Origin of the sequence: Colwellia sp. MB3u-55, assembly GCF_014076785.1 — a bacterium.
Taxonomy (GTDB): Bacteria; Pseudomonadota; Gammaproteobacteria; order Enterobacterales; family Alteromonadaceae; genus Colwellia_A.
The window spans coordinates 57672-173014 of the sequence record NZ_JACGUS010000020.1; the positions used below are offsets into that span (position 1 = coordinate 57672).

General features: G+C 37.4%; 103 protein-coding genes and 3 pseudogenes (1 of these 106 only partly in view). 59 read left to right on the forward strand and 47 right to left on the reverse strand.

Annotation, left to right across the window (positions count from 1 at the left end; genetic code table 11):
* Positions 1-1181: the 5' portion of a sulfotransferase gene (locus tag H4J66_RS00325; protein WP_182169174.1), read on the reverse strand. 412 nt of this gene lie to the left of the window's left edge; 1181 of the gene's 1593 nt are visible here — the first part of the coding sequence; the start codon lies at positions 1179-1181; its stop codon lies beyond the left edge, outside the window.
* 157 nt (positions 1182-1338) lie between these two features.
* Here H4J66_RS00325 and H4J66_RS00330 point away from each other — a divergent pair, with 157 nt between their 5' ends.
* The gene (locus H4J66_RS00330; RefSeq protein ID WP_182169176.1) at positions 1339-2109 is read left to right on the forward strand and encodes a hypothetical protein; all 771 of its coding nucleotides are present in this window, start codon (positions 1339-1341) and stop codon (positions 2107-2109) included.
* Positions 2110-2261: 152 nt separating this feature from the next.
* Here H4J66_RS00330 and H4J66_RS00335 read toward each other — a convergent pair whose 3' ends face one another.
* From H4J66_RS00335 to istA, 4 genes and pseudogenes are all read right to left on the reverse strand, one after another.
* Positions 2262-3470, reverse strand: coding sequence for an IS256 family transposase (locus tag H4J66_RS00335; protein WP_182169178.1), 1209 nt, complete (start codon positions 3468-3470; stop codon positions 2262-2264).
* A 292-nt stretch (positions 3471-3762) separates the two neighbouring features.
* Positions 3763-4515 carry a SapC family protein gene (locus H4J66_RS00340; protein ID WP_182169180.1) on the reverse strand — a complete coding sequence of 251 codons (753 nt, stop codon included), beginning with the start codon at positions 4513-4515 and terminating at the stop codon, positions 3763-3765.
* Between the two features lie 216 nt (positions 4516-4731).
* Positions 4732-5345 (reverse strand): annotated as a pseudogene (gene istB / locus H4J66_RS00345) (IS21-like element helper ATPase IstB).
* Positions 5346-5619: 274 nt separating this feature from the next.
* Positions 5620-6639: pseudogene (gene istA, locus H4J66_RS00350) on the reverse strand (IS21 family transposase); the annotation flags it as partial.
* Positions 6640-6896: 257 nt separating this feature from the next.
* On the opposite strand from istA, the pseudogene H4J66_RS00355 reads away from it, so the two are divergent.
* A pseudogene (locus H4J66_RS00355) lies at positions 6897-7931 on the forward strand (IS630 family transposase).
* A gap of 760 nt (positions 7932-8691) precedes the next feature.
* On the opposite strand, the gene H4J66_RS00360 reads toward H4J66_RS00355, so the two are convergent.
* The 9 genes from H4J66_RS00360 to H4J66_RS20560 all read right to left on the reverse strand — a co-directional run bounded on the left by H4J66_RS00360 (position 8692) and on the right by H4J66_RS20560 (position 18920).
* Positions 8692-9510: a DUF1338 domain-containing protein gene (locus tag H4J66_RS00360; protein ID WP_182169182.1), complete on the reverse strand. Its 819-nt coding sequence runs from the start codon at positions 9508-9510 to the stop codon at positions 8692-8694.
* 204 nt (positions 9511-9714) lie between these two features.
* The gene (gene astD, locus H4J66_RS00365) at positions 9715-11184 is read right to left on the reverse strand and encodes a succinylglutamate-semialdehyde dehydrogenase (protein WP_182169184.1); all 1470 of its coding nucleotides are present in this window, start codon (positions 11182-11184) and stop codon (positions 9715-9717) included.
* A gap of 125 nt (positions 11185-11309) precedes the next feature.
* On the reverse strand, positions 11310-12326 hold the full coding sequence (gene astA / locus H4J66_RS00370; RefSeq protein ID WP_182169186.1) for an arginine N-succinyltransferase: 1017 nt from the start codon (positions 12324-12326) through the stop codon (positions 11310-11312).
* A gap of 105 nt (positions 12327-12431) precedes the next feature.
* A complete protein-coding gene (locus tag H4J66_RS00375; protein WP_182169188.1) occupies positions 12432-13646 on the reverse strand; it encodes an aspartate aminotransferase family protein in 1215 nt (404 codons plus the stop codon).
* Between the two features lie 335 nt (positions 13647-13981).
* Complete coding sequence (locus tag H4J66_RS00380; protein WP_182169190.1) at positions 13982-15127, reverse strand: HDOD domain-containing protein; 1146 nt, start codon at positions 15125-15127, stop codon at positions 13982-13984.
* Between the two features lie 115 nt (positions 15128-15242).
* The gene (locus H4J66_RS00385) at positions 15243-15827 is read right to left on the reverse strand and encodes an aminodeoxychorismate/anthranilate synthase component II (RefSeq protein ID WP_182169192.1); all 585 of its coding nucleotides are present in this window, start codon (positions 15825-15827) and stop codon (positions 15243-15245) included.
* A gap of 195 nt (positions 15828-16022) precedes the next feature.
* A complete protein-coding gene (locus H4J66_RS20025; RefSeq protein ID WP_259369021.1) occupies positions 16023-16271 on the reverse strand; it encodes a hypothetical protein in 249 nt (82 codons plus the stop codon).
* Between the two features lie 289 nt (positions 16272-16560).
* Positions 16561-17244 carry an alginate export family protein gene (locus H4J66_RS20030; protein ID WP_259369022.1) on the reverse strand — a complete coding sequence of 228 codons (684 nt, stop codon included), beginning with the start codon at positions 17242-17244 and terminating at the stop codon, positions 16561-16563.
* Between the two features lie 497 nt (positions 17245-17741).
* Positions 17742-18920: an MOSC N-terminal beta barrel domain-containing protein gene (locus H4J66_RS20560; RefSeq protein ID WP_182169194.1), complete on the reverse strand. Its 1179-nt coding sequence runs from the start codon at positions 18918-18920 to the stop codon at positions 17742-17744.
* Positions 18921-19087: 167 nt separating this feature from the next.
* Here H4J66_RS20560 and mpl point away from each other — a divergent pair, with 167 nt between their 5' ends.
* Both mpl and H4J66_RS00405 read left to right on the forward strand, forming a co-directional pair.
* Entirely contained in the window at positions 19088-20479 is a 1392-nt protein-coding gene (gene mpl / locus H4J66_RS00400) for a UDP-N-acetylmuramate:L-alanyl-gamma-D-glutamyl-meso-diaminopimelate ligase (RefSeq protein WP_182169196.1), read from the forward strand.
* A gap of 2 nt (positions 20480-20481) precedes the next feature.
* Entirely contained in the window at positions 20482-21099 is a 618-nt protein-coding gene (locus H4J66_RS00405) for a flavin prenyltransferase UbiX (RefSeq protein ID WP_070375706.1), read from the forward strand.
* Here the strand turns inward: H4J66_RS00405 and H4J66_RS00410 are convergent.
* Both H4J66_RS00410 and H4J66_RS00415 read right to left on the reverse strand, forming a co-directional pair.
* Positions 21071-21280: a hypothetical protein gene (locus H4J66_RS00410; RefSeq protein ID WP_182169198.1), complete on the reverse strand. Its 210-nt coding sequence runs from the start codon at positions 21278-21280 to the stop codon at positions 21071-21073. The genes H4J66_RS00405 and H4J66_RS00410 overlap by 29 nt on opposite strands.
* A 37-nt stretch (positions 21281-21317) precedes the next feature.
* Entirely contained in the window at positions 21318-21755 is a 438-nt protein-coding gene (locus H4J66_RS00415) for a hypothetical protein (RefSeq protein WP_182169200.1), read from the reverse strand.
* A gap of 220 nt (positions 21756-21975) precedes the next feature.
* Here H4J66_RS00415 and H4J66_RS20565 point away from each other — a divergent pair, with 220 nt between their 5' ends.
* The 4 genes from H4J66_RS20565 to H4J66_RS00435 all read left to right on the forward strand — a co-directional run bounded on the left by H4J66_RS20565 (position 21976) and on the right by H4J66_RS00435 (position 25424).
* A complete protein-coding gene (locus tag H4J66_RS20565; RefSeq protein ID WP_182169202.1) occupies positions 21976-22464 on the forward strand; it encodes a hypothetical protein in 489 nt (162 codons plus the stop codon).
* 132 nt (positions 22465-22596) lie between these two features.
* Positions 22597-22818, forward strand: a complete 222-nt coding sequence (locus H4J66_RS20570; protein WP_182169203.1) for a hypothetical protein — start codon at positions 22597-22599, stop codon at positions 22816-22818.
* A gap of 67 nt (positions 22819-22885) precedes the next feature.
* A complete protein-coding gene (locus tag H4J66_RS00430) occupies positions 22886-23974 on the forward strand; it encodes a hypothetical protein (RefSeq protein ID WP_182169204.1) in 1089 nt (362 codons plus the stop codon).
* A gap of 37 nt (positions 23975-24011) precedes the next feature.
* On the forward strand, positions 24012-25424 hold the full coding sequence (locus H4J66_RS00435) for a hypothetical protein (protein ID WP_182169205.1): 1413 nt from the start codon (positions 24012-24014) through the stop codon (positions 25422-25424).
* Between the two features lie 110 nt (positions 25425-25534).
* On the opposite strand, the gene H4J66_RS00440 is transcribed toward H4J66_RS00435, so the two are convergent.
* Positions 25535-26077, reverse strand: coding sequence for a DUF2780 domain-containing protein (locus tag H4J66_RS00440; RefSeq protein WP_182169206.1), 543 nt, complete (start codon positions 26075-26077; stop codon positions 25535-25537).
* Between the two features lie 601 nt (positions 26078-26678).
* On the opposite strand from H4J66_RS00440, the gene hemE reads away from it, so the two are divergent.
* From hemE to H4J66_RS00470, 6 genes are all read left to right on the forward strand, one after another.
* A complete protein-coding gene (gene hemE / locus H4J66_RS00445) occupies positions 26679-27746 on the forward strand; it encodes a uroporphyrinogen decarboxylase (RefSeq protein WP_182169207.1) in 1068 nt (355 codons plus the stop codon).
* Between the two features lie 159 nt (positions 27747-27905).
* Positions 27906-30473 carry an EAL domain-containing protein gene (locus H4J66_RS00450; protein ID WP_182169208.1) on the forward strand — a complete coding sequence of 856 codons (2568 nt, stop codon included), beginning with the start codon at positions 27906-27908 and terminating at the stop codon, positions 30471-30473.
* Between the two features lie 194 nt (positions 30474-30667).
* On the forward strand, positions 30668-32326 hold the full coding sequence (locus H4J66_RS00455; RefSeq protein WP_182169209.1) for a M28 family peptidase: 1659 nt from the start codon (positions 30668-30670) through the stop codon (positions 32324-32326).
* Between the two features lie 105 nt (positions 32327-32431).
* Positions 32432-33289: an HDOD domain-containing protein gene (locus tag H4J66_RS00460; protein WP_259368552.1), complete on the forward strand. Its 858-nt coding sequence runs from the start codon at positions 32432-32434 to the stop codon at positions 33287-33289.
* A 239-nt stretch (positions 33290-33528) separates the two neighbouring features.
* The gene (locus tag H4J66_RS00465; RefSeq protein ID WP_182169210.1) at positions 33529-34953 is read left to right on the forward strand and encodes a sodium-dependent transporter; all 1425 of its coding nucleotides are present in this window, start codon (positions 33529-33531) and stop codon (positions 34951-34953) included.
* Between the two features lie 95 nt (positions 34954-35048).
* Positions 35049-35978, forward strand: a complete 930-nt coding sequence (locus H4J66_RS00470; RefSeq protein ID WP_182169212.1) for a class I SAM-dependent methyltransferase — start codon at positions 35049-35051, stop codon at positions 35976-35978.
* A gap of 10 nt (positions 35979-35988) precedes the next feature.
* On the opposite strand, the gene H4J66_RS00475 is transcribed toward H4J66_RS00470, so the two are convergent.
* Together H4J66_RS00475 and H4J66_RS00480 are read right to left on the reverse strand one after the other, a co-directional pair.
* Positions 35989-36603 (reverse strand): LysE family translocator, encoded by a 615-nt coding sequence (locus H4J66_RS00475; protein WP_182169214.1) that lies wholly within the window; start codon positions 36601-36603, stop codon positions 35989-35991.
* 48 nt (positions 36604-36651) lie between these two features.
* Entirely contained in the window at positions 36652-37530 is an 879-nt protein-coding gene (locus H4J66_RS00480) for a DNA ligase (RefSeq protein ID WP_182169216.1), read from the reverse strand.
* A gap of 134 nt (positions 37531-37664) precedes the next feature.
* On the opposite strand from H4J66_RS00480, the gene H4J66_RS00485 reads away from it, so the two are divergent.
* The gene (locus tag H4J66_RS00485) at positions 37665-38192 is read left to right on the forward strand and encodes a hypothetical protein (RefSeq protein ID WP_182169218.1); all 528 of its coding nucleotides are present in this window, start codon (positions 37665-37667) and stop codon (positions 38190-38192) included.
* 22 nt (positions 38193-38214) lie between these two features.
* Here the strand turns inward: H4J66_RS00485 and H4J66_RS00490 are convergent, their stop codons facing one another.
* Together H4J66_RS00490 and H4J66_RS00495 are read right to left on the reverse strand one after the other, a co-directional pair.
* Positions 38215-38922, reverse strand: a complete 708-nt coding sequence (locus tag H4J66_RS00490; protein ID WP_182169220.1) for a DUF3581 family protein — start codon at positions 38920-38922, stop codon at positions 38215-38217.
* Between the two features lie 111 nt (positions 38923-39033).
* Positions 39034-39327, reverse strand: a complete 294-nt coding sequence (locus H4J66_RS00495; RefSeq protein WP_182169221.1) for a GIY-YIG nuclease family protein — start codon at positions 39325-39327, stop codon at positions 39034-39036.
* 146 nt (positions 39328-39473) lie between these two features.
* Between H4J66_RS00495 and H4J66_RS00500 the strand changes: the two genes are divergently transcribed.
* Entirely contained in the window at positions 39474-40310 is an 837-nt protein-coding gene (locus H4J66_RS00500) for a DUF2797 domain-containing protein (protein ID WP_182169223.1), read from the forward strand.
* A gap of 193 nt (positions 40311-40503) precedes the next feature.
* Positions 40504-41349, forward strand: a complete 846-nt coding sequence (locus H4J66_RS00505) for an HDOD domain-containing protein (protein ID WP_182169225.1) — start codon at positions 40504-40506, stop codon at positions 41347-41349.
* 482 nt (positions 41350-41831) lie between these two features.
* Here H4J66_RS00505 and H4J66_RS19935 read toward each other — a convergent pair whose 3' ends face one another.
* On the reverse strand, positions 41832-43376 hold the full coding sequence (locus tag H4J66_RS19935; RefSeq protein WP_220463147.1) for a CHASE domain-containing protein: 1545 nt from the start codon (positions 43374-43376) through the stop codon (positions 41832-41834).
* A 1003-nt stretch (positions 43377-44379) separates the two neighbouring features.
* On the opposite strand from H4J66_RS19935, the gene H4J66_RS00515 reads away from it, so the two are divergent.
* From H4J66_RS00515 to H4J66_RS00525, 3 genes are all read left to right on the forward strand, one after another.
* On the forward strand, positions 44380-44718 hold the full coding sequence (locus H4J66_RS00515; RefSeq protein ID WP_070375731.1) for a P-II family nitrogen regulator: 339 nt from the start codon (positions 44380-44382) through the stop codon (positions 44716-44718).
* Between the two features lie 10 nt (positions 44719-44728).
* A complete protein-coding gene (locus tag H4J66_RS00520; protein WP_070375732.1) occupies positions 44729-45988 on the forward strand; it encodes an ammonium transporter in 1260 nt (419 codons plus the stop codon).
* Positions 45989-46251: 263 nt separating this feature from the next.
* The gene (locus H4J66_RS00525) at positions 46252-47175 is read left to right on the forward strand and encodes a Dyp-type peroxidase (RefSeq protein ID WP_157470986.1); all 924 of its coding nucleotides are present in this window, start codon (positions 46252-46254) and stop codon (positions 47173-47175) included.
* Positions 47176-47226: 51 nt separating this feature from the next.
* Here the strand turns inward: H4J66_RS00525 and argR (H4J66_RS00530) are convergent, their stop codons facing one another.
* Positions 47227-47700: a transcriptional regulator ArgR gene (gene argR / locus H4J66_RS00530; protein ID WP_070375733.1), complete on the reverse strand. Its 474-nt coding sequence runs from the start codon at positions 47698-47700 to the stop codon at positions 47227-47229.
* A 225-nt stretch (positions 47701-47925) separates the two neighbouring features.
* On the opposite strand from argR (H4J66_RS00530), the gene mdh reads away from it, so the two are divergent.
* Positions 47926-48861, forward strand: coding sequence for a malate dehydrogenase (mdh, locus tag H4J66_RS00535; RefSeq protein WP_182169227.1), 936 nt, complete (start codon positions 47926-47928; stop codon positions 48859-48861).
* Positions 48862-49026: 165 nt separating this feature from the next.
* Here the strand turns inward: mdh and H4J66_RS00540 are convergent, their stop codons facing one another.
* The gene (locus tag H4J66_RS00540) at positions 49027-49599 is read right to left on the reverse strand and encodes a paraquat-inducible protein A (RefSeq protein WP_310650606.1); all 573 of its coding nucleotides are present in this window, start codon (positions 49597-49599) and stop codon (positions 49027-49029) included.
* Positions 49599-50570 (reverse strand): octaprenyl diphosphate synthase, encoded by a 972-nt coding sequence (gene ispB / locus H4J66_RS00545; protein WP_182169229.1) that lies wholly within the window; start codon positions 50568-50570, stop codon positions 49599-49601. Before ispB ends, H4J66_RS00540 begins: the two co-directional genes overlap by 1 nt.
* A gap of 227 nt (positions 50571-50797) precedes the next feature.
* Between ispB and rplU the strand changes: the two genes are divergently transcribed.
* From rplU to folA, 4 genes are all read left to right on the forward strand, one after another.
* Positions 50798-51109, forward strand: a complete 312-nt coding sequence (gene rplU / locus H4J66_RS00550; RefSeq protein ID WP_070375737.1) for a 50S ribosomal protein L21 — start codon at positions 50798-50800, stop codon at positions 51107-51109.
* A gap of 16 nt (positions 51110-51125) precedes the next feature.
* The gene (gene rpmA / locus H4J66_RS00555) at positions 51126-51380 is read left to right on the forward strand and encodes a 50S ribosomal protein L27 (RefSeq protein WP_070375738.1); all 255 of its coding nucleotides are present in this window, start codon (positions 51126-51128) and stop codon (positions 51378-51380) included.
* A gap of 326 nt (positions 51381-51706) precedes the next feature.
* A complete protein-coding gene (gene cgtA / locus H4J66_RS00560; protein WP_070375739.1) occupies positions 51707-52864 on the forward strand; it encodes an Obg family GTPase CgtA in 1158 nt (385 codons plus the stop codon).
* A 182-nt stretch (positions 52865-53046) separates the two neighbouring features.
* A complete protein-coding gene (gene folA, locus H4J66_RS00565) occupies positions 53047-53538 on the forward strand; it encodes a type 3 dihydrofolate reductase (protein ID WP_182169231.1) in 492 nt (163 codons plus the stop codon).
* 101 nt (positions 53539-53639) lie between these two features.
* On the opposite strand, the gene djlA is transcribed toward folA, so the two are convergent.
* The 3 genes from djlA to H4J66_RS00580 are packed head-to-tail and all read right to left on the reverse strand — an operon-like array spanning position 53640 to position 56171.
* Positions 53640-54431, reverse strand: coding sequence for a co-chaperone DjlA (djlA, locus tag H4J66_RS00570; protein ID WP_182169233.1), 792 nt, complete (start codon positions 54429-54431; stop codon positions 53640-53642).
* 37 nt (positions 54432-54468) lie between these two features.
* Positions 54469-55158, reverse strand: coding sequence for an N-acetylmuramate alpha-1-phosphate uridylyltransferase MurU (murU, locus tag H4J66_RS00575; protein WP_182169235.1), 690 nt, complete (start codon positions 55156-55158; stop codon positions 54469-54471).
* A complete protein-coding gene (locus tag H4J66_RS00580; protein ID WP_259369023.1) occupies positions 55155-56171 on the reverse strand; it encodes an aminoglycoside phosphotransferase family protein in 1017 nt (338 codons plus the stop codon). Before H4J66_RS00580 ends, murU begins: the two co-directional genes overlap by 4 nt.
* Before the next feature lie 192 nt (positions 56172-56363).
* Here H4J66_RS00580 and lptD point away from each other — a divergent pair, with 192 nt between their 5' ends.
* The 7 genes from lptD to H4J66_RS00615 all read left to right on the forward strand — a co-directional run bounded on the left by lptD (position 56364) and on the right by H4J66_RS00615 (position 65226).
* Complete coding sequence (gene lptD, locus H4J66_RS00585) at positions 56364-58622, forward strand: LPS assembly protein LptD (RefSeq protein ID WP_182169237.1); 2259 nt, start codon at positions 56364-56366, stop codon at positions 58620-58622.
* Positions 58623-58642: 20 nt separating this feature from the next.
* Positions 58643-59944: a peptidylprolyl isomerase SurA gene (gene surA, locus H4J66_RS00590; RefSeq protein WP_182169239.1), complete on the forward strand. Its 1302-nt coding sequence runs from the start codon at positions 58643-58645 to the stop codon at positions 59942-59944.
* Positions 59941-60927 carry a 4-hydroxythreonine-4-phosphate dehydrogenase PdxA gene (gene pdxA, locus H4J66_RS00595; RefSeq protein ID WP_310650607.1) on the forward strand — a complete coding sequence of 329 codons (987 nt, stop codon included), beginning with the start codon at positions 59941-59943 and terminating at the stop codon, positions 60925-60927. The genes surA and pdxA overlap by 4 nt, the downstream gene beginning before the upstream one ends.
* A complete protein-coding gene (gene rsmA / locus H4J66_RS00600) occupies positions 60924-61736 on the forward strand; it encodes a 16S rRNA (adenine(1518)-N(6)/adenine(1519)-N(6))-dimethyltransferase RsmA (RefSeq protein ID WP_070375746.1) in 813 nt (270 codons plus the stop codon). The genes pdxA and rsmA overlap by 4 nt, the downstream gene beginning before the upstream one ends.
* Positions 61733-62146: a Co2+/Mg2+ efflux protein ApaG gene (gene apaG / locus H4J66_RS00605; protein ID WP_259368554.1), complete on the forward strand. Its 414-nt coding sequence runs from the start codon at positions 61733-61735 to the stop codon at positions 62144-62146. Before rsmA ends, apaG begins: the two co-directional genes overlap by 4 nt.
* Positions 62147-62162: 16 nt before the next feature.
* On the forward strand, positions 62163-62984 hold the full coding sequence (locus tag H4J66_RS00610) for a symmetrical bis(5'-nucleosyl)-tetraphosphatase (RefSeq protein ID WP_182169243.1): 822 nt from the start codon (positions 62163-62165) through the stop codon (positions 62982-62984).
* 223 nt (positions 62985-63207) lie between these two features.
* Positions 63208-65226: a methyl-accepting chemotaxis protein gene (locus H4J66_RS00615; RefSeq protein WP_182169245.1), complete on the forward strand. Its 2019-nt coding sequence runs from the start codon at positions 63208-63210 to the stop codon at positions 65224-65226.
* A gap of 157 nt (positions 65227-65383) precedes the next feature.
* On the opposite strand, the gene H4J66_RS00620 is transcribed toward H4J66_RS00615, so the two are convergent.
* The 3 genes from H4J66_RS00620 to rapA all read right to left on the reverse strand — a co-directional run bounded on the left by H4J66_RS00620 (position 65384) and on the right by rapA (position 70108).
* Complete coding sequence (locus H4J66_RS00620; RefSeq protein WP_182169247.1) at positions 65384-66331, reverse strand: DUF3530 family protein; 948 nt, start codon at positions 66329-66331, stop codon at positions 65384-65386.
* Between the two features lie 106 nt (positions 66332-66437).
* The gene (locus H4J66_RS00625; protein WP_182169348.1) at positions 66438-67121 is read right to left on the reverse strand and encodes a pseudouridine synthase; all 684 of its coding nucleotides are present in this window, start codon (positions 67119-67121) and stop codon (positions 66438-66440) included.
* Between the two features lie 59 nt (positions 67122-67180).
* Positions 67181-70108 (reverse strand): RNA polymerase-associated protein RapA, encoded by a 2928-nt coding sequence (gene rapA / locus H4J66_RS00630; protein ID WP_182169249.1) that lies wholly within the window; start codon positions 70106-70108, stop codon positions 67181-67183.
* A gap of 355 nt (positions 70109-70463) precedes the next feature.
* Between rapA and H4J66_RS00635 the strand changes: the two genes are divergently transcribed.
* The gene (locus tag H4J66_RS00635; RefSeq protein WP_182169251.1) at positions 70464-71843 is read left to right on the forward strand and encodes a PhoH family protein; all 1380 of its coding nucleotides are present in this window, start codon (positions 70464-70466) and stop codon (positions 71841-71843) included.
* Positions 71844-72004: 161 nt separating this feature from the next.
* A complete protein-coding gene (locus H4J66_RS20575; protein WP_182169253.1) occupies positions 72005-75289 on the forward strand; it encodes an ATP-binding protein in 3285 nt (1094 codons plus the stop codon).
* A 42-nt stretch (positions 75290-75331) separates the two neighbouring features.
* On the opposite strand, the gene H4J66_RS00645 is transcribed toward H4J66_RS20575, so the two are convergent.
* Positions 75332-76339 carry a hypothetical protein gene (locus H4J66_RS00645; protein WP_182169255.1) on the reverse strand — a complete coding sequence of 336 codons (1008 nt, stop codon included), beginning with the start codon at positions 76337-76339 and terminating at the stop codon, positions 75332-75334.
* Positions 76340-76568: 229 nt separating this feature from the next.
* On the opposite strand from H4J66_RS00645, the gene H4J66_RS00650 reads away from it, so the two are divergent.
* Entirely contained in the window at positions 76569-78350 is a 1782-nt protein-coding gene (locus tag H4J66_RS00650; RefSeq protein ID WP_182169257.1) for an acyl-CoA dehydrogenase C-terminal domain-containing protein, read from the forward strand.
* Positions 78351-78597: 247 nt separating this feature from the next.
* Here H4J66_RS00650 and H4J66_RS00655 read toward each other — a convergent pair whose 3' ends face one another.
* On the reverse strand, positions 78598-79260 hold the full coding sequence (locus H4J66_RS00655) for a hypothetical protein (protein WP_182169259.1): 663 nt from the start codon (positions 79258-79260) through the stop codon (positions 78598-78600).
* 368 nt (positions 79261-79628) lie between these two features.
* Here H4J66_RS00655 and H4J66_RS00660 point away from each other — a divergent pair, with 368 nt between their 5' ends.
* The 7 genes from H4J66_RS00660 to H4J66_RS00690 all read left to right on the forward strand — a co-directional run bounded on the left by H4J66_RS00660 (position 79629) and on the right by H4J66_RS00690 (position 83099).
* Positions 79629-80024 carry a hypothetical protein gene (locus H4J66_RS00660; protein WP_182169261.1) on the forward strand — a complete coding sequence of 132 codons (396 nt, stop codon included), beginning with the start codon at positions 79629-79631 and terminating at the stop codon, positions 80022-80024.
* A gap of 204 nt (positions 80025-80228) precedes the next feature.
* Positions 80229-80444: a hypothetical protein gene (locus H4J66_RS00665; RefSeq protein WP_182169263.1), complete on the forward strand. Its 216-nt coding sequence runs from the start codon at positions 80229-80231 to the stop codon at positions 80442-80444.
* A 206-nt stretch (positions 80445-80650) separates the two neighbouring features.
* The gene (locus H4J66_RS00670) at positions 80651-80929 is read left to right on the forward strand and encodes a hypothetical protein (protein WP_182169265.1); all 279 of its coding nucleotides are present in this window, start codon (positions 80651-80653) and stop codon (positions 80927-80929) included.
* Positions 80926-81615: a VacJ family lipoprotein gene (locus H4J66_RS00675; protein ID WP_182169267.1), complete on the forward strand. Its 690-nt coding sequence runs from the start codon at positions 80926-80928 to the stop codon at positions 81613-81615. Before H4J66_RS00670 ends, H4J66_RS00675 begins: the two co-directional genes overlap by 4 nt.
* A gap of 180 nt (positions 81616-81795) precedes the next feature.
* The gene (locus tag H4J66_RS00680) at positions 81796-82536 is read left to right on the forward strand and encodes a 1-acylglycerol-3-phosphate O-acyltransferase (RefSeq protein ID WP_220463151.1); all 741 of its coding nucleotides are present in this window, start codon (positions 81796-81798) and stop codon (positions 82534-82536) included.
* An 11-nt stretch (positions 82537-82547) separates the two neighbouring features.
* Positions 82548-82901 (forward strand): ribonuclease E inhibitor RraB, encoded by a 354-nt coding sequence (gene rraB / locus H4J66_RS00685; RefSeq protein WP_259368619.1) that lies wholly within the window; start codon positions 82548-82550, stop codon positions 82899-82901.
* 39 nt (positions 82902-82940) lie between these two features.
* Entirely contained in the window at positions 82941-83099 is a 159-nt protein-coding gene (locus tag H4J66_RS00690) for a hypothetical protein (protein WP_182169269.1), read from the forward strand.
* Between the two features lie 126 nt (positions 83100-83225).
* Here H4J66_RS00690 and H4J66_RS00695 read toward each other — a convergent pair whose 3' ends face one another.
* From H4J66_RS00695 to H4J66_RS00720, 6 genes are all read right to left on the reverse strand, one after another.
* A complete protein-coding gene (locus tag H4J66_RS00695; RefSeq protein WP_182169271.1) occupies positions 83226-84077 on the reverse strand; it encodes a FecR family protein in 852 nt (283 codons plus the stop codon).
* A 267-nt stretch (positions 84078-84344) separates the two neighbouring features.
* Positions 84345-85445: a phosphotransferase enzyme family protein gene (locus H4J66_RS00700; protein WP_182169273.1), complete on the reverse strand. Its 1101-nt coding sequence runs from the start codon at positions 85443-85445 to the stop codon at positions 84345-84347.
* A gap of 308 nt (positions 85446-85753) precedes the next feature.
* Entirely contained in the window at positions 85754-87064 is a 1311-nt protein-coding gene (locus tag H4J66_RS00705; protein ID WP_182169275.1) for an ATP-binding protein, read from the reverse strand.
* A 3-nt stretch (positions 87065-87067) separates the two neighbouring features.
* Positions 87068-87763, reverse strand: a complete 696-nt coding sequence (locus H4J66_RS00710) for a response regulator transcription factor (RefSeq protein ID WP_182169277.1) — start codon at positions 87761-87763, stop codon at positions 87068-87070.
* 31 nt (positions 87764-87794) lie between these two features.
* Complete coding sequence (locus H4J66_RS00715) at positions 87795-88265, reverse strand: DUF3019 domain-containing protein (RefSeq protein WP_182169279.1); 471 nt, start codon at positions 88263-88265, stop codon at positions 87795-87797.
* On the reverse strand, positions 88255-89118 hold the full coding sequence (locus tag H4J66_RS00720) for a MipA/OmpV family protein (RefSeq protein ID WP_182169281.1): 864 nt from the start codon (positions 89116-89118) through the stop codon (positions 88255-88257). Before H4J66_RS00720 ends, H4J66_RS00715 begins: the two co-directional genes overlap by 11 nt.
* Positions 89119-89610: 492 nt before the next feature.
* Here H4J66_RS00720 and argR (H4J66_RS00725) point away from each other — a divergent pair, with 492 nt between their 5' ends.
* The 3 genes from argR (H4J66_RS00725) (at position 89611) to H4J66_RS00735 (ending at position 91090) form a co-directional block, all read left to right on the forward strand.
* A complete protein-coding gene (gene argR / locus H4J66_RS00725) occupies positions 89611-90081 on the forward strand; it encodes a transcriptional regulator ArgR (protein ID WP_070375764.1) in 471 nt (156 codons plus the stop codon).
* Between the two features lie 207 nt (positions 90082-90288).
* A complete protein-coding gene (locus tag H4J66_RS00730) occupies positions 90289-90774 on the forward strand; it encodes a hypothetical protein (protein WP_182169282.1) in 486 nt (161 codons plus the stop codon).
* 1 nt (position 90775) lies between these two features.
* Positions 90776-91090, forward strand: coding sequence for a helix-turn-helix domain-containing protein (locus H4J66_RS00735; RefSeq protein WP_182169284.1), 315 nt, complete (start codon positions 90776-90778; stop codon positions 91088-91090).
* Between the two features lie 59 nt (positions 91091-91149).
* Here the strand turns inward: H4J66_RS00735 and H4J66_RS00740 are convergent, their stop codons facing one another.
* Together H4J66_RS00740 and H4J66_RS00745 are read right to left on the reverse strand one after the other, a co-directional pair.
* Entirely contained in the window at positions 91150-92253 is a 1104-nt protein-coding gene (locus tag H4J66_RS00740; protein ID WP_182169286.1) for an aldose epimerase family protein, read from the reverse strand.
* Between the two features lie 322 nt (positions 92254-92575).
* On the reverse strand, positions 92576-93397 hold the full coding sequence (locus H4J66_RS00745) for an AraC family transcriptional regulator (protein ID WP_182169288.1): 822 nt from the start codon (positions 93395-93397) through the stop codon (positions 92576-92578).
* A gap of 162 nt (positions 93398-93559) precedes the next feature.
* On the opposite strand from H4J66_RS00745, the gene H4J66_RS00750 reads away from it, so the two are divergent.
* From H4J66_RS00750 to H4J66_RS00785, 8 genes are all read left to right on the forward strand, one after another.
* Positions 93560-94045, forward strand: coding sequence for a YHS domain-containing (seleno)protein (locus tag H4J66_RS00750; protein ID WP_070375769.1), 486 nt, complete (start codon positions 93560-93562; stop codon positions 94043-94045).
* Between the two features lie 24 nt (positions 94046-94069).
* Positions 94070-94387, forward strand: coding sequence for a co-chaperone YbbN (locus tag H4J66_RS00755; protein WP_182169289.1), 318 nt, complete (start codon positions 94070-94072; stop codon positions 94385-94387).
* Between the two features lie 30 nt (positions 94388-94417).
* Entirely contained in the window at positions 94418-94702 is a 285-nt protein-coding gene (locus H4J66_RS00760) for a DUF2282 domain-containing protein (protein ID WP_070375771.1), read from the forward strand.
* 3 nt (positions 94703-94705) lie between these two features.
* Entirely contained in the window at positions 94706-95584 is an 879-nt protein-coding gene (locus tag H4J66_RS00765) for a DUF692 family multinuclear iron-containing protein (protein ID WP_259368617.1), read from the forward strand.
* Positions 95581-96408, forward strand: a complete 828-nt coding sequence (locus H4J66_RS00770) for a DNA-binding domain-containing protein (protein ID WP_182169291.1) — start codon at positions 95581-95583, stop codon at positions 96406-96408. The genes H4J66_RS00765 and H4J66_RS00770 overlap by 4 nt, the downstream gene beginning before the upstream one ends.
* Before the next feature lie 2 nt (positions 96409-96410).
* Entirely contained in the window at positions 96411-96893 is a 483-nt protein-coding gene (locus H4J66_RS00775; protein WP_070375773.1) for a DoxX family protein, read from the forward strand.
* A 54-nt stretch (positions 96894-96947) separates the two neighbouring features.
* Positions 96948-97148, forward strand: coding sequence for a DsbA family protein (locus H4J66_RS00780; RefSeq protein WP_182169293.1), 201 nt, complete (start codon positions 96948-96950; stop codon positions 97146-97148).
* A 180-nt stretch (positions 97149-97328) separates the two neighbouring features.
* Positions 97329-97673: an OsmC family protein gene (locus H4J66_RS00785; RefSeq protein WP_259368616.1), complete on the forward strand. Its 345-nt coding sequence runs from the start codon at positions 97329-97331 to the stop codon at positions 97671-97673.
* A gap of 95 nt (positions 97674-97768) precedes the next feature.
* Here the strand turns inward: H4J66_RS00785 and H4J66_RS00790 are convergent, their stop codons facing one another.
* Positions 97769-98746: a C1 family peptidase gene (locus H4J66_RS00790; RefSeq protein WP_182169295.1), complete on the reverse strand. Its 978-nt coding sequence runs from the start codon at positions 98744-98746 to the stop codon at positions 97769-97771.
* A 173-nt stretch (positions 98747-98919) separates the two neighbouring features.
* Here H4J66_RS00790 and H4J66_RS00795 point away from each other — a divergent pair, with 173 nt between their 5' ends.
* Positions 98920-100875 (forward strand): RiPP maturation radical SAM C-methyltransferase, encoded by a 1956-nt coding sequence (locus H4J66_RS00795; protein WP_259368615.1) that lies wholly within the window; start codon positions 98920-98922, stop codon positions 100873-100875.
* A 46-nt stretch (positions 100876-100921) separates the two neighbouring features.
* Here the strand turns inward: H4J66_RS00795 and H4J66_RS00800 are convergent, their stop codons facing one another.
* The gene (locus tag H4J66_RS00800) at positions 100922-101611 is read right to left on the reverse strand and encodes an iron-containing redox enzyme family protein (protein ID WP_182169299.1); all 690 of its coding nucleotides are present in this window, start codon (positions 101609-101611) and stop codon (positions 100922-100924) included.
* On the reverse strand, positions 101611-101793 hold the full coding sequence (locus H4J66_RS00805; RefSeq protein WP_182169301.1) for a hypothetical protein: 183 nt from the start codon (positions 101791-101793) through the stop codon (positions 101611-101613). Before H4J66_RS00805 ends, H4J66_RS00800 begins: the two co-directional genes overlap by 1 nt.
* Before the next feature lie 193 nt (positions 101794-101986).
* Between H4J66_RS00805 and H4J66_RS00810 the strand changes: the two genes are divergently transcribed.
* Both H4J66_RS00810 and H4J66_RS00815 read left to right on the forward strand, forming a co-directional pair.
* Positions 101987-108088 (forward strand): response regulator, encoded by a 6102-nt coding sequence (locus H4J66_RS00810; RefSeq protein WP_182169303.1) that lies wholly within the window; start codon positions 101987-101989, stop codon positions 108086-108088.
* A gap of 83 nt (positions 108089-108171) precedes the next feature.
* Positions 108172-109083, forward strand: coding sequence for a diguanylate cyclase domain-containing protein (locus tag H4J66_RS00815; RefSeq protein WP_182169305.1), 912 nt, complete (start codon positions 108172-108174; stop codon positions 109081-109083).
* 326 nt (positions 109084-109409) lie between these two features.
* On the opposite strand, the gene H4J66_RS00820 is transcribed toward H4J66_RS00815, so the two are convergent.
* From H4J66_RS00820 to H4J66_RS00830, 3 genes are all read right to left on the reverse strand, one after another.
* Positions 109410-110459 (reverse strand): trypsin-like peptidase domain-containing protein, encoded by a 1050-nt coding sequence (locus H4J66_RS00820; RefSeq protein ID WP_259368614.1) that lies wholly within the window; start codon positions 110457-110459, stop codon positions 109410-109412.
* A gap of 126 nt (positions 110460-110585) precedes the next feature.
* The gene (locus tag H4J66_RS00825) at positions 110586-111941 is read right to left on the reverse strand and encodes a Do family serine endopeptidase (RefSeq protein WP_182169307.1); all 1356 of its coding nucleotides are present in this window, start codon (positions 111939-111941) and stop codon (positions 110586-110588) included.
* A 91-nt stretch (positions 111942-112032) separates the two neighbouring features.
* Positions 112033-112488: a YhcB family protein gene (locus H4J66_RS00830; RefSeq protein ID WP_182169309.1), complete on the reverse strand. Its 456-nt coding sequence runs from the start codon at positions 112486-112488 to the stop codon at positions 112033-112035.
* Positions 112489-112664: 176 nt separating this feature from the next.
* Here H4J66_RS00830 and zapE point away from each other — a divergent pair, with 176 nt between their 5' ends.
* The 3 genes from zapE (at position 112665) to rpsI (ending at position 115281) form a co-directional block, all read left to right on the forward strand.
* Positions 112665-113780, forward strand: coding sequence for a cell division protein ZapE (gene zapE, locus H4J66_RS00835; RefSeq protein WP_182169311.1), 1116 nt, complete (start codon positions 112665-112667; stop codon positions 113778-113780).
* Positions 113781-114456: 676 nt separating this feature from the next.
* On the forward strand, positions 114457-114885 hold the full coding sequence (gene rplM, locus H4J66_RS00840; RefSeq protein WP_070375783.1) for a 50S ribosomal protein L13: 429 nt from the start codon (positions 114457-114459) through the stop codon (positions 114883-114885).
* 3 nt (positions 114886-114888) lie between these two features.
* Positions 114889-115281: a 30S ribosomal protein S9 gene (gene rpsI, locus H4J66_RS00845; protein ID WP_182169313.1), complete on the forward strand. Its 393-nt coding sequence runs from the start codon at positions 114889-114891 to the stop codon at positions 115279-115281.
* Positions 115282-115343 lie beyond the last annotated feature (62 nt).

Sequence of the window (115343 nt, forward strand, 5' to 3'; positions counted from 1 at the left end):
GCGTTGTCTAAAGGATTTCTGACGACATTAATAATTTTGGCTTGCGGAAATAAAGTTTTAATCAGGCCTATATGGATGAAGTTATTTGGGTTTTTATCGATAACCATTTTCGCCAGTGTTGGTAAGTATTGTTTTACCTGTTGAGTGTATTGTTCAGCAAATTTCTGGGCTTGTTCATTTGTAATATTTTTCAATTTTTCAATATATCCTCCCATCATATCTAGTTCAAGCCCTATACGCTCAATATAAGGTAATTCATCAGTTGACTCAACTTCCGTATGACTTGCGAGTATTTGTTCAATTAATGTTGTACCAGACCTCGGCATACCAACAATAAATATTGGGGTGAACTCCTGGTTTGGTGTTTGAATCTCAGGTGGTATTATAAATTTAGAGATAAAATCATTAATCAGCTGTGAGTATAAATCTGCTTGAAATGGACGATAATTGGCCATTAATTGGTTGGCGAGATGGATAGATTCGAACGATTTTTCATATTGTTCTTGCTGCTCATGTATACGTCCCAGTGTAAATAATAATAATGATCTATTACCAGATGACAGTGTTTTACAATGAATCAATGATTGTATTGCTTCTTTGTCAGTGGATTTGAGTTTGTAATCTTTTAAATCAGCCAGACTCCAGTAACCAACAGCAGAGTGCAGAGGGAAATCTTGAATAAATTCGTGATAGAACTCTGCCGCTTTATCTGATTTACCTTTTGCTTTATATATATGGCCTAAATTTAATTTCACAAAAGGATCATAAAAACCGTTATTATAACAATTTAATAATAAGGTTTCAGCAAGGTATATTTTTCCTGATTTGAGTGCGTTTAGCCCTTTTTTATACTGAAATTGAATGTTTTGAGGTTCTGTAACTAAAAGTGCATCGAGAGTGTCGATTGCTTCAAAAAAAAGCTCTTTCATTTCGAGTATTTGAAGTTTTATTAGCAGCGTTTCTTTATTGTATTCATCGAGGAATAAGATGTTTTTTATTAATTTTTCACTTTGTAAATAATCATGATTTTTTATTGTTATTTTAAGTAAGATTACTGTGGCATCTATTTGTTCTGGGAATAGATTTAGTATTCCTTTTGCCGTAAACGAGGCCGCTTCAAAATGATTTTTTTTAAATGATTCGCTAGCTTGATATAGCAATTTAGATAGTTTAGGCTTCAAAAGTAATTTCCTATACTTGGAATTTTTTAATACTCAATCATATCGAATGACTGTTTTTTAGTAAATATAAAGATAGTTAAGATGCACGTAAACATTGATCTTTTTTAGAGTACTCAGTGCTCTCAATTACAAAGATATAGTTAATCACGGAACAATCATGTCAAATGAAGAAACAATAAAACCTTCAAGTAATAAAATTAGTACATATACAATCTCAGCACGAGGTAAGAGTAAATTAGTGCCAATAAAGGAATTTATTAGCTCAAATTTTGCTGATGTACCTTTGCCACAAATTGAGAGTGTTTTTGGTTTTGTGGAACGTTCATCACTATATGGAGGTAGAGCATTCCAAATAGAAGAACTGACAGATGGAGATGTTGTTAATTTAAATGAAATGAACATTGGTTTAAGAATTCCATTAACTAATCATTTTGTCGATCGAGACGAGTTTATAAACGCATCTAAAATACTTGAAAAGCATCATAATTCATTAAATTCAGTTATTTGTACAAATGATGATTTAGCTTTGTGGATCAGAGCTGAATATCCCTCTTATGAAATAGAGGCAAGTGTAATTAAAAATTTGACGACAAAAGAAAAAATTGCTGATGCCTTAGAAATATATAACACTGTGGTCTTGCCGATGAGTTCGAATGATAATGATCTATTACTTGATAGTATTGAAGATAAAAGTAGAATTAGGTTATTTGCAAACGCTGGTTGCGCTTATACATGTCCCGCAAAGATTTGCTACAAATCTGTCTCTAAAATGAATAAATTTCAGGGAGGGGAGTTTAAGTGTTCACAAACGATAAAAGCTAGGCAGTCAATGGGAATGATAGATTTTGAATTACAACGATTACAAAATAAAGGCTATCATAAATTTAAACTTTTACGAACACAGATTGGAAATCAGACAGGGTATTAATATGGAATAATTTATATGCTCTATTAGACTATAAAATATCGATGGGCTCAGTGTTGTATATCGAATAAATTTATTTCCGTCTGATGATTCAGCAATAAAAGTCGTTTATCTTGAGATAGGAGCCTGTAACAGATTTTGTGTAACTGCCCGTTTTAAATAAAGTCCTTTAACCGGTCTTCGAATTCAATCATAAATCGATTCAAGGCCGTTTTCCAGTTTCTTATCGGCATCGTCCATTTCTTGGATGCTGCATCTATCGCAAGGTAAACCATTTTTCTCGCTGAATCATCAGACGGAAATAACTTACGTTTTTTTATCGCCTTTCGAATAACACTGTTAAGTGATTCTATCGCATTCGTTGTGTAGATAGCTTTGCGAATGTCTTGGGGGTATTTGAATAACGTATTTAGGTTTGACCAATGTGCTCGCCAAGAACGACTGATTTGTGGGTATTTATCATCCCAACGTAAGCAGAAGTTATCGAGTTCAAGTAGTGCCTCTTCTTCTGTTACTGATTGATATATTTGCTTCAAATCAGCGGTGACAGCCTTGTAATCTTTCAAGGGAACATACTTCATCGAATTACGCACCATATGAACAATACAGAGTTGAACTTGGGTTTGAGGGAATACAGTATTAATTGCTTCAGGGAAACCTTTCAGGCTATCAACACAAGCAATCAGGATGTCATTTACCCCTCTATTTTGAAGCTCTGTTAATACGTTCAGCCAGAACTTAGCCCCTTCATTTGCCGATATCCACATACCTAACAGCTCTTTATGGCCTTCGATATTCACGCCTAAAGCCAGATAAATAGCTTTATTGATAACGTGTTTATCTTGTCTGATTTTTACAACCAAACAGTCGAGATAAACAATAGGATAGACTGAATCTAATGGTCTAGCTTGCCATTCAATGACTTGCTCTATCACGGCATTGGTGACACGAGATATCAATGTGGGTGAAATGTCAGCATCATACATTTCTTTGAACGTATCAACGATTTCCTTCGTTGTCATGCCTTTAGCATACAGGTACAAGATTTTATCGTCCATTGACGTAAATCGCGTTTGGTTCTTTTTGACTAATTTGGGTCCAAAACTTCCTTCTCTATAGCGTGGGGTTTCAAGCTCAACTTGACCGTCTTCCGTGCGAGTAGATTTCGAGGAGTAGCCATTTCGGCTATTGTTTGTGGTGGATTTCTCATGAAGTGCATAACCAAGATGTTCTTCAAACTCAGCATTTAAAGCGGCTTTAACGGTTATCTTTGTTAATATTCTACGAAAGTCGGTTAAGTCTTGCTCGGACTTAATACCTTTGGCTGCTTGCTTAGCAAATACTTCTAGTTCTTTCTTATTCATAGTCTGCCTATCCTAAACCCTATATGGGTATTAATGATAGGCAGTTATATAGATTTTGTTACAGGGTCTAGATGCGGCATTCAAGCAATGGACGATGCCGATAATAAACTGGAAAACGGTCTTGAATCAATTTATGATTGAATTCGAAGACCGTTTAAAGGACTTTATTTAAAATTGGCAGTTACACAAAATAGTTGCAGGGTCGTTAAATTTTGGCTTATTGCATTAACAGTATTAATAAGCCATAGTTTAGCCTCACTTTTTATATTTTAATTTATACAAATGATTGTTTTTATGAGTCAGCGGCAATGAATTTAATTTGTGTCAATGTGCTCTTTTTACTATCGTTGTTGTGCAGTTTAGCCAAGTACTGAATTTGATTTAAAGATCTCATCATCGCATGAATAGCTGATAACAAACCTCTTTTATGAAAGTCTAATATTTTACTTTCGTCTAACTGATGTAATTTTTTATCATTAATACCAAATAACCCTACAAGCTTTTTATTTTCATCATTGCTAAATGTCATAACTAATTCAAGCTCTATAAGTAGATCATTACTTATAAGCTCTTTAATGAAACCTTCAGTTAATACTTCATTATCGTAGAGTGCTCCTAATGACTCTCTAATATTTTTTAAATACTCGGTTTCATTGTTATCCGTATCAAATAAAGCATTATCTTTACTTTCGCCGACTAATACACTATCAATATCAATACATGTTGTTAGAGTATTTTCTTTTTCAGAATCTAAACCTAAACTAAATGGCACCATAGATGCTGATTGTGGAACATAAATAGCCTTCCATTCTTCATCAGTTAAATATAAATTTTCACCTGCTTGTATACCAAGTATGGCGACACTCCGATAATGGGACGATTCTGGTCTTTTTACTAATAAAATAGGAAAGCTAGTCGCTGCTTGTCTATATTCATTAATATGGATGGGTAATATATGTTGGTTAGCTATGTGCATTAAATTACGTTTTTTGGACACTTTTAATTTTTTACATTGTTCTTTTTTGACTGGGACGATACTAGCCATGAAGACCTCTATTATTTATCTGTTTAATACTTAGTTATGGTGGCTCATTTCATTGGTTTCAATGATTTCTTATGAATATATTCATTTAATATGTCAAGTTTTGATCTGGTAAACTTAATTCAGTCACCCTAGCTAAGCTGCGTAATACCATGATGCCGATCGCTCAATACCATTCAAACCGATCACTTTTTTGTCTGCCAGTAGACCTCGTAAAATCTAACTTGAGTGATCGGCATCAGTCAAGGAATTTAGTTTTTTTCGCATCGATTCACCTTTTAATTCTAACTTTATTGCTCCGTGAACAAGCCTATCTAGAATCGCATCAGCATGTGTCGATTCTCCTATCATTTCATACCAATTTTCTATTGGTAATTGACTGGCAATTAAAGTCGATTTTGTATCATATCTCGCATCAATTAATTCCAGTAAATCACTGCGTTGTTGAGCCGTTAATGGCTCTAATCCCCAATCATTTAAGATCAGTAAATTGGCAGAGCTAAGCTTATTGATCAGTTTTCGATAACTACCATCGGCTTGCGCTAAGAACATCTTTTCTAATAGCTCCTTGAGCCTAAAACAATAAACGCTACTCCCTTGTTGGCAGTGGTTTTGACCAAGAGCGCAAGCGAGGTAAGTTTTCCACAACCCGTTGCTCCCGTAATCAAAATATTTTGGTGAAGGTGAAGCCATTCACCTTGTGCTAATGAACGGATCTGAGTTTTATCGAGTTGTCGTGCTGCGCCATAGTTGAGTTGAGTAAGTGTGCCACCAACTCTGAACTTTGCTTCTCTAGTTAGGTGGTCAATTTTACGCTGGTCTCGCTGAGCTATTTCATGCTCAAGTAATAAACTTAGCCTGTCTTCGAAGCTTTGTTCAACGTATAGATTGGGTTGCTAAAATTGCTGTAATAGCGCATCACGTATGCCGTTTAGCTTTAAGTGACTTAACTGGTTATTGACTTGTTGATTGATATTTTTCATCAGATTTCCTTTAGTTTGTGAGTTTTATTAACGGTAATAGTTGTTGCCGCGGATATTTTTATGATCAATATCTTGTAGTAAATCACCTTGAGCTTATGGTGAGGGGTTGCTTATCCAAGCCTTTTTCTAAGATGGTTTTTACTTGTTTTACCAATGTGTAGCTGTAAGCCTGTGTGGATAAAGGTTTGAGTGCAGGTCTATCGATAGTGTCAAACTGACTGAGCTTTGAGCCAGGATGCTTTTTCATTTTCCTCTGATTTAAACCAACCAGTAATTATTGTATTTTCACGTTCAATTGACGCAAGCTAAAGATGGTTTCATTGCGAAGGTGTGCCATTATCCAACGTTCAACAATTTGCACACCCACTTCAGCCTTAGCTTTATCTTTTGGTCTATAAGGTCTAGCGGGCACAATCACCATATCGTAATGTGTCGCTAGTTGTTGGTAGGTTGGGTTTAAGTTAGGTTCATATCGGCAGTGTTTGGTGACAGCACTTTTAAGGTTGTCAGGAATTATCAGCTCAGGTACACCGCCAAGAAACTCAAAACAACGAGCATGACTCATCACCCAATTTTCGAGTTTCTGGCTGTAAGTCGCTTCAGCATAGGTATAATTTGATGCTCCCATGACCGCGACGAACACTTGTGCAGTTCGGCATTCGCCTGTACTTCTATTAACAATACTCATGGTTGGGCCACAGTAACCCACAAACAGTTTTTCACCTGCTTTATGGTTTTGTCGCATCGAGCTTTTTTGGCATTTAAGCCACGCCTTGTACTGGCAGCAGAAATGGGTATAACTGTAAAATCCTTCCGCATGTCGCTCTTTGTATTCCTCCCAAAGCAATAACAACGTCATGGTTTTAGGCCGAAGTTCTTGCTGAACTAACGACCCGTCAGGAATGGTAAAGCCTTTTAATCGAGGTTTTGTTTTGAAAAACGCTTGTTGTAGAGAGTGATCATACCACTTCTCATAAAGCGGCCAGCAAGTAATATCTAGCTCTGCTGATTTACAGGCATATTTAGACACGATTGAGGGTGAAACAGATAAGCTTTGTGCTATCTGACGATGATTGAGTTTACAGCCGTATTTTAGTCTTAAAATTTCTTTAAGTTTATGCATTGAAATAGGTGCCGTTAGCATGGTCATTCTCATCATCAAAAATCAAAAGAATAACGGTTAAAAACACCTACTGGCTAGACAAAGAGTGTGAATATTTAACGATACTATTCAAGCCGATCACTCAATACTATTTTAACCGAGAAGTGATCGGAATCAATGGTATTAGGTGATCGCGATGCATGAGAATATGCACTCCAACCCACAACTTTACGGGAGTATATACCTGTGATCATCGTAGACGCTTGATTTTATCTTCAATGAGGATCATGCTAGTCACAATGAAAATGATACTGACTAGCCTCCAAAAAAAAGCACTCAAAATTCAACACGATACAACACGTGATGGTCGAGTACGTGACCACATCAAGTCAGTTATCCATGCGAGTAATGGTTGGAGTTTTGAGGAAATTGCTGAAGCACTACTTATTCCCGAAACAATCGTTCGACAGCACATAAAATATTATATTCACTCATATAAATTAAAGCCTGAAAATGGCGGTTCGATAAGTCAATTATCAATAGAGCAAACACAACAGCTCGTTAAGCATTTAGCTCAAGTGACTTATTTACATACTCATCAAATTTACAGTTATATCAAACAGATTTACGACATCGTTTATTCAGTGCTAGGCTTGAATAAATGGCTACATAAAAACGGATTTAGTTATAAACAGCCCAAGGGGGTGCTTCATAAATTTGACACAGAAAAACAAGAGGCCTTTATTGTGAAATATAAAGAGGTCAAAACCTCATTAGTACAGAAGGATGTTTTATTCTTTATGGATGCTGTTCATTCAACACAAGCCACTAAAGTAAGTTGTGGATGGATACTAACTGGCGTTGATAAAATAATTAAAACCACAGGCAGTCGAACCCGACTAAATATTGTTGGTGCAATTAGGCTAGGCCATCTATCAGATACAATTACAGCACAGTATAAAGCGGTAAATGGTGAATAAATAATAGATTTTTTCGATCAGACCAGAGCGTTTTATGCGGATAAGGAAAAAATCAGTTTAGTATCGGATGGTGCAGGATATCATCGCTCTCAAACAGTAAAAGATAAAGCTGCAAAGGAGTTAGGCATAATTCTTCATTATCTACCTACTTACAGTCCTAATTTGACCCCGATAGAGCGGCTATGGAAAGTCATGAATGAAAAAGTGAGAAATAACCAATATTATGCCACGGCAAAAGCATTCAGGCGAAATATAGATAAATTCTCTGATGCTATCCTGCCAAAGATTGGTGCTAATTCGAATGGTAGAATTAATGACAATTTTCAGCTGTTCAGCCAAGTATCTTCAAGTTGATTTTGTTTTTTTTCTGTGGTTAATTGAAAAGATCAGCGTATTGATCTCCTTCTTAATGTGTTTAGCATAATACTTATTGCCACTAAATTTAGCGATGTGTTTGATTAACACAATCATTTATTCATGGATATGACCATCAGTACTATTATCTTTATATCTTGATAAGTATAGTAATTATTACTTTTAATACTTACGACTTTACACTCCATCTCAAGGCGTTTTACTTGCGCTTTAATTTTCTGATTTCTTCCTAACGTGTGTCAGTTTGCTGTTGCCGCGCAAAGGGGGCCCATCATAACTATCCGCTTGTGTGATCGAATGAGCAAGCATATTGGTATCAACGTTTCGATTTATAGCGGCTTCAGCTTGATGATGGTTTTTATCAAAGATTAAAACTATAGTGTCGATTTTAAATTTTTGTCTTCATTGCGTTTTTATAATGCAGGTTTAGGTGTTGTGACTTGAAATTTTGTTATATGAACATTTTTTTGCTATCAAATGTTGTGGTTAAGCCACAATACTGATGCCTTGAACTTGCAGTATTATTGGATATTTGACGAATACGAGAGAATGAATTATTAGCATTATGTTAAAAGATAATAAAAACTTAATCTCTGATGATTTGGCTATCAAACTGTATTACGCAGACAATAACCTGAAAAGCGGCCTTGAATCAATTTAGGATTGAATTTAAAGGCCGCGAAAAGATTTTATTTAAAACGGGTGATTATATAAAGTCTAGGATAGAGTAGTTTTGTAACTAAGCAGCGTTGGTACTTTCAAATATCTTATCTGCAGAAGCTGCAACAAAACCAGCATATAGCTCGCCAGAATTTAATGGGTATCGCTTAGCAAATTCATAAAAACAGCTAGGGATCTCTACTTCTCCATCTGAAAATTTAACAATAGCTTTATCTGCCATGGTCGACGATTGTTCAAGTTTAACGAGTGAGTCGCCTTTGATTTCACCGCCGTTAGTGTTTAATAAAAACCCACCTGCTTTAACGGCGCTATTTACCTTTTCAATAGTCGAAAAGTTATCTAGGTGATTGATACTAACCGTAAAGTGGTTTGCACGGTAACCCCAAGCAGCCACCCAAGCAGCATATTCACTTTCTGCTAACAACGTTTGGTACTCTGCTTTGCTTACTTGCCAATGGGTACCAGAATACAAGAAACTACTCTGGGCAACCTTCTCATCGTCTATAGCACTAACCATTTTTTCGATAATGTTTTGAACATTAACTGAAAATTCTTTGACGCGTAACTCACTTATAAAAACTTTTGGCAAGCTAGCATCACTGTGTTCAAAATGTTTTGCATTAAGTTTTTTACTTGAAAAGTCATATTCACCAGAATATTTATAACCTAGCGCTATTAAGATAGCGGCTAATTTATCTAAATTTACCTTCGCACTATCAAAAGTTCGATAAGCAACATGATCGTTGATTAAATCGCCTCCTGAGCTAAGTAAGTGATGAATTTTATCGGCAGAAGGCGTAACTTCAATATAGTTTTGCCAAATGTTAGCGAACAAGTCAGTAACTTGCTGGTGTTGAATTGAATTAATATTTGTCATGTAAATATCCGTAGTAGGAGTTGGTAAAATTAGTGATTAATGAATAGTTAAAGAGAGGCGTTCATTTTAAAAGGATTTATGAAAATGCGAGTCACTACTAACTATTCAGGCTAAATGGCTAGATTTGATCTATATTCTTAAAAAAGCTGGGACGAAGCCCAGCTTTGATCATTAACTTATTAGCGTACATTGCTGTAAATGTGCCTAAATGCTTAAGCCTGGGCTTAATGTTGCTGGTAATGACACTTTAGGTGCTTCGACAGAGGCTACTGGGTAAGCACAGTAATCAGCTGCATAGAATGCACTTGCTCTATGATTACCACTTGCGCCAATACCACCAAATGGAGCCGCACTACTTGCGCCAGTAATCGGTTTATTCCAATTAACAATGCCTGCACGTATTCTACGGAAAAAGTGGTTATATAAATCTTCACTGTCACTTAATAAGCCAGCAGATAAACCAAATGAAGTATTGTTTGCTTCATTGATCGCCGCGTCGAAATCTGTGTAACGGTATACTTTTAATAACGGACCAAAATGCTCATCATCGGGCATAGCTTTAATCGATGTTACATCAACAATACCCGGAGAAATAAAACCTGTACCTACTTCTAAATGCTTCATTTCAACTAATGATTGTGCACCTAAATCTAGTAACTGTTGCTGTGCAGCAACAAGACTTAACGCTGCTTTTTCAGAAATCATTGAACCGATAAAAGGTTGTTCTTCATCGTCAAAATAACCTATTTTAATCGCTTTTGTCGCTTCAATAAGCTTTGTGATAATAGCATCACCTTGTTCGCCTGCTTCAATAAATAAGCGTCTTGAACAGGTACAACGCTGTCCTGTAGTAACAAAGGCTGATTGAATAATATCATGCACTACCGCTTTAACATCGCTAATATCTTTAACGATTAGTGGGTTATTTCCACCCATTTCTAAAGCTAAGATTTTACCGGGTTGGCCGCCAAATTGTTCATGTAATAAATGGCCAGTATTTGAACTGCCGGTAAAAAACAAACCATCGATTTGTGGATGTGAAGCAAGCGCTTTGCCTGTTTCAACTTCACCTTGTACGAGATTTATGACACCGTTTGGTAAACCCGCCTGTAACCAAAGTTTTAAGGTTTCTTCAGCAACTTTTGGTGTTAATTCACTTGGTTTAAATACAACCGTGTTACCCGCTATTAATGCAGGAACAATATGACCGTTAGGTAAATGACCAGGGAAGTTGTAAGGACCAAAAATGGCAACAACACCATGAGGCTTATGACGTATCATTGCTTTTGCGCCAGGCATTGGGTTTTCAACAGTACCCGTTCGCTCATTGTTTGCTTTGACAGAAATCGCTATTTTACCCATCATAGCGCCAACTTCTGTACGGGTTTCCCAAAGAGGTTTACCTGTTTCTTCGGCTATGGTTATTGCCAGATTTTCTTTGTTCTCGCCAAGAAGTACAGCAAATTTTTCAGCAATAGCAATACGTGCCTCTAGGCTCATGTCTGCCCATGACTCAAACGCCGCTCTCGCACTTTTTACCGCAATATCAACTTGTTCTTTAGAAGCAGACTTTCCCTGCCAAATAACTGTGTTTCTTGCTGGGTTTAACGAGCTAACATCGTGACCTAAACCTGCTTGCCACTGACCATTAATTAATTGTATTGCTTTTGACATTTTTCTGTCCTTATACTTTGCGACGTTACCAGGTGATATGAATAAATCACCTAATGAACTAATTATTATTTCACTGCGCGCTGCTCAGTGAAATAAAATGATTGCTTAGAGAATCAAGGTTTACTTTAATTGCGAACTAAGCGTACAAAATCACCTTCATTTACATGCAGTGCTTTAGCGATATCGTCTGACATTAACACCTGTTCAGCAGTTGCTCTTAGCGATACCTTCGCTTGAACCGCTCTAAAACCTGCAACTTTTGTGTTACAAATAATAAAATTAGCTTTATCATCTGTCTCACCAATAATGACTTGATACTTGCCACTATTTCGGATTGTTTTAACTTTGGCTGTTTGTGCTTCAACCGTGGGGCCGCCATCAAAGATGTCAACGTATCCGCGGCGGGCAAAACCTTCGGCTTCTAATAATCGCAAGGCAGGTAATGTCTTAGGATGAACTTCGTTAATCACTTTTTGTGCATCTTTGCTTAATAAACTGACATAGATAGGATGCTTTGGCATTAACTCAGCGATAAAGACTTTTTTACCAATACCGGTTAAGTAATCGGCTGTTGGAAAGTCCATCGAAAAGAAATGCTCTTCTAACCAATTCCAAAAAGGAGAGCGTCCTTCTTCATCAGATATACCTCGCATCTCAGCGATAACTCTGTCTGCAAAGCGCTCCTGATGTTCAGCCATAAACAAAAAGCGACAACGAGACAGAAAACGGCCATTTTTATTTTTTCGGTGACTCTCACCCAAAAACAAAGTACAAATTTCAGATGCACCCGTGTAGTCATTACACAGTGACAATGTTTCTACGGTATTATAAATGCCTAACTCACGAGAGTTATGGACGACTTTACCTAAATGATAATGGTAAAAAGCATCTTCTAAACCTACAGCGGCTTCAATTCCACTTGTACCAACAACCTGGCCTGTATCAGTATCTTCCATTACAAACAGATAACCTTCGTTAGACGGGTGCGACACATCTTTATCGAAAGAATACTCAGAATGGGCGATACGTTGCTTTAATAAGCCTTCATTGACAGGTAGTGATGTAAAACCGTGTCCTGATTCTATCGCAATACGATGTAAAGAGTCATAATCGCTCGCTTGAATAGGGCGTATAATAATCATAGAAAGATCTCATTTTTTACAAAGAAAAATGAAATTGCAGTCATTTTAGAAAAATAACTACAATTTCAACGGTATAATTGTTTTATTAAGGTAATTTAACAATGACTATTTTGCTAGTTTAGCAACAGCTTTTTCAAAACGCGCTAAGCCTTCATCAATATCAGCATCTGGAATAACTAATGAAGGAGCAAAACGAATAATGTTTGCGCCAGCAACTAAGGTCATAACACCTTCTTCTAAAGCTGCGTTTAAAAAGTCTTTTGCTTTGCCATGATACTGCTCGGTTAGTACCGCACCAATTAACAAGCCTTTACCACGAATTTCTTTAAATACTTTGTGCTTAGCGTTAATTGCGTTTAAACCTGCAACGTAGCGTTTTGCTTTTTCTTTTACACCATTTAGAATTTCTGGCGTATTAACCGTATCAAATGCAGCTTCAGCTACAGCACAGGCTAATGGGTTACCACCATAAGTACTGCCGTGAGTACCTATTTTAAGGTGTTTAGCAAGTTCGGTTGTTGTTATCATCGCGCCGATTGGAAAACCACCACCTAATGCTTTTGCGGTTGTTAAAATATCTGGTACAACATTTACACCCATATAAGCATATAAATCGCCAGTACGGCCAACACCTGTCTGCACTTCATCAAAGATTAGTAAAGCGTTATGTTGATCACAAAGTTCACGAACACCTTCAATGAACTCTTGTGTCGGAGAAACTAAACCACCTTCACCTTGTAATGGTTCAATCATTATGGCACAAGTTTTATCAGACATAATTGCTTTTAGTGCTTCTAGATCGTTGTAATCAACGTGATCTATATCACCAGGCTTAGGGCCAAAACCATCTGAATAAGCTTTTTGTCCACCGACAGTAACGGTAAAGAAAGTACGGCCATGAAAACCTTGATTAAATGCAATAATTTGTGTTTTGCCTGCGCCATGAACGTCAAGTGCCCAGCGACGAGCTAACTTAAGGGCTGCTTCATTTGCTTCAGCGCCCGAGTTGGCAAAGTAAACTTTATCTGCAAAAGTATGATCAACCATTTTTTTAGCTAAACGTAAAGCGGGTTCATTCGTCATTACGTTAGATAAGTGCCAAATTTTATCAGCTTGGTCTTTTAATGCGCCAACCAATGCTGGGTGACAATGGCCTAAACAGTTAACAGCAATACCGCCAGCAAAATCAATAAATTCACGGTCTTGTTGATCCCAAACACGAGAGCCTTTACCACGTACAGGGATTACCGTTGACGGCGCATAGTTAGGTACCATTACGTCATCAAATAATTTACGGTCTACAGGAAAATGGTTAGTCATTGTTCACACCTCAAGTTATTAAACACTGCTGTGCAGTGTATCTTGGCATTACCGCAAAATAGCTCAGCAGGTAAAAACCTTATATTAGTTTATTTTTCAGCAGACATAAAAATGATGAAGCTAAAAATTAGGCGCTAAGTATGACAGAGAAAACAAGTACTGTCTTGCTCAAAATGACTGCAGACCTTATAAAACAAAGGCTTGCCATGTTTTATTCAGTATAGATGCATAACTATATAAAGAGAGTTTTATAGGCTTACTAACGGAATTGCTCGTGAGGTAACGAACACAGTGGGTTATTAACAATAGGTAAACTTTTCATAATTAATCAAAAATTATTTAAAATTTAATTTTATGTGATCAATGTCGCTTTTCTTTAATAAATTGATCTCTTGTGGCGTGATTCGTACTGTTGTTAACAGTAACTTAGCTTCATCATTACTGATTAAATCATCTTTAGCTAAGCTTCTAAAAGCAACATACGCTTTTGCTTTGGTGACTATTTGCGCTAGTGGGCACATTTTTTCTAATGTTTCTGTGTAGGCAAGATCAAATATAGCTTCGGTAATTTGCAAGCGGTCTAGACGCATCAACTCCACTAAATCTGCTGATATCTTGCTACTGCGTGTTATTAGCTGTTCGATTAATAAGTCTGGTGAAGCGTCAAAGGCAACTAATGTATCATGAAGTTTTTTATCTTTATTCTCGTAAGCAGCTTTTAATTCTGCGGTATGTAACTCACTGTAAGTGGTTAAAAAGCAGCGAGAAACAGCGATTAGTCCTAGGTGACTAAACATGCCAGCAGCAAAAGCCGAAAATTCATCCATACCTGCTTTTTTAGCCAATACTGAGGAAGACATGGCAACAGCCAAACTGTCATTCCAAAGTTTTCTTTTCATTAACGTGTAAGGAGCCGTGCTATTAGGTAACCAATGTTTGAGCATAAAGGTTGGCATGACTAACTTTAAATTGTCTAAGCCGATATAACTTAATGCTAAACTTGCGTCAGTAACTTGGACATCGGCCCGTTTACGATACTGTGGTTTATTAACCAGATTAATTAGCTCATTGGCTAACCAAGGCAATGATTTAGCTAAAGGAATAATACGATTAATCGAAGCGGCGCGCACTGACAATATCTCCATAATACTGGGAATGGCATCTTCAATTTTTAATATTTTATTGTAGAGATTTTCTTTGTTATCAAATTTTTTGTTTACTTCAGTGGTCACATGGGTAAAAAATTTAGCCATGACTTGCTCAGTAAAAAAACTTTCTCCGTGGGCCTGAATGATTTTATTTTTATTTGCTTCTTCTTCAACCGCAAGTAATTCTCTGCGGCGATTAGCTTGTTCGCTGTTTTGATGGACAGCAACAGACACTTTTCCACTTTGTTTTTCAGCAAAGCCTTTACTGATCATTAAGCTCATCGCTCTTTTATAAATTGGCGCGACTAAGTCGTTGTTTTCAAATATCTGCATGAGCTAATAGGGTGTTTTCCAATAAAGTTGAACTTGAATAGTCTTTATCGGCGACCTACACAAAAGTATGAATGATAACAAGTGAGGGTGATCGCCTGACGCTAATTTTCTTGTTTTATCTGCAGTGAGTAATAAAGTTCTTCAGCAACATCATGCCTTGTTCAGTTAAAATCGATTCAGGATGAAACTGTACACCTACAATAGGCAATTTTTTATGGGCTAAGGCCATAATTTCATTGTTTTTACCCTGTTCATCTTTGCTCCAAGCCGTTACTTCAAGGCAATCAGGCAAAGTGTCTTTATTAACAATTAATGAATGATAGCGAGTCACAGTTAAAGGGTTATTTAACTGATGGAATAAGCCACTTTCGTTATGTTTTATTCTGCTTGTTTTCCCATGCATCACGACAAGTGCTTTTTCAATACTTGCACCAAAGTGTTGAGCAATACACTGATGACCTAAGCAAACCCCTAAAATTGGCACTTTACCAGCAAAGTGTTTAACTATCTCTAATGATAATCCCGCTTCATTTGGAGAACATGGACCTGGAGAAATAACAATATGCTGGGGTGATAATACCCTAATTTCAGCTAAAGTTATTTGGTCATTTCGCGCAACGACGACCTCTTGCCCTAATGCTTGGAAGTAGTGTACTAAATTAAAAGTAAAAGAGTCGTAATTGTCGAGCATTAATAACAAAATAGTCCCTCGGGTAGGAAGATAATAAACGCGGCTATTCTAATCGCTCGTCATTGACAATTCATTATATATTTTTACTTTGCTGCTTTACTGTTGTTTTTGTTGGTTTTTTAATAACATAACAGGCACCCCAGATAAAAAAGGCTGATACTTATGTAACAGCCTTTAATTAATATGATGTTCAAGCGTAAGTTTCTAGAACTTAGTTGCAACTTGTATCCATAGTTTGCTGGTATCCCTACTCAATTCATCAGCACTGTAATGGGCAAACTTTACCAGTAAGTCGTAATCCTTTTTAAAGGTATAGGCAGCGACAAGATCTAATTCTGTACCATAATCTATATTGCCTTCATTTGACGATAGGTCATGGAATGTTGCCGCTAACTTAACTCCGGCCAATTTTGTTTTAACGCAAATGTATGTATCTTCAACACCATTTGGCATGCCAGTACTGCCACCAGTATTTAAGAATTTATCTGAAAAGCCTTGGAATTTATGTAAGGTCGCAAAAGGTGTGCTAAATGCGGCTTTAGCGTTATCACTGCCTAAAACCTCAATGCCTGCTAGTAATGTAACTTGACCTAAGTCAGTCGCTATCTCAGCATTGTAATTTACGGCGTTATCACCGGCGTCGCTTTGTATCGCTCACTTAAGTTAACACTTACCGCGCCAAATTTATCCTTGTAAAGTGCGCCGACGGTACTTGAAGACATTGCATGTGCTCTATCAAAGTCTAATACATAAGCAAATGCTGATATTTTGTGTCCGTATTTATTTTGTAGGTAGCATTCGCAAAATGAAACGCACCTGAAAGATCGTCACCTTTTTTGTCATCGCCAAAAATGCGGTTTGCGTTATAGATGTAGCTGTAATCCAGGGAAAGTGCAGCGCTTGCGGTATATTCAATTCGGTAACCGTCATAGGTTTGTTCATTTTGACGCCAGCCAACACCACCAATAAAACGCTGGTTATTATGTAAAATACGTTGGCGACCTGCTGTTAATTTTACTTTTCCGCTACGGTATTGTAAAAAAGCCTGGTTAACGTCGGTTATTTCAGGGTCAGCAACAACAGCATCACTGCCAGAGTAATCAAAGGTTAAGTCATTATAATCATCAACAATGGCGGTTACATTATCAACCTCAAGGCCTAGCGACCAGCTTTTATAATCACCTGTTTGTAGGGTCAGGCGAGACTTTACTGTTAACGCTGTTGCATCTTTATCTGTGGCGCCACTTGCGCCGTCTTCATCAACACCTTCATAGTGGGCGCATAAACTCAGCTTTACTTTACTGTCTGTAAGTGCTTTTTTAATACCTGAATTGATTGGCGCATCGTCTGCCATTGCAAAAGGCGCAGAAATAATAGAGCTGGCAATTAAAGGCAGTGATAATTTTTTTTTAGTAAATTTCATCATGTATATCCTATCTGTTTTTATGTATGTTTCTTGCGGCTCGATACACGTTATTGCGAGCCAATGAGGAGGTCACACACAGTGAAGTTATTTAATGTGGTTAAGTTTTTATTTCTTGAGAACTCATTAATGGGCTTATTTTGTCACTTTGCTAAAATGCAAAGTTTGATTTAAATCAAGTTGTCATTTGTCTAATGGTGCAGCTGTTTTATTGTTGATTTACATCAAACATCAGCGTGATACTGCTAGAGGGGATTAAAAGTAGAATGATAAAATGCTAGATATATAGCAGATAAAATATAGTAAAGAGGATTGAATTATCTCAGCGCTAAAGTAAAGCATATCCGCTTATTAAAGCTTGTTCATACACGGTTAGTTATAAAAAAAAGGCGAGCCGTTAAAAAGTGAACGGTATCGACTGCAGCTCACTTTAATCACGTTAGGGTATATGTATCGAAGGTTTATCGGGTATTATTCTTTTTAATAAGAGCCGTTGCTTATTATTTTTTTGCTAGCACTAAGTCTGATTGTGGCACTGAGCTACAAGCTAAAACAAAGCCTTGCTCTTTCTCGTCGTCACTTAAACCGTCGTTAGCTAATTGTCTAACATCACCATCTATTAGTTTTATTTTACAACGACCACACATGCCACCACGACATGAATAGGGTAGTAGCATTCCTGCTGACTCACCTTGTTCTAAAATAGAGTCTTTTGTGTTACCAATAACGTTTTTGTTCCATGACTCAAAGTTTAAATTAACTTTTCCTTTACGCATTTTTTTTGGCTCCTTGTTAACACTGGCTTGTGTAGGCGTTTTTTTGTTAGCTGCTTTTTTTGTTGGCTTGGGTATAAATATAGGTGGATTTTGCTTCTTTAAAATAACAATTTCATCACCTTGCTGAATACTCCCTTGATTAAGTGCAATTAAATTTTGCCCAAACATCACATCTCCACTAGCCACTTGTCGGTAGTTTATTAAGGTTGTTAGCGGTTCTTGCTGTGGATGATTTTCGGCATTGTTAGGGTTCACTGTAGTGAAAATGCAACGAGAACAAGGCTTGGTTACTTCAAATTCAACCTCGCCAATACGAATATGCTGCCAAGTGTCTTCGGCGTAGGCATCGCAGAGGTTAGCCACAATATTAGGTCTAAATTGTTTCATGGTAATCGCAGGGATTGATTGTTGAATTAGCCGGTTATTTAAATCATCGAGTGAGGCCTGAGAGGTAAGTAATAGTGGATAACCGTCAGCAAAAGCGATTTTTTTATGGCTTTTGCTAACTAAACGCTGTGATTTGTGACCAAAATAAAGAAGCTGGCAAGGTTTTTTTAGGAATTGGCTGAACCATAAGTCAAAGTTTTCATGGCCATACTGTGCTTGTATATCATCTTGCCATACCGTTACTTTTTTATAGGTGGGTGACAATTCTTGATAAAGTACATGTAGCGCTGGCATATCTGGAGCGGTTAATATTAAGCCCTGTACAGATAAATTAACCTTAATAAGGCAAAGTGTTGGTTCAGTGCGAGCGGTTATAAATTGGCCATTTTTATCTGTTATAACAAAACGGCGGTCAAGGCTCAAGCCCAAGTCATCAACCCAACTAGTCGATAATGAGATACCAGCAGCCGATTTAATCGGGTAAATATGGAGTGATTGTAGTGAAGGTGATCGCACGTCGCATCCTTTAATTTAGTATAGCTATGCATACTTACTAAATTAACAAGTCATTGCAATGCCTTTTTACTTTCTTATCAGGTATATTATCAGAGATTATTTTGATCTTATTTTTATTACTGGTTGCCACAACAATGCCAAGGTAACCAAGCTTTAACGGACATAACATGCATATTCACATTTTAGGTATTTGCGGCACATTTATGGGCGGTATTGCCGCTATTGCAAAACAGCTGGGTCATCGTGTTTCAGGTTGCGATGCTAACGTTTATCCGCCAATGAGCACACAACTTGAACAATTAGGTATTGAATTAAAACAAGGCTACTTAACAGAACATTTAAAAGATGAGCCTGATTTAGTGATTGTTGGCAACGCCATGTCACGCGGCAATGTTATGGTTGAATACGTACTTGATAGAAATATCGCCTACACGTCTGGCCCGCAGTGGTTATTAGATAATGTTTTAAAAGACCGTTGGGTCATCGCTATTTCGGGTACTCATGGTAAAACTACCACCAGCTCTATGGTTGCGTGGATTCTAGAGTATGCCCATATGAAACCAGGCTTCTTAATTGGTGGTGTACCACAAAATTTCGATTGTTCGGCACGTTTAGGTGACGCCCCCTTTTTTATCATTGAAGCCGATGAATACGATACCGCCTTTTTTGATAAGCGCTCTAAGTTTGTTCATTATCGTCCGCGTACCTTAGTGATTAATAACATGGAGTTTGATCACGCTGATATTTTTAATGACTTGTCTGATATACAACGCCAATTTCATCATCTCATTCGCATGGTGCCAAGTAACGGACTAGTGTTGTCACCTAAAAATGAATCAGCCATCACTGAAACTTTAACGCAAGGTTGTTGGACATCCACCGAATTTAGTGTTGACAATAAATTTAGTAAAGCCGGCTGGTATGCGGAAAAACTTATTGGCGATGGTAGTGAGTTTATTGTCTATTTTAAGGATGAAATACAAGGCACCGTAAAATGGAATTTAATTGGTGATTTTAATATCGATAATGGTTTAATGGCTATTGCCGCTGCTCGACATGCCGGCGTTCCTAGCCATGTTGCTATTGATGCACTCGCTGAGTTTATTAATCCCAAAAGGCGTTTAGAGCTGCGCGGTGAAGTAGGGAAGGTGCGTGTATTTGATGATTTTGCCCATCATCCCACCGCTATTGCTAAAACGTTAGCTGGTGTTCGAGCGAATGTAAGTGCTAACGGTGAAGGCGATCAATTATGTCGCGTAATCGCGGTATTAGAACCAAGATCTAACACCATGAAATCAGGTGTTCATAAAGACACTCTCCCAGCATCATTAGCACAAGCAGACGTTGTCTATTTATTTCAAGATGAGCAAGTGCAATGGTCGGTAAATACACTGATTAAAGAATGCCGACAGCCGTGTTTTGTTGAAACAGATATCGATGTTTTAGTGAGTCATATCGTTAACAACTCACAAGCAGACGATACTATCGTCGTAATGAGTAATGGTGGATTTGGCAACATTCACCAAAAAATATTAGATCAATTAGCAAATAAAGGATAGTTATGAACGAGTTTAGAGAAAAAATTACTGTCGCAATTACTGGCGCATCTGGTGCTCCCTATGCATTAAGATTAATCGAATGTTTAGTGGCGGCGAATGTACAAATTTATGTTTTATGTTCAAGCGCAGCACGGGTTGTTCTTGACACAGAAGTTGGCGTTAAAATACCGGGCTCCCCTGACGGTGCCACTCAATTTCTCAGTGAAAAATTTAAAGCAAAACCTTCACAAATCACAGTCTTTGGCAAAGAACAATGGTTCTCCCCCGTGGCTTCAGGTTCTGCAGCCCCTAAAAAAATGATTGTCTGTCCTTGTTCAACCGGCACATTAGCCGCTATTACCTTAGGTATGAGTGACAACTTGATTGAGCGTGCCGCCGATGTTGTTATTAAAGAAAGAGGCCAGTTGATTTTAGTGGTACGAGAATCACCTTTTTCTACCATACACTTACAGAATATGCTGACCCTTTCACAAATGGGCGTTACTGTCATGCCAGCGGCACCTGGCTTTTATCATCACCCCAAGTCGATTAATGATTTAATTGATTTTATGGTGGGCAGAATGTTGGATCATTTAGGTATTGAACAAGCGATTATTCCGCGCTGGGGGTATCAGCTTTAATTTTTGCTTGTGGCGTTTGGCTGTTATGCTCTGTTTTACAATTGGAGTCGATCTCTTTGCGGTGAATATCGCAAGGAGTTGATTGACCATTAATTATAATTTTTTGTCGACCATTGCTCATTGACACTGAGCCACAAGAAAATAAAAAAAGTATCAGTAAAGTAGATAATAACTTTTGCATATTTTTGCTCTAGAATCCTATGTGAAATCAGTATAAGTTATTTAAATAAGTTAGAACAGTTTTCAGGTGAGGCTGCCATTAACGTAACCGTTTTACCACTTCGCACTTTTACACAACTTACTGATTCAGGAATTTTTTGCTTTTGAATGACATCAAATTCACCTTGGATGGCGGAATTTAGATGGTACTGAAAAGCATCATTACTCCCTTCAAATAAAGCGGTAAATAACCCAAAAACTAATGCCCCAGCGATGGTCCCTGCAATCATATCTTTATGGTTACCGTCAAGTTCGCCTAATAAGCCAATGCCAGCACCGGTAATAATACCTGTTTTGACCTCTGAAGATAAAGTTACCGGAGTAACCGACGCAATAGTCGCATAAAATTCTTTAATTATTTGGTGTTGCTCTGCTCGGTCAACCCCATGGCTTGCACATCCTGCAAATAGTAAAGCGCTAAGTAATAATCTTTTCATGGTGTTTTCTCAATAATTTATTGTGCATATAAAAATGAGGGCACAAGGAGTATGAAAAGATGTTACCGAGAGTTACAAGCCAAAAATATTTAAAAATTGTATGTTAATTGTTTACGGTGGCTTACATAATTTTACGTTTTCAAAAAAATTATAGGAAAGGCGTTAATAGGATATTGCTGATGCCAAGTTTTGGAGCAATAGGCCTGAAAAATTCTCTGGCTTGATTAAAGAACCCCAAACGGTATTGAGTTCGCCTGGGGATTTAAACCATAGTGAACTTATTGATAAAATACTCAAATGGGATGAATGGCATTATAGTTTAAATACCTCACCTAAAATCGTTGTATTAGATACACGCACCCAGCGATTGTACTCTGAAAGTAATGCCGGCAAATCTTCTGGCTTAATGGACTGGCAGTCATTATCAGCCCTACAGCAAGCGTTAATTAATGAGCCTAATATTATCATGGTCTCTGCTGCACCTATTTATGGGGTTAAGTTGATTGAAACTATTCAGCGTATTTTTACTTTTTGGGGAAAGCCTTTAGCAGTAGATGCTGAAAACTGGATCGCACACTCTGGCACAGCTAATGTGATGTTAAATATCTTTAGACACAATAAAACACCGCCTAATTTTATTATTCTTTCAGGTGATGTGCACTATTCTTTTGTTTATAAAGTGACTTACCGTTTTCGTCGTGACAGCTAAAAAATATTACAAGTCACCTGTAGCGGTTTAAAAAATGAATTTCCGGCCGCTTTATTACATACCTTAGAAAGGCTAAATAAATATTTGTATGCGACTTATTCACCGCTTAACTGGTTTACAAAAAGAAGGCGGATGAAGGTCCGTGTGAGAAGGCCTAATTACATTGACTCAGCTAACGATGTAACTTCATTTAATGGCAGTGGTATTGGCTTGTTGACCTTAAGCGAAGATAACCAAACCATCACCACAGAAATCATACAACAAAAGGAAAAGTTGTTCGCTTTGAGCAACTCTTGTAATACGGCAAAAAGCGACAAGCAACTTGAACTCAATATTGAACAAATATTTGATTAGTTATTGATTAGTTGATACTTTATATTCAGTTTAGACATAAACGTTAATGTAAAATGGAATTTATCTAATGGCTATTTATCAAAGAATTTTTATAGTAGGATTACTTTTTTTACTCGTATCGTGTAGTCCAACGAAACATAGCGAAGCCTTGCAGGCATATCAGCAAGCTAAGCAAGAACTCAACCTCACTCACTCAATCACCGCATTAAAAAAACTGGTTCAACTAAAACCCTCACAATACCAAGCTGAATTAACGCTTGCCGAAAAAGCTCAAGATAAATTAATAGCGGCACAAGTTCACCTTGCTCAGGGCGATTACTATTTAGCTTATCTGTTAAGTCATGATTCTCATCAGCACTTCCCCAGTACCGAAAATAAAAAAGTATTAATACAAGCAGCTAAAAAGTTAGTGCCGATAATAAAAATAATGCAATTTATTAGCGAATCATTTACTAGTCGGCCAACAGATCTACCTGAAATTTATCAGGAATGTCTTAATCGACCTGTTGATGACTGGGACTTAATAAAGATTAATAGCGTGATCAACCAGTTAACGCAAAGTAAAGCCAAATTAACCAAAGCGCTAAGTCGAATAAACAGCAGTGACCTCGAGTCAATACTACCAACAGGGTTTGCATTACAGCGTGGAATTAAAGCCCAACTAACGCTCATTGAGCGCGAGAGAGATTATCTACCTAAGCTCGCTAAGCACCTAAGTGCAAAGTTACTGATAGATTTAAATAAATCATTAACAGATAACACCATCGAACTGTTATCTATGTTTGACTCTGAAACGGCAAAAAGTAATAGCCAAGCCACTTTTATTGGCGCTAGAACAAATTACTCGTCCTATAAAAACCTAGTGGTTAACCTGTCTTTAGCGACAAACTTAGCTTCCGGTGATCGCCATGCAAGTTGGTATCAAGCATGGCAAACTATGGAGAGTGAGGTCCTTGATCCACAAGGTTTATTTTTAAATTATCCTCTTCAAGCAGAGCGAAGAAGTAAAAATATAAACCGCCACATCAATGTTAACGTTACTGAACCTTTACAAGCAAAGGTTGAAGATATTGATATTAATGATTTTTATTTACGCTACCCAGCCATCAATGCACTGACCAAAAAGTTAGTAATTGATAAAGCTATTTTATTATAAATATAAGTTATTCATGAATTATAGCGGAGTTACCTTAATGCACATTTTTCTAAAAATAGTTACCTTTAATTGTTTTTTACTCTTTTCCTTGTTTGCTTTTTCAGCCGTTGAGGAAGTCGTACTGCCACCTATTCTTGACTACTACCCTAATTGTGAATACCAAGTCATTAAAGAAACGAGTGTTATTGGTATGGCTAAAGCGCAGCAAATGGCTAAAACTACCAAGAGATTATTAAATCAATTACAACAAAAAGCGATAGATGCTGGCGCCAATGGTGTCATTATCATCGATAAAAAAATAGAAGATATTAACGTTTTAGATGAAAAGGGTGGGCAACAACAAATACGTTTTTTTGCTAAGCTAATTGTGCAGTGTCAACAGAAAAAAGTAGCCGATGAAATGGGCACTCCAAATGTCATCCATCAAAGATTTACCGCTTATAATCATGACGGTGTTAAAGCAAAAAGTATGATGACCTTCAAATTGACTTCTGCTGACTCTAGAGTTGGCCGGCCTGAAGTTATCAATACTGAGGTATCTTTGGCCAACGGTCTTTATGGCGTAAAGTTGGGCGATAGCTATCAACAAGTCATCAAAAAATTTGGTGAGCCTAATGTGCAATTAACCTTGCTGGCTGATGAGTTGATTATAGGTTACGGAAGACACCATTGGTTGCATTTTCAATTGGATAAATTAGTAAAGGTACAAAGTACTTTGCCATATTTATCAGCCAGTATTTTGAATAAAATTCCTTTACTTGATTTTTTTGATGCCAATGCTTGGAAGATCAACAATAAGGTCGGTCGAAAAGCACTTTTAAAGGACGTTTATCCTGCATTAGCGTTAGATAAACCTTTAAATGAAAAGAATCAATTAGTCTTAAATAGCCAAGACAAGGTGCTAACACTAAATTTTATTGCCAGTAAAAATTCTCATACCAATGAAAAGAAATATACGTTGGGTGGCTTCTCTATGGAGCAAAGCAACTATAAAGAAAGTCGTATGCTGCCTTTTGATGATCAAGTGATTCAAAACGAGGCAATTACACAAGCGTATTTAGCCCTAGTATCAAACAAAGAAATAAATGTTAATAACCTTGCAGAGCAGCTTGGTGAAGCTAAAGGGCGGATAGTATTGCCAAGAGGGATCACTATCAATCTTTATAACCAACATTTAATGTTAAAGGTAAACACTACTGAACTTGTTGAAATTCATTTGTTGGAAGAAGTCTTTATAAACGATAACGCTAATTCAAAAGCTACTATTTGGGCTTTGGGGGATTTTATTCAAGGGGGATCATTTGAACAACTTCAAAAGTCCTTTCCTGACGATGCCTATGAAAGTAATTATGGTATCGAAATACCGTCGGTAGGGTATTCGTTATTTTTGCTCTTTGATGATTATAATAAGGGAAAACCGTTATATGAAGCGGTAATTAGCATATATTAATTGCAGTCTTTAATGAGTCGTTAAAAATCAATATTTGCTAATTTCACTGAAGTTCTGTTTTAGTAAACTCAGTGAAATTAGCTGCAGCGATTAGTCGCTAATAGATCAAGTTACCCGAGTAACTTGCCTAAACCTTGCGTTAATACTTGTTTTGCATCTTGCCCTTGTGGGGTGTCTAAGTAGCTTTGAGCACTAGAAACAAAGCTGCTGATCATTTCTGGATTTAAACCTAATGCTTCAAATTGCTTTTTTATATCATTAATAGACTTTAATGAGTCGCTGTATTGTGAAGCTTTGTCAAGTAAACCGCTTAAGCCTTTGCCAGAGCTAAGTTCGCTAATATCAGGCATTTGACTAACAAGTCCATCGACACCCGGTAATGATTTAGCTAACTGACCAAACTGTTCTGTTGAAACATTATTTTTTACGTAATTAAAAATAGCACCCATACCGCCAGCTGCTTGTTCAGTATTAACATTTAATGTATTTGTTAATTGTTCAACTAAACCTTCAGTGCTTGGCAATTTTACACTTTGCTCTTCAACCTCGCCCATTCCAACAAAGCTTTTTAAGCTATCAAACCAACTAGTTTCCTGTGCCATAGCCGAACTGCTTAATGTTGAAATAGTTAATAAAAGGATGATTTTTTTCATGGGGGATTTCCGTAATGATTAAAAGTTATTAATAAATTAAGGTAATTGTACGACATTTTACAGCTTAATAGGAGCAAATATATCGGTTGAATTGCTAGAAATTCACAACTGAAAAATAAGTTTTGAAGGGAGTTTTGCTATTTATACAAGCGTGTTTATTCTTTACAGGACTTACCCATTACTTATGTACGTTAGGCGTATTAACGCGATATTTTTCTTTAGGCAATAAAAAAGCCTTACAAAGTGTAAGGCTTGAATTGCTCGCTGTAGGTCTAGTTTATACTAGCTTCTTTTTAGTTATTTCTTTTATTATTATTATTATTTTTATTTGTGCACTTCTTTAACGCGGGGCAATTTATAACAAAGCGAAAAAGCGAACGCAACAACTTTAATAGAGCATTTATACCACGACTTTTTTCGTATAAAGTAACTTTTGTTACAATTAATTATATTTATTGAAATTAAGTGACTGATTACTAATCGCTTATTGTTTTCATATCATAAATAGGTCTAATTATTACAGCAACGAATTGATTTAGAACATAGACCAAAAAAATTGCTAATGGTAGAATGCGCGCATATAAAAATGGGAAGATACTTCATGACTGAATTAAAAAACGATACTTACTTACGCGCGCTTTTGCGTCAGCCTGTAGATTACACACCAGTATGGATGATGAGACAAGCAGGGCGTTACTTACCTGAATACCGTGAAGTTCGCAAAAACGCTGGCGATTTTATGTCGGTATGCCGCGATGCTGATCTCGCATGTGAGGTTACCATTCAGCCGTTACGTCGTTTTCCGCTTGATGCCGCCATTTTATTTAGCGATATTTTAACTATTCCTGACGCTATGGGCTTAGGCTTGTATTTCGAAACAGGGGAAGGGCCGAAATTTGAACGTCCTATTACCTGTAAAGCTGATGTAGAAAAAATAGGCATACCCGATCCAGAAGTAGAATTACAATATGTAATGAATGCAGTACGTACTATCCGTAAAGAATTGAAGGGCGAAGTACCTCTAATTGGTTTTTCAGGTAGCCCATGGACATTAGCGACTTATATGATTGAAGGTGGCAGTTCAAAAGCCTTTACCAAAATCAAAAAAATGATGTTTGCTGAGCCAAAAACATTACACATGCTATTAGATAAGTTAGCAGATTCAGTGATTTCTTATTTGAATGCACAAATTGCTGCTGGCGCGCAATCTGTTATGGTCTTTGATACATGGGGTGGGGTGTTATCACCACGTGATTATAACGAGTTTTCATTACAGTATATGGCAAAAATTGTTGATGGGTTAACTCGTCACAATGACGGTCGTAAAGTACCGGTAACCTTATTTACTAAAAATGGCGGTATGTGGTTAGAGTCTATTGCGGCAACGGGTTGTGATGCCGTAGCGCTTGATTGGACCATAGATATTGAAAATGCTAAAGCCCGTATTGGCGACAAAGTTGCTTTACAAGGTAATATGGATCCTTCAATGCTTTACGCGCCATTACCTCGTATTGAGCAAGAAGTTGACAAAATTCTTGCCGGCTTTGGTCACGGTGGTACTGGACATGTCTTTAATTTAGGTCATGGTATACATCCTGATGTGAACCCAGAACATGCGGGCCACTTTATAGAATCAGTACATCGTTTAAGTAAGCCTTATCATAAGTAATATAGCCATAGTTAAACAATAAATTATAAAGGAGCCTTGTGCTCCTTTATAATAATGAGTTAGCTCATTACTAATATTTTATTTCATCTAGTGGATATTTTGCTTAAATATCGTCATTATACAGAGTAAATCTATTACTCTCACCTCAAGTTGTAATGTATGACAGACCCTTTAAATAACGAACTTGATAAGCTGAACGAGAGCGATAGCTTGCTAGCAAAGGAAACCATTTCTTTGCTAGGCAAGTATCGTAAGCTCGAAGATCGTTATACTGCACTTTTTAAGTTAAACCAGTTATCTCATGACTGTGCAGATTTAAGTATGTTTTATGGTCAAGTTCACGAATCCATTGCATCAGTGATGAGAGCTGAAAATTTTTATATCGCCCTTTATGACCAAACCCTTTCAACGTTAGAGTTCGTTTACGATGTCGATGAAAAAGATGATTATCCACTAGGTAAATCACCCCTTGAAGCCTTTGCCGGTTCTATGACTTGCTATGTCATTGAAACGGCTAAATCACTCTTGGCGACCCCTGAAGTTGTGACTGAACTAGAAGCTAATAATTCAATTAAACGTATTGGCTCTGATAGCACTGACTGGCTTGGTGTACCATTACTTAATGATGGTGTTGTTATTGGCGTTATGGCCGTACAAAGTTATTCCGAAGCACTCCGTTACCAAGTAGATGACCTTGAGCTAATGGAGTTTACCGCTCAGCATATTGTTACCGCCATGACCCGTTTACACGACCATGAGCGTTTACAAAATGCGGTAAATTCTCGCACTCGCGAATTGATGAAGCAAATTAGAGAACGAGAAAAATCAGAATTATTGCAAGAGTCACTTTTCAAAATATCAGAGTTAACCAATGATGCTACGCTCCATATTGATGAATTTTATTCGATGGTTCATAATATTGTTGGTCAGTTAATTAACGCACAAAACTTTTATATTACTAAATATGATCAACATTCAAAAACACTAACTTTTGTTTATTATTTAGATCAAAACTCTACGAATGCAGCCTCCGACTCGCAGCCTAGGACATTAGGGAATGGCTTTACCGAATATATTATTCGTACCGGTGAAACTCAATTACTTAATTACCCAAAAATGTATGCCTTGTATCAACAAGGTGAGACAAAAGAGCCACAAAAAGAAACTAAATCTTGGCTTGGCGTGCCATTAATACATTCAGGTGTTGTGTTGGGAGCAATGGTCTTACAAAGTTATAATTTAGCAACAACCTTTACCGAACAAGATGCCGAACTATTAAAATTTGTTTCTCAGCATGTTGCATCAGCTATCCAAAGGCGTGACATCTTAGAAGTTGAACGACAGTCTCATATTCTTCTAGAGCAGCAAGTTAAACTGCGAACCGTGGCATTAGAAGACGAAATCAAGCAAAGAAAACAAGCTGAAGAGAAGTTACAACATACGGCATCGCACGATATTCTAACCGGTTTACCTAACCGTACTTTATTTATTAATTTATTAAACCACGCTATCGCCTGTCATAAACGAAAAGCAGATCTTAAATTTGCTGTGTTGTTTTTAGATCTTGACCGTTTTAAAGTCGTTAATGATAGCTTAGGCCACCATGCCGGTGACTTACTTTTACAAGAAATAGCCAAAGAGTTAAAAGTACTGGTTAGAGACAAAGACACTGTTGCTCGATTAGGTGGAGATGAATTTGTTATCTTAATTGAAGACCTTGAATCTAATCATGAAGCTTATGATATTGCGCAACGTATCACTGAGTTTTTAGCGACGCCCTTTACTATTGAAAATCAAAGTATTTTTATTGGCACAAGCATAGGAGTATTGTTTAATGATGAACGTTATGACAGTGCTGATATTATGCTCAGAGATGCTGATACCGCCATGTATCATGCAAAAGATAAAGGGAAGGGACGTTATGAAGTGTTTGATTCTAGCATGCAGAAAAAAGTGGAACATGCCCTGGAATTAGAAGCCGATATTCGTGACGGCATCGCCAATAGTGAATTTTCACCTTACTTTCAACCTATCGTTGATTTAAAAACTGAAACCGTTGTTGGTTTTGAAGCACTCGCGCGTTGGCAGAGCACAAAGCGTGGTTTTGTTTATCCCGATGATTTTATCCCGTTAGCGGAAGAAACTAATTTAGTCATGGCGATTGATTTTCTAATTCTGGAAAAATCTTGTCTTCAGTTAAAGCAGTGGCAAGCAATCTGTGGTCGTAACGATTTATACGTGAGCTGTAACCTCTATGGTAATCACTTTTTTAGTGCAACACTACCCGCAGATATTGAAGAAATAATTCAACGCGTGGGCATTAAACCTAGCCAACTAAGAGTGGAATTAACTGAGCGTGCTTTATTAGAAAATAGTGATTTAGTGCTAGAAAATATGAATGCTTTAAATATGCTAGGTGTTAAAATTTTGCTCGATGATTTTGGTACCGGTTATTCAAGTCTTAGTTACTTACATCGTTTTCCTATTGATGTACTGAAAATTGATCGCTCATTTATTAACAACGTTCATGAACATGATAATCATCAAGCAATCATAAAAACAATTATAGATTTAGCTACTAATTTGAATATGGGCACGGTCGGTGAAGGTATTGAAAATTTAGCCGATGCCGAACTTCTAACTGCTATGGCGTGTCGGTATGGCCAAGGCTATTATTATGCTAAGCCTATGGCTGCAGCTGATTCTGAAAAATATTTACTCAAGTAGTTTATATCAGTAATACCGCTATACCTTATCGGTAGTCACCGTACTTTCCCCTTTGACCTGTCAGGTTTAATTGTCGTTAGCGTTAACCAATAACTTTGTCACTATACTAGCGTTTTATTTTTACAATCATTATAGTGACGTTCGATATAAATCTACCGATCTTAAAAAAATTAAGCCATCATATGAAAAAACCAATGAAATTTAAATTAATAGCCAGCGTCAGTTTATTAACTATCGCATTCTTATCTGCGTGTGGACAAAGCGAAAAAGCAACGATAACTGTTGCCAAAAAAGCACCACAAGTTAATGAAAACAATATTCGAGCTCACATAGAATTTTTAGCCGACGATACATTGTTAGGCAGAGATACCGGCAGCGATGGTTACCAAATTGCGGCTAATTACGTAAAGTCATACTTCAAGCAATTAGGCTTAACACCTATGGGTGAGCAAGCCGGTTTTGAGCAGCAAGTTACCTTTCGTAAAGCGTTTCTTGAAGAAAATAGTGCTAAGTTATCGGTAATCAATAGCGATGGTGAAGTTGCGCTCAAATTTAAAGATGCGTTTATTATGTCGGGTGACAGTGTAGCGACAGAATCAGCTATATCAGCGGAAACGGTTTTCCTTGGTTACGGTGTTGTTTCTGAAGATTTTGGTTATAACGACTATAAAGATATTAATGTTGAAGGAAAAGTTGTTGTAGTCTTAACAGGCCGTCCAGACGATTTACCTTCAGAAGAAGGCGCTCATATTGGCTCGGGTAGTGAAAAATTAAAAAATGCTGTTAAAAATGGTGCTGTTGGTTTTATCACGATTCATACGCCAAAACGCGATGCAGTGCGCACCTTTACTAAAACGGCTAGTTATGCCGATGCACCACGGCTTAACTGGTTAGATAAAGACGGAATGCCTTTTGGTAAACATCCCCAGTTGAAAGGCGGAGCTTATATCAGTGCCGAGTCTGCAGCGGCTTTATTTGTTGGTGCTGAGCGAACCTTAGCGGATATACTTAGCGACGATACAAACAATGTTGCCATTAAAGGTTTTGCATTGAAATCAACCGTTGAAATGGCCAGTAAAAGTCGTCATGAAGAGATCACTAGCCCTAATATCATTGCAGCTATTGAAGGAAGCGATCCAAGTCTAAAAGATGAGTATGTTGTTTTTAGTGCCCATCTTGACCATATCGGTCTTAGTAGTCATGGTGATGAAGAAGATAAAATCAATAATGGTGCGCTTGATAACGCCTCAGGCGTTGCAATACTATTAGAAACTGCGCGTTTGTTATCAGCTATGCCTGAAAAGCCAAAGCGTTCTATTTTGTTTGTGGTGGTAACGGCTGAAGAAAAAGGTTTATTAGGATCTAGTTACTTTGCAACAAACCCAACAGTACCTACATCAAAAATGGTCGCTAATGTTAATTTAGATATGCCATTAATATTATATCCGTTCGCTGATATTATTGCTTTCGGTTCTACACACTCAAGTTTAGGACCTATTGTTGCGAGTGCGGCAGAAAAAATTAATTTATCGTTAAGTGACGATCCTATGCCAGAGCAGGCGTTATTTACTCGCAGCGATCATTACAGCTTTGTAAAAGCCGGTATTCCATCTGTATTTTTAATGACGGGTTTTAAATCTAAAGATCCTGAAATAGATGGTGGTGCGGTATTTGGTGATTTTCTTAAAAATCATTATCATCAGCACAGCGATGAAATAACCTTACCTATTCGTTACGATGCCGCGGCAAGTTTTGCCGAAGTGAACATGATGATAGGGTTAGAAATTGCTAACGGTGATAAGCGTCCAACATGGAACCAAGGTGATTTTTTTGGAAAAACTTTCGCTCAGTAAAACACCTCAATAAAAAATATAAAAACGCAGTGATGAAGATCACTGCGTTTTTTTGTTTTCTGTTTTAAAGCAACAAGCTACACTATTAATATTATTCTATAAAAAATGATTGATAACCCAATGGATGCTCACCAATATGCGCTTGAAGCCAATGGCTCTTTTGCACTTCCCGATGCCTGCTTTAAAATTAAAGCCTTAATGGAAAATGAAGACTCAAGCATTGAAGACTTTGCTAATGTGATCAGTGTCGATCCTTCGATGACTTCGCGTTTATTACAAATAGCAAATAGTGCGATTTATAGTTTTCCTGGCGAAATAAGTACTATTTCACGTGCTATTACCATTATAGGTACGCAAGCTATTTATAACATGATGTTAGTCGATGTGGCGGCAACCGCCTTCAAGCATTTTTCAAATCAGGCTATCGATTTAAAACGCTTTTGGCGAATGAGTATCTTTTGTGGTTTAGCGACTAAAAACTTAGCCATTAAAGCAGGCATACGAGATATTGAACGGCTTTTTGTTGCTGGACTCTTGCAAAATTTTGGTGAATTGATCGTTGCAAAAATAACCCCTGAGATTGCAAAACAATGTGAAAAATATTCAGCAGAACAATTGCCTTGGGTATTACAAAAGCAAGCCTTGGGTTTTACTTATACTGATATATCTGCCGAACTGTTAAAGATATGGCAAATACCTGAAAAAATCATTTTACCGATCCGTCACTTTAATGAAGCGAAAACTATTCAAATTAATAAAGATGTCAAGGTGCTCTATTTAGCATCTCGTTTAGCTTTAGTTGATAGTCATCCTGATGAGTTTGATTATGACGATAGTGTTGATGACAGCTTATGCGCGAATTTAAATATTTCAAGTGATGATTTAGCTCAGGCAATAGAGTTTGCGGCAGAAGAAGCGGAAAATATTCTTACTATTATGAATGGTGGACTCTTCTCAAAATAGCAAAATAAGGCTATATGGAAGCGCACCCTGCTAAATATATGGATTTTATTAATTATTTTTCAATGACTTAGTTGTTGGTTGTCTAAGTGCAACTATATTTATACACTTAATTACTAATACCTTCGTTCTAAAAGAAGACATTAATTATAAAGCCTGCTAGCATCAAGCCATTCTTTTTTTCGTATAGTTAATAAACTATACAAAATATGCCCTACAAATAATTATAATTAAGGACATTTATGAGCGCATCGAGAGAGCAGTTTAGCTCTAAACTTGGATTTATTTTGGCCGCAGCAGGTTCTGCTGTTGGTATTGGCAATTTAGTTGGCTTTCCAGTAAACGCAGCTAAAAATGGGGGTGGCGCATTTTTAATCATGTATGCAATATTCGTATTTTTAATTTGTTTACCGGTGATGATTGCCGAAATGGCGGTTGGCCGTAAAACCCAAAAAGAACCTGTTGGCGCCTACAAAGCGTTAAGTGGTGGCAGTAGAGGTTGGGGAATCGCTGGGATCTTTGGCGTATTAACTCCATTTATGATTGCGGTTTTTTATATGGTGCTAACGGTCTGGATTTTTGGCTATGTTGCGTTAACACTCGCGGGTAAATTAGATTACTTAGCCAGTGGTAATGGTTTTGGTGAATTCATCAACAGTCCCTATTTATTTGTTGCTATGTTTGCCGTAGCGGTTATTGTCAACTTCATCTTAGTGGCAGGTGTCAAAGAAGGCATAGAAAAAGCGGCGAAAGTTTTAATGCCAACATTATTTGTGATGTTGTTAATTATGGTGGTTTACGTCTTAACACTAGAAAATGCTTTTGCGGGGGTTAAATTCTTTATTGTTCCTGATTTTGATAAAATTACCCCTTCAGTAATTAATGGCGCATTGTCACAAGCCTTTTTCTCGCTATCACTCGGTATGGGGATTTTAATTACTTACGGTTCATATATTAATAATAAAACCGACATAGTTAATTCTGCAAAGCTGGTTGCACTAACCGACACGGCTGTTGCCTTTACTGCCGGTTTAATGATTTTACCTGCGGTGTTTTCATTCAACCCGAATGTTAATCCAGCGGAATTAAGTGACAGCTCAGTCTCATTGATCTTTACTTTTTTACCTAAAATATTTTTAGCATTACAAGTGTCACTTGGTTATATTGGTGCGAGTGCTGTCGCGGCATTTTTCTTTCTGTTGGTCTTTTTTGCTGCAATAACATCTCTGGTATCGATTATTGAAGTACCCGTTTCTTACTTAGTCACTGAAAAGAAACATAGCCGCAGAAAAGCTTTATCCATTTTAATGATTGTTGGTGGCGCGCTAACCGTTTTTGCTATGGTCTCTTTTGGTATGGTGTCATTCTTTACTGAATTTACCACTTATGCAGGCGGTTCACGCTCATTCTTTGACGTGGTTTATGATATTTTCTACGATACTATTTTACCGTTAAACGGCTTTTTATTATGTGTTTTCGTTAGTTATCGTTGGAAAAAGCATAACTTGTCAGAAGAGCTGGCTATTGGTAGCGATACCTATAAAGGCTCTTGGGTAGAAAAGTACGTTAACTTTTCATTAGGCACTTTTATTCCAGTCATTGTCTTGGGTATTTTCTTGAATACGGTGGCACAAAAGTTCTTTGCTTTTAGCATTTTTGGATTTTAGTTTATTAATCTAGACTAAACAGGCAAACGATTTGAACGTAAAGCCGCATAATTTGTTATTATGTGGCTTTATTTTTGGCCATAAAAAATTAAGTTATGAATTCAACGCTTCAAGCACATCTTCAACCTATTTTAGTCCGTCTTCAAAATGAAAATAAGCTCGTCGATTGTCAGCGACTATTTCACGGTCGTGGCCATGCTTACCCGGGTTTAGCCCATGTTAATGTTGATTGGTTCTCACCCGTCGTGCTTATTACGCTTTACCAAGAGGTTGAAGAGGCTTGGTTAAGTGAACAAGTTATCGTGATCCAGCAGTTGCTACCACAATGTCTATCTATTCAAGTGCAGTATCGCAGCCGAAAGTTTTCGCCAAGTGAAGTACTTTGGGGAGAAGAGATTACCGCATTAAGCGCACAAGAACATGGTTTGCAATATCAGCTTAGTTTGGGAAAAGCACAAAATTCTGGACTGTTTCTTGATATGAGTAATGGCCGCCAGTGGGTCAAAGATAACAGTGAAGGTAAAAAAGTGTTAAACCTTTTTGCCTACACCTGTGCTTTCTCTATTGCTGCCATCGCTGGTGGTGCAGAGCAAGTCGTTAATATTGATATGAGTAAAGGCGCTTTATCAACCGGACGTGAAAACCATAAACTTAATAAGCAAGAGGCGAGTAAGGTAAAGTATGAAGGTGTCGATATTTTTAAATCTTACGGCAAGTTAAAAAAATATGGTCTTTATGATTTATTAATCTGCGATCCACCTTCATTTCAAAAAGGGAGTGTTAATATTGAGCGAGATTACCAGAAAATCATTAAACGTTTGCCGGTATTAATGGCAAATAATAGTGATGTTATACTCTGTTTAAATTCCCCTGATTTAAGTGAGGACTTTTTGTTAGCGGAAGTCGCTAGAGAGTGCCCTCAGTGTCAATTTCAGCATCGTATTGAAAACCCCGAAGTGTTTGTTGAGGCTGAAGCAGGTAAAGGCTTGAAAGTACTTTATTTTCGCTATGTTGAGATGTGTTAATAAACCATACTTAGCTAATCACTATTCGTGCTGCAAGTAATATCAAAAAACTGCCGGTTACCTTGTCAACAATATGGCTGTTTTCACGTAACTTACGAATGATATTACCGCGCGATAGTGTAAAGGTTACTAGGCAATACCATAAAGCATCAATGCTGCCTACGGTGGCAGTCATTATTATTTTTTGTTCACTGCTGGCATCTCCTGCTAAAAACTGGCTAAATAATGCGAGAAAAAAAATAGCAAGTTTAGGATTTAAAAAGGCAATTAAAAAGCCATCTCGCCAGCCATTTACCTGTGTTTTTACCGCGGAGTCATCTTGAGAGAACACTTGGTTATTTTTTTTACTTAATAATGATTTGACCCCCAAGTAAAGTAAAAAAGCAGCGCCCGCATATTGAATAATACTAAATATTAAAGGCGATTTAACGATAATTACCGCTATGCCTGTTGCAGTAATAGCTGCGTAAAGTGCAACACCTAAACCGTGACTAATCGCAGTTGCATAACCTTGTGACGTTCCGCCAGCGAGAGTGTTTTTGATGACTAATGCTAAACTCGGGCCTGGTGATAAAGCGCCCATCATACAAATAACCACAAAAGATAACCATAAGTGAAATTCCATTAATTATTATTCTCTTTTTTATAGGATTGAATCGTAATTTTGTCTGTTTTACTGGCTCAACGCTAAGGTACGCACACGTAAAAAGCTAGCAAATTTTGGCACACCTCGCGCTGTTTTACCAATGTATTTAAAGGTAATTGTGCTACCAATTTTTGGTGGGTTTTTACGTTGTTCGTCAGTAAAACCACTACCAATTTTAAAGAGTAAGCCTGACTTCATTTTTACTCTTATCGATCCCATCATATTTTTGTACTTGCCTTTACCTGCGATATAAGCAACAACGATCGCTTCACTATCATCATATTTTTTTAATTTTATCAGGTCTTGGCTTCTCCCTATTTTATAATAGGCGGCTTGATGATTTAGCATCAGTCCTTCCCCACCTTTTTCGACCACGTCTGCTAAACGTTGATTCAATATCGCAATTGAGTTTACTTTCTCTTGTTTTATGACTTGCCAATAGTGATTGTCAGTTGTTGCCATCTCAGCTTTCATTTGCTTAATACGCTCACTAAAAGTACCTGAATGCTTGGGTAAATCAAAAACCATAAAGCGTATTTTCTGCCAACAACTTATTGTGATTTGCTGTTTGGGGGCATGCTTTCTAATACAGCTGCTGATCTTTTCAAATTCAGCGCGCTTGCTCCATAGCTCGCCATCAAGATAGGTTAATGGCCAACCTTGAGTAAACCATTTTGGCGCATGGATAAGGTTACCTCCACGGGTTAATAAGTTTTTACCGTTCCAATAACCTCGAATACCGTCAAGTTTTTCACTAACAAAATATTCGCTGATCTTTATCGGGGTTTTACTCTCTACTTGATAAGGCGTAGCCAGCTGAATTTTTGGTAACTCTGAGGTGTAGCCTTGTGGCCAAAGGATAAAACTGCTGAATATGGCAAAATATTTTAAGGTGAATATTTTCAAAATGGAACATCCTTGCTCATTTCTCTATAGGTTTTAGTATAGAAGTTTTTTTTGTGATTGCTAATTAATGTTAATTAAATGTACTAAGCTGTTAATGCTAGTTGTTGTTTTATTGCGAAGTTCAAGGAGGAGCTATGTATAAAGTACATTTTAAACTTTTTTTTATAAGTATGGCTTTAATTTTTTCTCAGCAAAGCTTTGCTGGGAAAAAAAACTGTCAGCGCTATGAGGATAAGTTAGCTAATATTCAGTCTCAGCAAAGACAAGGTCATAGTGTAAAACGAAGTGAACGTTTGAAAAAACAAGAAGAAAATGCTCGAAATAAATGGTGGCAATGTCAACAAAGTCGATTAAAAAAGCCCATAGTAAATAAGCAAAATAAACAGAAAAAAAAGCCGAGAAAAATATCTGTTAAAGGTCAGCAGTTATCGAGAAGTTCAGCTAGTGATGTTAAAGAAAACCGTATAGATCCCTTCGAAACATCAGCTTCGCTGGTCTTAAAATCTCGGTATCAAGGAGAAAAATTGCAAGCATGGCTGGAGTATTATCAACAGCCAAGGCAATGCTCGCGACCTAAAACAATTAAAAAGTTTGCTTTTTGTGTGGAAAACAGAAGAACACAACAGCTAGCGTTTGATAAGATGATGTTAGTAAAATTTTAACTAACATCATCTCATTAAGGGGTTACTTTAAGTACTGCGCTTTTTTATCATTGTAATGATTAACGAGACTATCAATCGTTGTTTGGTCATAATCTCTTAAGCCACTGAGTAACATGTGCTTTTTACCATGACCAATCACTTTGCCATTAGCGACTAAGTCAAAAGGTAAGGTTGCTTTACCACGTTTACCGTCAATGAGTAAGCTAGGTGTCGTTAATTTCAATTGCACGTCGGTAAAATCAACTTCATCTAAATGAATAAACATATTTTCATACATCACCATTGGACGTGTTGGGTTGATCATGACATTGTTTTCAAACATCAATTTCACTAAAATATGTGGAAAGGTATGTCCAGAGAACTCAACGTAGGCGCGGATCAAAGCATCGATCGATTGACGGTTAGTTGTACACTGTCCTGAAGCCTCTATTTTCATATATTCTTTAGCATTATCATCAAGAATAGTCGCTGATTCGACAATTTTTTCAGGAAAATTAAGTTTAATGCCATCGGTCACCATACCGGAGAAAGTAAAGCCCATATTTTGTGATAAACCTGACTTTTCTAGCACTAATGAAAAAAGTAAATCACCTGGCACGCAAAAACGTTTTGCATCGGCATCGTGCAGCGGATTGAAATCATCGGCAACTATTTTAGCGAAATCACTACCTTGCTGACGAGAAAAACTAATTTGATTATTTGTAATATTACAGTAACTTTCTAGAAACATTTTGCATACGTCTATTATGTGAAAACCGCCGTATACTAGCAGTTACTTGTCGACAAATGGAAACTATCTAATAAAAGTAATACTAAGCAGACCAGTACTGTTAGGGCTTTTCTAAAAAATTGTTGGCTTAAAGTTCTTCACTAAGGTCTCTTTTTTAAGCTTAGTAAACTTCTTTAGTTGATGTTCGCGCTTGCAAGCGAGTTGACGATTTTCTTGGGGCTCAGCGTAAACTAATTCGACCGGCCGCCGAACCCGCGTATATTTAGCCCCTGTTTTATTACAAGTATTATGCTCACCTACACGGCGAATTAGGTCGGTAGTAATACCTGCGTATAAACTGTTGTCTGCACAACGTAAATAATAAACAAACCAAGTTGGCTTGGCGGTCGGTTCTTTTTTTTGCATACAAGTTGGCTTGGCTGTAAAGGTTTTGCTGTTATAACAATAGTATCGCAATTTTTGTTACTGAAATCGATAAAAAGCTGGCTGTCATTTACAGAGTTTTATACCATGCCCTTTAAATTTCTCCATCAAACATATCGAGACAATAAATGACCTATTACGATGCAGGTGCTTTGAGTAAAATGACTGCTCAGTTAGATGAAAACGGACTCGTTCATTACCAATTACCTATAGGCGATCAGCTCATTGATATGAATGCGTTAATTGGGAAAAATATTACTTTAGATTATCAAGGTAAAATAGCGTGTCGTCATTGTGCAAGAGTAACCAAGAAAAGTTATTCGCAAGGTTTTTGTTATCCGTGTATGCAAAAGCTCGCTCAATGCGATATGTGTATTATGAAACCAGAAACTTGCCATCATGCTCAGGGGACTTGTCGTGAGCCTGAATGGGGCGTAAAAAATTGCATGGTCAATCATTATGTTTATTTAGCGAATACCTCTGGTATTAAAGTTGGCATTACTCGCCATACTCAAATACCCACCCGCTGGATTGACCAAGGTGCAACACAAGCTTTACCGCTATTTAGAGTAAGTACACGCTTACAATCAGGCTTAGTTGAAATAGCACTTGCTAAGTTTATTGCCGATAAAACAAATTGGCGAGCTATGTTAAAAGGTGCGGGTGAAACGGTTGATTTAAAAGCGAAAGCACAAGCATTATTACCTGAAATTGCAGCGCAGTTAGACGATATTAAATTACGTTTTGGTGCAGACGCCGTTGAATTACTTGACGAACCAGTAGTTAATTTGAACTTTCCTGTTGAACAGTACTTAGAAAAGATTGGCTCTTTTAATTTTGATAAAACACCGCAAGTTTCAGGATTATTACAAGGAATAAAAGGCCAATATCTTATTTTTGATAAGGGGGTTATTAATATTAGAAAATTTGGCTCTTACCAAGTTGCCTTAACCGTTGAAGACTAATTAGAGTTTTTCTGAAAATAAGTCACTTATTATTAATATAGTGTCTATACTTGAATGAAATTTAGGTCATTGCTAATATCCTGTATATTATTGAAAAACTGAGCCATCAGCGGGTGTTAGTTTTCAATTTATATGCTGTGTGTTTTATTTTTTATAAAAAAATAACCCTATATTTCTTGTTAGGATTTTTGTTATGAATGCTGTTGAATACGCCGAACAGGCGAGTGAAATATTTGTATTGTCGGATTCTTTTATCCGCATTAAAGAGTTAATTGATAACGAATCATCAACTATTGATGATATAGCGGATGTCATTTTACTTGATCCTGCCTTGTCAGCGACTATTTTAAAGCTCTCAAATAGCTCCTTTTTTAACTATCCTGGTAAAATAGACACTATTTCTAAAGCGGTTTTAATCTTGGGCATTACCGAAGTTTACAACTTAGTTATTGCTTATTTTACCACTGATGCCTTTAGAAAACTAAAAGCCAGTCCCGAATATTTAGATGACTTTTGGGAACGTAGTGTTGATTGTGCATTAACAGTTAAATTTTTAGGCACTAAACTAAACGTACCCAATGCAGAACGATTATTTATTTTAGGTTTGCTGCATAATTTAGGTGAGCTCGTTATACATCAATTTATGCCTGAAAAAGTAGAGCAATGTAAGCATATTAATTCAGATGAATTGCCTTGGACTAAACAACTACAAATACTGGGTTTTTCATTCGCTGACATTACCGCTGAATTATTAAAACAATGGCAACTTCCTTTCAGTTTGATTGAACCTATACGTTATCAAGATGAAGAGGAGTTTCAACATAGTACCGACGAAACTAAATTACTTTATATTGCTAAACGAGTCATGACATTAAACCACCAATGCAAAAGTCATTGCCAAGCCGATGTCATTAGTGATGAAAAACTCGATGCGTTATCAGTTCAGCAAGAGCTGTTACGTGATGCTAGCGACTTCTGTGATATGGAACGCTTAAGTATCCTTGCTGTACTTAATCCAAGTGCCTCTATGCTTTATTAACCGCTATATCTTTTGATATAATAACTGTGGGTGAGGGCAGTGATTTATTTAGCAATAGCTTGTCTTTGCTGAGCTAATCTCATCTAAATTTTTATTGTACTTACTTTGTCTGCGCAGCTAATACACTCATTAATCATGAGTTGGTACCGAGTAATAAACCACTGAGGTAGAACGGTCTTTGCCATCCTTGCTAATTAATTAATCCTTCCTTGCCTAACCCGCTAATAGCTTTACTTAACAAACGGGACTTACTTGCATGCTAATTATGATCACAGCCACTTAAGGGGAGAATCCCAGGCAAGTGAATGTTGTAGACTTTGAATTTTTTTGCCAGAGCGAAGTATCAATAACCAAAATGACTTACAGTCACAAGTAGACCATCAGTTCGTCTCCTAATACATTATAGATACAATTGAGACCGTATATGTTTAGGACATTAGCATTGCTAATACTTAGTTTTCGATCTGAGGACAGTTAAGGTATTAGCGGATATTCATGCTTGGTTTATAAATTTTTACGTTATTACGACCGCTAGTTTTTGCATAATACATGGCCGTATCAGCATTTTTGATAAGCGTGGTTTCATCACTGCCATGCTCAGGGTAAATAGCAACCCCTATGCTCGAAGATATACTCAAGCTTTGTTTGGCAAACTCAAATGGCATACTGAGCGCATGACAAATCTTTTTTGAAACTTCAGATGCATCTTGCTCTGTTCTGATTGTGGGTAACAACACAATAAACTCATCTCCACCTATACGCGCTACAGTGTCTGACTTACGTAGACAGCCTTCAATGCGTTGAGCTACCGCGCTCAATGTTAGATCACCTACAATATGTCCGAACGAATCGTTAACGGGTTTGAATTTATCCAAGTCTATGAACAATATAGCCAGACTTCTTTTTTCGCGTGATTTGATCAATAGCGCCTGCTGTAAGCGTTCTATAAAGAGCTTCCTGTTTGGAAGACCCGTTAGAGAATCATGCAAAGAGTCATGTAGTGCTCTCGATCGACCTGTCAGCAGCAACCAAACAATTAATGTTAATGCTAAGCTAGCAGCAGAGCCAATCAGTGCAACCATTATTGGTCTGTCAGTATCGATACGCAAATTAAATGTAGGTAAAGGACGAATCCGAACTGTCCAGGCATGATCGACTACAGTTATAGGATAAATTTTATATCCTTCAGAATCCAAGGGTTCTCCCAATGATAACGACTCATTAGAATCAAACATTAGTGTTTCGTATGATATGGCATCACCATCAAAAATATCGAGATCGAGGTCGTTAGCATACTCCCCATGGACACCTTTCATAAAATCATTCATTCGAAAAACTGAATATACCCAACCAACAATGTTCTCCCGACGTTCAGTAATTAATGTATGAGGCTTATCCCTTTCGTAAATCGGTAGGTACATTAAAAACCCAGCCTGTTCATTCGTTCCAGATTCTTGAACTAATCTAACTTTACCAGACAGTGATATTTTGTCATTATCAATAGCATTTTGCATAGCTCTCTTACGCACTTCTTCAGAGAACATATCATATCCAAACGCCCACAAATTACGATCTGAAAAAGGTTCAAGATAAATGATTGATGAGTAAACCTCACGCTTACCTTCAGGGTAGATTGAATAGTCTGGGAACCCTTCTCTGCGGATTGTATCTATATGATTATTTTTTGATACCGATGGGATCAAAATAGAAAAGCCAACTCCCTGTATTCCCGGAAAATGTTCCTCCAGATTAAGTGAAGAAGTGTAACGTTTGAATTGATCACGTGAGACACTCGTTGATGCCTTGAATAAGCCCCCGATTCCGCGTAGTGATTCTTTATAAAACGCTACTCGATTTTCAATACGCTTAATGGCCTCTCTCACTCGGAAATCGAAATAAATTTGAACATTTTTCTCAGTAGCAGCCTGAGTAGAATAGAATGCTATATAGGTAATTGTTAAGCTGCTGATTAATATAAGCAATGATAAAAAAAATGATTTTGAATATATTTTAAAGCTTGCAATCAAATGTAACGTTCCTTTGTGAGAGACTTGTATGCGCCTGATATCCTTTCTCTTCGAAATAATATGAGGGGTATGCAGTGTCGAGTAATTTGATATTAGTTTACTTGTAATTGATATTCCATCCTAATTACTGAAATGGTAAATTTAATTGGTTATCATCAATAAAAAGGTATTCCATCTATGAAGAACGCCGGCCATCAGAAAACCGCTAGCATAATTTGATTTTTCGTCCATGTCCGCCTCAACCAAAGCATACAACTATCTTCAGTATAAATTATCAAATGCTAACATCTTCAATATGGCAAAAATTAGCGTTGCAAGATGAATTTACAAGGACAACAATGAGCAGGCAGCAGGCAGCAGGCAGCAAGCAGCAGCTATAGCGGTGTTGTAGCTTCCACAATGTGCATTAAGAAAGTCTTAGCAGTAGAACATCATTATGCTGGTGAAAGTAATTATCAAAGGTTCACTAATGCCACAAAGTTACCATAGTCATTAGTGATATTTATCAAGTCTACTATCTCCAAAGTGCCAAAAACAGATGTGAATTGCGCGTTTAAAGCTATTTTTATTTAATGACTCAGCTTCTTAGATTAACTCTTAATTTATCTTTATCTTTATCATTATTTAATAAACACATATTTGCAGAGTTTAACTATGCAGGAAAAAATTTAGAAATAAACTCGAACCCACATATGGGCCTATCTAGAAGTATGTATCCAGTGTAATTAGCGTCATTTTTTATCTGTCGATATAAATTTTAACATTGAACATAAACAAAATTCCAAAATTAATTCTCAAGTTGCCGTGAATTCTCAACTTAAGTGGCGGTGATCAATTAAATCATGCACCAATTACTGTCATTGATAAAATTTCATGCACCAATAAAGTGCTTGTTAACAGCATTTTTTTAATTTTTTATTTTAACCTTATGAATAATAAGTATTTTAGTCTTTGGCATAACATTTGTATTGTTATGTACAAATCATAAATAAGGCTAAACATAATGAAAATGGTTAACGCAATAATAAAACCTTTCAAACTGGATGATGTCAGAGAAGCAATTTCTGAAATAGGTGTTGAAGGATTAACTGTCAGTGAGGTAAAAGGTTTTGGACGACAAAAAGGTCATACCGAACTGTATCGTGGTGCTGAGTATCAAGTGGACTTTTTACCGAAAGTGAAACTTGAAATTGCTGTCAATGATGATGTTGTTGAACGCTTAGTTAAAGCAATTACCGAGTCGGCGCACACAGGTAAAATTGGCGATGGTAAAATATTTGTCTATGACTTACAGCAAGCTGTACGTATTCGTACTGGTGAGCAAGATGTTGAAGCTATTTAAGGGGTAAATCATGGAACAAAATATTTTTCAATTACAATACGCAATGGACACTTTCTATTTCTTGATATGTGGTGCTCTTGTTATGTGGATGGCCGCGGGTTTCTCTATGTTAGAAGCCGGTTTAGTGCGTGCAAAAAATACTACAGAAATTTTGACTAAAAACGTCGCGCTTTATGCTATTGCTTGCATGATGTATTTGGCCTGCGGTTACGAAATTATGTACGGTGGTGGTTTCTTCTTATCTGGCATCGAAACAGTCGATGCTGATGCGGTATTAAAAGAATTTTCTGGCCGTGAAGATGGTTTTAATGGCGGAGCTATATACTCCAAAGCGTCTGACTTCTTCTTTCAAGTGGTCTTTGTTGCAACAGCGATGTCGATTGTTTCTGGTGCCGTCGCTGAACGCATGAAATTATGGGCATTCCTTATTTTTACCGTTGTGTTAACCGCCGTTATTTATCCACTAGAAGGTAGCTGGACTTGGGGCGGTAATGCTGTCTTTGGTTTGTACACCCTAGGTGACTTAGGTTTTTCTGATTTTGCTGGCTCGGGTATTGTCCACATGGCAGGTGCATCAGCAGCATTAGCCGGTGTCTTGCTACTTGGCGCACGTAAGGGTAAATATGGAGCAGATGGTCGTATTAATGCCATTCCAGGTGCTAACTTACCTATGGCGACATTAGGCACGTTTATTTTATGGATGGGTTGGTTTGGCTTTAACGGTGGTTCAGTTTTAAAGCTTGCTGATATCAACAGTTCACATTCAGTTGCTATGGTCTTTTTAAATACCAATGCAGCGGCCGCTGGTGGCGCTATCGCCGCGTTAATTTTTGCTAAATTACTATTTAAAAAAGCAGATTTAACCATGACATTAAACGGAGCATTAGCGGGATTAGTCGCTATTACTGCTGAGCCTTCAACACCCACAGCATTGCAAGCAACCTTGTTTGGTATGGTCGCTGGTATCATCGTTGTCTTGTCAGTGGTTGGTTTAGATAAACTGAAAATAGATGATCCAGTAGGTGCTATCTCAGTACACGGTGTCGTTGGTTTGTTTGGTTTACTGCTTGTTCCTCTTACTAACCCTGCTTCAAGCTTTAGTGGACAATTAATCGGTGCAGCAACGATCTTTGTCTGGGTATTTAGTGCAAGTTTTGTGGTCTGGTATGTACTTAAGAAAGTTATGGGTATTCGTGTAACTGAAGAAGAAGAGTATCAAGGTATGGATAAATCAGATTGTGGTATGGAAGCTTACCCTGAGTTTACTTAATACCAACTAGTGTTATCTATATTAACAAGATAAATAATAAAACAGCCTAAGGGCTGTTTTTTTTATGTACAAAATAAAGGCTAATACTTTTAGCGGCAGAGAAATTATCAGTACTTGCGCCGATAATAATAATGGTGCGTTGGCATAGCTGTAAAAAGCAACACGGTTTTATCTTATTTTATTATCGTAAATGATTTACTGTGAATTTTAAGAAACTGTGTAAAATTGAAATATTAATATATATTACATTTTTGGGAATTTTGATGGCAAGAGAACAATTCGGTATTTGCGCAGAACCTAGTTTGCACGGTTATTATCTGATGTTTAATGTTTTAGATGATAAAAATGCTCATGTTCGTCACGCACTATCTCGATTACCTGCCTTATTCGATCATTACGCTGATCGTTTTTCAGAATCCAATTTAGCTGGTGTTATTGCCATTGGTGCTAACTATTGGGATGAGCTGTATCCTCAGGGAAGACCTAAAAATTTAAAGCCTTTTTCCGCGCTTGAATGTGATGATCGCGCAGCTCCGGCTGATAGTTATGATCTTTATATCGAAATAAGAAGCGACCGTGCAGACGTTAACCATATTGTTAGTACCAAGGTTTGTTCTTTATTAGCCAACAGCGTTGAACTGGCTGAGCAAGTGCGTGCTTTTAGGTTTCTTGATGGTCGTGATTTAACGGGTTTTGTCGATGGCACAGAAAACCCACAAGGTTCACACCGCCGCAAAGTTGCGCTAATTGCTAATGAAGAGAGTGAAGAATTTGCGGCGGGCAGTTATTTACATATTCAACGTTATCGCCATAATCTGAACTTATGGGATAACTTAAAGGTTAAAGACCAAGAAGATATTTTTGGACGAACAAAACTGGACAATGAAGAATATTCCAATGAAAATAAACCAGCAACCGCGCATACTAAGCGAGTAAACCTTAAAGACGAAGACGGTAACGCTATCGAAATAGTACGACAAAGTATGCCGTATGGTGATATGAAGTTACAGGGCTTGTTTTTTGTTTCTTATTGCCGCTCGCCTGAGCCATTTGAGATGATGTTAAAAGCCATGATTCAAAGTGATGCTCATGGTCATTTTGACCACTTACTTAAATATACCCAAGCAGAAACTGGCGCATCTTTTTTTGCACCAAGTTTGAATTTTTTAGCTAAGTTGGCACTTTAATAAAGCGATAAAATTGCGATATTACTCTGGCTAACTGTCTTCGAACTTAGCTTAATTTAAGTTTCTTGAAAACAGTAACTCTAATTTAGCAATGGTTTCTTTTATTTGTCCAACATGGGTTGGGGCAATAAAAATAGTATCATCACCAGCAATCGTACCCAGTACTCCATCGCTTTTACTTAAACTATCAAGTAAGCGAGCGATTAACTGGGCAGCGCCTGGGCTGGTTCTAACAATAATCATGACTTCATTGTATTCAATATCTATCACTAGTTGGCGTAAAGGGCTTTTTGCTGTTGGAACGCCTAGTTCAGCCGGTAAACAATAAACCATTTCTTGGCGAGCGTTACGGGTGCGAACTGCGCCATATTTACTGAGCATACGTGAAACCTTTGACTGGCTGATATTATCAAAACCTTGTTTCTTCAACGCATCAACTATATCGCCTTGAGAACCAAACTGCTCTTGCTTTAATAAATCTTTAAAAGCTTGTGTTAATGCTTCTTGTTTTTGTGAAACTGTCATAATTTAACGGTACTCTTTGTTATTTTTCTACTACACTTTTTTTAATCTTAAATTCTTAATGATGAGGAAGTAAGACCTAAGTATTATTTCATTAAAAGTATTATACGGTATCCTAATGCCATATATAGTTTAATATTAATTGTTTTTTAGTGGCCGATGCTATATCTTTTGGGCACGAAAATTTACGTATTTACTCAAATATTCTTTAACTACCGGAGACATCAAATGAAAGTTGCTGTTTTAGGCGCTGCTGGCGGAATCGGCCAAGCGTTATCATTATTATTAAAAACTCAATTACCAGCGGGTTCTGAGCTATCTTTGTATGACGTAGCACCAGTTGTTCCAGGTGTTGCTGTTGATTTATCACACATACCTACAGCCGTTAAAGTTGAAGGTTTTGGTGCTGACGCATTAGGCGACGCATTAACAGGTGCTGATATCGTTTTAATTCCAGCAGGCATGCCACGTAAGCCAGGTATGGATCGTGCTGATTTGTTCGCTGTTAATGCGGGCATTATTAAAACATTAGCAGAAGGCATTGTTGCAAACTGTCCTAAAGCGTTAGTGGGTATTATTACTAACCCAGTTAACGGCACGGTTCCTATCGTTGCTGAAGTCTTCAAAAAAGCAGGTACTTATGACGCGGCTCGTGTCTTTGGTATTACTACGCTAGATGTTATTCGTAGTGAAGCGTTCGTTGCTGAATTAAAAGGCTTAAACGTTGCTGAAGTTAAAGTTCCAGTAATTGGTGGCCACTCAGGTACCACTATTTTACCACTTCTTTCACAAGTTGAAGGCGTTACTTTTACTGATGAAGAAGTTGCTGCTTTAACACCTCGCATTCAAAACGCAGGTACTGAAGTTGTTAATGCTAAAGCCGGTGGTGGTTCTGCTACTTTATCTATGGGCGCTGCTGCAGCTCGTTTTTGTATGTCTTTAGTTAAAGGTTTACAAGGCGAAGACGTGGTTGATTACGCTTACGTTGAAGGCGCAGGTGAAGATGCACAATTTTTCGCACAACCGGTACGTTTAGGCGTAAATGGCGTTAGCGAAATTTTATCTTACGGTAAACTAAGTGCTTTTGAAGAAAAAGCGAAAGTTGATATGTTAGACACATTAAAAGCTGACATTGCTGAAGGTATTAACTTCATCAAAGGTTAATTTGTTGAACGTTAGCATTAGCCTTATTCAGTAAATTTATATTTACTGACTGATGTTTTTGCAATAAAAAAAACCGCTGCTCTGTAAAGACTAGCGGTTTTTTTATCTCTAAAAATAATCAATGATAATGCTGTTGCAGATAATATCGATGAACAAATTAAAGGACTAGTTGTTAAGTTGGCTTTTTAGACCACTTTGACTCAGCTGCGTGCCAACTAATGACAGTAAACAATAAGCACAAAAGAAATAAAAACCAGGGCCGACAGCCGACAGCGTTTCACTGCTGATCATTAAATTGAGTTTAAAGCCCATAATACTTAACGTTTGTTGGCTTGCTGTTTCTGCATGGTTAGTCGACAAAACAGCTAGGAATATCGCCACAACAAAAACGTCAGCCATTGACCATTTTCCAATTGCACCAACAAAGCTAATGATTTTTCTTTCTAATTGAGTCTTCCTTTTAAAATAAGACCAAGCTACTAAGGCCGTTTTCAATAAAGGAATACAAATAGAGAAAATAAAAATGAGCACGGACACTAATATACGCTCGTTTTGCCACAGCTCTTGAATTGTAGTTAACAGGGAAAGCTCCTTGTTAATTAACTCTGAGGTAAACGCAGGTCCAGCAATAGTGGCGCTAACATCCATGCTCAAAGAGAACATCGGTAATAATATCCCTGGAATAAATAACAAAATAGCAAGAAGATTAAGATAAAAGCCAAAATGGGTCTTCATCATTATACGCTTCTATTTGCAGCAATATGGGCCAGAGATATCAGCGCTTGCTTATGTTCAGACTCGGGCAGTATTTTTAACGCATCAATGGCTTTATCCGCTTCTTGCTCGGCTTGCTTTTGTGTGTAGACGAGAGAGCCTGTTTGCTCCATTGCAGCGAGTATTTCGTCTAAATGCTCCATACCATTGCAATGTTCAATAGCGTCGCTTATTAGCTGTTTTTGCTGCGCATTACCGTGCTTCATGGCATAAAGTAATGGCAAAGTAGGTTTGCCTTCAGCTAAATCATCACCAATATTTTTTCCCATCGCTTTAGCATCGGCGGTGTAGTCCATAATATCGTCAACCAATTGAAAAGCTGTGCCTAAGTATTTACCGTATTCTTGCATCGCTTTTTCAGTTTTTTCATCTTGCCCGGCAATAACTGCTGCTAAACGTGTTGCGGCTTCAAACAGTTTCGCTGTTTTGCAGTAAATAACCTGAAAATAACTTTCTTCGGTGGTGTTAGGGTCATTACAGTTCATTAACTGCAAGACTTCACCTTCGGCAACAATGTTAGTGGTATCAGACAATATATCCATTATTCTCATATTGCCTAACTTGGTCATCATCTGAAAAGAGCGAGTATAAAGAAAGTCACCAACGAGTACACTGGCACTATTACCAAATAATGCATTAGCGGTTTCTCGGCCACGACGCATGTTTGATTCATCAACAACATCATCATGTAATAAGGTCGCGGTGTGAATAAACTCAATAATGGCGGCAATAGAGATATGATCATTACCTTGATAACCAAAAGCACGTGCGGCGAGAACCGTCAATATGGGGCGCATGCGTTTTCCACCGGCATTGACAATATAAACGCCAAGCTGATTAATTAACGCAACGTCAGAATTTATTTGCGAATAAATAACATTATTTACCGCTGTCATATCTTGTTGAGCAAGGGCTTGTATATGTTTGATATCCATAGAAAGCTATAGCTACCTTTGTTGTTGTATTTGAGAGATTTTATGAAGCATGAGTTTACACGAAATTATTTAGCAATAAAGGGCTGTAGCGGAATAGTTTATCGATAAGCAAATTAAATAGAAATAGATGCGAATTAGACTTGCCTGAATAAAAATCTTCGCGTAGAATTCGCGCCCTATATTTTAAAATCTAGCGTCTAAATAAAATGACGCTTTACGGAGTAGGTATGTACGCTGTATTCCAAAGTGGCGGTAAGCAACACCGTGTAACTGAAGGACAAACAGTTCGCCTTGAAAAGCTTGAGCTTGAAATTGGTGCAACAGTAGAATTCGATAACGTTTTAATGATCGCTGACGGCGAAGCCGTTAATGTAGGCGCGCCTTACATTGCTGGTGGTAAAGTAGTAGCTGAGATTGTAAATCAAGGCCGTGCTGATAAAGTTAAAATTGTTAAATTTAAACGTCGTAAGCATTCACGTAAAGAAGCGGGCCATCGTCAATGGTTCACTGAAGTGAAAATTACTGGCATCAACGGCTAATTAGGAGCGATTTAAAATGGCACATAAGAAAGCTGCAGGTAGTACACGAAATGGTCGCGATTCAGAAGCTAAACGCCTTGGTGTTAAGCGTTTTGGTGGCGAAGCTGTATTAGCTGGAAACATTATTGTTCGTCAACGTGGTACTAAATTCCACGCTGGAACAAACATGGGTATTGGTAAAGACCACACATTATTTGCTTTAACTGATGGTAAAGTACAATTTGATGTTAAAGGTCCTAAAAACCGTAAGTTTGTAAGTATTGTTGCTTAGTAACGTTACTCAAACTTAATAAAGACCCTGCTTTAAGCAGGGTTTTTTTTTGATACTTAATTACTTGAGTATCTAATACTCATTACACTAATTAACGACTCATTTTTAAATGACCTAAATAGTCAATAACTTCGTTGCTTCAATCCCAATAGTCAGCTATTGCTTAACCAAGCGCCTTGTTGTTGAAATTTTATTTACTTTTAATGATGTAACTTTAATTAGTTCAAAGGGTATTCATTTTGTATAAAAAATAACTTTGTTTTCGTAAGTGCAAAAAATAACTTATAATAAGGCAATAGTTTAATCTTGGAGTGTTTCAAAGCACCATGAAATTCGTTGATGAAGTTGAAATTAGAGTTGAGGCCGGAGACGGCGGCAACGGTTGTGTAAGTTTTCGAAAAGAAAAGTACATTGAATACGGCGGACCTAATGGTGGTGACGGCGGTGACGGCGGTGACGTTTATTTAATGGCTGACGAAAGCCTGAATACCTTAATTGATTACCGCTTCGAGCGTTTTCATCGTGCTAAGCGCGGTCAAAATGGTCAAAGTCGTGATTGTACGGGTAAAGGTTCAGAAGATTTAATTTTGAAAGTGCCTGTTGGTACACGTGCTATGGATGTAGACACCGGTGAACAATTAGGTGACTTAACCCGCAATGAACAAAAAATGTTAGTGGCAAAAGGCGGCTGGCATGGTTTAGGCAATACGCGTTTTAAAAGTAGTACTAACCGCGCTCCTCGCCAAAAAACCGATGGTACACCGGGCGAAATACGTAGTCTTAAACTTGAGCTATTATTACTCGCTGATGTAGGTTTGTTAGGTTTACCTAATGCAGGTAAGTCTACTTTGATACGCAGTGTTTCAGCGGCTCGACCTAAAGTTGCAGATTATCCCTTTACTACGTTGGCGCCAAATTTAGGTGTAGTTCGCCTAGATACGCAACGTAGTTTCGTTATTGCTGATATTCCTGGTTTGATTGAAGGCGCAGCAGAAGGCGCAGGCCTAGGTACACAGTTTCTTAAGCATCTAGAGCGTTGTCGAATTTTATTACATCTTGTTGATGTAATGCCTGCCGATGGTTCTGATCCTCTTGAAAACGCTAAAACTATTATCAGTGAATTAGAGCGTCATTCAGCAAAACTTTTTGCTAAACCGCGCTGGTTAGTGTTTAACAAGCTTGATTTAATGTTAGAAGATGAAGCGAAAGCGCTAACAGATAGTATTGTTGCTGGCTTAAATTGGACTGGCGAAGTACGAAGTGTCTCTGCTATCAATAAATTTGGTACCGCTGACCTAACGCAAGGCGTAATGACTTTTATCGAAGGACTTCCTCCAGAAATCGAAGAAACACCTGAAGATAAAACGGTTGAGTTCAAGTGGGATACTTACCACGAAGAAGCGGTATCCGGCGTTGAAGACGAATTAGGTGACGAAGACTGGGATGAAGATGAATACGATGTAGAAGTTGAATATCGTAAGTAATTATTCACTGTTCATTTAGTTAGTTGTTATAAAAAAGCCCAAGTATAATTTACTTGAGCTTTTTTTTTAGGGGTTAAATCGCTATCATCCCCTGATGAGTGATGTTAAATAAGCCCGTGAAACAATAATGAGTTATTTCATTAAGTAAATAGTGAATTATTCCCTTTAGAGAGACCATGTTAATGACCCTACTTTCGATGATTGTCGCCCACGCTGATAACCGTATTATTGGCAAAGATAATAATATGCCGTGGCATTTACCCGCTGATTTAGCCTATTTTAAAAAAACGACGTTAGGTAAGCCGATTATTATGGGGCGAAAAACCTATGAATCTATTGGTCGTCCTTTACCCGGTAGACAAAATATTGTTATTTCACGTGACCAAAACTACCGCGCTGATGGAGTAGACAGTGCTACGTCAGTCGAGCAAGCTTTGCTACTAGCGGGTGAAGTAGACGAAGTGATGGTCATTGGTGGTGGTGCTATTTACAGCCATTGTTTGCCGTTAGCTAACCGTCTTTACATTACTCATATCAAAGCCGATATCGATGGCGACACTCAGTTTCCTGAATATAATACGGTGGAAGATTGGCAACTAACCAGTAGTGTTAAACTCAGTGCCGATGAAAAAAATTGTTTTGATATGGATTTTTGTGTTTATCAACGAAAATAAACACTTTAAAGAATAAAAAACGCATACGCTAGTATGCGTTTTTTATTGAGTGCCTTGCAAGCTAGGCACTCTCTCTACGGCTAAATAACAAGCATTAGCGGTTATTTATTTTTAGTGATTAACTCGTATGCCCCTTGAATATCTTGTGCTTTTTGCTTGGCAATTTCCATCATTTCTGGTGGCAAACCTTTAGCAACCAACTTATCTGGATGATGTTGCGACATTAACTTTCGATAAGCTTTCTTAATATCTTTTTCAGGTGTGTCTGCTGCAACACCTAACACTTTGTAGGCATTCTCTAATTGAGATTGAGAGCTTTTACCTGATTGACCTTGATGAAATTGTGCACCAGCGATAATCATCTCTAAGAGTCTATCAAGCTCTTTACTTGAAAAGCCTAATTGCTGCGCTATGGTGTGTAAGGCTTGGCGTTCATCACTGTCTAGGTGTCCATCAGCAAAAGCCACTTGAATTTGAATCTCTAAAAAGAGCAATAATAAATCATGACGATTTCCGCAAACTTGTTTGAATTTGGCAAGGTTATCGTTGAGTGGAAAACCCACAACTTTACCTTCTCTAAAGGCATCTTGGGCTTGTTGTCTTGACTCTCCTTGCAACGATAATTTGTCCATATAAGCATTGGCGAATTCAATTTCATGCTTAGATACTAAGCCATTCGCTTTTGCCATGTAGCCCATCACTGAAAAAGAAGTGTAAAAGAATGCGCTCTGACGTTCACTTTCTGAGCTTTTCGAGCCTGAAAGATTATTGAAATTAAGCCCTCGGCCTTTATCAAAGTTATGACCAATAAACATGCCTATTAATGCACCTAGTAGGTTTTTACTCAGCATAAAACCAAATATAAAGCCTAAAAGTTTTCCCCATATTCTCATTATCAATATTACCTGTTTGTGTTATTAATTGATTAACTTATCTATTTAGATACGCTAAACGTTCTGGCGTACCAACATCGGTCCATGCACAATCAAGTATGCTGGCTGAAACCTTGCCGTCGCTTACCGCACTTTTGATCATCGGACCAAGCTTTAATACCGACATGGTATTTTTATCTTTAAAAAAATCAGCGCGAAATAAACTAATACCGCTGAAGGTGTAAGTATTTTTCTGTGTTGATTCTGACTGATTTACAATATTGGTGAGTTGATTGTTATCAAAAATAAAATCACCTTTTATATTATGATCAGGATTGTTAACTAAGCAGATATGCGCTAACCGGTCTTTGGCTAATGTCGGTAAGTTAGCAAAGTTAATATCAGTAAATATATCGCCGTTTATCAGCATAAAGATGTCATTATCATTGTTATTGCTTAATAAAGGTAGCGCCTGAATAATACCGCCAGCCGTTTCAAGTGCACCAGTATTTTCTGGACTGTAGCTTATATTAACCCCGAATTTTTTACCATCACCTAAATAGTCAACGATCATCTCTCCTAACCAGGCATAGTTAATGACAATATCTGTGATGCCACACTGGGCGAGTTTATTAATATGGTATTCGATTAGCGGGATCCCCGCTACTCTGAGTAAAGGTTTTGGGCAATGATCCGTTAAGGGGCGCATACGTTCACCACGACCAGCGGCTAAAATCATCGCTTTCATGTTAATATACCTGCTTTAAGGTTTTGCATCGCAGGCAGCACTTTCACTAATAAAAGCTGATGTAAAGAGGCTAATTCAGGGTATTGTTCACTGATCTCAACAAGGTAGCTAAGTGTTAGCGGAATATCTTTTAAGTAGCGGCTTTTATTATCGCGATGATGTAAACGGGCAAATATACCACTCGCTTTAATGTGACGTTGTAAGCCAGTTAAGTCGAACCAGCGCTGCCATTGCTGGCGAGTGATATCGTTTAATGAATAGTGCTCTGTCATCATATCTATATAGCGGTTTAGTAACAATGAAACAGACTCGTTCGGCCATTTCAGGTAGCAGTCACGGAGTAACGAGACGATATCGTAAGTGATAGGACCAATGACAGCGTCTTGAAAGTCAATAATGCCAAAATTGTTATCCTCGAGGACCATAATATTTCTACTATGGTAATCTCGGTGCACCAAGACTTGCGGTTGGCTAAGCATATTTTCTGTTAATAGTGAAAAGCAGTCTGTTAACTGCTGTTGCTCATCAGCAGTTAATATAATTGATAAGTGCTCAGTTAATAACCATTGTGAGAAAATATTCAGTTCAAGCTCAACAAATGTTTGATCATAATGTGGTAATTCTTGAGTATTCTTGGGCAATGCAGATTGAATTTTTGGTAAAATATCGATAGCTTTTTGATAGGTGATAATGATATTTTCAGTCGATAAAATATCAGCTAATAGCGTTTCACCAAAATCAGCTAAGCAAAGAAAACCTAGTGATAAATCAGCCGCAATAATTTCAGGCACTAAGACATTATTATCCTTAAGGCTCTTTTGCATAAAAACAAAAGCCGCGTTATTAGATTTATCTTTAGGGGCATCAACGGCGATAAATGAACGACCCTTTATCGAAAAACGATAATAGCAGCGAAAGCCAGCATCGCCAGTTAAGGGGGTCAATTGAATATGTTCGCCTGAAAATTGTTTATCCAACCATAGGTGTAACGCTTGAATTCGAGAGCTTGGCAAGTTTTCTATTCCTCAAGTAAATGGTACTAATAGTTATCTTAGGTGAGGGCATAAATGAGTAATGCCAACCCGTATTACCAATATACCGAATTAGCACCCTAAAGAAAATTGCTATATTATCTAAGTGTTTGAGTATAAAATGTGGCTCGTTTTCATCTTTGTTGCTTTAATCATTCATCTATCGGACTTTTAATGTCATTTCCGCGCTATTTAATTTTAATAATTACTTGTTTATCAATGGCTAAATATAGTGTTGCTCAACAAGTTACCGATATTCTCGATGGTATGGTTCAATGCCCTATACCGACTTACCCACAGTTAACCGCTACTCAATCTACTGAAAAGAGTAAAGTGATCACTATTTTAGCTGATAAATCGGGTATTAATAAAAATAAAGTCGCTAAATTTACCGGCAATGTAATGTTGATTAACAGTCAGCAGACAATTCTTGCTAATGAGATTGAGCTTAATAGAGAAAGTTCATCGGTTAAGGCCACGGGCGATATTCACTTTCAAAATAAAGGCATTGATATTTTTGCCGACCAATTGAACATAAGTGAATCGCTCGGCGCGACTACCTTGAAAAATACTCAGTATCAACTTGCGGGAATAGCAGGACACGGTGGTGCTGGTATTATTTCTGTGTCTAGAGAAGGTACCTTGTCATTAATTGACTCTTCCTTTACTACTTGTTATGGCGCTTCACCTGATTGGCAAATGAATGCCAGCGAAATTAATATTTCTAAAGATGAACGTTATTTAGAAGCTTATAATGCAAGGTTTTCAGTTTTTAATGTGCCAGTCTTTTACCTACCTTATTTTACGATTCCTATTGGTGATGATAGACAATCTGGTTTTTTATATCCTGAAATTGGTAATTCAGGTAAATCAGGTTTTACCACGTCAATTCCTTATTACTGGAATATTGCCCCTAATATTGATGCGACGATTACCCCAAAATACATGTTAAGGCGTGGCAGTCAATTAATAACAGAATTTCGTTATTTGCATGATGAACAACAAGGACAATTTGATCTCGAATATCTAAATCAAGACAATGAACAAGAAAATAGCACCGATGCACGATATTTAGTGCGTATGCAACATGTTGGCACCTTTTCAGAGCGCTTTCGCGCTTTCGTTGACTACACAACAATTAGTGATGATAACTATTTAGTTGATATTGGTAGTAAGCACTACAATGATAATGATGCTTACTTATATCAAACCGGTGAATTAGCTTATTTTGCGGATAGTTGGCAAGCCAAGGTAAAATTACAAGACTTTGAAGTACTCGGCGATAATAAAACAAACTATAAAGCGCTTGCTCAACTCGAACTTGCCAGCCATCAAAAAATTGATGTTTTAGACGGGTTATTCGATGTCTATTCTGAAGTCACCAATTTTGACAATGCCGATAAAACTCAAGTAACCGCACAGCGCTATCATGTTGAAGCGGGTTTAACCTTCCCTTTGGTTACGCCAGCTTGGTTTTTGAATTCAGAATTTAAAATACTACAAACCCATTACCAACAAGACAATATTCCTTTGGAAAGTGAGCTTGAAGAAAGTGTAAGCAGAACATTACCTAAAGTCCGTTTTCATGGTGGGGTTAATTTTGATAGGCAAAGTCATTTTTGGGGAAATAGTTTTACACAAACCTTAGAGCCGCAACTGCAATATCTTTATATTCCTGAAAAAGATCAAAGTAATATAGGGCTATATGATACAACCACACTACAAGATGACTATAACGGCCTATTTCGTGATAAACGTTTTAGTGGTTTAGATAGGATAGCTCAAGCTAATCAATATTCTTGGGGAATAACGAGTCGTTTACTCGACAGTGCCAATCAAGAACAACTTAGGGTTAGCATAGGACGAATTGTTTATCTTAATGACAGTAATTTTACCTTTGAAGAAAACCAAGGAATTGTAGCGGATGCTTCGGCATTAGCGGCAGAAGTCTACGCTCGTATAAATAGTAGTTGGCAGTTCAGTAGCGACATTCAATATAATACAGAAGATGATGTTACCAACAAGAGTCAAACCAGTATTGATTATCTTTTTGGTGAAAATCAAACAATACAATTGAACCATCGATACACTCGTGATGTCTCAGGTATAACATTAGAGCAACTATCTTTAGCGGGGAATGTCAGTATAAATAAAAATTGGCAAGTTATTAGCCGAGTAACTCAAGATTTACAGCAAAATCGAAGTATAGAAACTTATGCGGGTTTACAGTACCAAAGTTGCTGTTGGTCACTGAGTTTTGCTTATCATCGTTATATTACAGCAAACTTTGATGAACCATCGAGTAATAATAAAAATCGCGATGAATTCAACAATGGTTTTATGCTAAGATTTAGCATGAGAACAAAAGACATTACAGATATGTTCAACTCAAGTATATTTGGCTACAAACGCCCTTACTTTCTCAATAATTAAATATAAGAAATAGACGATACATGAAAAAATCATTGAAATTTTTACTTTTAACAAGCGCTTTGACGGTAACATCTTTTTTTCCAGTACAAGCACAACAAGTTGAACTTGATCGAGTATCAGCCATTGTAAATGGTGGTGTTGTTTTGGAATCTGAAATAAGAGACCTCATTGAAACGATAAAAAAACAAGCACTAAAGAATGATCAAAGTTTACCATCAGATAAAGCGTTAAGAACACAGGTCACTGAAAAGTTGATCAACGATGCGTTGATCACTCAGTTAGGCGAACGTATGGGTGTGCAAGTGAGTGATGCACAACTTGATGAAACGCTAACGAATATGGCGAAAGAAGAAAAACTAACGTTAGACCAGTTTCGTCAGAATCTTGTAAAAGATGGCACAGATTACGATAAGTATCGTGAAGTAGTCAGAACTGAACTTATTTCTGGCGAGGTACGCCGTAATAGTGTTAGTCGTCGTATTTATGTTTCACCACAAGATGTGGCTAATTTGATTTCTTCTATGGAAGAAAAAATTAATACGGATGTTGAATATCGTCTGGGACACATACTGATTGAGTTCCCTGCGAATTCAACACAAGATGATATGAATGCCGCTAAAGTTCGCGCTGAAAAAGTGATTGAATTACTTAATAACGGCAGTGACTTTGCGAAAATTGCTATTGCTTCTTCAGGCGGTTCAAATGCCTTAGAAGGTGGCGATTTAGGTTGGAAAAATATCAATGAATTACCGACATTATTCTCATCAATTGTTGATGGCGAGAAAAAAGAATCAATTTTAGGACCTATCCGTACCGGTTTAGGTTTTAGTATTGTAAAAATTATAGATATTCGTGGTTTGCAAATCGTTGAAGTAGAAGAAGTAAAAGCACGGCACATATTGATTGAGCCTTCTGTTATCTTAAGTGAAGCCAAAGCTGAAAGTATTCTACTAGGTCTTATGGAAAGAGTTAACGCAGGTGAAGCTGATTTTGGCGACTTAGCTAAAGAGTATTCAGACGGACCTACTTCAGTGCGAGGTGGTGATCTAGGCTGGACCGACCCTGATGTCTACGATCCTACTTTTAAGGCGGCGTTAGCCCGATTAAAGGTAGATGAAATACATAAACCTTTTAGAACTTCATTTGGTTGGCATTTAGCGCAATTAACGGGTCGAAGAACACTTGATGCGACAGAACAAATGAACGAAAGCAAAGCTCGTCGCATTTTATTCAATAGAAAGTTTGGTTTAGAAAGTGCGCGTTGGATTAAAGAGCTTCGTGATGAAGCCTATGTAGAGATTTTTAGTCGAGATACAAAATAATGACAAAGCGTATAGCTATCACGCCAGGCGAACCTGCAGGAATTGGCCCAGACTTAACCGTCTTCATTGCTCAGCAAGATTGGCCCGTTGAGCTTGTAGTGATTGCTTGTAAAAAGTTAATGCAAGAGCGCGCTAAAGTTTTAGGTTTACCATTAACATTTATTGATTATGATGGCTCGAAAGTTGCTAAACCTCAAAAAGCAGGGACACTAACGATATTGTCTGTCGATATGGCTGAGGCTTGTATTCCTGGTGAACTTAATGCTGAAAATGGAAGTTATGTCATTGAAACATTAAGAATTGCCAGTGAAAAAAATATCTCTGGTGAAATCGATGCTATTGTTACTGGCCCCGTGCATAAAGGGTTAATTAATAAAGCGGGTATCGCTTTTAGTGGTCATACTGAATATTTTGCTAGCCAAGCTAATTGTGCCGATGTCGTGATGATGTTGGCTACAGAAGGCTTAAGAGTTGCCTTAGTGACAACGCATATTCCTTTAGCTTATGTTTCTAAAGCGATCACCGCAGAACGTTTACAAAAAGTCACCCGTATTTTAAATACCGATCTTATTAATAAATTTGGTATTAAAGAGCCTAAAATCTACGTATGTGGCATAAACCCTCATGCGGGTGAAGATGGGCATCTAGGTCGAGAAGAAATCGATGTGATGATCCCAGCCTTAAATGTACTCAGAGATGAAGGCATCAAGCTTATTGGGCCATTACCCGCAGATACTATCTTTCAGGAGAAGTATTTAAGCGATGCTGATGCCATTTTAACTATGTACCATGATCAAGGCTTGCCAGTCTTGAAATATAAAGGCTTTGGCGCTTCGGTTAATATTACCTTAGGCTTACCTTTTGTTCGAACCTCGGTAGATCACGGTACCGCACTTGAATTAGCGGGTACCAACTTAGCTGACCCAGGAAGCTTTATTGAAGCAATCACCACAGCCATTAAATTAGCAAATAATCAATCATGAATAATAAAACTCATCTAGGCCACCAGGCCAAAAAACGCTTTGGACAAAACTTTTTACATGACGAAGGTGTGATCAGTAAAATTGTTGATGCTATCGACCCTGAGCCTGGAGAAAATCTTATCGAGATTGGTCCTGGATTAGGTGCATTAACCGAACCGGTTATTGACCGAGCAGGAGCTATCTCTGTTGTCGAACTTGACAGAGATCTTGCCCATCGTTTACGCCATCATCCTTTTATTGCTGATAAAATTACTATTTACGAAGCGGATGCTCTTAAATTTGATTTTAGTGAAATAGCGACCGCAGAACGACCTTTAAGAATTTTTGGCAACTTACCTTACAACATTTCTACGCCACTTATTTTTCATCTTTTAACGTTTAAAGATAGCGTGAAAGATATGCATTTTATGCTGCAAAAAGAAGTTGTTCAACGCATGGCTGCTAGTGAAAATTGTAAAGCCTATGGTCGACTTTCAATCATGACGCAATATCAGTGTCAGGTTATCCCTGTTATGCAAATAGGCCCAGAAGCTTTTAAGCCAGCGCCTAAGGTTGATTCTGCTATCGTGAGATTAATTCCTCATGGTGAGATTAAAAATCCAGTAAAAGATATTAAATCGCTTAACCAAGTTTGTTTGGCGGCATTTAACCAACGTAGAAAAACGATACGCAATAGTTTTAAAAAATTGTTTACGGTTGAACAATTAGCAGCTTTAGGTATTGATGCAAGGCTTCGTGCAGAGAACTTACCGATCACAGATTATATCAAACTAGCAAATTTCTTAACTGATAATCCGGTTGAGTTATGAAGGAAGATTCAACATTAACTACAGTCGAATCAATTTCTATGGGATATGATATTTCGGTCAGTGTTAAAACTGAGTATATTGCCTCACAATTGATTGAAAACGAAAAGAACTATGTATTTAGTTATACGATTAGTATTGCCAATAATAGTAATAAATCGATTAAATTATTGTCTCGTTATTGGTTGATTACCGATGGCGATAATAAGACCTCTACCGTTGCCGGTGAAGGTGTTATTGGTAAGCAACCGATCATAGCGCCAGACAACACATACACTTATACCAGTGGTTGTATCTTAAAAACCCCGGTCGGTACTATGCAGGGCCATTACCAAATGCTAAGTGATGATAAAGACTTGCAACAAGTTGAAATACCTGTTTTTGGTTTAGCTCAGCCGCACATTCTTAACTAACGGCGCCACTTAGTTTATGGCCATCTATTTTGTCGGAGATATTCAAGGCTGTTATCACGAACTACGCGCCTTACTTGCCCAAGTTGCCTTTTCGCCTGAAACTGACCAGCTTTGGCTGGCGGGTGATCTGGTTGCTAGAGGTCCAAGCTCTTTAAAAACGCTGAGATACATAAAAGCTCTGGGTAATAGTGCTCGAGTGGTTTTAGGCAATCACGACCTGCACTTACTAGCGATTTATGGTGGCTTGAAAAAAGCTAAAGCTAGCGATTTTTTTGATGAATTATTGGCTGCTGCAGACGTTGATGAGCTAATGGATTGGCTTGCTAGTCAACCGCTTATCCAAAAGTTACCCAATGAAAATGTTTATATGAGTCATGCTGGTTTGCCACCCTTTTGGACACCTGCAGAAGCTATGGAACAAGCAAAAGATGTTAATGTCAAGCTAGCATCAGCGCTAAGAAATGATTGGTTAGCCATAATGTATGGCGAAGAGCCCAATCTATGGTCTTTGGCCAAATCTGCCGATGAAAAATTTCGAGTGACTGTTAACTCACTGACCAGGATGCGTTATTGCCAACTCGATTATGGCTTAGAGTTTTCATGTAAGCTTTCTGTTGAGCAAGCACCAGCTCATATAAAACCTTGGTTTAAGTTTACCCAAAAACAAACAGATTACAGTTGGATATTTGGTCATTGGGCTTCATTAATGGGGCACTGTCCTGTTGACAATATTTATGCATTAGATACTGGTTGTGTTTGGGGCGGACATCTGACGTTATTACGATGGTCTGACAAGCAGTTGTTTACTGAACCTTGCCACAGCGTAAAACAAAAATAAAAAATTTATGATAAAGCAATAACTAAAGGTGAAAAATAGCTTAAGCTTGTTATAATAAAATTAACGGTTAAGTTTTTAACTATATTAACCGATAATCTAATCGACAATAATGACAAATAAGCTATGATTATTGGCTTTGAAAATATAGGCCTGCATTCAAGGAAGTAGCAATTAATTTAGTTTACACTCGTACTCAATACTATCTATTTACACGGTGAAATTTATGAATTTAACGGTAGCAATGAAAATAATGGGTGGTTTTGCCATTATTGCAGTCTTACTAGTAATAACTAGTGCTATATCTCTATGGAATTTGAACATAATTAAAGGCTCTACTTTACAACAAAGTGAGTTGGCGATCCCAACATTAAAAGGGAGTAACAAGCTTGCTAACACCTTAACCCAAATAGGTAACCTTACTTTACGTGCATATTATCAAACCGAATTAACGCCACTTAATAATAATCTTACGGCATATAATCAAGATAAAGATGACTTTACTACTGAGCTGAAGAAATTAAAGCAAGTGGTGCGAAATGAAAACTCTTTACTAACTAATCTAGGTCAAGTCGATTCAGTTTATGCAGATCTCGAAAAAGAAATAGGATTGGTTTTTAGTAATAGGCAAGCCAGTATTAATCAAGCGCTTATTTTAAGAGAGAAAATAGCTAACCTTGAAGAAAAAGCTGATGATGCAGCTACGATGTTACTAGACCTTGCCGACCACGACTTAGCTGACACTAAGCTTCAGCGAGCTGTTAGTTTAGGTGAAAGTATTGAAACCTTACTTAATGGGCTAGTAAGCTCAGCACTTGAATATCGAGGTTTAATCGACAGGTCGTCAACAGATTTAGTCGGTAACCAAATATCCAATAGCTTTGTTGATGTAAATAAATCATTTACCGATATTATATCCGAGCTATCTAATCAAGGCGCCGAAGATGTAGCTGATGATTTGTCTGTTGCTTTGAGTGAATTAACTGAATTAATTAACTCTAACAATGATATTTTTTCTCACAAAGGTAAACAACTGATTGCCCTTAAAGTCGCGACAGAAAACTTAGATGCTGCAGAACGTGACATCAAAAAAGCCAATGCCATTTTAGAAAAACAAGTCGATTTAGCGAATCAAACTGCGTTGACGGCTGGTAAACTTGTTCAAGAAAAAGTGGCCGATGGTAACTCACAAACTATAGGTATTATGATTTTTTCAATTGTTGCCGCAATTGGTATTGCTTGGTTTACACTGCTTAGTATTACCCGACCACTGTCTTTGGTTAATAAAATGCTTAACATCGTTGCTTCTGGTGATTTATCTCATAAGTTAGATGAAACGGGTAAAGATGAATTTGCTGAATTATCACGTAACTGTAATTTATTAATTGATAGTTTGCGTACGCTTATTCAAGGTATTGTTAGTCGCTCTACACAACTAGCAACTGCCGCAGAAGAAACTTCAGCGGTAACCGCACAAGGTACCATTGCTATTGCAGAGCAACGTTCACAAGTTGAACAAGCCGCTTCTGCGACTACGCAAATGAGCAGTACTTCTCAAAGTGTACTATCTAGTGCTAATGATACACTAGGTGAAATAAAGCAAGCTGATGACGAAGCCAAGCGTATAAAAATTATTTCTGAACGTAATCGCCAAACTATCAGCTTACTTGCTGACGAAGTTGAAGAAGCAGCACAAGTTATCAATAAACTACAGCAAGACAGTGCTTCTATCGGTGGTATTCTTGATGTCATTCGCGGCATAGCTGAGCAAACTAACTTACTGGCATTAAACGCAGCTATTGAAGCCGCTCGTGCCGGAGAGCAAGGTCGTGGTTTTGCTGTTGTTGCTGATGAAGTAAGAACGCTAGCTAGTAGAACACAAGTATCTACACAAGAAATACAAAACATGATTGAGGTATTGCAAACCGGTGCTCAACGAGCTGTTGGCGTTATGGATACGGGTAAGAAGCAAGCCGCAAATTGTGTAGAGCAGAGCGAAGAAGCTGAGAAAGCGTTGCAAACTATTACTCATTCGGTTCACGAGGCATTTGATAAAAGTACACAAATTGCCGCGGCTGCTGAAGAACAAAGTGTCGTCGCTCATGAGATTAGCGTTAATTTAGAATCTATTGTTGCCATTGCTGAACAAACAACGGCAGGTGCACAGCAAACGGCACAATCAAGTAATGAAGTCGCTAAGTTAGCTGAAGAATTACAACAGTCAGTGCAAGAGTTTAAGCTATAAGTGCTAATCGCTTTGCTGATAATGGTTAGCTAATGAATTAACTTGTATTAACGATTAAAAAGCCCCCGCTGAGGATAACTTCAGCGGGGGCTTTTTGTTGATTGTAGCTAACGGGGTAATAACTTATTGAGATCAGCGTTTGAGTTTATAGCAGATGTTACCAACCAATAGATTTAAGCCAGCCATTTATTGACCTTAACAACGCTTTTTCAGGGTAATAGCCAATTTGATTATTGTGCAGTTCAGTTTGTCGATAATAGACTTTCATTTCTTTAACTGCTTGTGCTTTACGAATTTTAGCGGCAGAGGTCGCTAATTGCTGCTCTCTTGACAGATAGATATCTAAGAGAGGAAACTCACTGGTCGCCAGTACTTTAGCAAATGAGAGGCTTTGCTCTGTAGTATTCATATAACCACTAAGCATGACCATAGCACTTGGCGATTGTAGTTTACCGGTACTGTATAAATTGGCCAGTAATATGGCATGACTGCCTTTTGATACCACGACAAATATACCAGGATAATCTTTAGCTTTCTCCATCACCGCCGTCATTAGTTCGGTCAAATGTTCTTTGTGTGCCAGTAAGGTTTTAGCATCGTCTTCGAGTTGAATCGATCGCTTTAATGCGCGAGAAGGGTAACCTAAAGGGATACTTGGTGGCTGAATAGCTATGGTTGTCCAACCTTGGCTAGGCAGTACTTTTTGTAGATAATTTAAAGCGTTGCTACTTTTTGCACTCATTCCCCAGTCAGGGAGCAGTATCATTACCCCTTTTTGATTACTGGCGGTATTTTCATTTATAATGGTAATAAAGTCTTGAGCCCCAGCTAACATAGGCGTTATTTTTTCAGCCGTTAGGTAATGAGTCAGATCTTGTTCTTGTTGCAGCAGCGAATTAATAGGGGCGAAAATTTCTGAACGTTTTTTAGGAGCTACTTTGCTGGCATCACCGGATTCATCCGCTGTTTTTGTCGCCTCTTGTTGCTCTGGAACTTTTGGCTTTTCGGTTTTATTTTCTTCTTGGTATAACAATGCATAACTGTTAATAGTAACAAGGCTAAATAGACAGAAAATGATTAATGAAGCTAAAACACGTAATGACATAGGTTCCTTAAAATTATAGGCGGTGAGTACTTACCGAAAATTGTTCAATGGACGAATGATCAATTATCGGCAAATACTTTATTTTCTTAACCAGAAAAAATGCTCATCAAAGAAATGGGCAAGGAACTTTGAACGTGAGTGTCTTTTCTGTACATGGATGTGCGAGCTCTAACATTTGCGCATGCAATAATAACCGTGCACTTGCCGTAACCGCTGACTTATGTGAGTATAATCTGTCACCCAAAATAGGGTGGCCTAAAAATAACATATGGACACGTAGTTGATGAGAACGCCCTGTTATCGGGGTTAATTCAACTAAGGTACTTTCCACCGAGTTAGCATCAGTATCACGTGATAATACTCGGTAATGGGTCAACGACTGTTTACCACGTTCATGGTCAACCATTTGTCGTGGACGATTTGGCCAGTCACAAATAAGCGGTTGATCGACCGAACCATTATCATCTTTCATATGGCCATAGACACGGGCAATATAGCTTTTTTTCGTTTCGCGTTGCTGAAACATTCGACTAATTGCGACATGTGCAGGTTTATGTAACGCCATGATCAATATACCAGATGTTGCCATATCTAATCGATGAACTACCGTTGCGGTTGGCAGTACTTTATTCACTCGACTTTGTAAACAATCTTTATGAGCGGGTAAGCGACCTGACACGGTTAATAAACCACTTTGCTTGTTGAGCACCACAATATCATTATCGCGATAAATTATATCAAGGTAAGGCGACATAGGCGGGCAATAAACAAACTCTGGGTTTGGCGCCATAGGCACAACTTTTTGTTGTGCCTGCTGATTGTTTGGAGTTTCGTGTTGGCTTGACATCGTTAGTTACTCACCACTATTAAACGTATCGCTTCAAATTTCAACTGTGCTTTACCTATGTAGTGGCTTAATTCACTTTGCTGTACTTTGATAAAGTCGAGCTCTTGCTGGCGAACACTTGGGTTGATAGTTTTTAGTGCTGTTAAGCGTTGAAATTCTGCATCTAGCGTTTTATGCATATTGGCTAGGGCTTTTTCTTGAATGCTCAAAACTTGGGGCTTAGCATGTGCTTCAGCTTTTGCTACTAAAGGTGTTACTTGATCTTTCAAGGCTTTAACCAATTGTAGCGCTACTTGTTTTTTAACGGGTGCAAGCTGTTGATCTAGAACATTTTCACCCACTTTATCTGCCAAGTCAGTGCCATTCTTATCCACCAAAACACGTATGGGTGTCGTCGGTAAATAACGACCCAGCTGTAAGTGATTGGGAGCGGTTGCTTCGATAGTAAAAATACATTCAATAAAAAATGTTCCTGCCGGCAATGCTGGGTTTTTCAATAAACCTATGCTCGAGTTACCCGTTTGATCACTGAGCACTAAATCCATTGCTCCGCGCACCATAGGATGGTCCCAAGTTAATAAGTGATAATCTTCACAAGCTAGCGCAGTATCTCGGTTAAAAGTAATGGTTGTACCATCATCAGGCAGGCAAGGGAAATTACCACAAAGCATGTGCTCACTAGGCTGTAAAGCGATGGCATTATCTGACTTGTCGTCTTGAGTGATACCAAAAACATCAAGTACTTGAAACATAAATTGTGGTAATTCAATTTGTTGGTCCAGTGCTGAAATTTCTTTAACTAGTTGGTGAGAGCGGCCTTGACCAGAAGAACGTAATTCTAGTAATTTATCCCGTCCTGACTCTAATTCCGCTTTAAGGGTTAAGTGCTCTTCATGGCTTTCATTGATTAACTTTTCTGCGGCTGTCGACTGCCACTGCGCCGTTAAGGCTAAATCAAACAGTTTATCACCAAACTTATCAAAAATTGCTCGGCCAGTGATACAAGTATGTTCAAAAGCGTTTAAACCATTTTGATACCAGTCAAAAAGTAATCCTTGTGCAGAGTCAGTAAAATAGGGGACATGCAAACGAATGGTTTGTGTTTGTCCAATACGGTCTAAACGACCAATACGCTGCTCTAAAAGATCAGGGTTGCTCGGTAAGTCAAATAACACTAAGTGATGGGCGAATTGGAAGTTTCGACCTTCACTGCCTATTTCAGAACAGAGTAAACATTGTGCACTGTCTTCGTCTTGGGCAAAATAAGCAGCGGCTTTGTCGCGTTCGAATATACTCAAACCTTCATGAAAGACCGCTGCACGAATACCTTCTTTTACGCGTAACGCCGCTTCTAAGTCAATCGCAGTTTGTGCATGCGCACAAATGACCAATAACTTTTCTTTTTTCAATGTTTGTAATAGTTCGATTAAGTAGTCAACACGAGGGTCGATATCAGTCCAATTTTCATGGCTGTTTAACGAAAACAAAATTTCAGGCGTAAAAACTTGTTTAGCTTGAGCCAAGGTTTTTAAATTTTCACTAATGTCCGATAATAAAAACTCATTGATTTGCTCTTGATAAGCCTCTGGTAAAGCTAAAGGCGTAGAATGCAATTCACGCTCAGGGAAACCTTTTATGGTATTTCTGCTGTTTCTAAAAAGAATACGGCCAGTGCCATGACGGTCGAGTAATTGTGTTAGCACTTGTTCTCGTGATGCATCTTGCGCAAGTATTTCATTATCGCTGGGCAATGCTATATTGATATTTATTAAATGTTGACTGATATCAGTTTCTTTTAATAGCTTAGTCAATGTTGCTTGTTGTGCTGGCGACAAAGCATCTTTAGCAACCAAAGCATTGGCGGCATTGGCGACTTCAGTATAATGGCTTTCTTCTTCTGTAAATTTTTGATAATCAAAGAAACGGTCAGGGTCAAGCAAGCGTAAACGTGCAAAGTGGCTTTCATGACCAAGTTGATCTGGTGTTGCTGTTAATAACAAAACCCCAGGGATAGTCTGGGCTAGTTGCTCAATACATAAATATTCAATGCTAGGGTTGTCTTGATGCCAATTTAAGTGGTGAGCTTCATCAACTACCATTAAATCCCAGTCCTCAGCAATGAGCTCTTCATACCACTCTGGATTTTTGGTGACAAAATCTAAATTAACCAAAACGAGTTGTTCAGTACTAAATGGATTTTCTTGTTCACCTGAGTTTTTTATTTCTTGGCAACGTTCACTATCAAAAATACTAAAATGTAAGTTAAAGCGGCGTAACATTTCTACCAACCACTGATGCATAAGTGATTCAGGCACAATAATTAAAATACGTTGTGCACGACCGGTAACAAGCTGCTGGTGAATAATGAGGCCAGCTTCAATGGTTTTACCTAAACCAACTTCATCGGCAAGTAACACGCGAGGTGCAAATCTACAGCCAACTTCTTCAGCGATATAAAGTTGATGGGGAATTAAACTGACTCTGCCACCACTTAAACCCATTAATGGCGATTGCTGCTGAGTATGCTGGTGTTTTAAGCTATCTTTGCGTAAACGAAACCAGTCGAGACGGTCAACTTGACCATTAAGCAATCGATCGTGCGGTTTATTAAATTTGATAAAGTGGTCAATCATCACTTCTTTTAGTGACGTTTCTTCACCGGTATCTTGGCGCTTACCATGGTAAGTGAGTAAGTTGTCAATATCTTCAACCTCTTCAACGATAAGCATCCAGCCTTCGTGGCTAGGAATACTATCCCCTTGGTTGAAAATAACACGTGTTAATGGTGCATTTGCTATGGCATATTGGCGCGATTCACCGGTAGCGGTAAATAAAATAGAAACAAAACGGTGTTCAACCGTTAGTACCGTGCCTAATCCTTGATCCGACTCTCCGTCACTTATCCATCGTTGACCAGGGTAAAAAACCATATAAAAACTCCAAAAATTAAAACCTTGCACGATTTTTAAAAACTTGTGCAACAGAACACGCCAATACGGCATTAAAAAAGGGCGCTATAGTAACGTTAATCATAGTTAGGATCACCAAAAAATGCCGAGAATTTACAAAAGGCGGCAATAAAGTTTGTCTGAGGACAAATAATCTTTCGATGCCACTTGCCAGTGATAAATTTAGCTGGCAAAGTAAAGTTATCATTCACGTAATAAGGTGATCGGTAAAGGTATAGTTACTGTTTTTGGTTTTTTAGTCGCAGTTGAAGACTAAGTGATTAAGCTTACTTAACGATTCTTCTGTGTCACGTTAACTTAGATAGGAGATCTTTGTATGAATGATGAAAAAATTCTTTACGTATTAGACACAAATATTTTATTACACGAACCTTTCGCTTTTCTCTCTTTTAAAGAGCACGACGTGGTCGTCCCCATGACGGTGCTTGAAGAATTAGACTCCATTAAAGACCGCCGCAAAGATGTTAGTCGAGATGCCCGTGTTGCGATACGTGCACTTGAAGATATGCTTGTCGATGCCACTCCTGAAGAAGTACTTGCGGGTGTTAAATTACCTCAAAATGATGACGAACATCCCAGTGGTTGTTTATCAATCTTTAATGATTATACCTTAGAGCAAAAAGCTGGCCGGTTATCTTTTAATGAAAATGACAATCGTATTATTAACGCGGCTTTATACCTACAGGAAAAAAAGGCGCCCAATAAAGTTGTCTTGGTCACTAAAGATATTAATATGCGCTTAAAAGCTAAAGGCGCAGGTTTGGCTTATGTTGAGGATTACCGTACAGATCAGCTTATCGATGATATTAAATTTTTAACGAAAGGCTATCACAAGTTTGAAGGTGACTTTTGGCAACATGTTAATGAGTGTGAAAGTGAAACTGAAGGCCGAAATACCACCCACTATGTTAAGCGTGATGTCCTTCCTAATACTTACATGAATGAATATCTTATTGATGACAGTGATAACTTTGCCGGCAAAGTAACTGGTTGGGATGACGAAAAGTTGTCGATAATGGATTTAAGCCGAGACCGTTTAATGGCAAAACAAGCGTGGGGGATCCATCCAAAAAACATTTACCAAGGGATGGCATTGGATGCTTTACTTGACCCAAGCATAGATTTAGTGATTCTTACTGGGCCAGCAGGTTGTGGGAAAACACTGCTAGCGCTGGCGTCAGCGCTTGAACAAGTCATAGAACGTGGCCTCTACGATAAAGTCATCGTTACGCGCAGTACTCCAGAAATTGCTGAGTCTATTGGCTTTTTACCCGGAACAGAAGAAGAAAAAATGGCGCCTTGGCTCGCGGCTATTACCGATTCATTAGAAGTGTTGCATAAACAAGATGAAAATATGAATGGTAGCCTTGATTACATCATGGAAAAAGCCAATATTCAGTTTAAGTCAGTGAATTTTATGCGTGGTAGAAGTATTCAAAACTCTTTGGTTTTACTCGACGAATGTCAAAACTTAACGGCATCGCAACTAAAAACAATCATCACTCGTTGCGGTGAGGGGACTAAGCTGGTTTGTTCTGGTAATCTTGCTCAAATTGATAGTAATTATTTAACGGCGGTTACGTCAGGGCTAACCTATATTGTTGAACGTTTTAAAGACTTCTCAGGTAGCTCAACTATTAATCTAAATGGTGTAGTGAGAAGTCGATTAGCTTCTTTTGCCGAGGAAAACTTATAGGTTCAGCTGATTTATAGGGGATATTAAAAGGCTCATTTTGAGCCTTTAGTTTTTGATAATTGACCGACTTAGCCGTGTGACTAGTTATCAAAGACTATTTTAAGTAAGATGTATTAATTGTTATAAATTAAAATTATCTGAATAAATATAAGGTTGCAACAGTGTTTGATAAGTCATCTAAAGAACAGGTGTTTAGTCGTTACAATCGTTCTGTTTTGGCTGTATTTATTGTAATAACATTGATTGCTATGTCGATAGCGTCTTACCGGTATTTTATTGAGTTAGAGTCTTACCAAGCAAGAGAACTTCGCACCTTAACTACACGTGCTAAGCAGTTAGAAAATACCTTGATTTTGGGGTTAAAAAGTATTGCTGGCATTAAAAAGTTTGCTAATTATCATCTTTCTTTCCCCGAAGAGTTACTTGCTACAACTCCCCCACTTGAACAAGATGGTAATGAATTCTATTTAAAGAAAAATAGTCGAGATTCTTTTGCTCATCGAAAAAATTACCGAGGAAGTATAACGGGTATCGGTCAGGTTGCTGATTTTGATGAGTTACAAAAGCAAGAGTTGGCAATGGCAAATGCGTTAACACCAGCATTTATTATTGCCAAAAATTCAATTAAAGAATCTAATTGGTTTTATTACATTTCTTTAAATCAATTCGTTAGCCTTTATCCTTGGATAGGGCGTGATAGTTGGCGGTTCTCAGAGCGTAACTTAAATAATGACAATATCAATAGCATTAAAACGCTGTTGCCTGGCGACGACAATTTCTTTTGGTCACCACCTTATTTAGATTCAGCAGGTAAAGGCTTGAGTGCTTCGTTAGGCACAGCCGTCTATCGTAATCGGTCACTCGCTGGCGCGGTACTAATGGATTTTAGTTTATCAAGTTTGAGTGACGGTTTACCTGATATTAGTAAACCTAATCAAGCGTTAGTACTGCTTGATGAAAAAAACAATGTTCTCATCCACAAAACGGCTGATAATCAAGCCTTATCAACCAAGCTGACTTGGCAAGATATTGCACCAAAGCAATTAGCAAGCTATTCCTATCAACGCATTAATCAATTACCCGACAGTTACAAAGAGGGCACTTGGCTCATTCAAAAATATCAACTACCTATTAATGGTTGGGTTCTTCTTAAGTACCAACCTTATCAAGAATTTACCGCCTCTATTTTTAATCGATTTATCTTGATGTTGGTTTTGTTTTTTTTAGGGCTATTTGCCTTTATGAGTATCATCTATATCGTAACGCGCAAAACCTTTATGAAACCGACTAAAGAATTTATTAATCATATTGAGCATTGCTCGCATGGTGATCCAGGTAAAGTAAAACCTCCAGCAGACTGGTCATATTGGTTTAAAATTGTTGAAGATATTTTTGGACAAAATCGTACCTTATTGCAACAAATGAAAGATCAAAATGTGATTCTTGATACGCGTGTTAACCAAAAAACCCAAGCGTTACGCCTTAAAAGTGAACAACACCAACGTGACTATGCTTTGCTGCGTTCAGTGATGGATGCTATTCCTGATTACATTATTTTTAACGACTTAGATGGCAACATGATGGGGTATAACAAAGCGTTTGAAAACTTTGTTCAAGCAGGCTCATTAGATCTCATTGGTAAGTGTAGTAATGAAGTGGTCAGTGTCGAATTAGGTCAATCATTAGTCGCTATGTCTAAAGCGTCATTAACACGATCAACAGAACAAGGGTTAGCACAGGTTGTTGAAACACCAGCTAATACTTACGAGGTTTTTAGTAACCAGTTATATAGTCAAACCGCTGAAATTGTTGGCACTATCAATTTAGTACGTGATGTGACCGCGCAGTATTCGGCGAATGTCGCTTTGGAACAAGCAAAAAACCAAGCTGAATATGCTAACCAAGCAAAAAGTCAATTTTTAGCTAATATGAGCCATGAAATACGCACGCCAATTAATGCGATTAAAGGCATGCTATTTTTGTTAGCCAGAACACGTTTAACGAATGAGCAGCAGCAACATATATTAAATGCTGAAGGTGCATCTGTGTCTCTTTTACATTTGGTTGATGAAGTGCTTGATTTAGCTAAAATAGAATCGGGCAATATGTCTGTTATAAAAATGCCTGCTAGTATTGATAAAATAGTCGATCAAGCCGTCAAACTTAATATCAGTATGATCAGTGAGAAACAATTATCTCTAAAGATAAATATTGCTGTTGATGTGCCAGATATTGTCTTAACTGATGATCTGAGATTGGTGCAAGTACTAACAAACTTACTCAATAATGCGATGAAGTTCACCCACCAAGGTGAAATTTCACTGACAGTTGAAAAAGTGAATACGGGCAATGATGCTGTAGGCACCACCTTTGATGACTCACCGGTATTAGTACGCTTTATCGTTGCTGATACCGGCATAGGTATAGCTAAAGAAAAACAAGGTCACTTATTTGAAGCGTTTCGTCAAGCAGATGAATCGATGACCCGCGAGTATGGCGGTTCAGGATTAGGCTTATCTATTTGTCAGCAAATTATCAATCTTTTATCGGGTGACATTTCCTTGAAAAGTGACTTAGGTAAAGGCACCAGTTTTACTTTTGTTTTACCTTTTAACCTTGCTGAAAATAAGGCCTTAAGCAAAAAATCAGCATTGACCTTGTGCAGTTATTCTCACGTATTATCTGAATCGTTAATAGATCATCTAGCGGGCTCTCAAATAAGCCATGTTAATATCACGGCGCTATCGGAACTCGACAAATATAAGAACAATGAAAATGTAGCGCTGATTATTGACGAACAAAGCATTAATGAACATCCAGAAAAAATATATCAAAGCTGTCTTAATAACCAGATTTTATTAGCAATAAGTCATCCAATGGCTAAAGGAATATCCAGTGAAATCATTGAACGTATTGAGGCATTAAAACTTTCTTATATCTTGCTAGAAAAACCACTTTATCGAAGTTTTATCAGTAAACTATTTTCGGTCATAACAGCTAGAGAGCTTGCGGCTGAAAGAGCCATTGACGAATCGATTCCTTTGCAAAGCCTGTCGCAAGACGTTGATAATTTAAAAGGTATTAATGTTTTATTGGTTGAGGATAATTTAGTTAATCAGTTGGTGGCAAAAGAGCTATTAAAAACAATGCAAGCCAATGTCATTATTGCGGGTCATGGTAAAGAAGCGTTGGAAATATTGACCGATAAACAGCACAATATTGATGTGGTACTTATGGATATTCAAATGCCGATCATGGATGGTTTAACAGCGACTAGACAAATACGCCAACAAAAAGAATTTCATCGCTTACCCATTATAGCGATGACGGCGCACGCCCGTGAAGAAGACAAGCAGAGAAGCTTAGCAGCGGGTATGAACAAGCATATGGCAAAACCTATCAGTGCTGAATTACTACTTTCGAGTATTTTAGAGGTACTTAATTAGTTGCAATTACTCATCGTTATTCACATTAACCACGACTTAGTGTTATGGTTCTTTACCCGCCACAGTCGTATTCTTAAGGTCAGTTTTTAATGCTCGCTTTACCTTTTTATGGAACCGCTCTGCTGTGTAATGTCCGTTACCTACCGCCAACTCTGAAGCGGGAGCTATTTCTCCTAAAGGTAAAAGCCTAGGCCCTGTTGGCTCTGCTAGCACATACGATATGCCATCAATAACAACTGTTTGATCATTTGCTTGCACAGGTACTTGAATACCGAGTAAAGCGTGATTATCAATAAAGACTAAAATCATTTTTATACGTGGCATTAGGCTACGTAAAATTGCCGCTGTTAATGTGACTTTACTGTCGCAATCACCTTGGTTTTCCCATAATAACTTTAATGGCGGATTAAAACCTGCTCCAGAGGCAGTTACTCTTGACTCTAAAGTTGCATAGGGAATAGTTTGTATAAATCCTAAAACATAGTCGGTAACTTTTCGAATGTTTTTTATTGAAAACTTCGTAAGAATAATAGGCTTAACCGGCTTTAAATCAATGCTGGCGATATTTGCAAATCGTCCATGGTTTGGTTTTACCGCGTTAATTTGATCATGAGTTATAAATTGATGATAGTAATTATCTGCTAAATATTGATCACTTAACGTTTGCTTTAACTTATAAACTCTAGTGTAAGCGGCATTGATTGTTTGGTTGTTTCGCCCTTTTATGACAATTTCATCATTTGTGGAATTTTTATTAAAATCAATCATTACCCCGCGGATGGGTTCTGCACGTAACTTCTTTTGTAGGGCATTATTAATTGAATATTTTGCCATATCAGCTTTAAATACTTTGAAGTTTCTAAAACGATCGAATATTGATTTTTTAGCCAGTAAAAATTGTAGGCTTTGTGTTTCACCCTGATAATCAAGCCATTGATAATTAAATTGGTAATTATCTCCTTTTTCTATTTTCGAAAAAGCGAGTTGCTCGGCTAAGGCCAAAGAGGGAATTAAACCGCAAAGCGTTATACATAAAAATTTAGTTAACATAGGAGAAGTCATCAAAGATATTCAAACCACTAGCAAAGATATTACCTATGCTAACATTAACGCATTTTTACTTTTCATACCAATCGACAAAAGATGACTTAATATTTATCGTTGATGCTTTACTTTTAAGCAGATTTTGCTATATTCAAACACATGTTTGAAATGATTGTTTCAAAAGTTAAATTACAATGTTATTTGTCGTAACATTTAACAATATTAGGGGAATACCGTGGCTGATTATCAAGCACCATTAAAAGATATGAATTTTTTGTTATATGATGTTTTTTCAATGGAAGCAATGTGGCAGTCAATGCCTACCTTATCAGAGCATGTCGATCGCGAGACCGCGCAAGCCATCTTACAAGAATGTGCCAAAATTGCTGAGCAAGAAATTGCACCGCTTTCACGTCAAGGTGATGAAATTGGCGTAAGTTTCAATGAAGGTAAGGTAACAACTGCTCCAGGTTATAAAGAAGCGTTTAAAACTTACGCTGATGGTGGTTGGACAAGCTTAGGTGGCGAACCTGACTTTGGTGGTATGGGGATGCCTAAAGTGATCACGGCATTGCACGAAGAAATGCTCTGTTCAGCAGATATCGCCTTTTCATTATATCCAGGGCTAACAGCGGGTGCTGGCTTGTCGATTGCTAAGCATGCGACAGATGAATTGAAAGAGCGCTATTTAACACGTCTGTATGCAGGCGATTGGATGGCAACCATGTGTTTAACTGAACCTCATTCTGGTACTGATTTAGGATTGATTTACACTAAAGCTGTTCCTGAAGACGATGGCAGCTTTGCTATTAGTGGTACAAAAATATTTATTACTGCTGGCGAACACGATATCACTGAAAATATTGTCCATTTAGTATTGGCGAAATTACCCGGTGCACCAGCTGGCCCTCGTGGCATTTCACTATTTTTAGTCCCTAAATATCAAGTCAATGACGATGAATCATTAGGTGATTTTAATAATGTGAGCTGTGGTTCTATTGAACATAAAATGGGTATTCACGCTTCAGCAACTTGTGTCATGAATTTTGATAGCTCAAAAGGTTACTTAGTTGGCGAAGAGAATAAAGGCTTAGCCTGCATGTTCACTATGATGAATTTTGAACGTATTGGTGTTGGTATTCAAGGTATTGGTGCGGCAGAACGTTCTTACCAGAATGCTTTAGAATATGCAAAAGAACGCTTACAAGGTCGTTCATTGTCAGGCGCTAAATATCCAGAGAAAGCCGCTGATCCTATCATTGTTCATGGTGACGTACGTCGTATGTTACTTAACATGAAGGCATTAACTGAAGGTTCACGCGCATTGTCTACGTACATTTCAATGACACTGGATATGGCAACCTATGGCGAAGGCGAATTAAAAACTAAGGGTGAGAGTTTATCCGCTCTAATGACTCCTTTAGCGAAAGCCTTTTTTACCGATTTAGGTCTTGATAATACCGTTGCAGGTCAACAAGTCTTAGGTGGTCATGGTTATATCCGTGAATGGGGACAAGAGCAGCTGGTTCGTGATGTTCGTATCGCACAAATATACGAAGGCACTAATGGCATTCAAGCGATGGACTTATTAGCAAGAAAAGTAGCCGCTAGTAAGGGCGAGTTAATGCAGACTTTTATCAATGAAGTGAACACTTACATTGAACAAACCTCTGCCGATAACATGCAAGAATTTATTCAACCTTTAAAAGATGCCAATATTGATTTAGCTGAATTAACTCAGCATATCCTTAAAGCTGCGCAAGGGAATATTGAAGAGTTAGGAACATCAGCTAACGATTACCTTCATGTATTTGGTTACACAGCAATGGCATTTGTTTGGGCTAAAATGGCTGAATCAGCTTTGGCTAAAGAAAGTTCAAGTGATGAATTTTATGAAAGTAAAATAAAAACAGCGCGCTACTACTTCGCACGTTTGTTACCACGTCGTTTGTCCTTGGCCGCGTCGATAAAAGCTGGTTGTGATACCTTGTTTGATATTGATGAAAGCTTATTCTAGCCAGCTAAAGTCACATTAAATAGTACGAAAAAAAAAGCGCTATCATTTTATGATAGCGCTTTTTTATTGATCTTACAGTGACTCTTTTTGATGACGACATTTTATTGATTTTTTAGCCCCCCCCTTTTGTGATGACGACATTCTATTGATTTTTTAGTGACCCTTTGGTGATGACGAAATACTATTGATTTTTTAGCCCCCCCCTTCTGTGATGACGTCATTCTATTGGTTTTATAGCGACCGAAGATTAAAAAGTGTAGGTGGTGCCAAATATCGCTACTTGTTCTTTTTGAATAGTATAAATAGGTAAATTGTTCGTAGAATCTTCATGGGCTGTTGATGTTAACCCTCCGCTCACATACCAGTTATTGTTTATTGAATATTGACCTAGAATACCAAACCTAGCATAGGATTTTGCGCCATTAATATCTCTGGAAGATACTTCGCTTGAAACAAAGTCATTACTGTAAAACTGGTAGATTGAGTGATCACTTAAAGACTCTATTTTTGCAGTAACAAGTAAGGCAAAATTTTCTTGTTGTAGTACTCGGTAACTGCCTTGAATAAAAAAAGTCTGTTCATTAATTTGATCAAGCCGCTGATGTGAAAAACCACTTTGGGCACTAAAAGCTTTATTATCAAAAACGATCGCTATTTGGTGAGTTTCAGATTTGTTAATTAATCGTGTCTCAGATGGCCCAGTGGCTTTGCTTGTCAGCGGGAACCCTATGGCTTCTAAATCATAACCTTTATCTAAAGCCTCAAAAATTACCGCCGAATTGGCCCAGCCACTAATTAAGGATCCCTCTATGGCGCTTGGTATTTTTTTTTCATCGTCGTAGGCTTGTGCATTAGGTAATACACTTAAGGTAAATAGTAGTGATAGCATCCATTTTATCAATATTTTCATGAGATAACCTATTCCAAAAAATTAATGTTTTTATTATTTTAATTAACCTTTACTAGATATTAACTATAGGTAAGTATTGAAAAAAAGACGTTATATTTAGCTTAAATACTACTTTATATCGCTTAATATTTGATTAGTCGAAGAATTAAACTTATTCAACACTGTATAAAAATCACCGTGAGTATTCAGCTTAATAAAATATTACGTGTGAAATAATTGGCTTTAATGACCTTATTTATATGTATGTTATTGAAGATAATAATGGCTGTTCTTTAGGAGCCTGATCATTAGTCAGTTATAATTACAGCCAATAGATTTAATCATATAATGTTAAATAGTAAGGGAAGTTGTGCGATTTTTAAGTATACATGCTGTGTTGTTGCACAGCATGTAGTGCTAATGACCAAGGTGAATTGGAAGTAAAAGCCAATACTTGTGATATAGACTACACAAGGTATCAAGCAACAGTTACCGGATATTGCCAAGAAAGCGAGGCAATATTACCATTAGAAATTCCAACCATAGAAAAATCGATAGCATTGCGTTCAATTACATCAATCCCTCAGGTGTTTTGGTATAGCACTAAGATGAAATACTCGCTGATAAAGCAAACCGAACAAGCACCACTAGTTTTTGTGATTGCTGGCACTGGCGCAAGTTATAACAGTGAAAAGATGATCAGTTTACAAAAACTTTGTTTCAACAAGGCTATCATGTTATTTCGCTTTCTTCGCCGACATATTCTAACTTTATTATTAATTTAGACTCATCTACAGATTTTCCTGGGGTGTTAGAACAAGATGCTAAAAACCTTTATGGCATCGTGCAAAAATTTTACCAACAAGTCATCACTGAAAATGAGGTTGTCGCAACGACATTCTCTTTAACTGGCTATAGTCTAGGGGGCTCACTCAGCTTATGTTGCTAAACTTGATGAAAGTGAGCAGATTTTTAATTTTGAAAAAGTTGTGCTAATAAATCCACTCGTAAGTTTATATAATTCAGTTAACATTCTTGATAGCTATTTAAATTTAAATTTAAAAGAAAATGGTCCTGATGCTGCGGAAACTACGCTTGATGATATATTTTTAGGTTTTGCTAATAGTTATGCAGAACAAGAATCATCTTCGTTGTCGCAAAGCGCTATTTATGCTTTATTCAAAGATGCTCAGTTATCAGAATAACAATTAAAACTGTTAATCGGTGCATCATTTAGGATGTCGTCGACGGATATGCTGTTTGCATTAGATGTTAGTTATAACGTCGGCGGTATTATTTATAAAAATCATAAAAATCATAAAAATCATAAAATTGATAAATTTGAAAGTATTACTCACTCTATGTATCGAGCCAGTGTTATTACTTTAAGGACTACTTTGAAAAAGTGCTCGTGCCTTGGCAACAAGAAAGTGAGACTGATTTAACGCGTGAGGCACTTATTGCACGACTGGGACTGATAAATATAGAAAGTTATTTACGTAATTCCACAAAAATAAGTCTAGTAACCAATGCGGATGACATTATTTTAGCTGAAGGTGAAGTGGAGTATTTACAAGACGTTTTTGGCGCAAGGGCAAAAATATTCCCGCGCAGCGGACATTGTGGAAACATTGATAGAGCAAGTTTTGTTGCTTACATGAATAGCCAATTCCAAGGTATTCAACAATGATAGCGTTTTATAATTCACTGATAAAAAATAGCGCCATTATCTTGGTTAGTTTACTTTACGGCTGTTCATCAGTACCTAAGTTAGAAGGTCATGTGGAAGTGCCTCTAGTGAAGTTGTCTTTAGCCTATCAAAAAGTAGCCGTTACTAATCAATATGACGATCCTTGGGAAGGGTTTAATCGACGTATGTATTACTTTAATGCAAAAGCAGATGAATACATACTCTTACCTGTTGTTGCTGGTTATAAAGCGATAACACCTGACTTTGTTGAAAGAGCGGTTAGTAATTTTTTTAGAAACCTAGGAGAATTTACTGTTTTCATCAACGCACTTTTACAAGGTAAACCTAGTGTTGGCGTTGAAACTCTTGGCCGTTTTGCGGTAAATACCACTCTTGGTCTTTTTGGTGTATTTGATGTGGCAACGAAAATAGGTCTAGATGAACAAAATGAAGATTTTGGTCAAACACTCGGTGTATGGGACGTTACCCCAGGGCCTTATTTAATTTTGCTTATACTAGGGCCATCTTCGTTACGTGATGCTTTTGGGGTAGGAGTTGATATGCTTGCCTTGCAAATCCTCATTGATGAATTAGGTGTTAGTGGTAATGAAGAGATATTATTGACTTTTTTACGCAGTATTGATGTGCGCGCTAATTTACCCTTTAGGTATTATGCTTCAGGTTGAGCTTTCGAGTATGAGCGTTTAAAAGTTCTTTATATGAAATATAGAGAAATTCAAATAGCCCGATAATTTCCATTAGATAAATAATAGCTGTTTACCCCAATTTGGGTTAATAAAAATGAGTTTTGTAGTCGAACATCTATAAGGTATACTGCGCCGATATATAATAATTAGGATGTAAATTTGTTAGCCATAATTCGTTTTATTGTCATGACACTAGCTTTAGTCTTTATTTGTTGTGCTGCTTGTATTTATAGTATTTTACGACCCTTTCATCGTAATAATGTCTTTCATACCTCGCATTATTTGAGTAAGGTTTCGACACTTTTAGGGCTAACTATCGAGGTTAGAATACCCAAAAGTATTAAAGATATTGGGCCAGCAGTTTATATATGTAACCACCAAAATAGCTACGATATTTTTACTGTTAGTGCAGCTGTTCAGCCTTCTACTGTTAGCGTTGGTAAAAAAAGTTTAAAGTGGATCCCTTTTTTCGGCCAAATGTATTGGTTAACGGGTAACATTTTAATTGATCGTTCAAATTCAAGCAAAGCTATTAATACCATAGCGTTAACTGCAAAAAAGATTACTGAAAAAGAGCTGTCGGTGTGGTTATTTCCAGAAGGAACTAGAAGTAATGGTAAAGGTTTGCTGCCTTTTAAAACCGGCGCATTTCGAACAGCACAACAAGCAAATGTACCTATTATTCCTGTTTGTGTCAGTAATTTACATGGCAAGATAAAATTAGGTCGTTGGAACAACGGTAAATTGATTATTGAGCTATTAGAGCCTATATATTTTAATGACCAAGCTAAAGAAAGTATTAGAGAAGTCGCTAACACCGCCCATAAAAGTATGCTTGTGAAAATTGCTGAGCTCAGTAAAGAGTCTGGAAACGAGCTAATCCTAAAAAATAAAGTTTAAAAATAGAGATCATGATGATAGATGAAGATTTGCAACAATGGCAAGATCACACCAATAATTTAGTGAATGCCCTTATCGAAGATGGTACCAACGAAGAGGTACATCACACTATTGAGCATCATTTTTCTAGTACAGATTTTGATCTGCTAGAAAAAGCGGCTATTACCGCTTTTAAAATGGGTTTAGAAATAGAAGACCCTGAAGAAGCTGAGCTAGAAAATGGTGATAAAGTTTTCGCTTTTGATATTATTACTGAACAACCGCTCGATGAAGAGATTATTTTCGAAGAGACTAAAAAAATGTTTGAGTTAGCCGATCTTTGTAAAGTTGATTATGATGGTTGGGGAACTTACTTCGAAGAATAACCGTTAAAGCTACATTAATAATTTTACAAGGACTTACTGATGGGATGGTTAGAAAGACTACTTAATCCGGCGACACTAGCATTATTAATCCCCATTGTTGCTATTGTTGGCGCTTATTCTGTTAATGCACTGAAAGCGCATCATAGACACCAAGAGCGGATAGAAAAAATTAAGCAGGGTCTTGATCCTGATAGCTAATATTAAGAAATTTAATATTATTAACAGTAAAACCTAATAAAAAGCAAGGTCTTAGTACTTTGCTTTTTTAGTAAATGAGATAATATTTTAAAAAAGGTCTTCGGCGCCAGCCTAGAAATAACCGCTTTAGTGATTTTTTTTATTGCTTAGGCTTAAGCGAATGATGTTATTATTTACTTTTTCGAATTGAACATTAAAGTTGTTTTTTAAAGATTCAAGCAACCCATCGATATCGTTCGCTTTAAAGTAACCTGAAACCTTTGTTTGGGTGAGTTTACTATCAATGATTTCAAACTTTATGGTGGTATAACGACTAACTTCAGTTAAAGCTTCATCTAAGGGTTGACCATTAAAAACTAACATACCTTGTTGCCAAGCGAGTACTCGCTGAATTTGCTCAAAAGACATTCTTTTATTCGCGGTGTAGGCACTATTTTCTATGGTGGCAATTTCACCTGACGCAATTACTACACCAGGTAAACGGTCTGTTGTTAACCTTGTTTGTTGTTTCACTAATTGATCAATAGGCTGGTATGACTCACTAATTAAAACACGGCCTTCGGTCACAACAAGCTCGATATCTTTGTTTGATTTTTTTTCTATATTAAAAATAGTCCCTAAAGCGGTAAACGAATTTTTACCCACCCTGACCATAAAGGGTCGACTTTTATCTTTAGTAACATCAAAGCTTGCTTCGCCTTTTATAAGCGTTAATAAGCGCATTTTTTTTGAAAAACTGACTTTGACTAGGCTATTGGTGTTGAGCTTAACTTTTGAACCATCAGAAAGCGAGAATCGAGCTTGCTGACCAATGCTGGTTTGCAATGTGCTTACCTCCGCAAATTGTTGTTCATTATCGTTTTGAGTAAATGTTGTGATGTTATTAACTAAGTTACTGGCAATTATCAATATAAATGCAAGGCTTACTAACATGGCGTATTTAATAAACCTTGGAGTGACGTTATTATAGCGAGCCATTATTATTCTTATTATTATATTTTGAAAACAGTGTAGGTTAAAAAACATACAATGACAATAAGGTCAAATTAGTCGACTATAAAGTACTTTATCGTATTCCTCTCACATTATAACTTGGGGTTCTAGTGGCAAAAGTGGCAAAAGTGGCAAAATAACAGGCAATAAAGAAGGGAAAGGTGATTGATTAGCCGGTCGTGTCGCCTTTAATATAAGTAACAACTTTATCTCTACCCCGTTTATAAGTCTGACCAAAGGCAACAGCAGGGGTTAATTTATAGCGAGGGCACAATCAGTGGTTATTTCATTCAGTTTTTCACGATCTTTATGTAACAACTGATAAAGGTTAAGCTGATTTTTAGCACGTTCTAGATTATGATTTTGATGCTTAACATGAAAGTAATTATCGCCATCTAGATAATCAGTTAAGAATCGAACGCCGAGCATAAAAGGTAATAATTGTGCGCCAATCGTTAAGCTTTGTCTTTCAAGTGTCGACATTTTGTCACCAAAAGCTTCTATGTAGCCTTGTGCTAGCGCGCTGTAAATATCAAATCTAACAGCCATTTTTGTTAAATCTTTGCCATCTTCAGGTAAATTTGAACAGCAAGTTCTTACCATGTCACCAAAGTCATGCATAAGATATCCTTGCATGCAGGTATCTAAATCAATGACAGCCAGCGGTTGGTTGGATTTAGCACAAAATAATAAATTGTTAATTTTAGTATCGTTATGGGTAACTTGCAGTGGAAGTTGTTGAGTAAGGCTCGTGACTTCATCAATAAAAACTTGCTGTGCAAAACAAAAATCAACAAGTGCTTGGCATGAAGATAAACGCTGCTTAGCATTGGTCTCAATTACCGTTTTTAAATCATTCATTCGTTTAGATAAATTATGAAAGTCAGGAATGGTTTCGGTTAATGACGTTGCAGAAAAATCACTTAATGCTGCTGTAAACTTAGCAAAAGCTGAGCCGACCTGTCGTGCTTGTAAGGGATTTTCAACTTCTTCAACAGTAAAACAGTTGGGTATGTAGCCAATAGCACGCCAATACTCTTTGTGTTCATCAATAACAAAAGGCTGTTTATCGATAGTCGGTATTTGCCATATTGGCGATAGAGAATATAAATTCTGCTGCTTTTTTGCTAATAAATGTTGGTTAATCAATTCGGCATTATTAATGACGTCTTCTGGCTTTTTGAAAACGTTTTTGTTTATTCGTTGTAAAACAAAATTATCGTTAATATTCCACACCAAGTAAGTGCTATTAATTAAGCCATTCCCTAAAGGAGATACGCTACATTGATCAACAGAACACCGATAGTTCGTTAGCACTTGTTTTAGGAGGTTGTTATTAACAACTTTACTCATAGTTATTTACTGCTAGTGTTTAGTTTTGAAAAATAAAAAACAAAATAGTCCTTTATTTTAAAAGGGTTTAGTTAATTTTATCAAGATGAAATCAGGCGGTATACTAATAGAAAGTTATAAATATAGGAAGTTAAAGCTTTAGCATTACCCATATTTACCGTAAGTAGGGACGGTAATTAACTTAATAGGGTACTTATACAAAATTGCAGTCGCCGCTTAATCATTCTTTCTGTAAATGATAACGATAATAGCATACTCATTTTATTATGATCACACCTTGTGTTGTTACAAAGTATTGTAAATGATTATTATTTTTCTATTTGGCTCTGCGCCGGAAAGAGTAGAATAAATCGTGCCCCTGATAAATGAAGACCTGCAATGACTTTAATGGTTCCTTGGTGCCAATCCATCACTTTAGCGCTAATAGCAAGCCCTAAACCAAAGTGTCCTTGCTCTCGTGAACGTGAACTATCAAGTTTTATAAAAGGTGAAAAAATGACGTCTCGTTTATCTTTTGGAATACCTTTACCGTCATCTTCTACCGCAATGGAAAACCCCTGCTGGGTTAGCTCTACCGATAATATGACTTGTGAATTGGCATGCTGAATAGCATTACTGACTAAGTTTAATGCGGCGCGATAACACCAATGAAAGTCTAAAGAATAGAATTTCTCTATGCTTAACGACTGACAAGTTAATTTAATATTATGTTGCTCTGCTAATGATTGACAGTCGCTGGTCACGAGCTCAATGAGGTTATTGACATCAATTAATTCGGTATTTAAATGAAAGCTCTGTCGTTCCATACCCGCATAGTCAAGAAAAGCAGTTGTCATATCTTCCATGCGGGTCAATTCGTTTTCCATACGTAAAAGATAGTTATTTTTTTTGTTTAAATCATCACAGTCTAATGCTGCTTCAACGCCAAATCGCAGGCATGACATAGGTGTGCGAATATCATGAGAAATACTGCGGGCAAGAATTTTATTGTCAGCAACCAATTTCTCTATGCGCGCCGCCATATTATTAAAGCTGCTTTCTAAGGTATTTATATAAGATAAACGGTTATAAGGAACACGTATTGATAGATCGCCAGCGCCAATTTTAGCAGCGGCAAATGTCAGTAAATAAAGGCGACGAGTTAATGGCAACAGCCAGAGCAGTAAAATACCACAAATGCCTAGATAGAGGATCAAGGTGAAAAGTAGATTTTCTTGTTCATTTTCTGGCACCATCGGTGGTAATTGTAAATGTATCAGCGTTTGTGGATACAAGGATATCTTTCTTAATAAATAAGCATCATCTTGAGAAGCGAGTAATAAACCACCTGATTGTGAGAGTTGTGCCAGTAAAGAGGGTGGCAGAGCAATGTTATCGGTACTTTCAAGTGAAACATTGACTTGAAAGTTCTTTGCTAATTGATTGGTTTTTTCCAATAATTCATCAGCTTTTATGCTTGATAACTGTTGCTCAAAACCATCAATGAGTTTCTGGTAAACCACTAACTCTGTATTTTCATGTTCATTACCTTGTTTTGCGACCAGTTTATCTAGTCCCCAACTTATAATGAATAATGCCCCCAACACGGCAACTACCATACTGATATACAAGCGTTTCATTTTTTATTCAGCCCACGCATCGGCCACAAATAAATAGCCTTTACCCCAAACAGTTTTAAATTTTTGTGGTTTTTGTGGATCGTCTTTAAATATTTTCCGTAGTGTTGAAAGCATCACATCAAAACGGCGATCTTGTCCGTCATATTCGCGACTTTTTAACGCTTTAAATACGGTGTCTCTGTCAACAACTTCGCCAGCATGGCTAGCAAGAAAAGTTAAAAAGGCAAATAAACTGGTCGATAATTCCACCTCTTCATTTTTATAGGTGACTCGCTTAGCTTCACCATTAATAATGAGTGAACCGAAGGTTATTATTTGCGTAGATGATTCGGTTGGCGCGCTATGCTTAAGCGCACCCGTTATTCTCGCTAGTAGGGCACGTGGACGAACAGGTTTTATTACATAGTCATTAGCGCCGGCCTCTAAGCCTATAACTTCATCAAACTCATCCGCTCTAGCGGTAAGCATTATTATCGGTAACTGACTTTCTTGGCGAATCAATCGGCATACTTCAATACCATTCAAACCAGGTAACATAATATCGAGCAATACCAATTGTGGTTGAAATTTTGCCATGGCGGCCATGACTAAGTCACCACGAGCGACATGATCAACAATAAAATTTTGTTCGCGAAGATACTCACAAACCCAATCAGCTAAGGTTAAATCATCTTCTACTAATAAGATTCGACTGGTCATTTTTTTATCCTTATTACATCTGACGTTAGCATTAAAATATACGCCAGCGACGTTTTCTTGGGGTTGCTTCGTGCACCCAGCTTACTTCTACTGCGGTTTCTGCAATAACTTGCTTGTCTTTAGAGGACATCAGCTGGAATTCAATTTTATTATTTGATTCAAAATTAAAAATAATTTCGTTGCCATTGCTACTTTTCCAGCATTTTATGTTTTGCTGAACTGTTCGTGCTGTTTTTTCTGGTTTAATCAACAGACAATAATCTTGCTTAATATCGCTAGACCAGTTTATTTTTACGTTAGCGTAACAGGTTCTGCCATATCGCAAAGCAATACAGTTCGCAGGTTGTGCTGAAAAGCTCACGTGATTTTCTGGCGATTTTTCGACTAGCTGAACTTGTTTCTCCTGTGTTATTTCTGCGGCGACACTAGACGTCGACCCTGCGAATAAACAGCTTAGTAATAACCACTTTTTAGCAAGTCCTTTGCTAAATTTAAAAGACATAAAGTACCCCTAACATCACTTGTGTTAAGTGTTGCTGGCCAATTAGAGGGCTGTCATTATAAGAAGCAGAATAATAACTTTGAGTTACACCACCATTAAACGACCACTTTTGAGAGATAGGGTAGCGAGCAAATACTTCTAATTGTGCTTTATAACTGCTACCGGGTTTATAAAAAGAACGCATATCTGAAACTTCATTTTTATTAACACCGACAAAGTAATAAGTCACTTGTGATGAATAGTGGGTAAGACCTGCGCCAAGATAAATGTCCCAATTTCTATAGGGAAGCAACTTGCTATAAAAGATATCAGCCACCCAGCCATCGGTGATAAGTGCGGCGACATCGACCGATAAAATAGCATCGTCATAAAAGTGGGAATAACGAAAGCCTAACCCTTCACCCGAGTCTCTTTCTTGTAAACCGAGTAAGGTGGAGATACCAGAGTCGCTATTTTTTATTAATTCTTTAGGCTGATAACCCTGTACATAAGTTTTGGTGATAATATCGAGTTCCCAATTGTCTTCAACAATGAGTTCGTAGCCTATTTCACCTCCTAGCGTGACAGCATCAGAGCGACGATGATTTGATTGGATAAAAAAACCTTTGTAATAAACATCAAGTAACAGTGAAATATTAAGGTAATCTTCAAATTCTGATGGCTCAACCCCCATTAATTGACTCTGTTGGTAAATACCTGAGATCCCACCCATAGCTTGCCAGCTGAATGTTTTATCAAATACCGTAGTTTCATTTTCATGTTGTGGATCAGCAGATAAAGCGGGTACTGATATAAATGTCAGTAATAAAAACAACAGTTGATAGGTACTTCTTATTAAGTTTTTACTCAACATTATTTGCAGCCTATTAAGCGATGGGTCATTGAAAGATAATTGTTCATGATTCTTCGATAAATTCTTATTATTTTTTATATAACTAAATGTTAACAAATGTAAGCAAGTTTTGTCAGACATATGCGTTTGAAAAATGTTTAAAAATTGTAAGCAAGTAAATATGTATGACTATCAAGTAAAGTAAAATTGCTGCTTAGCGTATCAGCAGTAAATCAAAAGTAACGAAGGGTAAACCCGGATACTAATCGAATAAAAGAAGGGTATACCCTCGCGAAGCACTATCGTAAAAGTTATTAAATTCAGCTGTTTATTGCCCAGTTTTTACTTTTTTTTGTTTTGGGCTAAGGCTTGATTCATGTGGCGTTATATCCTTAGGTGTTATTTCTTTAGTGAAAATACCAAGTTAACACTAGTTTTTATAAATTTGTCTAGGTGAATATAGTGTTAATCGCTTAAAATAAAAAATAATATAACTACTGTACCAGCGAAGATATGATTTCTAGCCGTAAAAAAAATGAAGCAGAATTAGTTTTAGCATTTAAATCCTTATTAAAAGATCAATGCTACGGTTCACAAAGTCAGCTCGCTGAAGCTTTAGATAAGCAAGGTTTTAAAAACATGTCACAAGCGAAAATATCTCGTTTGTTGTCAAAACTTGGCGCAGTTAAAATGCGTAACGCCAATACTGAAGTTGTTTATATTTTACCTGATGAGCTTGCAGTACCTAAATCAAAGCAATCTATTCAGTCGGTTGTGGTCAGTGTTAAGCATAATAATATGCAAATAATTTTGAAAACCGGTATTGGTGGTGCGCCATTGATTTCGAGAATGCTAGACAGTTTAGGTGAACCCGCCGGAATTTTAGGCACATTAGCTGGCGATGATACTATCTTTATTGCCCCGATAGATATTAATAGAATCGATGAAATCACCCAACAAATTAAAGATTTATTAGATGTATAGTTAACTAGGTTGACTTAGCATAAAAGAGGGCAACAATTATGTTGCCCTCTTTTATTTTGTGTTGTTTAATATTTTCAATACGTTAGTTTCTGTGACACTGATGTTGTCATATGACATTTAGGGGTACTGTCACCTCAATGACGCAGACTTTATTACTGAAAAAAGTTTTACTGGCCTCACACAAATAAGACTAACTAAGGCAACATTATGGAAAATAATATAGAAAACACGACAAAGAAAAGCACAGAAAAAAATATACCGCCGAATACGATAACAGCTGAACAAGATTTGGAAGGTACGATAAGTTTTCGCGAAGGTTTCAACTATAGCTTTATTGAGGGTGACCATACTGTTTACTTAAATTGCTCAGCGGTTAATGGCAAAGAGCGACTTTATGTTGATGATGTATTGGTCTCTGGAAAATGGTCGTTTAGACGTAAATCAATTCATCATTTTTCTATTGGTGCAGACTCTTATGAAGTTGAATTACATGTTGTTAATATGTTTACCGGTGAAACTCACTGTACCTTGATAAAAAATGATGTCCATGTAAAAACCATAAAAAAAGCCTTAAAGAAAAGTCGCCAACTCAGTAAAGATAAGCTCTGGTGGTACATCCCATATTGTTTCTTAGCGGGAGGGCTGTTGGGATTTTTATTGGCAAAAGTCTTCTTTATGTTGTTTGGTAAATAATATGGACGTTAACGCTAAAAAAATAAAAGAGTTACGTACGGCCAAAGGTTGGACACAACAACATTTAGCCGATGCCTGCGCTATTAGTTTACGAACGGTTCAACGAGTAGAGCGTTACGGGAATGCCTCCCAAGATACGGTACTTGGTCTATCGTCAGTTTTTGAAACAGCACAAAGCAATATCATTGTTGTTGAAGCGCTTGAAGTAGATCTTGTCGGTGGAGGAGAAAAGGGGAGTGGTCAAAATAAGCAAGTATTTTTTGCTGCGATCTTTGGTGCAATGGCTGGCGCTTTGATTATGTTTATTATTAAATAAGCTAGCAGGCATAGAAAGGATTAAAGCTTCTTTCTATGCCTATGCTTATCCTTTTGACGCTAAAGACAAGAAAAAACCCAGCGAGTCTTACTATAAAAATCTGCTTCAGGGGTCAATAGCACATTGTCGATAGAGCAACCTTTGTGCAAGCTATTAGCGCGTTGGGTTTCTAAACAAAGTGCAGCGCGTGACTGGTATCGGCAGTGGTCTTTACCTACTTGGCTACCGTCAATATAATTGGCGGTATATAAAATTAAGCTAGGTTGGTCTGAATAAATACTTAGGCAACGCCCAGAGTATTTTTCGACAGCTTGTGCTGCAAGCACTTCCCCCGCTAAAGATTCTTTATTTAAAAGCCAATAATTGTCATAACCCAAGCCAATTTTTATTTGTTCATCTTCACCGTTTATTTCATCGCCCAAAGTACGTAAGTCTGTAGCGTTGGTAAAATCATGAACCGTTCCAGCAACCGGTCTTTTTTCACCTGTCGGATAGACACGTTCACACATAGGTAAAAAATGGTCAGCATTAATATAAACTTGATGATCTAAAATATTACCACTGTTATGTCCCGCTAAATTAAAATAACTGTGTTGCGTTAAATTAACTAAGGTGGCTTTATCGGTACTGGCAAAATACTCAAGGGTGAATTGGTTATCGTCATCTAAAGTATAAATTACTTTGAAGTTAACGGTGCCGGGAAAACCTTCTTCGCCATCAGGGCTAGTATAAGTGAGCGCTACACTTGCCGAGCTGTTATTTTGAAATTTATTGGCCTGCCATAATTGCTTGTTAAGGGCTTTTTTTCCTCCATGAAGTTGGCTGTCAGGAGCATTTAAGGCCAGCTGAAAAGTTTCATCAGCAATACTGAAAGTCCCTTGCTCAATTCTACCAGCGTAGCGACCGATCACGGCGCCTAGATAATAAGGGTCGTGTTCGTAGCTTTCAATGTTATCGTAACCTAAAACGATATCAGCAATCATACCCTTGTTATCTTGCGTGTTAATGGCGGTAATTATGCCGCCAAAGTTAGTAATACTGATCCGAGTACCAAGGTTGTTTTGTAGGGTAAAAAGTTGTGTCGATTCACCCGTGGATAATTGACCAAAATCAGCGTTTGTTAGTCGTCTAACCTTACTTTTATTGACTAAATGTTCTTTCACCAAAAATTTCCCTGCATATACCGCTATCTTCTCATCAATAGATCATATTGAAGCTAAATGTTTAAGCAAATAAAAATTGTAATGTTTTTTAGTTTACGGTTTGGCGGTTAAATAAAAACAACATCAGTATTGCATAAATTATTATTTATAATCTATTTTTCAATAGCTGGTTTTATTATTAAAGATAACTTCATTAGTAGCGCTAAAGTATTTTGTTATTAAAACACAATAAACTTCACTTACACTCCATCATCTTTCTCTCGTTAATAGCAGCAAATTTTGGTTGCCCAAAAAATAAGTCCTGTCACATAGTCAAATTAAGTTAGCGTGTTTGTTCAAGCCACTGCTTTGGGGATATTCCCAGTTTTTTTCTAAATACCCGTGCTAATGCCGAGCCATTTTCATAACCAACGGCATTAGCCACTAATGCCACAGATTTATCTTGTTTTAGTAAGCCTTTAGCCACAACAATACGCCAATTAATTAAATAATCTCCTGGACTTTGACCAACAGTACATTTAAAAATATCTGCAAATTTTGAACGGGACATCATTGCAAGCTCAGACATTTCTTCTAAGCTCCACTGTTGCTGTGGCGTATTATGAATAGCTAATAATACCCTCGAGACTTGAGGGTGGGCCAATCCTGCGAGTAATCCATGCTGCATAATATTATTATCGAGTACATGGCGAAGTACATGAATAAGAAAGGTATTGGTTAACGAATTAATCATAGGAAGTCGTCCACATCGTTCGTGAAATGCTTCTTCGAATAACCAATCTGCAGTTTTTTTCAGTTTTTCGTCTTCGCCAAGTGTAAAGAGCATTCTCGCAGGCAGAGCATTAGCTATGGGGTTAGAGGAGCCTTCGTTATAGATGATGTTAGCGCAAACTAATTCAGGGGGATTGTGCTCACTACCAATAATACGATGAGCATGAGGTGTTGGGAAAAATAACACGGTCGGTTCATTAATTAATTGAGGTTTACCTCGCTCATCAATCAGCGTTAACTCTCCACTGCGAAGTAAGTGCAGGTGTCCCTGATTTTGCTCGCGATTAAAATGACTAATACCACATAAATTTCCGGCAAAGAAAACCTCAGTATTCATCGAAAAGCGTTGCAAGATGACTGAAAGTTGATCCATTTTATCTCTCTTTATGCCTATTCTGGACGATTGGGTTCAAAGTTAGGACTATCTCATTCCTTTTAGGCAATTGAAAGGCCTATATTATCAATCAAGGAAACATCCTTATTAATAAACAAACCTTGAACATGACACAGTAAAATTAAATACTGGAGCAACAAAATGAAAATTTCAACATTGATAAAATCTACTTTCGCAACTTCTGCATTATTAGTTAGCAGTTTAAGTTTTGCGGCGAATATTGAAGTAAATGCCAATGGTAATGATTTAGCGATTAAAGGCTATGATACCGTATCTTATTTTACTAAAGGCTCACCAACGAAAGGCTCAGATCAATTCACAGCAGCTTACAACGGCGCTATTTATCAGTTTTCTACGGCAGATAACCGTGATCTTTTTAAATCTGAGCCCAGTAAATATGCACCACAGTACGGTGGTTTCTGTGCCTTTGGCGTTACGATGAATAAAAAGTTTGATACAGATCCTATGGCCTGGCATATCCGTGGTGACAAATTATATTTAAACCTCAATAAAGACGTACAAAAAAAATGGGTAACAGATATTCCGGGTTACATTGAAACAGCTCAGACTAATTGGACCGATATTAAAGGGTTAACAGAAGCGCAAATTGAAAAGATTTACGACTAATACTCACCCATTAGGTAAGGATTGATGATTAAAAAACTAGCATTAGGTGACTCAATTGATGATCTATTATCTCAGCATCAATATTCACTGTTATATTTTACTGCTTCATGGTGCGGGCCATGTAAAACAATGGATCCCATCGTTGAAGAAGCCTCTGACCTGATGAAGAATAGATTTAACACGATTAAAATTGATGTCGATAGTATGGCAAGTGTAGCTGCTGATTATGGTATACGTAGTGTACCAACGCTGATGTTGGTGAAAAATAGTGTCATTATTGAACAACGTGTAGGTGGGTTACCACCACAAGAATTAATACAATGGTTAGAGCAACAAACCTAGTTGCTCATTTAAACAATAATAGGATAAATCATGAATAATAAATTATTAGTAAGTGCAGCACTAGCTGCAGTAATTTCGACAGGTATTGTTGCACCAGCAGAAGCAGCAGATAAGAAAGAAAAATGTTATGGCGTAGCAAAAGCGGCACAAAACGATTGTGCAAATTTAGCAGGTACCCATTCATGTGCCGGTCAGTCAAAAGTAGATAATGATAAAGGTGAATGGAAGCTAGTAACAAAAGGCACTTGCTCAACACTTGGCGGACTCTCAAAAGCAGATGCTAAAAAGCTTTATAAAGCAACGAAAGGCGCTTAAATAATGAGTATGTCGGTATTAAACAGTAATGTAATGATAGGCGTTGGTCTAAGGCACCCTCATTTTACCGACATATTAACTCAGCCCAAACAGGTTGATTTTATTGAAGTACATTCGGAGAACTTTTTTGGCCAAGGCGGAGCTGCGTTATCTGTACTTAAACAAGTTAGAGAAAAATACCCAGTCAGTTTGCATTCAACGTCAATGGGGCTTGGCTCTGTACAGAATATTCCGCAGCATTACTTGGATCGTTTGAAAATATTAGCGGAAAATATTGACCCATTTCTTATGTCTGAACATGCCTGTTTTACTTGGGGACAGCAACAAGGGCAAGTTATTCACAGTGGTGATCTGTTACCGATTGCACATACTCAGCAGACGTTAGCCACGATGTGTGAACAAGTTGAAAAAGTACAAGATTTTTTAGGGCGGGAACTTATTATTGAAAATGTTTCTGCTTATATAAAGTTTGATGAAAGCCATCTTTCAGAGGCTGAATTTTTAGCGCAGCTCTATCAACGTACGGGGGCAAAAATATTGTTAGATATTAATAACATTGCCGTTAATAGTGTGAACTTTGATAACAGCGATATTCAGCAATCTATCACTGATTATATTAATGAATTACCCGTGGCGAGTGTGGCACAAATTCACTTAGCCGGTTGTAGCATACCTTTGGTGGGAGAGTTGACCATTGATGATCATGCTTGCCCTGTTTCTGATGAAGTTTGGTTAGGCTATAAAAAAGCGCTAACCCGTTTTGGGGCACTGCCGACACTTATTGAATGGGATAGCGACTTGCCCGAGTGGTCAGTACTGGTTGCTGAAGCTAAAAAAGCGCGTGATATTGCCGATGCGGTATTAGTGAGAAAGAGCACATGAGTGAACAATCTGAAACTGAACTATGCATTAATGAACCAGGTAAAAATGAGCTCAATAAAAGTCTTCAGCAAATATTGCTAGACGTTATTTGGCATGAAGGTTCAACCGTTTTAGAACAATGTGGTTTTGATGCTAAAGGTATTAACATTTATCGACGAAATTTACTGGCTAACGCTCAACGAGCATTAACGATTAGTTTTCCAACAGTATTTGAATTGTTAGATAGTGATATTGGCGAAGACCTAGTTTATCAATTTTTAAGGAAATCGCCACCAGACCAAGGCGACTGGGCTCTATGGGGAGAAAATTTTTCTCACTTTTTAGAAACAACAAAAATAGCTATGATTTATCCTTATATTTCTGATTGTTCCACTCTAGATTGGCACATTCATTGTGCATTAAATGGTCGTGATCAGACCTTGGTACAAACGTCATTGCAAGTGCTTGGTGAAAGTGAACCTAAGCATATTTTTATTGAATTTAATCAGAATGTGCGCGTGTTGAAAACAGCATTTCCATTAGAAGATATTTTTTATGCACACCATCATGAAGATGAACAGCAACGAAAAATGGCAATGAATAATGCAAAGCAAGCACTATCAGTAAAGCCTTTAGAACAATTTGTGATGGTTTACCGTCCCGAATATCAGCCCAAAGTAACAACATTAACTATAAATGAAGGTCGTTTTATCAATGACTTACTGGCTGGTAAATCATTAGAACAAGCCCTTAATGCGGTTAATCATGACAACGAATTTTCATTTGAACAATGGCTTATTAGTGCTATTGAATGTAACTTAATTTATTATTTTAAAGAGAAATAACCATGGATACTTTACAAAATCTATTTTTACAAACCAGCCTTTTTTATCGTAATGTTGCCAGTAAAATTAGTATGTTAGAACCCGTCGCATTGTTAGCTGCGCGTTTTTATGTTGCTTGGGCCTTTTTCGCCTCGGGATTAACAAAGCTCAGAGATTGGGAGAGTACACTGATGTTATTTGAATATGAATATCAAGTACCTGTATTACCGTTTGAATTAGCCGCTTATTTAGGTACCGGTGCAGAAATTATTTTACCTTTGTTATTAATGGCTGGATTAGCGAGTCGATTTTCTGCTTTAGGTTTGTTTTTTGTTAATATTGTTGCTGTGATAAGTTTAGAAGATATTGCGCCAGTTGCTTATGCTGAACATGTATTATGGGGAGTATTACTCGCATTGGTTGTTATCTTTAATGGTGGGCGTTTTGCGTTAGACCGACTCGTTGAAAAACAGTTATTCAATGGCAAAGTTTCAACAGTCTCATAGGTAATTTATTTAACTATAATCATCAATGATAAGTCATACAGGGAAATATTTGTAATGACGATACCTATTTCTCATTGCCCGAGCGGCTTCCTTCTCGGTGATGCAGCGGCACTCATTACTCTTGATGCTTTTATTGATATTCAATGCCCACATTCTCGCACTACCTGGCCAACGTTACTGGCAGTGTCTGAACATTATAAAGATAAGCCTGTTAGTCTTAGAGTGCATTTAATCACCCTGAATAATCACCGATAGGCTTGGGATATGAGTTTAGGGCTATTTGCATTAGCACAGGGTGGCGCAAGTAAGCTTATGATTTAAAAGAATTAATATTTGAGCGACAAGTACAATTTTATAATGATAAGTTTTTACATAAGTCTCACTATGATTTAATTTAATTTAATTAAATTGATTGATCACTGGTATGCAGATGAATTGACTCAGTCAGGTGGGAAGAATTCAGGTCCAGATCCCTATGAATATTTACTTGCTGCTTTAGGCACTTGCACGGCAATGTCCATTCGTATGTACGCCGACCATAAAAAAATATCGCTTCAGCACGATGAAGTTTCTTTATCCCACGAGCGTCATTATTTAAATGATGTAGACAAAGCGTCAGAGCATGATCAAAAGATAGAATCATTACTCCACAAAGTTCAGTTGTTTGGGCTGTTAAGTGATAATGAAAAAAAACAATTAATTGAAATAGCTGACCGTTGTCCTGTACATCGAACATTGCACAATAATCCGCAAATATTAACGGTATTGATTGATGGTTAGGCCAACGTATCTAAGTTTATATAGCTAAGTTTCTCTACCTGAGATTAATGCCATTAAATGGTCACCCCTGTGTCTCATAACCTGTTACTCAGTAATTAGTCATGAGTCAAACACCAAAAGCTAAAGGTGTTATCTTGTGACTCTTCAGCCTGACTTATTTGATTGGTGTTATATTTACCAATAAAAAAATCATAAGGTATATAGCAATAGCCTTGGTCACCAAATTCTTTACCCCATGAATTTATTACAATAAAGTGCTGTGCCGCATCATTATATCCAACGGCTAGTAAGGCATGACCACCGAGCATAACTTCATTTTGGGCTGGCATAGTAAAAATACCACTCGCCGGTGTTAAGTAAAAACTTCTCGGCACCATCATGCTAAAAATAACGGGAAAGCCTTTCGACAAAGATAATTTTAGGTCGAGTAAACCGTTATCTAGGGTTAATTTGCAATAACGGGTGATGATATGTTTTTTTGCTTGTGTGAGTGCCTGCACAGAGGGGCTTTGTGAAATAGCAGCATGTAACTCGGTTTCATTGTCTTTTAGTGCTTTTGCTATCGCTGCTGCAATTTCTGCAACGCTGCCTGTTCTAATAATATCTTTAATGCTTTTGGGTAATGTTGTTTCAGGATAAGACCAAGAGATTTCTGAACAAATACCGTTTTTAAACAGTAATTTAATTCCGTTACGAATAAAAACGGGGGCATTTAAATCAACTTTATCTTCTATTACCCGTTCATTGTAGTAAATGAACATTTGTGAAGCATCGATATTACTGATGTTCTCGTTAATAAAAGGCTGATTATCTTTGACTAAATAAAGTTCAGCCGCTACGGCAATAGCACAGGCTGAGCATGAATTAAGTAAGCCTTGGTTAATTATTTCTGAGGTAAGACTTTTGCGTAAATCTACCCTAGGGAGAATATCTTCAGCCATTTGCTCTTTTAATCTAACTGGGCAAGTTATATGGTTGTACTGGGGCGATTTGTCACCGTGATGCAGACAAAATTGGTGATCACGATGATCATTGATATCAGGTTGTATGGTTCTTTTATGCAAGGCTTCCATGTCTTTTTCAATTTTATAAACAATAACAATGACTAAAGATACAATATTTGCTTTGTTAGGTCGATAAGAGTGTATGAACTTTGTCCTTTATACCAAAGAGATTAAAGGAAGCGAAAAATAATTTTAGTTGTTAATATATCGATCAATTAAATTTAATCAGACCTGTCTCTTTCATGCTTTCAACTATCTACTTGATCAATATGCCGTATTCTTCAATTACTCGGCCTTCTCTAGCACTGGGGCTCATTGAAAATTATATTAATAAATATGGTCACCAAGTAGAAACAATATATGGCAATGTTGAATTCTCGACAAAAATTGGCCTTGAACTTTATGATCAAATAGACAACTCTTTTTTTGAACATCTCATTGGCGAATGGACATTTTCTCGTGGTGCTTTTCCAGAAAAAAAACCTGATGACGACGGTTTCTTTGGGCTATTTACTGATTTGACCGACACCATAAAACAGCAACTTTTATCCACTAGGAATAAAGCTGAACAATATATTGCTGAGTTAGCTGATCGCATCCTAGCAAACTCACCCAAAGTCGTTGCCTGTACTTCTACCTTTCAACAAAATTGTGCCTCTTTGGCGTTACTACGCATGATCAAAGAAAAAAATAGCAATGTAGTAACAATGATGGGAGGAGCGAACTGTGAAAGTATTATGGGTCAAACCATTAGTGAGTCTTTTCCGTGGGTTGATTACGTTTTTTCAGGTGAATGTGACGATGTTATCGGTAAGTTCATTGATAAGCTGATGCGTAATGAATTTATTGGCACGCATAACTTACCATATGGTTTTATTTGCCAACAAAATAATGACTTACTACTCTCACAAAGCAAGGTGTCTACTAAGCCACCACGTGGCTATATTGAAGATATGGCTCAGGTGGCTACCCCCATTTACGACAGCTATTTTAGTACGTTAAATAATTTAGGTTTAACGGCAAGTATTCATCCGGGTTTGTTAGCTGAAACCTCGAGAGGATGCTGGTGGGGAGCCAAAAAGCATTGCACTTTTTGTGGCTTAAACGGTGTTAGCATGACGCATCGTTCAAAGTCTTCGTCAGCAGTATTAGCTGAATTTGAGGAGCTTCATCAAAAATACAACATTAATAAATTAGAAATTGTCGATAATATTTTACCGATGGAATACATGAAAACAGTGCTACCTGCATTAAGTAAGGAGCAAAAATATAATATCTTTTATGAAACAAAGTCTAACCTGAAAAAAGAGCATGTCGCTCAACTTGCAGATGCTGGGGTTAAATGGATACAACCTGGCTTTGAAAGTTTGCACGACGATTTTTTAAAGCTCGTTGCTAAAGGTGCTACCGGTATTCAAAATGTTTCTGCACTTAAATGGAGCTTAAATTTTGGTGTGAGAGTTTCATGGAATTTGTTATGCGGAGCGCCAAACGAAAAAGACCATTGGTATGATGAAATGGCAGAAATACTGCCGCTTATTATGCACTTACAACCACCTTATCATGAGCTGATTAAAATACGCTATCCGCGCTTTAGCCCTTACTTTAAAGCCCCTGAAAAGTACGGTTTAACGCTTGAACCATTACAAAGTTATCAGTATATTTATCCTTTAACAGAAAATGAACTTGCTAATATCGCCTATTTTTTTGATGAAAAATCAACAAAAGATAAAGCTATTTTTAGTTTAACGGTTGGTAATGTTCACAATATAGCGGGCCATAAGTTACTACAAGAGCAAGTTACGCTATGGTCACAGCAATGGAGTGGTAGCTCAGTACCTTTACTTTATATGAGCGACCAAGGCGAAAACATTGTTGTTATTGACACCCGTAAAGTGGCCACTAACGTTACCCATCAATTATCAGGTTTAACAGCATGTATTTACAGATTATGTGAAGAGCCAGTATCAAAAAGTCGCTTAATCAGTAAGTTAGCCGCGTTAGCACTCCCTAATGATGACATCAACGTGAATAAAGCATTAGCAATACTGATAAAAAACAAATTGTTGCTCTCATTGAGTCACTGTTATTTAGCACTTGCATTAAAAGGGCAAACGCCGAAGTTACCCGATGTAAAAGATTATCCTTCAGGGTATTTGAATTTAGACAAAGCAGTAAAGGCGGTTGTCATCGGGTGAGTGGATATCAAAAGAATAATAACGAATCGTGATATTAAGTACTCGTTTATTGTTGAACAGGTGCTACCCGACAAACATCTTCCATCACTAAAGCGACATAGCGATAAGTCTGAAAAGCACTGAGTTCCATCAATTTATATTGCTCTTGCGTTAATGGTAAAGCGTTTATTGTGTCTATAATGTCTTGCTTATGATGTAGATCAACTTTGGCATGATGCATTAAACTATTAAAGCCTGCTGCCGGTAGGCCTGAAGTTTCAATTAATGTTTCAACATATTCAACGGTAGGGTGGTTCACCTCTAAACAGGCCAAGTATCCCATAAAGGCAATCGGGTCAGCATGGCGGATCCAGTAATATTGTGAACCAATTAAGGCGGCTAAATTGGTTGAAGGTATTTTATTGATAACAGACTCTCTGGGTACCCCAAGTACTTCTAGATCTTCTAAGCACCACTCGTCATGATTAAGCTCTTCAGGAATATGTTTTTCCATGTAAGCAATAAGGGGTTTTGATATAGGGTCTTTAGGACGTAATTCAGCGCAACGAATAACTTCTTTCATCAATTCTGTAGATGTCGTTGATATTTTATAATTTACGATGGCTTGTTCTATGCAAACATCAGGGTAACAAGCAAGTTGAGTAAAGGTACTATTTACAGCACCTGCTCGTATTTTCATTAACAAAAGGTTTGTATTTAAACGTTGGTAATGCATTAACGTATTCTTTTTTTCCATTAAACAATAACGCCAACAGGCTTATCATTGCCTTTGTTCGCACTTTTATGAATAGATTCTAATTGCGCAACTTCTTCTTTTGATAAACTATCGATCGCTTTTAGGTGTTCATCACTTAGCTCTGCTTTGTTGACAACTCCAGCGTCATGAAGTTGATCTACGTTACTTTTATTATTAGACATATTTTTATCCTTAAATTAGAGGTATTATTTACCTTACTTTATACCAGTACATTGAAATAAAGTTGCGATAGCATAGTAATTAATTGAATTTCTTGTCAAGTGATAATTTTAATTATAACTTGTTGATGTCACACTTTATATTTAAGCTACATACCAGCTTACTTGAATCATTATTTATAAAAAGAAGAAACAAATGCGCGGCTTAATTCAATTATTTTCCCTCATCATATTATGTGCTACGTCGCTACACAGCTATGCAGAAAACTCGCAGTATAGTTTTGATCACTTCTCTCGTGACCAAGGGTTATCACAAGCATCAGTACAAGCTCTATATCACGATAAACAAGGTTTTATTTGGGCTGGAACTACTGATGGTCTTAATCGCTTTGACGGTTATCAATTTACAGTGTACCGCAGCAATAGCGATAAATTTGATAGTTTATCTAATAATAATGTGTTGTCGATTACCCAAGACAGCAATGAAAATTTATGGTTTGGAACAGTAAGCGGCTTAAATAGGTTTAATAAAAGTACGGAGTCATTTACTACATTTCTACATGACAACAAGCAAAATAATAGTTTGAGTAACAATATGGTTCAAACATTGACTGCTGATAAGTTTGGTAGCGTATGGGTTGGCACCAAAAATGGATTAAATAAATTTAATGGGGAAAGCTTTACTCTATTCTCCCACCAGAGTGAAGAAAATAATGCCTTACGTAACAATATTCTAGCTATTCTAGAAGATAGCAACAATGATTTATGGCTGGGTACGCAAGGTGGACTTAGTTTTTTTGATGTGAAAGCTAAGACGCTGAACGCTGTGAAAGTAGATCTTAAAGAGCAAAGTATCACCAGCCTTTTAGAATATGACGATAATACATTATGGTTGGGCACTGAAAATGGTTTGTATTTATACCACAAGAAAAACGGTTTGCTTAGTGAGCACAAAACATTAATTAATCAACTTGCTAGTAGCTATATTACCTCATTTTTACTACGGAATAATAATGACTTATGGATAACGACTAGGAATAAGGGGATTTATCGTTATAACCTCATCAGCAAAAGTATTGAGCATCTGCAATCAGACAAGAAAAAACCTGATAGCCTAATCGACAATGATATCAGGGCCATTATTAATGATAATGCCAATAACTTATGGATAGGTACATATATCAATGGTATTGATAAATATGACGTATCTAGAGAACAATTTAACCATAAAGTACAAGATGTAACAAAAAAAAATCACTTACAAGGCGGTGCTTTTTTTCATTTTTTGGAACACTCTACCGATAAATTATTAATTTCAACGTATCAATCAGGGTTAAATGAATATGACAAAACGACTGGCCAATATCATCAATATTTACACGATCCGGCCAATAATAATAGCATAGGAGCGAATACGGTTACTTGGTTAATCAATGACGAAAAACAAGGTGTTTGGCTGGGTACTGTTGGTGGTGGTTTAAATCTTTTTGATGTTGAAACAAAAGTTTTTACCCGCTTTATGCATAACCCTGATGATCCAAACAGTATTAGTCATAATAATATATTATTTATTTTTGAAGAGGATGAGCATACTTTATGGATAGGTACTTGGGGCGGTGGTCTCAATAAATTTGATACGCGCACTAAAAAGTTTACTCGCTTTATGCACGATCCTAACAATATAAATTCTTTGTCAGGTAATAATATATGGGCGATACATAAAGACGATAAAGGCTTTCTTTGGCTCGGCACCATGTTTAGTGGCCTGAATAAGTTTGACCCTAAAACGAAGACTTTTACGCACTTTCAGCATGACCCAAAAAATGACAATACCCTTAGTAATCAATTTGTTGATGCAATCCATCAAACGAGCGACGGTATTTTATGGTTGGGGACTTCAAATGGTTTAAATAAATTTGACCCATTAACAGAAAAGTTCATCCATTATAAAGAAAAAGATGGTCTTGCCAGTACTACTATTTATGGCATCTTAGAAGATGAACAAGGTCACTTATGGTTGAGTACAACCAATGGCTTGTCACGCTTTAATCCAGAAACAGAAACCTTTAAAAACTATGATGTTACTGATGGACTTCAATCAAAGGAGTTTGCCACGCTTTCATATTACAAAAGTAAATCGGGTGAGTTTTTCTTTGGTGGCGTCAATGGTTATAACCATTTTTATCCACAAGATATTAAAGACGACACCAGGTTACCAAATATCGTCCTAACCAATTTTTTGGTACATAATGAAACGGTTAAAGTAGGCTCATATGAAGAAAGTAGTAATAAAACTGAACAGCCATTTATGCTTGATGCTGTCATCAATGAATTAACACAACTAACGTTAACTCACCTTGAAAAACTGATCACTTTTGAATTTTCAGCTCTCCACTTTTCTGAGCCGATGAGTAATAAATATGCTTACACACTTGATGGTTTTGATGAGAAATGGGTTTATACCGATGCAAAAAACCGCCGTGCTACTTACACCAATGTACCGGCAGGCGATTATGTCTTTCGAGTAAAAGCCAGTAACGGCGACGGTTATTGGAACGAACAAGGAAAGTCGTTAAACGTTACCGTATTACCTGCACCCTGGCTATCTTGGTGGGCGTTCAGCCTTTATTTTATTATCGGTGTTGGCTTATTAGTCGCTTTTATTTATCGTTTGAATTATCAACGCTTAAAAGAACAGGCTATTAATATTCGCTTAACGCGTGTTGATAAATTAAAAGATGAATTTCTAGCGAATACTTCTCATGAGTTGCGCACTCCTTTAAACGGTATTATTGGCTTAGCAGAGTCATTAATTGACGGTGTTGCTGGGCAGTTGCCAGAAAAAGCGAATCATGACTTGTCTATGGTGGTGGCGAGTGGTCGACGGTTATCAAACTTAGTGAATGATATCTTAGATTTTTCGAAATTAAAAAATCATGGCTTACAAATATACACCTCTGCAATTGATATTAACAGTATGGTTGATGTGGTCTTTACTTTATCTCGAGCTACATTGAAAACAAAAGACATTGAACTAATTAATAATATTGCTAAAGATTTCCCTGCGGTCAAAGCTGATGAGGACCGTTTGCAGCAAATTCTTTTTAATTTAGTCGGCAATGCCATTAAGTTTACCCCATCAGGTACCGTGACTATTTCTGCGCAATTAGTGGGCAATAGCCATACTGATGAACAGCAATTTGTTTGTATTGATATTAGTGATACTGGGATTGGTATTGCAGCAGAAAATTTGGCGACTATTTTTAAATCATTTGAACAAGTTACTGGTAACGAGACACGTTCTGCAAGTGGCACAGGTTTAGGCTTAGCGGTTTCTAAACAGCTTGTTGAGTTACATGGCGGTACTATAACGGTAATCTCGACACAGAATAAAGGCAGCATATTTAGTTTCACGCTTCCGATTTACGATATAAGTGATAGTGAATTAAGTGAACTTATCGCCGTGGGGGATGTAAACCATGAGCAAACTAAGCAACAGTTATCACGATTACAGGCCATAGATGACACTATTGACTACTTTCCTGTTGATATTTTATCACCAAAAGATAATACGACCAATAAGGAGAATAATGATTTTCGAGTATTAATCGTTGATGATGATCCGATTAACCGTCAAGTGTTAAATAACTATTTATTGTCACTGGATTATCAGCTTTTTCAAGCCCACGGTGGTGAACAAGCTTTAGCGCTTATTGAACAAGCGAGTGAAGGCTTGTTGGCGGGGGAACGTCCGTTTGATTTAATTTTACTTGATATTATGATGCCAAAAGTTTCAGGTTATGAAGTCTGTCGAAAACTTCGAGAAAAATATTCAGTGAATGAATTACCAGTGATCTTTTTAACGGCTAAAAACCAAGTCGTTGACTTAGTTGAAAGTTTTTCTGCTGGCGGTAATGATTATTTAACTAAACCCATTTCAAAACACGAACTATTATCGCGTGTTGAAACGCATTTAACCTTGCTCGATATTAACCGAAGTTTAGAAACGAAAGTTGCTGAGCGTACCGTTGAACTCGAATATGCGATGCAAGCAAAAGGTGAGTTTTTGGCAAAAATGAGTCATGAAATTCGCACACCGATGAATGCTATTATTGGTTTAGGTTATTTAACCCTGAAAACTGATTTAAATCCCCATCAAAAAGACTTAATTAGCAAAACTCAAGACGCTTCTCAAGCGCTTTTAGGACTAATTAACGATATTCTAGACTTCTCCAAAATTGAAGCCGGTAAAATGTCAGTAGAGTCGATAACAATGAATATGGGGGGCTTAATTAATAAAACCAATAATATTTGTGCGTTGCGTGCTCATGCTAAAGATTTAGAGCTTATTGTTAAAGTACATAGCGATGTGCCAAAGCATATCAAGTCTGATCCGGTGCGCTTGCAACAAATTTTAGTGAACTTAGTGAGTAATGCCATTAAGTTTACCGAACAAGGACATATCCTTATTGAAGTCGCTCTGGCTAAACAGTCATTAATGGCTGATGACCGTAATCAGCTAACGCTTGAATTTAGTGTGAGTGACACCGGTATTGGTCTCGAACAATCAACAATGAATAACCTCTTTCAGTCGTTCACCCAAGCCGACAGTTCAATTACCCGAAAATTTGGTGGCACTGGTTTAGGCTTATCTATTTGTAAAGAGTTAAGTGGTTTAATGGGGGGTGAGATTTGGGTTGAAAGTACGTTAGGAGAAGGTAGTAAATTTAGCTTTAATATTGTCTGTGAAAAAAGCGATTTACCGGGCAATGAGCTGATAAATATTAACGCTATTAAAGGGCTTAATATATTAGTGGTGGATGACAATGAGCTTTGCTTGAATGTTATCACTGAGTTGTTACAAGAGTTTCATTGTCAAATTACCGCAGTAGCTAGCGCAGAAACAGCATTAGCATTGTTAGCAACGGCAAAAAGTAATAATAAATCTTATGATGTGGTTATTACTGATTGGCGTATGCCCAAAATGGACGGTATTTCTTTTGCTAAAGCGATACAAGATGATAAAAATCAATATAACGTTCGAGCAGTGTTAATGGTGACGGCATTTGATAAAAGTGATGCCATGCCGTTAGCACATTCATCAGGTATTGATGGCTTCTTAGAGAAACCTGTTAATGCCAGCTTGCTATTAGAGGCGATAATGGACGTATTAAAAATCTCCCCAGATGAAGACTTTTACAGTATAAAAAATGCAAGTTTAATGGATTTTTCAACAACCGACATATTATTAGTTGAAGATAATGAGTTAAACCAACAGGTCGTCTTAGGGTTTTTAGAAGATACCCAAGCGAATGTTGATGTTGCAGAGAATGGCCTTGTCGCCCTAGAAAAATTAGCCAATAAAAGTTATGACTTGGTTTTGATGGACATTCAAATGCCTGAAATGGATGGGGTAACAGCTACACAAGAAATTAGAAAACAAGCCCAATTTAAAAAACTGCCTATTATTGCTATGACAGCTCACGCGATGCCAGATGAGCTCAATAAATGTTTGGCAGCCGGTATGAATGAATATTTCACTAAACCGATTGACCCTAATGCGTTATTTAGTTTAATGGCAAAATACTTAAGTGATAAAATTAATGCCGTGGTAAACAAATCTGTCGATATTAAAGAGCAAAATCTTGATGTTACTGAGTTAATCTCGGATAACTCTGAAAAAACATTAATGAATCGCATTGCACAACTGAGCTGTTTAAACAGTAAGAAAGCCTTGCTGGCGATGGGTGGCAGACAGCACATTTATCAAAAACTCGTTGTCGACTTTCATAAAAGTACCCTAAAAATCCCTCAAAAAATGGAGCAAGCTTACCAAGATAAAGATGTTGAAAGTCTATATCGAATGATTCATTCTTTGAAATCTAATGCTGCTTATATTGGTGCCTTCTGTTTAGCTGAGTTATCAGCAGAGCTGGAAGGGAAAATAAAAGAGCAACCTGAGAACTGTTTATCACTCATCAGACAACTAATAACAGAACACCAGATGATATTATCAGCCTTAGCGACCTTGACTAATAGTAATACAGATAGGTTATTAACTGATGAGCCTAAAATGTTCATTAACAAAGGGTTACTTCTCGTACTGTTAAATTCTATTGTCGACTTACTTAAAAAAGAAGATGCAGAAGTCGAAGACTTATTACCGCAGTTAATCGAATATACCCGAGGAAGTGACCTCGTTGAACTTGTTGATAATATTGTCGAATTAGTTGAAGATATCGAATACGCTAGCGCATTAAGCCTTATCGAAGCATTAAGGAATAAACTTGTCTATTAGTCGGCTCAAGGGCAAGTGAGTATGAGTGGGTCAAGTTTAGCTTGATTATTATCTGTTTTAAAAGAAAAAGTTGATAGCGGAAAATGAAAACTTTAGAGCAAATCATTTTAATTGTTGATGACGATAAAGCAAACCGTAAAATGCTAAAAGAGTTGTTGCAGGAACAAGCAAAAATTATTTTTGCGAAAAATGGTAAACAAGCCAGAGAACTTGCTATAAAACATCTTCCTGATCTTATTTTATTAGATGTGGTTATGCCTGATATTTCTGGTTTTGAGGTCATCGATTATTTGAAAAATGACCCTAAGACAATGAATATCTCGGTTATTTTTATCACAGGTTTAGCTAATGATGATGATGAAGAGCGTGGTTTTAATTTAGGCGGCTGTGATTATATATATAAGCCCTTTAAACCTAACATTGTTATTGCTCGCGTGATGATGCATTTAGAATTAATTCGTCAACGTAAAATGTTAGATGAAATTGCTCATATTGACGCCTTAACTGGGGTTAATAACCGGCGCAAGATGGATATTGTTTTAAAAGATGAAGTTGCAGCAAATAAATATGAGCATACCAATCTACTCGTGGCAATTCTCGATATCGATTACTTTAAACAATATAATGATGGTTACGGTCATGGCGCTGGCGATGTTGCTTTAAGGCAAGTCGGACAGGCGCTTCGTGAGGTCTGTGTACGACCACGAGACTTTATCGCACGCTATGGTGGTGAAGAATTTGTTATTATCTTACCTGATTGTGATGAAGCGAGCGCCGAAATTATGCTCAGTAATATTGCTCAAGCGATTAAAGATAAAAAAATTAAACATCAGTATTCTAGTGTGTCGCCACAATTAACAGTCAGTGTTGGTGCTGTGGTGGTTAAGTCATCTCAGTCTGTTGTTGTCGCTAATGTTATGCAAAAAGCGGACAGTTTACTCTATCAGGCGAAAAACAATGGCCGTAATCAATACTGTCTTACTGAACTGAACTGAACTGAACGAGCTAGGCAAACTCTTTATCAACAGCGCCAAGTGTTTGTTAACTTTTGGCGCAAGAAACAAAACACCCATGGCGTTATAATTTAATCATTGTCTTGTTGAACTGAACTGAACCAGCTAGGCAAACTGTTTATCAACAGCGACAAATGTTTGTTAACTTTTGGCGCAAGAAATAAAACACCCATGGCGTTATAATTTAATCACTGTCTTGTTGAACTGAGCTGAACGAGCTAGGCAAACTGTTTATCAACAGTGCCAAATGTTTGTTAACTTTTGGCGCAAGAAATAAAATATATTTGGTATTATCATTTTATTACGGGTTAATCTTTTGTCTTTTCAGAAATAGTGACAGATATTTCTATTAACTGTTTCTTTCGTATTAATTTAAAAGGTAATACGCTGCCAGGTTGAGTTTCTGCCACTATATCTTGTGCTTGTATAAATGAACTAATGGCGACATTATTAATCTGATAAACGATATCACCCGGTTGCAAGCCAGCTCTAAAGGCAGGGCTGTTCTTTTCAACGCCAGCAATAGTAAAACCTTTAAAGTTGTTTGGTAGCGAGTTAATACTTACGCCTAAGTAGCCACGTATTACCCGACCATTAGCAATTATTTTTCGCATCACTTTATGGGCGAGTGAATAAGGAACGGCGAAAAATATTCCCTGAATATTCCTTTCTGTATCAATGAACTTTCTTGAATTAATACCTACCAGCTCGCCATTAGTATTAATAAGCGCACCGCCGGAATTACCATCATTGATGGCCGCGTCCATTTGTAATAATTCTAAATAATTAATGACACTTAAACCGCTACGACCTGTGGCACTAATTACGCCCTGAGTCACTGTTTGTCCTAAATTCAGTGGATTACCTATCGCTAATACCACATCACCAGCAAGTGATTGTAAATCAGCTCTCTGTGGAATAACCGGTAGGTTAGCCGTGTCTACTTTAAGGACGGCTAAATCAGTATAAGTATCATAACCAATAAGTTCTGCTGAAAAACGTTGGCCATTTTGCAGATCAACATTTATTAAATCAGCATTTTGTACGACGTGAAAATTGGTTAATATATAGCCGTTAGAATCCATGATAACGCCAGAACCTAAGCGGGTAGACCTTCTTGCTTTTGCACCATAGACAGGGCTAGTGCTTATATCTTCTGAATAGATGTTAACAACAGCAGGACTGGCAGTACTTACTGCTCTTGCATAAGATAATGGTTGTTGTTGTGGTTGATTGTTTTGCAGTACTTGTAAAGTGTTGTTCCGTAACTCTGGTACTAACAGAAGTAGAGTAACAGCTATCATCACGCCATAACTGGCTGGACGAACAATGTATTTTATTAGGTTTATTATGTTCAAAATTAATTTTTATGATGAGTGTTTAATATCGCTAGCATAGCATAGGTCTGCTTTAATCTTATAGTTTGAAAAATAAAAAAGGCTCATAAAGAGCCTTTAGATAAGTCTAATATCACCCCTGTGGTATTAGCGGATCATTAAGAACAATGTGCTATTACCTCTGACAATATTGAGAGCAAAAACCCCTTTGTTATCATTTAAATAGCTGCGTAGTTCACCTATAGACTTGATACGTGTGCGGTTTATTCCACTGATCACGTCACCTTTTTGTAAGCCAATAGCGGCGGCGGGACTTTCTTCTTCCACTGACTTAATATCAATACCTTGATCATTCGTACTATTTTGAAGTTCAGCCCCATCTAACATTCTGTGGATGCTTGCGGCCTCTACTTTTGCTGTTTCTTGTTTTTTAAGCGTAACGTCATAAGTCTTTTCTGAACCGTCTTTTTTGATGACCGTTAATTCAACAGACTTGCCTGCACCGATCGAGCCAATCTTTCCTCGAATGGCGGCAAACGTTTTCACCACTTTTCCGTTCACTTTGGTAATAACATCACCAGACTCAATACCGGCATCGGCAGCAGCAGAATCAGCAATGACTTGCTCGATAAAGCCACCTTGGCTTGACTCGAGTTCTAGCGCCTTGGCGATTTCACCATTCACACTTCGGCCTAACACGCCAAGGACACCGCGGCGAACTTCGCCAAACTCAATTAATTGTTTAACAATGTTATCGACCATATTACTGGGTATGGCAAAGCCAATACCCACATTGCCACCATTAGGGCCTAATATCGCCGTATTAATGCCAACAAGTTTACCGTGTAAGTTAATGAGTGCGCCACCCGAATTACCACTGTTAATGGCTGCATCAGTTTGAATAAAGTCTTCGTAATTCTGTGCATTTAATCCGCTACGTCCTAAAGCACTTATAATACCTGATGTGACGGTTTGACCTAAACCAAAAGGGCTACCAATGGCAACAGCAAAATCTCCAACCCGTATGTTATCTGAGTCAGCTAACTTTACTTCAATTAAATCTTCAGCGTCTATTTGTAGTAAAGCGATATCACTACTGGCATCAGAGCCAATTTTTTTTGCGGTGATTTGACGACCGTCTTTTAACGTTATTTGAATTTCATCAGCTTCACTGATGACATGATTATTAGTGACTATGTAGCCTTGTGCAGCATCAATAATGACCCCTGAGCCTAAACCTCGAAATTCACGCTTTCTTGATTGGTTTTGTTGAGGATTACCAAAGAAAAACTTTAAGGCATCTGGTACTGTAGATTTATCTTCGTGGGTACCGGTAACCGAAATTAGCACGACACCCGGAGTGACCTTTTCTAGCATCGGCGCTAGACTTGGCAACTGTTGACCACTAACGGAAAAAGGTAAATTGGCTTGAACGGGCAAACTTGCCAAGGCAATAGAGCTAGAAAGAAGAATATTTGTTGCTAAAACAGACAGTTTTTTCATAAAAGAGACAACCTTCTTATAAACATAAATGATTAATGTAATTTTATACTCAACTAAAGACCTCTGCTGTGTGCGTTAGTTCCAAAGAACATTAGCCTACATTTGTAACACTTTGTTTCTTGTCGACAAAAAGTCCACTCGCTTGGCCTGAATAGTCAAGTGGTGGTTCAGTGCTTGTTTCTTCACTCTTACGTTCGGCTCTGTTATGACGTAATGAGACCGTTTGTGCAAGTTGTTCTTGTGTTTCTTTTGAGAAAAAAGGCATGCCATCAACGTCTAAAGGTGTTGCTTGCTTTAATAATTGCGTACTTTTTTCCATTTGCAACATTGCTGTTTGGCAAGTGCTATTCATTTTGTCCAACAGTATTGTTGAGTCATCTAAATGTTCTGCAACATCGAGTTTATATTGTGCTAAAGCGTCTTCACTATTACTAACGCGTGCACTAAGTTTTTGATTGTCTTGGACTGATGCAGATAAAAAACGACTAGCAACAAAACCTATTGCCGCACCAACTAATAAAAGAAAAATTGCTAAAACTATATCCATAGTGTCAAACCCTCGTTATATTCAATAAAATTAGTAAAAATATGGGAACTTATTTTGTATAATAGCGCTTCTGTTCGCGCTTACCTAATCAATATGATTGCGAATTTGTTAATTTCAAGAAAATATTCCATTAGTCCTGTAAAGACTTTGTGAAAAAAAATATAAGTGGCCAATAAATGATCAAGCTTTCACCTCTAGATAAGTATAATGAAGATTTAACCCGTGATGATTTTTTACATGACGATGCGCAGGAAAATGCGGTAAAAAACTTACAGAGGCTCTATGAAGATCTTCAAAATAAACCCTTACCCGTTGAAGGGTTTAAGAAAGTGCTTCATCGCTGGAAGCGCATTGTTGCTTCATCTGAAACTAAAACCATACAAGGACTTTATTTTTGGGGGGGCGTTGGTCGAGGGAAAACTTATTTAGTTGATACCTTTTATGATTGTTTGCCTTTTGATAATAAAATGCGTGTTCACTTTCATCGCTTTATGCACCGTGTTCATCAAGAATTAAAAACATTAACAGGGCAAGCTGACCCATTGAAAATAATTGCCAAACGTTTTGCTGATGAAACCTGCATTATTTGTTTTGATGAATTTTTTGTTTCCGACATTACCGATGCAATGATTCTTGGCGCTTTGTTTGAAGAATTATTTGCACATAATGTTACTTTAGTGGCAACGTCAAATATTATACCTGACGGTTTGTACCGTAATGGTTTGCAACGTGAACGTTTTTTACCAGCTATTAAACTCATCAATAAACATTGTGATGTAGTAAATGTCGATAGCGGTATTGATTACCGTTTGCGAACCCTAGAGCAAGCCGAGATTTACCATGCTCCACTTGATGCCGAGGCAAGCGAAAACCTGGCGCAATATTTTATTCAATTGTCGGTCAAACCAGGTAAAAAAGATGTTGAAGTTAAAATAAATAATCGCTCATTATCGGCGATTGAAGAGTCCGACGGTATTGTACACTTTGATTTTTCGGTGTTGTGTGAATCCGCACGTAGTCAAACTGACTATATGGAGATAAGTCGTTTGTATCACACGGTATTATTAGCCAATGTCAAACAAATGAGTGTTGATCGTGAAGATGCGGCGCGTCGATTTATTGCCTTGGTTGATGAATTTTATGAGCGTAATGTAAAATTAATTATTTCCGCTGAAGTCGAAATGGAAAATTTATACAGCCACGGTGGACTGGAATTTGAGTTCAACCGTTGTTTAAGTCGTTTACAAGAAATGCAGTCACATGATTATTTAGCAAGTAAGCACTTACCTTAGTGAGATAGTAGGCTCTACTTAAAGATAATTATAAAAATGCCGATTTAGCGATCGGCATTTTTTTATGCCAATTTTTAGAATTATTACGCGAGTAAACTATATGTTGTGTTTTTTATTTAACTTGATTCAGTATGTAGAGCTTTGGATTTGTCATTTATTTTTATAGGTAATATAGACCATAAATAAAGTGAAAAAATTGAAACACATTTAAGGCATTAGCTAAGTTTCCAACAAGTGAAAAAGATAACCACCAGCAAGCCTACATTGAAAAAAGTGCGAAACAATAAAAGTTAAAGAGGGAAGTGAGGTATTAGCTTTTCCAACCACAGCAAGCCAAAGTGTAAAATGTTATCAAAAATCGGTAGCCTCCTTAGACAATTGCGCTATTTGCTTAAATTACAGCGATTCAAAATGTGATTCATTATTAGCTAGCGATTGTATTCGTGATAAAAGTTTAAAAAAAGTGCAATTGATTGTGATTTATAGGTGATCTTAGCAGATAACTTCTGTATAATCCGCGCTCCCTGCGTTACAAATGCCTACTGTTTTTGACTTTTGTGAAAAGTAGTGGCGATGGACTCGATACTCGAAGGGGTAGAGCGTGGTCTTTTTAACCGGTGATGCTAATTCTTAGCATTTATCATTTAAAGTAACATAATAAATATTGGGTTTTTTAATGAAAACTTTTGTAGCAAAACCAGAAAGCGTACAACGCGAATGGTTCTTAGTGGACGCCGAAGATAAGACTTTAGGACGTATCGCTACTGAAATTGCAACCCGTTTACGCGGCAAGCATAAAGCAGAATATACTCCTCACGTAGATACTGGCGATTATATCGTTGTTATTAACGCTGAGAAAGTGAAAGTAACTGGTAATAAAGCGAAGGGTAAAATTTACTACTCGCATACAGAATTCCCAGGCGGTCTTAAGCAAATTAGTTTTGAAAAGCTAATTGAAAAAGCTCCAGAGCGTGTTTTAGAATTCGCAGTTAAAGGTATGTTACCTAAAGGTCCTTTAGGTCGTGAAATGTTCCGTAAGCTTAAAGTTTACGCGGGCACTGAACATAAGCATACTGCACAACAACCACAACTTTTGGAGCTTTAAGCAATGGCTGATAATCAATATTACGGTACTGGTCGTCGCAAGAGCTCAACTGCTCGTGTGTTCATGAAAGCTGGTAACGGTGCAATTACAATTAACAAGCGTGACATTTCTGTATACTTTGGTCGTGAAACGGCTCGTATGGTTGTTCGTCAACCATTAGAATTAGTTGAAATGTTAGAAAAGTTTGACTTTAACATCACTGTTGTTGGTGGTGGTATTTCTGGTCAAGCTGGCGCAATTCGTCACGGTATTACTCGTGCATTAATGGAGTTCGATGAAACTTTACGTGGTTCTCTACGTGTAGCTGGTTTCGTAACTCGTGATGCTCGTAAAGTTGAACGTAAGAAAGTTGGTTTACACAAGGCTCGTAAAAAGCCACAATTTTCAAAACGTTAATATTTACCTTATACGTTTTCAAAAAACCGACTTTATGTCGGTTTTTTTATATCTGTTATTTA

What these genes read in the sequence shown, in the direction of transcription:
- H4J66_RS00330 (WP_182169176.1), top strand. Translation starts at nt 1,339, where the DNA reads ATGTCAAATGAAGAAACAATAAAACCTTCAAGTAATAAAATTAGTACA.
- H4J66_RS00335 (WP_182169178.1), bottom strand. Translation starts at nt 3,470, where the DNA reads ATGAATAAGAAAGAACTAGAAGTATTTGCTAAGCAAGCAGCCAAAGGT.
- H4J66_RS00340 (WP_182169180.1), bottom strand. Translation starts at nt 4,515, where the DNA reads ATGGCTAGTATCGTCCCAGTCAAAAAAGAACAATGTAAAAAATTAAAA.
- H4J66_RS00360 (WP_182169182.1), bottom strand. Translation starts at nt 9,510, where the DNA reads ATGACAAATATTAATTCAATTCAACACCAGCAAGTTACTGACTTGTTC.
- astD (WP_182169184.1), bottom strand. Translation starts at nt 11,184, where the DNA reads ATGTCAAAAGCAATACAATTAATTAATGGTCAGTGGCAAGCAGGTTTA.
- astA (WP_182169186.1), bottom strand. Translation starts at nt 12,326, where the DNA reads ATGATTATTATACGCCCTATTCAAGCGAGCGATTATGACTCTTTACAT.
- H4J66_RS00375 (WP_182169188.1), bottom strand. Translation starts at nt 13,646, where the DNA reads ATGACTAACCATTTTCCTGTAGACCGTAAATTATTTGATGACGTAATG.
- H4J66_RS00380 (WP_182169190.1), bottom strand. Translation starts at nt 15,127, where the DNA reads ATGCAGATATTTGAAAACAACGACTTAGTCGCGCCAATTTATAAAAGA.
- H4J66_RS20025 (WP_259369021.1), bottom strand. Translation starts at nt 16,271, where the DNA reads ATGCCAAATGGTGTTGAAGATACATACATTTGCGTTAAAACAAAATTG.
- H4J66_RS20030 (WP_259369022.1), bottom strand. Translation starts at nt 17,244, where the DNA reads ATGATGAAATTTACTAAAAAAAAATTATCACTGCCTTTAATTGCCAGC.
- mpl (WP_182169196.1), top strand. Translation starts at nt 19,088, where the DNA reads ATGCATATTCACATTTTAGGTATTTGCGGCACATTTATGGGCGGTATT.
- H4J66_RS00405 (WP_070375706.1), top strand. Translation starts at nt 20,482, where the DNA reads ATGAACGAGTTTAGAGAAAAAATTACTGTCGCAATTACTGGCGCATCT.
- H4J66_RS00410 (WP_182169198.1), bottom strand. Translation starts at nt 21,280, where the DNA reads ATGCAAAAGTTATTATCTACTTTACTGATACTTTTTTTATTTTCTTGT.
- H4J66_RS00415 (WP_182169200.1), bottom strand. Translation starts at nt 21,755, where the DNA reads ATGAAAAGATTATTACTTAGCGCTTTACTATTTGCAGGATGTGCAAGC.
- H4J66_RS20570 (WP_182169203.1), top strand. Translation starts at nt 22,597, where the DNA reads ATGAAGGTCCGTGTGAGAAGGCCTAATTACATTGACTCAGCTAACGAT.
- H4J66_RS00430 (WP_182169204.1), top strand. Translation starts at nt 22,886, where the DNA reads ATGGCTATTTATCAAAGAATTTTTATAGTAGGATTACTTTTTTTACTC.
- H4J66_RS00435 (WP_182169205.1), top strand. Translation starts at nt 24,012, where the DNA reads ATGCACATTTTTCTAAAAATAGTTACCTTTAATTGTTTTTTACTCTTT.
- H4J66_RS00440 (WP_182169206.1), bottom strand. Translation starts at nt 26,077, where the DNA reads ATGAAAAAAATCATCCTTTTATTAACTATTTCAACATTAAGCAGTTCG.
- hemE (WP_182169207.1), top strand. Translation starts at nt 26,679, where the DNA reads ATGACTGAATTAAAAAACGATACTTACTTACGCGCGCTTTTGCGTCAG.
- H4J66_RS00450 (WP_182169208.1), top strand. Translation starts at nt 27,906, where the DNA reads ATGACAGACCCTTTAAATAACGAACTTGATAAGCTGAACGAGAGCGAT.
- H4J66_RS00455 (WP_182169209.1), top strand. Translation starts at nt 30,668, where the DNA reads ATGAAATTTAAATTAATAGCCAGCGTCAGTTTATTAACTATCGCATTC.
- H4J66_RS00460 (WP_259368552.1), top strand. Translation starts at nt 32,432, where the DNA reads ATGATTGATAACCCAATGGATGCTCACCAATATGCGCTTGAAGCCAAT.
- H4J66_RS00465 (WP_182169210.1), top strand. Translation starts at nt 33,529, where the DNA reads ATGAGCGCATCGAGAGAGCAGTTTAGCTCTAAACTTGGATTTATTTTG.
- H4J66_RS00470 (WP_182169212.1), top strand. Translation starts at nt 35,049, where the DNA reads ATGAATTCAACGCTTCAAGCACATCTTCAACCTATTTTAGTCCGTCTT.
- H4J66_RS00475 (WP_182169214.1), bottom strand. Translation starts at nt 36,603, where the DNA reads ATGGAATTTCACTTATGGTTATCTTTTGTGGTTATTTGTATGATGGGC.
- H4J66_RS00485 (WP_182169218.1), top strand. Translation starts at nt 37,665, where the DNA reads ATGTATAAAGTACATTTTAAACTTTTTTTTATAAGTATGGCTTTAATT.
- H4J66_RS00490 (WP_182169220.1), bottom strand. Translation starts at nt 38,922, where the DNA reads ATGTTTCTAGAAAGTTACTGTAATATTACAAATAATCAAATTAGTTTT.
- H4J66_RS00495 (WP_182169221.1), bottom strand. Translation starts at nt 39,327, where the DNA reads ATGCAAAAAAAAGAACCGACCGCCAAGCCAACTTGGTTTGTTTATTAT.
- H4J66_RS00500 (WP_182169223.1), top strand. Translation starts at nt 39,474, where the DNA reads ATGACCTATTACGATGCAGGTGCTTTGAGTAAAATGACTGCTCAGTTA.
- H4J66_RS00505 (WP_182169225.1), top strand. Translation starts at nt 40,504, where the DNA reads ATGAATGCTGTTGAATACGCCGAACAGGCGAGTGAAATATTTGTATTG.
- H4J66_RS00515 (WP_070375731.1), top strand. Translation starts at nt 44,380, where the DNA reads ATGAAAATGGTTAACGCAATAATAAAACCTTTCAAACTGGATGATGTC.
- H4J66_RS00520 (WP_070375732.1), top strand. Translation starts at nt 44,729, where the DNA reads ATGGAACAAAATATTTTTCAATTACAATACGCAATGGACACTTTCTAT.
- H4J66_RS00525 (WP_157470986.1), top strand. Translation starts at nt 46,252, where the DNA reads ATGGCAAGAGAACAATTCGGTATTTGCGCAGAACCTAGTTTGCACGGT.
- argR (WP_070375733.1), bottom strand. Translation starts at nt 47,700, where the DNA reads ATGACAGTTTCACAAAAACAAGAAGCATTAACACAAGCTTTTAAAGAT.
- mdh (WP_182169227.1), top strand. Translation starts at nt 47,926, where the DNA reads ATGAAAGTTGCTGTTTTAGGCGCTGCTGGCGGAATCGGCCAAGCGTTA.
- H4J66_RS00540 (WP_310650606.1), bottom strand. Translation starts at nt 49,599, where the DNA reads ATGATGAAGACCCATTTTGGCTTTTATCTTAATCTTCTTGCTATTTTG.
- ispB (WP_182169229.1), bottom strand. Translation starts at nt 50,570, where the DNA reads ATGGATATCAAACATATACAAGCCCTTGCTCAACAAGATATGACAGCG.
- rplU (WP_070375737.1), top strand. Translation starts at nt 50,798, where the DNA reads ATGTACGCTGTATTCCAAAGTGGCGGTAAGCAACACCGTGTAACTGAA.
- rpmA (WP_070375738.1), top strand. Translation starts at nt 51,126, where the DNA reads ATGGCACATAAGAAAGCTGCAGGTAGTACACGAAATGGTCGCGATTCA.
- cgtA (WP_070375739.1), top strand. Translation starts at nt 51,707, where the DNA reads ATGAAATTCGTTGATGAAGTTGAAATTAGAGTTGAGGCCGGAGACGGC.
- folA (WP_182169231.1), top strand. Translation starts at nt 53,047, where the DNA reads ATGACCCTACTTTCGATGATTGTCGCCCACGCTGATAACCGTATTATT.
- djlA (WP_182169233.1), bottom strand. Translation starts at nt 54,431, where the DNA reads ATGAGAATATGGGGAAAACTTTTAGGCTTTATATTTGGTTTTATGCTG.
- murU (WP_182169235.1), bottom strand. Translation starts at nt 55,158, where the DNA reads ATGAAAGCGATGATTTTAGCCGCTGGTCGTGGTGAACGTATGCGCCCC.
- lptD (WP_182169237.1), top strand. Translation starts at nt 56,364, where the DNA reads ATGTCATTTCCGCGCTATTTAATTTTAATAATTACTTGTTTATCAATG.
- surA (WP_182169239.1), top strand. Translation starts at nt 58,643, where the DNA reads ATGAAAAAATCATTGAAATTTTTACTTTTAACAAGCGCTTTGACGGTA.
- rsmA (WP_070375746.1), top strand. Translation starts at nt 60,924, where the DNA reads ATGAATAATAAAACTCATCTAGGCCACCAGGCCAAAAAACGCTTTGGA.
- apaG (WP_259368554.1), top strand. Translation starts at nt 61,733, where the DNA reads ATGAAGGAAGATTCAACATTAACTACAGTCGAATCAATTTCTATGGGA.
- H4J66_RS00610 (WP_182169243.1), top strand. Translation starts at nt 62,163, where the DNA reads ATGGCCATCTATTTTGTCGGAGATATTCAAGGCTGTTATCACGAACTA.
- H4J66_RS00615 (WP_182169245.1), top strand. Translation starts at nt 63,208, where the DNA reads ATGAATTTAACGGTAGCAATGAAAATAATGGGTGGTTTTGCCATTATT.
- H4J66_RS00620 (WP_182169247.1), bottom strand. Translation starts at nt 66,331, where the DNA reads ATGTCATTACGTGTTTTAGCTTCATTAATCATTTTCTGTCTATTTAGC.
- H4J66_RS00625 (WP_182169348.1), bottom strand. Translation starts at nt 67,121, where the DNA reads ATGGCGCCAAACCCAGAGTTTGTTTATTGCCCGCCTATGTCGCCTTAC.
- rapA (WP_182169249.1), bottom strand. Translation starts at nt 70,108, where the DNA reads ATGGTTTTTTACCCTGGTCAACGATGGATAAGTGACGGAGAGTCGGAT.
- H4J66_RS00635 (WP_182169251.1), top strand. Translation starts at nt 70,464, where the DNA reads ATGAATGATGAAAAAATTCTTTACGTATTAGACACAAATATTTTATTA.
- H4J66_RS00645 (WP_182169255.1), bottom strand. Translation starts at nt 76,339, where the DNA reads ATGTTAACTAAATTTTTATGTATAACGCTTTGCGGTTTAATTCCCTCT.
- H4J66_RS00655 (WP_182169259.1), bottom strand. Translation starts at nt 79,260, where the DNA reads ATGAAAATATTGATAAAATGGATGCTATCACTACTATTTACCTTAAGT.
- H4J66_RS00660 (WP_182169261.1), top strand. Translation starts at nt 79,629, where the DNA reads ATGCTGTGTTGTTGCACAGCATGTAGTGCTAATGACCAAGGTGAATTG.
- H4J66_RS00675 (WP_182169267.1), top strand. Translation starts at nt 80,926, where the DNA reads ATGATAGCGTTTTATAATTCACTGATAAAAAATAGCGCCATTATCTTG.
- rraB (WP_259368619.1), top strand. Translation starts at nt 82,548, where the DNA reads ATGATGATAGATGAAGATTTGCAACAATGGCAAGATCACACCAATAAT.
- H4J66_RS00690 (WP_182169269.1), top strand. Translation starts at nt 82,941, where the DNA reads ATGGGATGGTTAGAAAGACTACTTAATCCGGCGACACTAGCATTATTA.
- H4J66_RS00695 (WP_182169271.1), bottom strand. Translation starts at nt 84,077, where the DNA reads ATGGCTCGCTATAATAACGTCACTCCAAGGTTTATTAAATACGCCATG.
- H4J66_RS00700 (WP_182169273.1), bottom strand. Translation starts at nt 85,445, where the DNA reads ATGAGTAAAGTTGTTAATAACAACCTCCTAAAACAAGTGCTAACGAAC.
- H4J66_RS00705 (WP_182169275.1), bottom strand. Translation starts at nt 87,064, where the DNA reads ATGAAACGCTTGTATATCAGTATGGTAGTTGCCGTGTTGGGGGCATTA.
- H4J66_RS00710 (WP_182169277.1), bottom strand. Translation starts at nt 87,763, where the DNA reads ATGACCAGTCGAATCTTATTAGTAGAAGATGATTTAACCTTAGCTGAT.
- H4J66_RS00715 (WP_182169279.1), bottom strand. Translation starts at nt 88,265, where the DNA reads ATGTCTTTTAAATTTAGCAAAGGACTTGCTAAAAAGTGGTTATTACTA.
- H4J66_RS00720 (WP_182169281.1), bottom strand. Translation starts at nt 89,118, where the DNA reads ATGTTGAGTAAAAACTTAATAAGAAGTACCTATCAACTGTTGTTTTTA.
- argR (WP_070375764.1), top strand. Translation starts at nt 89,611, where the DNA reads ATGATTTCTAGCCGTAAAAAAAATGAAGCAGAATTAGTTTTAGCATTT.
- H4J66_RS00730 (WP_182169282.1), top strand. Translation starts at nt 90,289, where the DNA reads ATGGAAAATAATATAGAAAACACGACAAAGAAAAGCACAGAAAAAAAT.
- H4J66_RS00735 (WP_182169284.1), top strand. Translation starts at nt 90,776, where the DNA reads ATGGACGTTAACGCTAAAAAAATAAAAGAGTTACGTACGGCCAAAGGT.
- H4J66_RS00745 (WP_182169288.1), bottom strand. Translation starts at nt 93,397, where the DNA reads ATGGATCAACTTTCAGTCATCTTGCAACGCTTTTCGATGAATACTGAG.
- H4J66_RS00750 (WP_070375769.1), top strand. Translation starts at nt 93,560, where the DNA reads ATGAAAATTTCAACATTGATAAAATCTACTTTCGCAACTTCTGCATTA.
- H4J66_RS00755 (WP_182169289.1), top strand. Translation starts at nt 94,070, where the DNA reads ATGATTAAAAAACTAGCATTAGGTGACTCAATTGATGATCTATTATCT.
- H4J66_RS00760 (WP_070375771.1), top strand. Translation starts at nt 94,418, where the DNA reads ATGAATAATAAATTATTAGTAAGTGCAGCACTAGCTGCAGTAATTTCG.
- H4J66_RS00765 (WP_259368617.1), top strand. Translation starts at nt 94,706, where the DNA reads ATGAGTATGTCGGTATTAAACAGTAATGTAATGATAGGCGTTGGTCTA.
- H4J66_RS00770 (WP_182169291.1), top strand. Translation starts at nt 95,581, where the DNA reads ATGAGTGAACAATCTGAAACTGAACTATGCATTAATGAACCAGGTAAA.
- H4J66_RS00775 (WP_070375773.1), top strand. Translation starts at nt 96,411, where the DNA reads ATGGATACTTTACAAAATCTATTTTTACAAACCAGCCTTTTTTATCGT.
- H4J66_RS00780 (WP_182169293.1), top strand. Translation starts at nt 96,948, where the DNA reads ATGACGATACCTATTTCTCATTGCCCGAGCGGCTTCCTTCTCGGTGAT.
- H4J66_RS00790 (WP_182169295.1), bottom strand. Translation starts at nt 98,746, where the DNA reads ATGGAAGCCTTGCATAAAAGAACCATACAACCTGATATCAATGATCAT.
- H4J66_RS00795 (WP_259368615.1), top strand. Translation starts at nt 98,920, where the DNA reads ATGCTTTCAACTATCTACTTGATCAATATGCCGTATTCTTCAATTACT.
- H4J66_RS00800 (WP_182169299.1), bottom strand. Translation starts at nt 101,611, where the DNA reads ATGGAAAAAAAGAATACGTTAATGCATTACCAACGTTTAAATACAAAC.
- H4J66_RS00805 (WP_182169301.1), bottom strand. Translation starts at nt 101,793, where the DNA reads ATGTCTAATAATAAAAGTAACGTAGATCAACTTCATGACGCTGGAGTT.
- H4J66_RS00810 (WP_182169303.1), top strand. Translation starts at nt 101,987, where the DNA reads ATGCGCGGCTTAATTCAATTATTTTCCCTCATCATATTATGTGCTACG.
- H4J66_RS00815 (WP_182169305.1), top strand. Translation starts at nt 108,172, where the DNA reads ATGAAAACTTTAGAGCAAATCATTTTAATTGTTGATGACGATAAAGCA.
- H4J66_RS00825 (WP_182169307.1), bottom strand. Translation starts at nt 111,941, where the DNA reads ATGAAAAAACTGTCTGTTTTAGCAACAAATATTCTTCTTTCTAGCTCT.
- H4J66_RS00830 (WP_182169309.1), bottom strand. Translation starts at nt 112,488, where the DNA reads ATGGATATAGTTTTAGCAATTTTTCTTTTATTAGTTGGTGCGGCAATA.
- zapE (WP_182169311.1), top strand. Translation starts at nt 112,665, where the DNA reads ATGATCAAGCTTTCACCTCTAGATAAGTATAATGAAGATTTAACCCGT.
- rplM (WP_070375783.1), top strand. Translation starts at nt 114,457, where the DNA reads ATGAAAACTTTTGTAGCAAAACCAGAAAGCGTACAACGCGAATGGTTC.
- rpsI (WP_182169313.1), top strand. Translation starts at nt 114,889, where the DNA reads ATGGCTGATAATCAATATTACGGTACTGGTCGTCGCAAGAGCTCAACT.